This is a genomic window from Tenacibaculum jejuense, assembly GCF_900198195.1.
In the GTDB taxonomy this organism is placed as follows: Bacteria; Bacteroidota; Bacteroidia; order Flavobacteriales; family Flavobacteriaceae; genus Polaribacter; species Polaribacter jejuensis.
In genome coordinates this window covers 634,387-749,729 of the sequence record NZ_LT899436.1, presented here as the reverse complement: position 1 = coordinate 749,729, position 115,343 = coordinate 634,387, and the positions used below count along the sequence as shown (strand labels likewise).

The 115,343-nt window shown below is 30.4% G+C and carries 96 protein-coding genes, 2 tRNA genes and 1 pseudogene (2 of these 99 only partly in view); 51 read left to right on the top strand and 48 right to left on the bottom strand.

All coding sequences use genetic code 11. From position 1 onward, the window contains the following. From AQ1685_RS03505 to AQ1685_RS03495, 3 genes are all read right to left on the bottom strand, one after another. On the bottom strand, positions 1-456 hold the start of the coding sequence (locus AQ1685_RS03505) for a PepSY-associated TM helix domain-containing protein (RefSeq protein ID WP_095069497.1). It extends 1,608 nt beyond the left edge of the window; the window shows 456 of its 2,064 coding nt (coding positions 1-456); its start codon is at positions 454-456; its stop codon lies beyond the left edge, outside the window. Beyond that, positions 453-758 (bottom strand): hypothetical protein, encoded by a 306-nt coding sequence (locus AQ1685_RS03500; RefSeq protein WP_095069495.1) that lies wholly within the window; start codon positions 756-758, stop codon positions 453-455. The genes AQ1685_RS03505 and AQ1685_RS03500 overlap by 4 nt, the downstream gene beginning before the upstream one ends. A gap of 412 nt (positions 759-1,170) precedes the next feature. Continuing rightward, positions 1,171-3,561, bottom strand: coding sequence for a TonB-dependent receptor (locus AQ1685_RS03495; RefSeq protein WP_197697496.1), 2,391 nt, complete (start codon positions 3,559-3,561; stop codon positions 1,171-1,173). A 176-nt stretch (positions 3,562-3,737) separates the two neighbouring features. On the opposite strand from AQ1685_RS03495, the gene AQ1685_RS03490 reads away from it, so the two are divergent. Continuing rightward, positions 3,738-4,703: a helix-turn-helix transcriptional regulator gene (locus tag AQ1685_RS03490; RefSeq protein ID WP_095069493.1), complete on the top strand. Its 966-nt coding sequence runs from the start codon at positions 3,738-3,740 to the stop codon at positions 4,701-4,703. On the opposite strand, the gene AQ1685_RS03485 is transcribed toward AQ1685_RS03490, so the two are convergent. The 9 genes from AQ1685_RS03485 to AQ1685_RS03450 all read right to left on the bottom strand — a co-directional run bounded on the left by AQ1685_RS03485 (position 4,704) and on the right by AQ1685_RS03450 (position 16,219). Then, the gene (locus AQ1685_RS03485; protein WP_095069491.1) at positions 4,704-5,531 is read right to left on the bottom strand and encodes a crotonase/enoyl-CoA hydratase family protein; all 828 of its coding nucleotides are present in this window, start codon (positions 5,529-5,531) and stop codon (positions 4,704-4,706) included. An 11-nt stretch (positions 5,532-5,542) separates the two neighbouring features. Continuing rightward, positions 5,543-6,640, bottom strand: a complete 1,098-nt coding sequence (locus tag AQ1685_RS03480; protein WP_095069489.1) for a heparan-alpha-glucosaminide N-acetyltransferase domain-containing protein — start codon at positions 6,638-6,640, stop codon at positions 5,543-5,545. Between the two features lie 4 nt (positions 6,641-6,644). Then, positions 6,645-7,223 carry a nitroreductase family protein gene (locus tag AQ1685_RS03475; protein WP_095069488.1) on the bottom strand — a complete coding sequence of 193 codons (579 nt, stop codon included), beginning with the start codon at positions 7,221-7,223 and terminating at the stop codon, positions 6,645-6,647. Between the two features lies 1 nt (position 7,224). Continuing rightward, the gene (locus AQ1685_RS03470) at positions 7,225-9,042 is read right to left on the bottom strand and encodes an IucA/IucC family protein (RefSeq protein WP_197697495.1); all 1,818 of its coding nucleotides are present in this window, start codon (positions 9,040-9,042) and stop codon (positions 7,225-7,227) included. 1 nt (position 9,043) lies between these two features. Continuing rightward, entirely contained in the window at positions 9,044-9,619 is a 576-nt protein-coding gene (locus AQ1685_RS20445) for a GNAT family N-acetyltransferase (protein WP_197697494.1), read from the bottom strand. 2 nt (positions 9,620-9,621) lie between these two features. After that, positions 9,622-12,036 (bottom strand): GNAT family N-acetyltransferase, encoded by a 2,415-nt coding sequence (locus AQ1685_RS03465; RefSeq protein ID WP_095069486.1) that lies wholly within the window; start codon positions 12,034-12,036, stop codon positions 9,622-9,624. Between the two features lie 3 nt (positions 12,037-12,039). Then, positions 12,040-13,215: an MFS transporter gene (locus AQ1685_RS03460; RefSeq protein ID WP_231970246.1), complete on the bottom strand. Its 1,176-nt coding sequence runs from the start codon at positions 13,213-13,215 to the stop codon at positions 12,040-12,042. 164 nt (positions 13,216-13,379) lie between these two features. Further along, positions 13,380-14,705, bottom strand: coding sequence for a lysine N(6)-hydroxylase/L-ornithine N(5)-oxygenase family protein (locus AQ1685_RS03455; RefSeq protein WP_095069482.1), 1,326 nt, complete (start codon positions 14,703-14,705; stop codon positions 13,380-13,382). Next, a complete protein-coding gene (locus AQ1685_RS03450; protein ID WP_095069480.1) occupies positions 14,702-16,219 on the bottom strand; it encodes a pyridoxal phosphate-dependent decarboxylase family protein in 1,518 nt (505 codons plus the stop codon). The genes AQ1685_RS03455 and AQ1685_RS03450 overlap by 4 nt, the downstream gene beginning before the upstream one ends. A 394-nt stretch (positions 16,220-16,613) precedes the next feature. Between AQ1685_RS03450 and AQ1685_RS03445 the strand changes: the two genes are divergently transcribed. The 9 genes from AQ1685_RS03445 to AQ1685_RS03405 all read left to right on the top strand — a co-directional run bounded on the left by AQ1685_RS03445 (position 16,614) and on the right by AQ1685_RS03405 (position 21,571). After that, a complete protein-coding gene (locus AQ1685_RS03445; RefSeq protein WP_157730073.1) occupies positions 16,614-16,907 on the top strand; it encodes a hypothetical protein in 294 nt (97 codons plus the stop codon). 11 nt (positions 16,908-16,918) lie between these two features. Next, positions 16,919-17,491 carry a hypothetical protein gene (locus AQ1685_RS03440; RefSeq protein WP_095069476.1) on the top strand — a complete coding sequence of 191 codons (573 nt, stop codon included), beginning with the start codon at positions 16,919-16,921 and terminating at the stop codon, positions 17,489-17,491. Between the two features lie 138 nt (positions 17,492-17,629). Next, positions 17,630-18,034, top strand: a complete 405-nt coding sequence (locus tag AQ1685_RS03435; protein WP_095069474.1) for a hypothetical protein — start codon at positions 17,630-17,632, stop codon at positions 18,032-18,034. A 114-nt stretch (positions 18,035-18,148) separates the two neighbouring features. Further along, the gene (locus AQ1685_RS03430; protein WP_095069472.1) at positions 18,149-18,589 is read left to right on the top strand and encodes a hypothetical protein; all 441 of its coding nucleotides are present in this window, start codon (positions 18,149-18,151) and stop codon (positions 18,587-18,589) included. 114 nt (positions 18,590-18,703) lie between these two features. Next, a complete protein-coding gene (locus AQ1685_RS03425) occupies positions 18,704-19,051 on the top strand; it encodes a T9SS type A sorting domain-containing protein (RefSeq protein WP_157730072.1) in 348 nt (115 codons plus the stop codon). An 85-nt stretch (positions 19,052-19,136) separates the two neighbouring features. Beyond that, positions 19,137-19,727, top strand: coding sequence for a hypothetical protein (locus tag AQ1685_RS03420; RefSeq protein ID WP_157730071.1), 591 nt, complete (start codon positions 19,137-19,139; stop codon positions 19,725-19,727). Positions 19,728-19,779: 52 nt separating this feature from the next. Continuing rightward, positions 19,780-20,085 carry a hypothetical protein gene (locus AQ1685_RS03415; RefSeq protein WP_095069466.1) on the top strand — a complete coding sequence of 102 codons (306 nt, stop codon included), beginning with the start codon at positions 19,780-19,782 and terminating at the stop codon, positions 20,083-20,085. Positions 20,086-20,229: 144 nt separating this feature from the next. After that, on the top strand, positions 20,230-21,069 hold the full coding sequence (locus AQ1685_RS03410) for a helix-turn-helix domain-containing protein (protein WP_095069464.1): 840 nt from the start codon (positions 20,230-20,232) through the stop codon (positions 21,067-21,069). 103 nt (positions 21,070-21,172) lie between these two features. Beyond that, on the top strand, positions 21,173-21,571 hold the full coding sequence (locus AQ1685_RS03405) for a GlcG/HbpS family heme-binding protein (protein ID WP_095069460.1): 399 nt from the start codon (positions 21,173-21,175) through the stop codon (positions 21,569-21,571). Positions 21,572-22,180: 609 nt separating this feature from the next. Here the strand turns inward: AQ1685_RS03405 and AQ1685_RS03400 are convergent. Then, a complete protein-coding gene (locus AQ1685_RS03400) occupies positions 22,181-25,309 on the bottom strand; it encodes a lantibiotic dehydratase (RefSeq protein WP_095069458.1) in 3,129 nt (1,042 codons plus the stop codon). Between the two features lie 81 nt (positions 25,310-25,390). Between AQ1685_RS03400 and AQ1685_RS03395 the strand changes: the two genes are divergently transcribed. From AQ1685_RS03395 to AQ1685_RS03350, 10 genes are all read left to right on the top strand, one after another. Beyond that, positions 25,391-25,612: a hypothetical protein gene (locus AQ1685_RS03395; protein ID WP_095069456.1), complete on the top strand. Its 222-nt coding sequence runs from the start codon at positions 25,391-25,393 to the stop codon at positions 25,610-25,612. A gap of 69 nt (positions 25,613-25,681) precedes the next feature. Beyond that, positions 25,682-26,893: a lanthionine synthetase C family protein gene (locus AQ1685_RS03390; protein ID WP_095069454.1), complete on the top strand. Its 1,212-nt coding sequence runs from the start codon at positions 25,682-25,684 to the stop codon at positions 26,891-26,893. Between the two features lie 55 nt (positions 26,894-26,948). After that, positions 26,949-28,178: an erythromycin esterase family protein gene (locus AQ1685_RS03385; RefSeq protein WP_157730070.1), complete on the top strand. Its 1,230-nt coding sequence runs from the start codon at positions 26,949-26,951 to the stop codon at positions 28,176-28,178. Positions 28,179-28,241: 63 nt separating this feature from the next. After that, on the top strand, positions 28,242-29,069 hold the full coding sequence (locus AQ1685_RS03380) for a hypothetical protein (RefSeq protein ID WP_095069449.1): 828 nt from the start codon (positions 28,242-28,244) through the stop codon (positions 29,067-29,069). 1,067 nt (positions 29,070-30,136) lie between these two features. Beyond that, a complete protein-coding gene (locus AQ1685_RS03375) occupies positions 30,137-30,961 on the top strand; it encodes an RteC domain-containing protein (protein ID WP_095069448.1) in 825 nt (274 codons plus the stop codon). A 105-nt stretch (positions 30,962-31,066) separates the two neighbouring features. Next, positions 31,067-31,363 (top strand): helix-turn-helix domain-containing protein, encoded by a 297-nt coding sequence (locus AQ1685_RS03370; RefSeq protein ID WP_095069446.1) that lies wholly within the window; start codon positions 31,067-31,069, stop codon positions 31,361-31,363. A gap of 98 nt (positions 31,364-31,461) precedes the next feature. Continuing rightward, positions 31,462-32,862: a DUF3945 domain-containing protein gene (locus AQ1685_RS03365; protein ID WP_095069444.1), complete on the top strand. Its 1,401-nt coding sequence runs from the start codon at positions 31,462-31,464 to the stop codon at positions 32,860-32,862. 2 nt (positions 32,863-32,864) lie between these two features. Continuing rightward, positions 32,865-34,934, top strand: coding sequence for a type IA DNA topoisomerase (locus AQ1685_RS03360; protein ID WP_095069442.1), 2,070 nt, complete (start codon positions 32,865-32,867; stop codon positions 34,932-34,934). A 79-nt stretch (positions 34,935-35,013) separates the two neighbouring features. Further along, the gene (locus AQ1685_RS03355) at positions 35,014-35,457 is read left to right on the top strand and encodes a DUF1896 family protein (protein ID WP_095069440.1); all 444 of its coding nucleotides are present in this window, start codon (positions 35,014-35,016) and stop codon (positions 35,455-35,457) included. 482 nt (positions 35,458-35,939) lie between these two features. Continuing rightward, entirely contained in the window at positions 35,940-41,081 is a 5,142-nt protein-coding gene (locus tag AQ1685_RS03350) for an N-6 DNA methylase (RefSeq protein ID WP_095069436.1), read from the top strand. Positions 41,082-41,335: 254 nt separating this feature from the next. On the opposite strand, the gene AQ1685_RS03345 is transcribed toward AQ1685_RS03350, so the two are convergent. From AQ1685_RS03345 to AQ1685_RS03325, 5 genes are read right to left on the bottom strand one after another with little or no spacing between them, the layout of a single operon-like run. Beyond that, positions 41,336-41,830, bottom strand: coding sequence for a hypothetical protein (locus AQ1685_RS03345; protein WP_095069434.1), 495 nt, complete (start codon positions 41,828-41,830; stop codon positions 41,336-41,338). A 4-nt stretch (positions 41,831-41,834) separates the two neighbouring features. Then, positions 41,835-42,728 carry a hypothetical protein gene (locus AQ1685_RS03340; RefSeq protein WP_095069432.1) on the bottom strand — a complete coding sequence of 298 codons (894 nt, stop codon included), beginning with the start codon at positions 42,726-42,728 and terminating at the stop codon, positions 41,835-41,837. 41 nt (positions 42,729-42,769) lie between these two features. Beyond that, entirely contained in the window at positions 42,770-43,213 is a 444-nt protein-coding gene (locus tag AQ1685_RS03335; RefSeq protein ID WP_095069430.1) for a hypothetical protein, read from the bottom strand. Beyond that, positions 43,213-45,876: a hypothetical protein gene (locus AQ1685_RS03330; protein ID WP_095069428.1), complete on the bottom strand. Its 2,664-nt coding sequence runs from the start codon at positions 45,874-45,876 to the stop codon at positions 43,213-43,215. Before AQ1685_RS03330 ends, AQ1685_RS03335 begins: the two co-directional genes overlap by 1 nt. A 4-nt stretch (positions 45,877-45,880) precedes the next feature. Beyond that, positions 45,881-47,305 (bottom strand): T9SS type A sorting domain-containing protein, encoded by a 1,425-nt coding sequence (locus AQ1685_RS03325; protein WP_095069426.1) that lies wholly within the window; start codon positions 47,303-47,305, stop codon positions 45,881-45,883. A 514-nt stretch (positions 47,306-47,819) separates the two neighbouring features. On the opposite strand from AQ1685_RS03325, the gene AQ1685_RS03320 reads away from it, so the two are divergent. Further along, complete coding sequence (locus AQ1685_RS03320; RefSeq protein WP_197697493.1) at positions 47,820-48,209, top strand: helix-turn-helix domain-containing protein; 390 nt, start codon at positions 47,820-47,822, stop codon at positions 48,207-48,209. A gap of 14 nt (positions 48,210-48,223) precedes the next feature. Here AQ1685_RS03320 and AQ1685_RS03315 read toward each other — a convergent pair whose 3' ends face one another. The 15 genes from AQ1685_RS03315 to mobA form a co-directional block, all read right to left on the bottom strand. Next, on the bottom strand, positions 48,224-48,466 hold the full coding sequence (locus AQ1685_RS03315; RefSeq protein WP_095069424.1) for a hypothetical protein: 243 nt from the start codon (positions 48,464-48,466) through the stop codon (positions 48,224-48,226). Between the two features lie 18 nt (positions 48,467-48,484). Next, on the bottom strand, positions 48,485-48,814 hold the full coding sequence (locus tag AQ1685_RS03310; RefSeq protein WP_157730069.1) for a hypothetical protein: 330 nt from the start codon (positions 48,812-48,814) through the stop codon (positions 48,485-48,487). A 190-nt stretch (positions 48,815-49,004) separates the two neighbouring features. Continuing rightward, a complete protein-coding gene (locus AQ1685_RS03305) occupies positions 49,005-49,184 on the bottom strand; it encodes a hypothetical protein (RefSeq protein ID WP_157730068.1) in 180 nt (59 codons plus the stop codon). Between the two features lie 246 nt (positions 49,185-49,430). Continuing rightward, positions 49,431-49,940: a hypothetical protein gene (locus tag AQ1685_RS03300; protein WP_095069418.1), complete on the bottom strand. Its 510-nt coding sequence runs from the start codon at positions 49,938-49,940 to the stop codon at positions 49,431-49,433. 639 nt (positions 49,941-50,579) lie between these two features. Continuing rightward, entirely contained in the window at positions 50,580-51,014 is a 435-nt protein-coding gene (locus tag AQ1685_RS03290; RefSeq protein WP_157730066.1) for a hypothetical protein, read from the bottom strand. Positions 51,015-51,148: 134 nt separating this feature from the next. Continuing rightward, positions 51,149-51,916 carry a hypothetical protein gene (locus tag AQ1685_RS20440; protein WP_197697492.1) on the bottom strand — a complete coding sequence of 256 codons (768 nt, stop codon included), beginning with the start codon at positions 51,914-51,916 and terminating at the stop codon, positions 51,149-51,151. A 38-nt stretch (positions 51,917-51,954) separates the two neighbouring features. Then, positions 51,955-52,686 carry a hypothetical protein gene (locus AQ1685_RS03280; RefSeq protein WP_095069414.1) on the bottom strand — a complete coding sequence of 244 codons (732 nt, stop codon included), beginning with the start codon at positions 52,684-52,686 and terminating at the stop codon, positions 51,955-51,957. Positions 52,687-52,720: 34 nt separating this feature from the next. After that, positions 52,721-53,452, bottom strand: coding sequence for a hypothetical protein (locus tag AQ1685_RS03275; protein ID WP_095069412.1), 732 nt, complete (start codon positions 53,450-53,452; stop codon positions 52,721-52,723). 34 nt (positions 53,453-53,486) lie between these two features. After that, positions 53,487-54,206, bottom strand: a complete 720-nt coding sequence (locus tag AQ1685_RS03270) for a hypothetical protein (protein WP_095069410.1) — start codon at positions 54,204-54,206, stop codon at positions 53,487-53,489. A 54-nt stretch (positions 54,207-54,260) separates the two neighbouring features. Then, positions 54,261-54,968 (bottom strand): hypothetical protein, encoded by a 708-nt coding sequence (locus AQ1685_RS03265; RefSeq protein WP_095069408.1) that lies wholly within the window; start codon positions 54,966-54,968, stop codon positions 54,261-54,263. 1 nt (position 54,969) lies between these two features. After that, entirely contained in the window at positions 54,970-58,278 is a 3,309-nt protein-coding gene (locus tag AQ1685_RS03260) for a toxin VasX (protein WP_095069406.1), read from the bottom strand. Between the two features lie 14 nt (positions 58,279-58,292). Next, positions 58,293-59,027, bottom strand: a complete 735-nt coding sequence (locus AQ1685_RS03255) for a PAAR domain-containing protein (RefSeq protein ID WP_231970245.1) — start codon at positions 59,025-59,027, stop codon at positions 58,293-58,295. 88 nt (positions 59,028-59,115) lie between these two features. Further along, the gene (gene mobC, locus AQ1685_RS03250) at positions 59,116-61,104 is read right to left on the bottom strand and encodes a conjugal transfer protein MobC (protein ID WP_095069404.1); all 1,989 of its coding nucleotides are present in this window, start codon (positions 61,102-61,104) and stop codon (positions 59,116-59,118) included. Beyond that, entirely contained in the window at positions 61,088-62,341 is a 1,254-nt protein-coding gene (mobB, locus tag AQ1685_RS03245; RefSeq protein ID WP_095069402.1) for a conjugal transfer protein MobB, read from the bottom strand. Before mobB ends, mobC begins: the two co-directional genes overlap by 17 nt. Further along, positions 62,326-62,745, bottom strand: a complete 420-nt coding sequence (gene mobA / locus AQ1685_RS03240) for a conjugal transfer protein MobA (RefSeq protein ID WP_095069400.1) — start codon at positions 62,743-62,745, stop codon at positions 62,326-62,328. The genes mobB and mobA overlap by 16 nt, the downstream gene beginning before the upstream one ends. 629 nt (positions 62,746-63,374) lie before the next feature. Between mobA and AQ1685_RS03235 the strand changes: the two genes are divergently transcribed. From AQ1685_RS03235 to AQ1685_RS03220, 4 genes are read left to right on the top strand one after another with little or no spacing between them, the layout of a single operon-like run. Further along, positions 63,375-64,133: a ParA family protein gene (locus tag AQ1685_RS03235; RefSeq protein WP_095069398.1), complete on the top strand. Its 759-nt coding sequence runs from the start codon at positions 63,375-63,377 to the stop codon at positions 64,131-64,133. Positions 64,134-64,135: 2 nt separating this feature from the next. Then, on the top strand, positions 64,136-64,390 hold the full coding sequence (locus AQ1685_RS03230) for a hypothetical protein (protein WP_095069396.1): 255 nt from the start codon (positions 64,136-64,138) through the stop codon (positions 64,388-64,390). Next, a complete protein-coding gene (locus AQ1685_RS03225) occupies positions 64,387-64,803 on the top strand; it encodes a DUF3408 domain-containing protein (RefSeq protein WP_095069394.1) in 417 nt (138 codons plus the stop codon). Before AQ1685_RS03230 ends, AQ1685_RS03225 begins: the two co-directional genes overlap by 4 nt. A gap of 3 nt (positions 64,804-64,806) precedes the next feature. Further along, entirely contained in the window at positions 64,807-65,415 is a 609-nt protein-coding gene (locus AQ1685_RS03220; RefSeq protein ID WP_095069392.1) for a hypothetical protein, read from the top strand. 125 nt (positions 65,416-65,540) lie between these two features. On the opposite strand, the gene AQ1685_RS03215 is transcribed toward AQ1685_RS03220, so the two are convergent. After that, positions 65,541-71,615: an NACHT domain-containing protein gene (locus tag AQ1685_RS03215; protein ID WP_095069390.1), complete on the bottom strand. Its 6,075-nt coding sequence runs from the start codon at positions 71,613-71,615 to the stop codon at positions 65,541-65,543. 632 nt (positions 71,616-72,247) lie between these two features. Between AQ1685_RS03215 and AQ1685_RS03210 the strand changes: the two genes are divergently transcribed. The 10 genes from AQ1685_RS03210 (at position 72,248) to AQ1685_RS03165 (ending at position 81,086) form a co-directional block, all read left to right on the top strand. Beyond that, on the top strand, positions 72,248-72,553 hold the full coding sequence (locus AQ1685_RS03210; RefSeq protein ID WP_095069388.1) for a DUF4134 domain-containing protein: 306 nt from the start codon (positions 72,248-72,250) through the stop codon (positions 72,551-72,553). 3 nt (positions 72,554-72,556) lie between these two features. After that, complete coding sequence (locus AQ1685_RS03205; RefSeq protein WP_095069386.1) at positions 72,557-72,883, top strand: DUF4133 domain-containing protein; 327 nt, start codon at positions 72,557-72,559, stop codon at positions 72,881-72,883. Beyond that, positions 72,880-75,375: a TraG family conjugative transposon ATPase gene (locus tag AQ1685_RS03200; protein WP_095069384.1), complete on the top strand. Its 2,496-nt coding sequence runs from the start codon at positions 72,880-72,882 to the stop codon at positions 75,373-75,375. Before AQ1685_RS03205 ends, AQ1685_RS03200 begins: the two co-directional genes overlap by 4 nt. 61 nt (positions 75,376-75,436) lie before the next feature. Beyond that, complete coding sequence (locus tag AQ1685_RS03195) at positions 75,437-76,063, top strand: DUF4141 domain-containing protein (RefSeq protein WP_162288549.1); 627 nt, start codon at positions 75,437-75,439, stop codon at positions 76,061-76,063. Positions 76,064-76,075: 12 nt separating this feature from the next. Beyond that, positions 76,076-77,083: a conjugative transposon protein TraJ gene (gene traJ, locus AQ1685_RS03190; protein WP_095069380.1), complete on the top strand. Its 1,008-nt coding sequence runs from the start codon at positions 76,076-76,078 to the stop codon at positions 77,081-77,083. A 13-nt stretch (positions 77,084-77,096) separates the two neighbouring features. Next, a complete protein-coding gene (gene traK / locus AQ1685_RS03185) occupies positions 77,097-77,720 on the top strand; it encodes a conjugative transposon protein TraK (protein WP_095074988.1) in 624 nt (207 codons plus the stop codon). A gap of 182 nt (positions 77,721-77,902) precedes the next feature. Next, positions 77,903-79,111, top strand: a complete 1,209-nt coding sequence (gene traM, locus AQ1685_RS03180) for a conjugative transposon protein TraM (RefSeq protein WP_095069379.1) — start codon at positions 77,903-77,905, stop codon at positions 79,109-79,111. 49 nt (positions 79,112-79,160) lie between these two features. Then, complete coding sequence (traN, locus tag AQ1685_RS03175; protein WP_231970243.1) at positions 79,161-80,081, top strand: conjugative transposon protein TraN; 921 nt, start codon at positions 79,161-79,163, stop codon at positions 80,079-80,081. A 23-nt stretch (positions 80,082-80,104) separates the two neighbouring features. Beyond that, positions 80,105-80,641, top strand: coding sequence for a conjugal transfer protein TraO (locus AQ1685_RS03170; RefSeq protein ID WP_157730065.1), 537 nt, complete (start codon positions 80,105-80,107; stop codon positions 80,639-80,641). A 13-nt stretch (positions 80,642-80,654) separates the two neighbouring features. Next, positions 80,655-81,086: a TraQ conjugal transfer family protein gene (locus AQ1685_RS03165; RefSeq protein ID WP_095069375.1), complete on the top strand. Its 432-nt coding sequence runs from the start codon at positions 80,655-80,657 to the stop codon at positions 81,084-81,086. A gap of 383 nt (positions 81,087-81,469) precedes the next feature. Here AQ1685_RS03165 and AQ1685_RS03160 read toward each other — a convergent pair whose 3' ends face one another. The 5 genes from AQ1685_RS03160 to AQ1685_RS03140 form a co-directional block, all read right to left on the bottom strand. Then, positions 81,470-81,919: a JAB domain-containing protein gene (locus AQ1685_RS03160; RefSeq protein WP_095069373.1), complete on the bottom strand. Its 450-nt coding sequence runs from the start codon at positions 81,917-81,919 to the stop codon at positions 81,470-81,472. A 96-nt stretch (positions 81,920-82,015) separates the two neighbouring features. Then, positions 82,016-82,240, bottom strand: a complete 225-nt coding sequence (locus AQ1685_RS03155) for a hypothetical protein (protein ID WP_231970242.1) — start codon at positions 82,238-82,240, stop codon at positions 82,016-82,018. Between the two features lie 2 nt (positions 82,241-82,242). Next, positions 82,243-82,470, bottom strand: a complete 228-nt coding sequence (locus AQ1685_RS03150; RefSeq protein WP_010522871.1) for a DUF7688 family protein — start codon at positions 82,468-82,470, stop codon at positions 82,243-82,245. 11 nt (positions 82,471-82,481) lie between these two features. Beyond that, positions 82,482-82,886, bottom strand: coding sequence for a DUF6908 domain-containing protein (locus AQ1685_RS03145; protein WP_095069370.1), 405 nt, complete (start codon positions 82,884-82,886; stop codon positions 82,482-82,484). 31 nt (positions 82,887-82,917) lie between these two features. Next, positions 82,918-83,136: a hypothetical protein gene (locus AQ1685_RS03140; RefSeq protein WP_157730064.1), complete on the bottom strand. Its 219-nt coding sequence runs from the start codon at positions 83,134-83,136 to the stop codon at positions 82,918-82,920. 814 nt (positions 83,137-83,950) lie between these two features. Between AQ1685_RS03140 and AQ1685_RS03135 the strand changes: the two genes are divergently transcribed. The 5 genes from AQ1685_RS03135 to AQ1685_RS03115 are packed head-to-tail and all read left to right on the top strand — an operon-like array spanning position 83,951 to position 93,705. After that, positions 83,951-84,232, top strand: coding sequence for a helix-turn-helix domain-containing protein (locus AQ1685_RS03135; RefSeq protein WP_095069369.1), 282 nt, complete (start codon positions 83,951-83,953; stop codon positions 84,230-84,232). A gap of 34 nt (positions 84,233-84,266) precedes the next feature. After that, complete coding sequence (locus AQ1685_RS03130; RefSeq protein ID WP_095069367.1) at positions 84,267-87,578, top strand: helicase-related protein; 3,312 nt, start codon at positions 84,267-84,269, stop codon at positions 87,576-87,578. After that, positions 87,578-91,195, top strand: coding sequence for an Eco57I restriction-modification methylase domain-containing protein (locus AQ1685_RS03125; protein WP_095069365.1), 3,618 nt, complete (start codon positions 87,578-87,580; stop codon positions 91,193-91,195). The genes AQ1685_RS03130 and AQ1685_RS03125 overlap by 1 nt, the downstream gene beginning before the upstream one ends. After that, on the top strand, positions 91,195-93,120 hold the full coding sequence (locus tag AQ1685_RS03120) for an ATP-binding protein (protein ID WP_095069363.1): 1,926 nt from the start codon (positions 91,195-91,197) through the stop codon (positions 93,118-93,120). Before AQ1685_RS03125 ends, AQ1685_RS03120 begins: the two co-directional genes overlap by 1 nt. 3 nt (positions 93,121-93,123) lie before the next feature. Further along, positions 93,124-93,705: a hypothetical protein gene (locus tag AQ1685_RS03115; RefSeq protein ID WP_095069360.1), complete on the top strand. Its 582-nt coding sequence runs from the start codon at positions 93,124-93,126 to the stop codon at positions 93,703-93,705. Positions 93,706-94,086: 381 nt separating this feature from the next. Here the strand turns inward: AQ1685_RS03115 and AQ1685_RS03110 are convergent, their stop codons facing one another. After that, entirely contained in the window at positions 94,087-95,367 is a 1,281-nt protein-coding gene (locus AQ1685_RS03110) for a tyrosine-type recombinase/integrase (protein WP_095069354.1), read from the bottom strand. A 43-nt stretch (positions 95,368-95,410) separates the two neighbouring features. Further along, positions 95,411-95,483, bottom strand: a tRNA-Met gene (locus tag AQ1685_RS03105). A gap of 119 nt (positions 95,484-95,602) precedes the next feature. Here AQ1685_RS03105 and AQ1685_RS03100 point away from each other — a divergent pair. The 6 genes from AQ1685_RS03100 to AQ1685_RS03075 are packed head-to-tail and all read left to right on the top strand — an operon-like array spanning position 95,603 to position 101,365. After that, positions 95,603-96,241: an HAD family hydrolase gene (locus tag AQ1685_RS03100; RefSeq protein ID WP_095069353.1), complete on the top strand. Its 639-nt coding sequence runs from the start codon at positions 95,603-95,605 to the stop codon at positions 96,239-96,241. After that, on the top strand, positions 96,238-97,029 hold the full coding sequence (locus tag AQ1685_RS03095) for an STM4013/SEN3800 family hydrolase (protein ID WP_095069352.1): 792 nt from the start codon (positions 96,238-96,240) through the stop codon (positions 97,027-97,029). Before AQ1685_RS03100 ends, AQ1685_RS03095 begins: the two co-directional genes overlap by 4 nt. Next, the gene (locus AQ1685_RS03090; protein ID WP_095069350.1) at positions 97,023-98,327 is read left to right on the top strand and encodes an STM4012 family radical SAM protein; all 1,305 of its coding nucleotides are present in this window, start codon (positions 97,023-97,025) and stop codon (positions 98,325-98,327) included. Before AQ1685_RS03095 ends, AQ1685_RS03090 begins: the two co-directional genes overlap by 7 nt. Further along, a complete protein-coding gene (locus AQ1685_RS03085; RefSeq protein ID WP_095069349.1) occupies positions 98,318-99,166 on the top strand; it encodes an STM4011 family radical SAM protein in 849 nt (282 codons plus the stop codon). Before AQ1685_RS03090 ends, AQ1685_RS03085 begins: the two co-directional genes overlap by 10 nt. Positions 99,167-99,169: 3 nt before the next feature. After that, positions 99,170-100,282 (top strand): STM4015 family protein, encoded by a 1,113-nt coding sequence (locus AQ1685_RS03080; RefSeq protein WP_095069348.1) that lies wholly within the window; start codon positions 99,170-99,172, stop codon positions 100,280-100,282. Between the two features lie 12 nt (positions 100,283-100,294). Next, a complete protein-coding gene (locus AQ1685_RS03075) occupies positions 100,295-101,365 on the top strand; it encodes an STM4014 family protein (protein ID WP_095069346.1) in 1,071 nt (356 codons plus the stop codon). A 3-nt stretch (positions 101,366-101,368) separates the two neighbouring features. Here the strand turns inward: AQ1685_RS03075 and cysC are convergent, their stop codons facing one another. After that, the gene (cysC, locus tag AQ1685_RS03070; RefSeq protein ID WP_095069345.1) at positions 101,369-101,893 is read right to left on the bottom strand and encodes an adenylyl-sulfate kinase; all 525 of its coding nucleotides are present in this window, start codon (positions 101,891-101,893) and stop codon (positions 101,369-101,371) included. A gap of 112 nt (positions 101,894-102,005) precedes the next feature. Further along, a tRNA-Met gene (locus AQ1685_RS03065) sits at positions 102,006-102,078 on the bottom strand. A gap of 111 nt (positions 102,079-102,189) precedes the next feature. On the opposite strand from AQ1685_RS03065, the pseudogene era reads away from it, so the two are divergent. The 3 genes and pseudogenes from era to der form a co-directional block, all read left to right on the top strand. After that, positions 102,190-103,080, top strand: a pseudogene (gene era / locus AQ1685_RS03060) (GTPase Era); the annotation flags it as partial. Positions 103,081-103,172: 92 nt separating this feature from the next. Next, on the top strand, positions 103,173-104,729 hold the full coding sequence (locus AQ1685_RS03055; protein WP_095069342.1) for a choice-of-anchor I family protein: 1,557 nt from the start codon (positions 103,173-103,175) through the stop codon (positions 104,727-104,729). Between the two features lie 83 nt (positions 104,730-104,812). Beyond that, a complete protein-coding gene (gene der, locus AQ1685_RS03050) occupies positions 104,813-106,123 on the top strand; it encodes a ribosome biogenesis GTPase Der (protein WP_095069341.1) in 1,311 nt (436 codons plus the stop codon). 30 nt (positions 106,124-106,153) lie between these two features. Here der and AQ1685_RS03045 read toward each other — a convergent pair whose 3' ends face one another. The 3 genes from AQ1685_RS03045 to AQ1685_RS03035 form a co-directional block, all read right to left on the bottom strand. Then, positions 106,154-106,849, bottom strand: coding sequence for an energy transducer TonB (locus AQ1685_RS03045; RefSeq protein ID WP_095069340.1), 696 nt, complete (start codon positions 106,847-106,849; stop codon positions 106,154-106,156). Positions 106,850-106,933: 84 nt separating this feature from the next. Continuing rightward, entirely contained in the window at positions 106,934-107,770 is an 837-nt protein-coding gene (locus AQ1685_RS03040) for a type IV pili methyl-accepting chemotaxis transducer N-terminal domain-containing protein (protein ID WP_162288548.1), read from the bottom strand. Positions 107,771-107,794: 24 nt separating this feature from the next. After that, entirely contained in the window at positions 107,795-108,154 is a 360-nt protein-coding gene (locus AQ1685_RS03035) for a hypothetical protein (RefSeq protein WP_095069336.1), read from the bottom strand. A gap of 426 nt (positions 108,155-108,580) precedes the next feature. On the opposite strand from AQ1685_RS03035, the gene AQ1685_RS03030 reads away from it, so the two are divergent. Both AQ1685_RS03030 and AQ1685_RS03025 read left to right on the top strand, forming a co-directional pair. Beyond that, positions 108,581-111,385, top strand: coding sequence for an outer membrane beta-barrel protein (locus AQ1685_RS03030; protein ID WP_095069334.1), 2,805 nt, complete (start codon positions 108,581-108,583; stop codon positions 111,383-111,385). A 120-nt stretch (positions 111,386-111,505) separates the two neighbouring features. Then, entirely contained in the window at positions 111,506-113,890 is a 2,385-nt protein-coding gene (locus AQ1685_RS03025) for a GAF domain-containing protein (protein WP_095069332.1), read from the top strand. A gap of 67 nt (positions 113,891-113,957) precedes the next feature. On the opposite strand, the gene AQ1685_RS03020 is transcribed toward AQ1685_RS03025, so the two are convergent. Then, complete coding sequence (locus tag AQ1685_RS03020) at positions 113,958-114,446, bottom strand: hypothetical protein (RefSeq protein ID WP_095069330.1); 489 nt, start codon at positions 114,444-114,446, stop codon at positions 113,958-113,960. 103 nt (positions 114,447-114,549) lie between these two features. Then, positions 114,550-115,343: the 3' portion of a Pycsar system effector family protein gene (locus AQ1685_RS03015; RefSeq protein WP_095069328.1), read on the bottom strand. The gene runs 421 nt beyond the window's last position; the window shows 794 of its 1,215 coding nt (coding positions 422-1,215); the start codon falls outside the window, past its right edge; it ends in the stop codon at positions 114,550-114,552.

Below are 115,343 nucleotides of genomic sequence, written 5' to 3'. Positions count from 1 at the left end.
TACAAAACCTGCCAAATAAATTCCAATAACAGGAATTTGATGAAAGAAATGTAATCTGTACAGAAACTCTCCTATACCATAGTACTCGTGGTATTCTTTTCTCTCTTCAGTATGAATGTCTAGTGAAAAAAACTGTGCAGTTTTGCTCTTTTCTGTTGCTGTAGAATCTTGACTAGCTAAAAGATATACATAAATTTTATCTTCATGCTTTCCTAAATCTATTTGTACATCTCTACCTGATAAATCATAATCTTTATTTAATGTTGTTAATAATTTATCATAATCGATATCCTTTCTATTGGTATAGGTAGATTTTTTTCCTTCTTCCCAAATTCCAATTTCATCTTTGAATAAAGCAAAAGCTCCAGCAAAAAAAATAATATATAATACTACACTGATTACGATTCCACTTACAGTATGCGTATTGAAAAAAACATTGTAATTTCTATTACTCATGATACAAATGGATTTTCTTTTTGAACCAAAGTGAATACAACATATAGTAAAACTATAACCAATATGTATAGCAGTAGTGATTTGAATCCATTTTTAAATAAAAATGGAATTATCAATAATGCTCCCCAAATTATAAACATGGTAAAAATTGATGTGATTAAAATCTCTTTATGGAATGGTAAAACCAAAGCTGCAATCATATGTAATAAAGCTGTTATGATGTAGCCTCCAAGTATACCCGAAACAATTTTAGCTCCTTTATGCCAAGGTGATGTCGTTAAGTATTTTCTGTTAGCTGGCATAATTTATTATTAGTTCGATGACAATTGAAAAAATCATAACAAAAACGGTAATGTTTGTTTTAAATAATCGTAATGGATATATGCATATTGTAAGGCTCAATAAACTACTTAAAGTAAATAACCAGAATAAGAAACCTAGTGTAGGTCCGTAGGAAAACATAACATAAATTAATGCCAAGAATAATATAGCTAGACCTATTATTTTCTTGAACGAAAATGATCTATTTAAAATATTATCTAACGATGAATTGTTAAATAAAACTACTTTATTGGAAGTGCTATACATTATAAAAACACCTAAAAGTAAAGTTGAAATTTCTACTGTTATCATGTTGTAATTTTTAATCACAAAACTCTAAATCAAAAGATTTAGAGTTTTGCTTTCATGGCTTTAGTTCAAATTACTTAAGTCTTAAAATTTGTATGTTAAAGCACCAAAGTAAGCTCTTGGTTGTTGAGGGGTCAGTGTACTCCAACCTTTGTAATACACTTCATCTGTTAAATTATTTACATTGAAACTTACTCTAAATTTTGGATGATCATAATATAAACCTGCATTAATTACAGTATAAGCTGGTAATATAAATTCACCTACATTTGGATATCCTTCCATAGTATTGAAATCACTTGATCCATTAAATCCTGCAGTAATTCCTAAGTTTTTAATTTTTCCTTCTTGAAATCTATAATCAGCCCAGAAGTTGTAAGTAAATTCTGCTCCTGCTTCACCAAACCTTTGACCAACTAATAATGGATTAGATGTTGATTCTAATATTTCTGAATCGTTGTAAGCAAAACCTCCTCTAAGATTTAAACCATCAACAGGATACGCGTTGAAGTCTAATTCAATTCCTTGACTCTTTACTTTCCCATCTTGCTGTTGTGTAGGTCCAAATCCAATAATTTTATTATCGACAGTAATGTTATAATAACTTACGGTAGTTTCTAATTTATTCCCAAATAAATTTGCTTTCACTCCTCCTTCAAACTGATCTGCGTTTTCTAAATCGAAAGAACGTAAAACTAATGGTGAAGTAAAATCTCCTGGAACTGAATTTGCTAATACAGGATTCACGTAGTTAAATCCATTTTGATAATTTGCAAATACAGAAACTTTATTTAAAATTGGTTGATAAACTACACCTACTTTTGGAGCAAATGTTGATTTTGTGTATTCTGTTGCATTATCCAACTCTGTATTTTTATCACCTTGGTAATCGAAACGATCGTAACGCACACCTGCCATTACAGATAATTCTGGTAAAATATTAATCACATCAGAAACATAAGCACTTAATACATTTTGATTCACATTTGTATTCGCATTTACTACTCCAGTAAGTACAAAGTCTAAATTATTTCTATTTGTTGGTAAACCTTGAATTAACTGTCCTTGAGCAGTAATAATGTTTAATGATGCAAAATTTGAACTGTTATCGATATTTTGAGTTTCTAAATAATCTACTCCAATTAATACTCGATTACGAATTGTTCCTAATTTAAAATCTCCTGTAAAATTCTGTTGAATATCAAAAGAGTTTGTCTCTGCATCTGTTCTTTGACCTACTGTTGAGAAAAAAGGATTCGGTTGAGTAGGATCTAAAGGATTGGCAAAAATATTATTGATGAATGTATAGTAACCATCAGACTCTGCACTACTTCCTGAAACAATAGTTTGAGAAGACCAATTGTCTGTAATCTTGTACGCAATTTCTCCTCTAAAGTTTTGTGTTGGATTACTTATCTGTAGACTATTATCTGTAAAAGATAAATCAGGATTATAATTTAATGTTTCTAAATTATTAAAAGCTAAAGGTCCTAATCTGTTTAAGAATAAGAAAACAGGATTGGTTTGTTTATTTCCTGAAACTTCGTAATTAAAGTTTAATGTTAATCGATCGTTAACCTGATATGAAATAGCTGGTGCCATAAATACTGATTCTCTTAAACCAGCATCTTGAAAACTATCTTCTGATTGAAAACCTGCATTAAATCGAATAGAAAATTTCTCACTGCTATCCGTTGTATTTAAATCTAACGCAACTTTCTTAAATCCGAATGATCCACCACCAACAGATATCGTTCCGCCAGTTCCTTTGTATGGTTTTTTAGTTACAATATTGATTAATCCTCCATAAGAAGTAACTGTACTTCCAAATAATGTAGCAGATGGTCCTTTTATTACCTCAACACGTTCTACATTAAAAGGATTGATAAAACCATTTGTAATACCTGGCATTCCGTTCACTAATTGTGGTTGAGTAGCGAAACCACGAATAGAATAATATCCTGCTCCATCTCCAGGTCTACCTGTAGACTGCCATAATTTATCAACTCCAACTGCATTTTTTAAAGCATCTTCAAAATTATTTACATTTTGAGAAACTAATAATTCATCAGTAATTGTACTGTAAACCTGAGAGTTTTCAATGTTTTTTAAAGGTAACTTGGCTACATAAGCTGTCTTTTTTCTTGAAAATTTATTTTGTTGATTGGTTATTGTTACCTCTTTCAAAAGTTCATTTCCTTCATAAAGAACTATAGCTGAATTATTAGATAACTCAGAAACTCGAACTGTTTTTGTTTTGAAACCTAAGTAAGAAAGAATAATCACATCATTTTTACTTGCCTCAATTGAAAACTTTCCATCTATATCTGTTTCAAATTGTTTGGCTGTCTCCTTCACTATTATAGTAACCCCCGCTAAAGAGACATTGTTGTTGTCTACAACCTTCCCGCTTATTTGTGCATTATTTACAACACTATATAAACACAGCAGAAAAAAAAGTATAATTTTTTTCATTTATTTTTATTTAGACTGATTTAATATTAAATTTGCAGCAAATGTATAATGTTCCCCGTATACTGCAAAATTATTTAGAATAATTTTAAATAATAAATTGATTTATTATTCGGATGTAAAATTATTCAGATTGATGATGATAAAAATGACGTATTTGGGATAAAAAAAGACGAACCATGGAAACCATAAACATAGAAGTTGATAGTAGCAACGAACATGTTTTAGATGAAATCCTACAATTAACTAACAGCAACATTCACTGTGGCTTAACTACAAAGTTTTTTCGGGTTAAGGAAAATTTTGGCTCTGGTGAAGTCATTTGTTGGAGTTTTGATGGTTTGATGGTTAGGAAAAGAGAAATAAAATTTAATCATGAAACTAAAATTACTGGCTTTTATGAAAGAGATTCTCTTTTGCTTTCTTTACTCATAAAAGGAGAAAAGAAAATTTACGTTCCCAAACCTGAAATTGAATTAATTCAAGAAGAGATGGAAAGCTGTATTTCCTTTATCAACAAATCAGATGGTTATATTTCTTACCCTAAAGAAAAAGTGATTAGTGAAATTATTATTAAAATGTCTGATGAGTTTATTAAAAAACATCAATTAGCTGCTTCCTTTCCTATTTACAAAAATTTCTCCATCGAACATATCAAAGAAAATTTTTCAAATCAATTAGACTATAAAACTCAAAATATAATTAGTGAAATTCTTTCGGATGAAAAAACAGGATTATTAAAACGTCTTTTCTTAGAAGCTAAAGTTTTAGAATTAATATTACTTCAGTTTGAAAATAAAAAGAAGGGCATACATACTTCTACTACTCTGAAAAAGATACATCTTGCAAAAGATTTAATTATAAATAATTTAGATACACAATTTTCTGTTCACGAACTCTCTAAAAAGATTTATTTGAATGAATTTTTATTAAAAAAAGAATTCAAGAAAAATTTCGGTGTTACCATATTTGAATTTTCACTTCAACAGCGAATGAATGAAGCTAGAAAATTACTTTCTAACACAACAAAACCCATATACGAAATAGCAGAGTTGGTAGGATATAAAAATCCTACCCATTTCTCTGCAGCATTTAAAAAAATGCTATCGATAACTCCTAAGTCATATCGAAATAAAAAATTTTAATTAAGATACCTTGTGTTTAAGTTTTCTATGCTGCGCTTTTATAATTAATTCCATGCGTCTTAAGCTAGCTTTATCTAAATTTAAACATGCATCTACCCAAGTATTAGTGATATCTAACAATTCTTCTTTTTGTATGGGAAAGACTCTCTTAATACATTTAAAGTGATTGTAAATAAAATTATAGCTGATTGATTTTGTGTATGCGATAAGTCTGGAAGTGCCAATATTTTCATCAAATACTTCGTTCACTAAACCGAACTCATTCATCTCAGAGGCATTATGAGTTTTACCTTCGTATAATACTTTTGATGCTATATTAAAATTTAACTTTCTAAATAAAAAACTATACGCTCCCATTCCTGGAAATAGATTAAATTTCTTTTCTGGTAAACAGAACTTGGCTTTTTTATTTGCAATAATCACATCATGTGCGGCAGCACATTCAAAACCGCCTCCGTAAGCATTTCCTTCTACTAAAGCTACACTTATTGCCGGCAAATTAAAACTGTTATAAATATTATAGATAGCTGTAACACACGAATGCGCGTATTCTGTAAGTACAGCTCTATTTTTTGAAATAATATGCTCAAAGAAAAAAGGTAAATCTCCTCCCATATTATAAACTTCATCATGTAAAGATGCCGAAGCTATATACTTTAAGGGATATGATTTATCTGCAAAAACCATTTGTAAATCATCTGCAAAAGTTTCAAACTCTTTTAATCCTTCTAGAGAAAAATTAGGAATTCCTTTGCTATTAATTTTCCAAATTAACAATTCATGTTCAGGATAATAATCGACTTTAAAATGTTTATAGTTAGCAGTCATTCCTTTAAAATTTAAGATTTAGATACTGCTAAAACATTCTTACTTTTCCTTTTAGCTAAAAGTTTATCAACTATAACTTGAATAAAAAGTGTAAGTACAGTGAATAAAATCATTAAAGGAATTACCGTGCTATTTTTTTGGTTATGATAACCAAAAAATCCCATTCCCCAGCAAATTACAACCCATTGAATTATATATATCGATGTGATTTTTTTACTACAGTAATAAAAGAAGTCTAACACTTTGCTTCCATTAAATTGTTTTACTAAGAAATACGCTAAAGAAAAAGACATTAAGTTAAAACCTATTAAATAGATGTATCCGCCAATTCCTAAATGAAAGTAATCTCTCATATGAAAATCATAATTCAAATAACAAAGTATACCACCTGTAATAACTGCTGGAATTCCTGCAATTAACATTTTTTTGAAAATAAAGGATCTATTTTTATCGGCTTCTTTATACCAATATCCGAAGAACATTCCAACTAGAGTAAATCCAAACCAAGGAAAAACTGGGAAATATACATTCCATTGATCGCCCCAAAGTAAATCGAAAATATAATCTACTCCAGGTATACCTAACCTAAAACCTCTTATAAATTCTAATGAAACTAAAATTAATAATGTTGCGACAATTGTCACCCATTTTGAAAATTTCTCAACAAGTTTATGAATTATTCCCATGAATAATAAACACATACCTGCGAATTGTAAAATATCACCAGTTAATACCATATATACCATGTTATCAAAAGTTGGTGGTGGTGTCCATCCATAAGCTTCGATAAAACTATCTGGAATTAAACCTAAAAATAGCGGAACAATAAATTTTAAGAAATTCATAAAATAACCTGCTCCAAGTAACAATAAACCTCGCTTAATTGAACTTTTAACTGTATTCTTTTTTGATAGTGCATAAGAAAATCCCATGGCTATAATAAAAATCCCTGCCCATTTTCCGAAGAAATGAACTACTAACCCTAACCAATTATTCTCTTGAGTTTCGGTAGTTCCATAAATTAATAATGTATGCGCCATAGGAATAAAAAAAACTCCTATCCCTTTTGTTAAATCTAATTCTAATATTCTTTTAGTAGTTTGTTTCATAATTTTAGTTGTTTAGCCAAGTCAATTTTTTAGACAATGGTTTTCTTCTTCTATTGCTCAATGCAATATTCTCTTTCAATTTCCCCATGAATAAGATTCCTAAAAACTGTTCCCCTTCTTCTAAAGGAATTCTTTTTCCGTATTCCATAGTTGCTGAAGCTGTATCCCAATAACAACCAATATTTGCAGCAGTACAGCTTAACCACATATTTTGAATAGCACAGGAAATTGCAGCAATTTCTTCCCATTCTGGAAGTTGTGCTCTTTTGCTAGGCTGAAAAATTACACCTAATAGTGTGGCATTTTTCGCATATTGCTTTGTGGATTCAAATCGTTCTGTAGAAAATTCTTCTTCAGTATATAATTCTCGGTAATATTTTGCCATAAACTCACCTAATGCTAATTTGTGTTTTCCTTCTAAAACCACAAATCTCCATGGTTGCGTTAGTTTATGAGTTGGTGCCCATAATCCATTTGACACAATATTCTCAATAGTTTCTTTAGATAATTGTTCTTCAGAAAAATCGTATGCATATGTTGATCTTCTATCTTTAATCAACTTAGTAATTGCTTCAAAAGTCATACTATATCGTTTCTAAAGATGGTTTTGATTTCGTTTCTTTTCTGAATTTTGCTAATGGATTTTCAAGAGTTCCTACTAATTTTAAACTTTCGATAGGATCAGCTAAATTCAACATCTGTTTTGTATTTCCTAATTGGAGTCTATTTAAACAACAACGATCGAATTCATCAACAAATAAATCGTAACGGTCATATTTATCCATAAACTCTGGATGTTGTTCTTGATATTCATAAATACAATCTGCTACCAATTGCCAGAAGTTGTACTCAGAAAAGTTCACATGAAGTTCTAACTGTGCTCCTAAGAATCTGAAAAAACAATCGAAAACATCAGTAAAAATTGATAGTACTTTCATTTTATCTGAAGTCTCTGTGTACAATCTATCAACATGCTCTGGTAAATTCATTTCTTTATTGAAAACAATCACCTCTTCTGTGATGTCTTTCATCAAAACATAAACTGGAGTATCTTCTTCTAAAACTAATATTAAGTTTTCTCCATGAGGCATAAAAACAAATTCATATTTATAAAAACAATGTAATAATGGAGCTAAATATGCTTTTAAATAACGCTGAATCCAAGTTGTAGTTACGTACGGAGATTTATCAATTAATCCTGCTAAAAGAGAATTTTCTTGAGTATCTATGTGTAATAGCGCAGCCATTGTTAATACTCTTTGATTGGAACTAATTTTGGTAAACGGACTTTCTCTCCACAATGCAGATAGCATTTTATTATGCGGATTTGTTTTTCCTAAAATTTCGTAATAATGATTCTGATAACCAATAGTAGCTACTTCACCAAGCATTGTAAATCCATTGTCAGTTAAATATTCATCTTCAGCAAGTAAATCAGTTATCCAAGTTGTGATTGGTGGCGTACTTTGCATATAATAAGGCGATAAACCACGCATAAAGCCCATATTTAAAATCGACAAAGCTCCTTTGGTATACAACTTTTCTGGATTAGTTCTATTAAATAATGTTCTGATGGATTGCTGTGCTGAATAAAAATCATCACTTTCACCAACTAAGACAATGTTTTTCTTGGCGATATCTGCGGCAAAAACATGGGTGATTTTATTCGTCCACTGCCAAGGATGAACAGGCATTAAAAGATAGTCTTCAGTATTTACATTTGACTCTTTTAATATTTGGTTGAACTCGTATACTTTTTCCTTTCCAAGTTCATTATTTAATAAACTTTCATATTCAAAACCTTTTACAGCAGCGTAAGTTGCATAGTTTTTATGAACAGCTAACCATAAAATTTTAAATGGTGTATTTGCTTCCGGAGCATACAAATGATAATCGTTAGTATTAAAACCTATCCTTCCGTTATTTGCGACAAAACAAGGATGACCTTCAGTCATTGCATGTTCTATTTCTTGAAAACTCTGAGTTGCAAGTTCTGTAGCTGAATATTTCTCGTTTGATAGTTTGTAGGCTGCACCAAAAAGTGTACTTGTAATTTCTTCTAAATAGGTGGCTAAAAACTTATCTGGAATTCCTAAAGTAGATTTAAATTCTGTGATAAAATGAATTGCATCTAAATCTAAATTATTTCCTTTTACATCATTTTTTATGATACTATTTTTATAAATACTCCAATGATCTAAAAAGTTCTTTTTAGCTTCAAATTGATACTTGAATCTCTCGCAATCAGTTTTAATTTCATAAACTAAATACTCACCTTTTTCTTTTACAAAACTTGGTTTTATAATAAGCTCATGAGCAAATTCACTAATTGCTTTTTTTATTAAGTTACGATTTACAATCTTCCAAATATGAGGCTGTAAATGTGCTATATTTTGTGACATTTTATATCTTATTTATGGCTTCTTGAAATGATTCTCTTGTACAAAAAGCCAATGAAGCTATCTTATCTGATAACTGAATATCTTTATCATAAACAAAGCCCGCTTTTTTATTTAATACATGAATTTTTTCATTGTTTTTATCTGGTTCTACTACTACTCTTTCTACAAAAGACAAACTGAAAAAATATTCCATAACTGTAGAGAATACATACCAAGTAAATTGAGGAATTCTTTTTTCTGCTGGAGCTACCAAAATGTGCATTCCGTAATCACCTAATAAAGCATCGTAATGTGCTGCTATAACATCTTCTGAAGCTTTATAACGTTCGATAAGAAACACAGGAACATCATTTAGTAAACCTATAAAAGCATGATGATTTTCGTTATCTTCTATCTCTAGATACGATTGTTTTACTTGATCTAACGTATACTCTAACATTCCCCAATATTTTGCATATGGCATGGTAAGCCATTCATGAAGAAAGTTTATGTCCTCATCTAAATGAATCGGACGAATACTTATTTTTCCTACGTTAGGAATATCTTTTGAAAAAATTACTGTATTTGTTGAAATCATTTCTATACAGTTTGAGTTTTAAATTGTGCTATTGGGTTTTCTAATTTCCCAGCAAACTGAAGTAACGCTACAGGATCATCTAAATCGATCATTTGTTTATGATTATTTAATTGTAATCTGTTTAAGCATGATAATTTAAAATCATCGGCAAACATATCGTACTTTTTAAACTTCTCTTCTAATTCTGGAAAATGTGCTTGATATTCTGTTACATTTTCTGCAACTAACTCCCAGAAACGTTCTTCTGAATAGTGTGCATGTTCAAATAAAATCGGTGCTAAGAATCTAAAGAACCCGTCAAACATATCTGTGAAGATTGAAAGTAATTTTACATCTTCTGGTACAGGAGCATACATACGTTTTAAGTGCTCTGGTAATTCTACCTCTTCACTTAAAATACAAGCCTCTTCTGTGATGTCTTTTAGTAAAGCATACACTGGAATATTATGCTCTAAAACTAAAATGATATTTTCTCCATGAGGCATAAATACTAAATCATAATAGTAGAAACAATGCAACATTGGACTCAAGTAAGCTTTTAAATATTTTCTAATCCAATCGTCGATTGAAATTCCAGAATCTTTTATAATTTCTGGTAATAAAGCATTCCCATGATGATCAATGTGGAGTAAAGCCGCCATAGTTATTGGCTTTTGATTTTTTGTTACAACTGAGTACGGGCTTTCTCTCCACAATGATGCTAACATTTTGTTATAATCGTTATGTGGTCCAAACTCTTCAAAATAAGGATTTACATAACTTACGGATCCTATCTCACTTAACATTCTGAATCCGTTTTGTTTTATATAAGTATCGTTATATAGTAAATTTTCTAACCAAACTGCCATCTTAGGAGCTGTTCCTAGGTAATATAATGGCAAACCTCTCATAAAGCCCATGTTTAAGATTGACAGGGCAGATTTGGTATAGAATTTTTGGGGATTAGTTGTATTAAATAATGTACGAATTGATTGTTGTGCTAAATATTGATCTGGACCATATCCTAAACAAATTAAATCTCCTTTAGCTACTTCTGGAGCAAAAATATTTGCGAGCTTGTTAAACCATTGCCATGGATGAATCGGAATGAATAGATAATCTTCTGGTCGGTATCCTTTTTCTAAAATTGTATTATTAAATCGAACTATTGTTGATGGATCTAATTCTTGTTGAATTAACTTTTCGTAAGGCAAACTTTCTAACGCAGAATAAACGGCTTTACTTTTATGACCAGCTAACCATAATAATGAAAAAGAGTTTCCTGCTTCTGGCGCGTACGAACGATAATCTGTACTATCGAAACCTATTCTTCCATTGTTAGCAACGAAACCAGGATGACCTTCGGTCATAGACTGCTCTATAGTTTGAAAATCTGCTGTTGCCAATTCTTTAGCAGTAGGATTTCCTTTTGTGATTTTATAAGTACTTCCGTATAAAGTACTAATAATTTCCTCTAGATATACAGGCATTTTTTCATCTGCAATACCTAAAGCTTTTCTGAATTCTTTAATGAAAAATATAGCATCTAAAGCTACTTCTTTATCATTTTCGAACTTTTTAATTGAAAACTCATCAATTAAAAAATGATTCATAGCCATAGGTTTTCCATAGAATTCATATCGAATTTCTTTCTGATCGCTGTAAACTTTATAATGATGAAATCCTTTTTCTAAATTAGAAATGATTTCTGGCTTTATTAGTAACTCGTGTGAAAACTCACATAAGGCTTTTTTTATTAATAATCGATTGGCTTGTTGCCAAACTTTTGGTTGTATATGTTGTGTTGATTGTTGTGGAGAAACCACATTATCTATAGTATTCATACTACTTCTTTTTGAAGGTAAAAGTGTTTTTATTTTTTGCTGATAATTTTGCTTTGTTAAAAATGCTAATTGGGCTGTTTTATATGGTAACTCAATAATATCTCCAAGTTGGAAACCAATACGTTCACAGAGCGCAAACATTTTTTTATTTCGAATATCTGGTTCAACTAGTATTCGATATATAGAGCTATTAGAAAAGATAAAATCCATGATGGCTCTAAACATAAACCAAGTAAAATTTGGAATTTTAGTTTCAGTTGGTGGAGCTACGATAATATGTATTCCACAATCATTATGCTTAGCGTTATAAAACTCTCCCACAATATCTTGTTTAGGATCGTAACGTTCTAGTACAAAAGCAGGTTCGTTATTATATTCTCCAACAAAAACATCATAATGTTCTGGTTTTGTCAATTTTTTATATTCTCTTTTTACATCTTTTAAAGTAGCATCTTGCATTCCCCAAAAAAAAGCATACTCTTTTGTTACCCAAGAATGTAAAAACTCACTGTCATTTTTCACATCAAAAGATCGTATACTAATCTGACCTATTGAATCATACTTCTTTTCAAAAATTATTTTTTGCTTACTCATAACTTAAGTTTTAGCGAGTTCTTTATGAGTTACTCTCACAGATTTAAATACGAAGAAGTATAAAACCAGTGTAATCACAAATCCAACTAAAGCAATGGTGAACGGAATTTGTAAACTAAATTTATCTACAACAACACCTACACTTAGTGAAGCAATTAGTACTCCTAAATTTTGGAAAAAATGAATTTTACTATAATCTAATGCATAAGAATCTGGCGTACTCAATTCGAATAAAAGAATATCAAATTTTACAACGCCTTGGAAAATTGCCCATCCGTAAATTATTCTTCCAACAACTACAAAAGCATCAGAAGGAATTCCCTGAAGAAAAAGTCCGATTAAAGCGATAACTAATGCATTTACAATTCCTTTATAACCATTTTGAGTTTTTCTTTTGTTGTTAATCCAAAGTGTGATTAAAGCAACAAAGCCAGGAATTGCGTATACTGTTCCTGATATAAACTTGGTTTTATATGCTGAAAAACTCTCCCAATACAATGAGAAAAACGGTCTGATTAAGAAATCACTGAAATATAAAATCAGTGTTATTAAACCCAATTTCAAAATGAAACCTTTAGGAATTAATTTCTTTTCCGTCTTTACTTCTTCTGAAACAATTAATCCCGTTGCGTATTTATCACTCTTCAATAAATATCCGCTCATTCCCATTTGAACAAAATCACCAGCTGCCATGATTAAAAAGATATTTCTAGGATCAATTAAATCTACTGTTAACCCTCCAATTACTGCGCCTAAAATTCCACCTAAATGAACAACAACTGATAATAAACCAATGACTTTAGGATGCTCTTCTTTTGTAATTATTTTTAAAATATAAGGATACACTAAAAGGTAACTTCCTTTGAATAAAATCATAATTAATGAGACAATCCAAAATAGAAGATAAGAACTGGTATAAAAGCAATACAAGGCTAAAATACCAGCTACAAACTGAGTGTAAACCAATATATTTAACTCTGAAACTTTCTTAGATATATAAGCCCAAAAAGGAAAAGCAATCATTACCATAAAACAAATCGCAGCAAAGTAATAACCAACCAATTCTGGGTTTTTAACACCAAATCGTAACTCAAAAAATTGTGGATAAAAAGGATGTAATAAATAGTCGCTAACAACAGCAACAAAAGTCATTAAAATCAAAAAGTTTTTTAATTTCATTTGTTTCAAACTTTACTGTCACTTCGAGTGAAATTATTCATAACACAATGGAGAAAATTTTTATCGAGAAGTATTCATTTCACAAATTGTTCTCGATATACTTTTAAATTGATTTCAACTAAATCAATTTAAAAATCACTCGAACTGACATCTATAATTTATAGTTAGTGACTCATTATGCTCTTCATAATTTCTTCTTCTTGACTTACACCAAACTGTTGAAAAGCAATTTTACTTTCTACAGAATAATGTTCTACTCCTGTCATTTCTTTAATGATGTATGAGTTTCTATAAGCTGCCATTCCTAAATCTGGAGTTACAAAACCATGAGTATGCAATTCTGCATTTTGCACAAAAACTTCGTTACCATTTTTATCTACACTATAATTACGTGCTACATCAAAACGCTCTTTTTCATCCCATTGAATTCGATCTGAAATTCCATTTACAAATTCTGGTAATTGGTACGAATATCCTGTTGCTAAAACCAACCCTTCAGTTTCGTGTTGGAAGTATTTATTCTGCTCAACTTGATGTAATTCTAATTGAACTGTATTGTCTTGTAATTTAGTTTCAATAAGTTCAGTGTTTGTCCTTAAAGAAACTTTCAACTTATCTTCTGCAACTACTCGTTTCGTATATAAAGTATCGTGAATTGCAGCGATTAAATCACTGTTTATTCCTTTGTATAAATGTTTCTGATTTTTAATTAAATCGTCTCTTTTTTCACTAGGTAAATCATAAAAATAATCTACATATTCTGGAGATGTCATTTCTAATGTCAACTTAGAATATTCTAAAGGAAAGAATCTTGGAGATCGTGTAATCCAATTTAATTCATAACCAATTGTATCTGCTTCTAATAATAGATCGTAAAAAATTTCAGCAGCACTTTGCCCACTTCCTAAAACAGTAATTTTTTTCTGCTTTTGTAAACTTTCTTTATGATCTAAATATGCTGAAGAATGAACAGCTTTTCCTCTTAGTTTTTTACAACATTCTGGAATGTAAGGTGGAGTTCCTGTTCCTAAAACTAACTTTTTAGCTTTATAAATTTTTATTTCTTTTGTTTTTGTACATCTAGCTGTAGCTATATAAACTTTCTCTTTCTCATCATAATCAATATGAGTTACATCTGTATTAAAATGAATATTATTTAGTTTACTAATAGCCCACTGACAATACTGATTGTATTCATTTCTTAATAATAAAAAGTTTTCTCGAATGTAAAAAGAATACATTCTTCCTTTCTGTTTGATATAATTTAAAAAACTAAATTCATTTGTAGGATCTGCTAACGTTACCAAATCTGCCATAAAAGGAATTTGTAATGTGGTATCTTCTAACAACATTCCTGGATGCCAATCGAACTTTTCTTTTCTATCTAAAAAAACACCATTTAAATTTTCTATTGGCTCAGTTAAACAAGCCAAACCTAAATTAAAAGGTCCTACTCCAACGGCTATAAAATCTGCTACATGCTTACTCATAATAATTCGGTTTTGGGTTGATATTGTTTTCCTGCTTCTTCAATCATTTTCACAATATTTAGTAGATTTTCTATTGTGTTTTTAGGATTCAGAAGTGTAAATTTCAAATAGATATTTCCGTTTAACTTTGTACTTGCTACAGAAGCTTTTCCTGATGTATATAATTTGTTTTTAATGTATAAATTCACATCATCGTGAGTAGGTTCGTGTGCTGCTTCAGAGTTTTTATAACGGAAAACAACAGTACTTAATTCTGGAACATGGGCTAATTCAAAATTCGAATTCTCTTTTAAATTCGTGTACACTTGTTTTGCTAAATGGTGTACTTCCTCTAAGTATGAAGCAATAGTTTTTGTTCCTAAAGTTTTTAAGGTTAACCATACTTTTAAAGCATCGAATCTTCTAGTTGTTTGAATTGATTTTTCAATTAAATTCGGACGCTCTTTGTCTTTATTTTCTAGCGGATTTAAATAATCTGCGTAATATGACACATATTGAAAATGCTGCTTATTCTTTACTAAAAAAGCACTACAACTTACAGGTTGGAATAACGTTTTGTGAAAATCTACAGTTACAGAATCTACCATTTCCATTCCTTTAAAATGGTGTTCATGTGTTTCAGTTAAAATGTAACATCCACCATAAGCGCCGTCTACATGTAACCACATGTTTTGCTCTTTCGCAATTTTCCCTATAGTTTGTAATGGATCAAAACTTCCGTAATCTGTAGTTCCTAATGTAGCAACAACTGCAATAGGAATATTTCCTTCTTGCTTGGTTTTCTCAATAGCTACATATAAAGCTTCAGTATCCATTCGCATTTTTTCATCTACTTTAACAGGAATTACAGCATCGTAACCTAAACCTAATAAAGCTGCATTTTTTTGAATACTGAAATGTGATTTCTCTGAACAGAAAATCTTGAATTTATTTACTTCTTCAGACCATCCGTTTTGCTTAATATTGATTCCATAATTCTCGAAAGCGTAATGATCTCTTGCCATTAACAGCGCCATAAAATTCGATTGTGTTCCTCCACTTGTAAATACTCCGTCTGAGTTTGTATCGAAACGGAACTCATTACAAATCCAACGAATTACTTCTTGCTCTATAAACGTTGCCGAAGTACTTTGATCCCAAGTTTCTACCGCTGTATTTACTGTTGTTGCTATAAGCTCTGCAATTATTGACGGTAATGTTATTGGACAATTTAAATGCGCTACATAATTTGGATTATGAAAACGTATTGCATGATTTATATATAAATCATTAAGTTCCTGTAAAGCTTTATCAATTGATTTTGAGCTATGAACATCAACTAATCGAGCTTTTAATTTATTCTCATGAATTTCTTCGAGGTTGTCTCCTTTGTAGAATTTTCTCGTTCCTAAAAACTTCTGAATATATCCTAAAGTCTTTGAAACATAATCTTCATATAACTGTAAAGATTCATCATTAAATAGATAATTATTTAACGATAATTCTTTAAAAGGAGGAGCTTCATTTACAAACATTATTTTTATTTAGTCTTAATAATGAAGCAAAATTATTTATAGATGGAAGAAGTTTTATGACGAATTAAGGATAAAAAAAGACGTGATTCTTTATTACAGATTTGACATAATTTTAAGTCTATTCAAAAAAATAATTAACATCAGTTAAATACTTATCTGATATAGAAAACTCAAAATTAGAACCAATAACTACTCAAACAGTAAACTTTAGCCCATTATAATTATATTTGAAATTTATGGTTATTTCCATCACGCTATATCAAAAAATTCTATGCATGTTATCAAAAAATAAAACACTATGAAATCAAAAATTATTTTATTCGGACTCATTTCATTGCTTATAACTAGTTGTCAACATAAATTTAATAAAACACCTATTGTAAAAATAGAAGCTATGTATATGAGATATGCTTGTGGAGAATGGAATGACGACATGAAAGTTCTTGCTGTTAGTGATACAACTTTTAACCACTTACTCAATACAGAAGTTGATCCTCTTTTTATTACAGGAAAAGAGGAATTAAGTGATTTATTTTACTTGAACATAAGCGAAGAATTTGGTTTTAAATATAGATTGATTGGATATCTTGACGCTAATAAATCAAGTGGCTGTGAAGATAGAATTCCAAAATTCTGGATTGAAAAGATTGAGATGTTAAATGGAAACAAATTTAAAATGGCTGAATAAATAAAACGTTTATGAATAAAGCAATTGCATTCATTTTAATTCTTATCATTGCTCCTTTTCTAGGAAGTATATATGGTATTGTACATGATCAGATTACCTTCTCTATAGCTGAAGAATATTATACCAAGTTCAAATTCTTTCAATTCGGACTTTATAATTGGGGAATGGGACAAAATATGGGAACTTCTGAAACACCTGAAGTTATATTAAATAGTCCAAGATTTGGTGCTGGAATTATTGGAGTATTATCTACTTGGTGGGTTGGTTTAATTTCTGGTATTATACTTGGTTTTACAGGGCTTATTCATAAAGACGGTAATACTATGTTTAGAATAACATTAAAGGCCATTATCTACACAATTATTATTGCTTTTCTAACAGGTTTAATAGGATTTATATACAGCAAAATTAATGTAATTGAAAATATACCAAATTGGTATTTACCTAAAAATGTAATTCACAAAAAGGATTTTATTACCGTGGGTACAATACATAATTTTAGTTATTTGGGAGGTTTAATCGGACTAATTATAGGAGTAATTTATAGTATAGCTACAAATATAGCTTATAAGAAAAGAGATTAATAATGTAAGATAAAATCGTAAATTTTATCGAAATCTTACTGTTCTATTTTTCATTATCTACTCTTCTACTCAAAGGTATTTTAGTATTTTCTACGTATTATTGAAAATCACAAGTAAAAAAATATGCTAATACACTAAATGGATTGGATAAAAATTAATGTAAATATTTTAGAATTCATAAAAACTGGAAAATTTGGATTCCTAAAACTTGGTGAAGAGAAAGACGAAATTATAAATCAAAAATTCCCGCCTGAAGATTGGCTAAATAATGAAACGATAGAATCTTCAAAAATTTGGAGATACGGTAATATCGAACTTCACTTTAATGATGGTAATAAATTAAGTGGCATTTTTTCAGATTATGTTTCTCATATTAACTGTGGCGAACGTATTACTATCTCTAACTGGTGGATTATTCCAAATGATAAAAAGCCGCCTAATTTAATTGACACCATAATAGAGTTGAATATATTAAGAATAGATTTCACTAAAAAATATATAACTCCAGGTTACATTGAATTAAAATTATCAAACGGGGTTTAGTTTGGATTCGATAAACCTGAACATGGCAATAACAAAGGACATAATGAATGGACGATGCATGTTATTGGTAAAAGATAGATTTAGTTTAACTTGACAAATAAAATTCATGTTCGTATGAAAAAGGGAGAATCTGTTTATTGCATAAACGAAGCATTATATGCTGATCACATTACAAAAAGAAAACGTTACTTTATAAAAGATGTTAAAACAGATCAATTCAGAATACTTAATAACAATAATAAACTGGTTTGGATTCCTTCTTACTGTTTCACCAACTACAAAGCACCTGAGATAATCTCCATTAATATTGATGATGAAATCAATGATAAATATAATTCATGTATAGAAGTTACTATAAAATTTGATGACGGATCAAAAAGATGGGCTATTTTCATGACAATAAACCATTTAAATAATCTCTTTAATGAATATAGAGACTATGTCACAGGAAATCGTTTGATTCTTACTAAAGAAATAAATGAAAATATGATTAAAAAAGCTATACACGAATTAGATAAACAAAACGAATTATATGAAAACACAAATAAGTATTAATATTAAATTATACTACTTGTTTACAATGGTGTAAGTTAACTTAGAAAATTAGTAATTCAAACTTTTTAATTAAATTTACTACCAAGAATCATATATGATATGAAATTGCTAAAAATGAAAAAAAGTGTTGTTCTTTTATGTATTCTCTTTTTATGTAATCATTCTCATTATTCACAATCTGTAAAATCTGATAAATTTGAATCAGAAATTTCTGATTGTATTTATAAAAATTACAATGCTTTAGGTTTAGATTTAAAATCAGAATTACTGCTGTTTGAACAGTATTTAATTGATACAGAGCAATTAAATGACAGTCATTTTCAAGTTTACAATGTAACTGGACAAATTGTTTTAGAAAATAAGATTGAAAATAATAACACTCTTTTAGACATCAAAGATTTGTCATCAGGATTATATCTTTTAAAAATAGACAGTAACATAATAAAATTTGTAAAGGAATAATATTATTTATTTAGTCAAATTATATAAGATTAGTGTCTTTTTATCTATTACAACTTAAAAGAAAAGTCTTAAACTATAATAACAAATGACCTTTTTAAGAAAAATATTGTTTACAACTATTTTATTTACACTTATGTCTTGTGATAAATCGGATAATAAAACAGTCAATTATGGAGTATTTGAAATAACTGTACCTAAAAAATGGTCCAAATATAAGATCAAAGGAATTGATAGTTATGTTGGTGGTTTAATAACAAATAAAAACGACACCTTAATTTTTGATTTAGGGTGGTATTCACCTGATTTAACAAAAAATAATGAAGTTTTAGTCTTTGATAAATCTGAATATTCTGAATTCACAGACAAACAAAAGAAGCAATTAGAAAAAGTTAAACACTTAATTGTAGATGACTTTTTGAACTCAAAGTATAAACCTCAAGATTACCTGAAATATGAATACCATTTAGACAGTATAGCTTGTTTTCAAGCTAAATTTATTAAACCTAAAAATAAAGGATTTGGAGCTAGTGGTATTTATATAGATAGTCTAAAAGGGGGTGGACCAAACTCAAATAAAACACGATTAAGCTTTTACGGAAATAATTTGTCAGATTCAATTCAAAATGAATTCTTTAAAGCTCTTAAAAGCCTAAAATTCAAAAAGTATTGTAAATAAAAACATTGATAATATTAGTTGAAATTACACTTAAAACATAAACAAAATAGTAGTGGCTATATCAAAAAAAGGTTTCAGAAAAATAATTGTTGAGAATAGGTTATATTATTGGAAATTTTGCGGATATATTTTGGTTGCACCAGACAAAGCAAAAAGTGAAAATATATTAAAAATTGATTTCGGTTTTTATGATCCTTGGAATTACATCAATACTAATGAAAATATCCCCCCAGATTTCAACCCTAAAATAGTAACTCCTAAATTTGTAAGTGAATCTATAAAATTTGCTTTAGACAAGGGTTGGACTGAAGGTAAGTTCAATTTAAAATATTCAAATAATAAATACTTTATTGAGTAAAATACTATACGTAATAAAGCTATAAGTAATGATATATAATTGAAATTCATTTTCATTAACTAATTTAGCTGCGGTGGTAAAGACCAAAGGTTCAGTCAAAATTAATATGCTAAAACCAACATTTTACAAACTAAAAATTTTCAAATGCCAATAGAAAACATCCCTGAAATTTATTTTAACGAAAATCAAGAAGTTCCAGATTTGTTTGTTTATAATTTAAAAATGACTAATGATGTTGTTAAAAGCAAAGTCAATTTAAGCATGCATATGTTTAGCTTTCTACAAGTTGGGAAAAAACAAGTTCACTTTTCAGGAACATCTGTCGCTGTGAATAAAGATCAATCTCTATTGCTTAAAAAAGGAAATTGTTTATGGACAGAACTATTAGATACAGAAGCGATCTATTTCTGTACATGTTTCTTCTTTTCTGAAAAAAAATTAAAAGAATTTCTAAAAAAATATACCAAAAATGATAAAGCAAATACGGTAGAAATTCCTTACTTAATCATTAGAAATGACGCCTACATTTCTTCGTATCTTAATTCATTAAGTACAATGGGAAGAGAATCAAAGATTTTTGTTGAAAATTTACTATCTGTAAAATTCGAAGAATTAATGCTTTATCTCTTACAAAAATATGGAGAGCAATTCGAATCTTATTTGTACTCTTTGATTAATGAAGAACCGTCTTCGCTCAGAAAAATTGTAGAAAGTAATATCTCTTCAAACTTAAAACTAGAAGAAATCGCTTTTTTGTGTAACATGAGTTTATCAACGTTCAAGCGTCATTTTATAAAAGAGTACGATATGTCTCCAGGAAAGTGGCTTCAAGACAAAAGACTTCAAAATGCAAAAAAAATACTAGAACAAGGTAAATTAAAGCCATCGGAAATTTTTCTAGATTTTGGTTATAACAATCTTTCTAATTTTAGTATTGCTTTTAAAAATAAATTTGGTTTTAGTCCAAATCAAGCTTTTAAATAACACTTCACAAAGTTGACCTTTTTTCATAAGCTAATAAACTATTTTAGTAACTCTAAAAAAGTACATCAACTCTAAATTTGCTCAAAATTTTATAACAGAAAATATGAGTATTACATTAGAACAGGCAGAAAAAATAATCTCAATAGCAAAAAATAAATCTATTGAATTGAATACAAAAATGAACATTGCTATTGTTGATGCAGGAGCCAACTTAGTTGCATTTGCAAGAATGGATGGAGCTTGGTTAGGTTCTTTAGATATTTCTATTAAAAAAGCAAAAACAGCTCGTTTTTTTGATATGAACACAGGAGTAATTGGTGAATTATCTCAGCCTGGTGGTTCATTATACAATATTGAACATTCCAATGGTGGATTAATCACTTTCCCTGGAGGCGTTCCTGTAAAAGATGCTAATGGAAACATCATTGGTGCTATTGGAGTAAGTGGAAGCACAGTAGAAAATGATCACGCAGTTGCAGAAGCAGGAGCTTTAGCGAGCTAATTTACTTCTTTAAAGTATTTCAGATCCTGTTTTGGGCGCAACATCAAACAGAATAGTAATTGCATCTGTATTGTCTTGAAGCTCGAAACAGGAAAAAAACCAATGTTATATGAAGATATAACAATGCTTTTTACACGTACTTTTATTTTTCGTTGTATAAAGGATTTTCATATAGTTCTGAGATATGAACACTGAAAAATCTGCTTTTTAAAGCTCCCGTCTTCTATTTTGAAGTAAGGGATGACGACGTAATAGACAATAAAAACACCGCTATTCCTAAAATAACTTTTTTCATGTAAAAAAATATTTTTCATAAAAAACCGAGGAACAGTAGCCTACTGTTATTGAGGTATCGCCAAACACCTTTCCCACGAATAGATCATGCCTACGCAGAGAGTGAGCGTTGCTAATCTATTCTTGTGGGAATTCAAAATTTGGCGATTTTCAATAACAAGAATAAAAGCTAACGCTTTATCAAAATTTTAATACAGTGTATACTGCTTATACACAAAAATAATTATTATTAAATAGTTTTACTAAATAAATTAAAAAACTTTTAAATAGTTTTACTTTTTTAACTACTAATAGGTTTCTATTTAACCTAGAGCATCAAACAAAATCTTTATTGATATAACTTAAAGTTTTTAAAGATTTGGAATAAATAGAATAAATCATGAACTCGTAAAGTCGATTTTTATGGGCACCTAGTAATCTAATTATGTGCATATGAATTAGACTCATAAGAAACTGCCTTTCCTGAGTTTTATTCTTAATAGAAATTTTATTAATCTCTTCCTTTATATTTTTTTTAAATTCATCTAAACCAATATCTAAATCGAAGGTGTTATAATTTTGAAGTAAGAAAAGTGAATCTTTTTTAAAATTATTATATTGTCTACTAATGTATACTTGAGTATTTTTATTATAATTGAATTCATCTGAAAAATAATTTTCTACATATTTAGCAAATGCAATTTTCTCATCTAAAGAGAATTTAAATAAATTACAATAAACATCTATAATTATTAAACTATAAAACCATTTTTCCTTAAGAACATTTTTATAGTTTTTTAAGATGTTAATTACAAGCTTACTGTCTTCAAAAAATATATTCTCGAAATAAACAATATCACTTCCTCCATATCTCTCTAACTCTCTCTTATACGTATCTAGTTTTATATCACTAATATAATTAGTAAAATATTTTTTTAATACTTTACTTATTTGCGAAATAATTGGATTAAAATCATATTCATCGTTTATTAGTATTCTTAATCTTATATGATAATTGGGGTCTGTAAACTTGATAAAAAAGAAAGATTTAATTTTTTTCTTTTTCAAGAGGTCTAATAACTTTCTTTCTAGCTTAATCAATAAAGCATCTGTTACTTTAGAATCTATGTATATTTTAAAATAAATCCATTCACTACCTAAAGAGAATGATCTTTTAATAGTTTTTTTATTTGATTTATTTAATGAAATTCTATTAAGTTTAGCAGTTTTATTTTTAATAAAATAGAAGAATTCATTGTTAAACTGTTTTTCATCATCTCCTTCTTGAAAAATAGATTTGTAATGCTCTAGAAGAAATTCTTGTACTTGTAATTGTTTCTTTTTTTGGAGTTCTTTCAGAAATAATTTTGATAAAGAGGAATTATGAGTATCAATTAAGAACTCTCTATCTTCTTCTAAAATAACAAAGTAACGAGGTAACTTTAATTTTTGGCAATTATAATTAAAGTTTTGTATTGCAATATCTAAAGAATTGTTTTCTTTCTCAAAGAAATTAGAAGAAATAATATACCAACTTTCCTTAGATATTATAATATTTTTAAAAGTTATTCTAGGTATATGTAAAAAAAGATTATGGATTTTTTTTATATCTATCGACCATTTTTTTTTGCTTTCATATTGAGCACGTAAGTCTAACAAAAACTTAAAAATAGGAATATTATTAATAGACATTTCATCGTAAGAACTGGAGAAATAAGGTATAACTCTCTTGTTTAACTTTTTAGAAAATAAAATAAGTTCATCTCCTTGAAGTGATAATAATAAATCTGAAACGTCAATGTTTTTTTCATTGTAATTACTTCCACCTATATAGTTTATTTTAAAATCTCTAATTTTAGACCTCATTATCAAATTTCCTGATACTGTATCTGGTAAATGATCAATCTCAGCTACAATAGTATCTTCTCCAAAACTTTGGTTTTCAAAAAGTGCAATTTCTTCACATAGTTTTTTGACTCCTTTATTAGATAGAGAGAATCGTCCTAAAATCTTATTGGGAGATGTCTCAGCAATTGATTTTATATGAATAAAGTCATTATTGTCTTCACTTTTAAATAAACTAAATCTAACTGTTGAAGTAGGATTTGTTTTATTATATGATTTGTTTAGATTTTTTAGAAATAATAATTCTTTTTCTGTAATAACTATTGCATCGGAATTACGATTTTTTTCAATTTTCCTAATTAAAAAAGAATCTACAGAACTCAAAGTAAGTGTTTTCTTTAGAAATGTGTTATTTGAATTATAAGGAAACCCTTCTATCAACTTATTATTCTCTTTTCCTGATGAATTTAAAGTGTTTCCATAACCTATTCCTATTCCTAAATCTAAAGCTAAAGGCAGAGGTACTGTTTTAGTCTCATATTTTTTGTAAAAAGCATCTTTAAAATTATTTAAGTCAGTTAAATGATCTTCATTTTCTAATAAAAGAGTATTTAAAACATCTATGGCTTCTTGTATCAAATTGTATTGACTATCACTAAAACTGCCTTGAATATTGAAATATAAATCTTTGTGTAAATAATTATTGTTTTGATTTTCGCTATCATTTTTTAAAACTTCAATGATACTTGCAGTATCTTTAATAGATTCCTGTATTTCCTTAGAATCTATTTTTTCTAAAGTTGTTATTTTATCTTGTAAATAATTAGAAATATTCTTTATCTCATTATCAGATGTTTCATTTATTACTTTTTTAAATGTTGTATTTAATTGTTTCTCTATAGTAGAATCTACAGTTGAGATTTCTAGCTCAGAAACTATCACTTTATTTACAATCAAACTGTTTATATAATTCTCAGAATCTTCTTTAGAGAACCCTTTGCTTATTAAAAAATCAACTATTTTTACATATTTATTTCCTTCTTTAACTAATTTTAATATTTCCTTTAAATACTTATTTTTAGTTATTTCACTAAATTCAAATTTTAAAAATGAATTTTCAGTTAAAGTGTGCTCAATATATCTGTATTTATTTCCTACTTTATATAGGGTGGAATTAGGGAAATAGAGTAAATGTTTACTTATAAATTCGTTATTGATATAACTATTGAATATCTTGTAAGATAGTTGAGAGTCAAGTCTTGTCCTTTGGTAAGAATTAATAATTTTAAGACCATTTTCTTCTTCTGAAGAAATATTTTCTACTATCCCTAAACCTGAAAATAACCCAAAAGGAATACATCTTGTTGTCGACCGTATAAAATATTTTAGTAATGCAATCTTTATTTTTTCCTTCTTTTTAGAATCCGTAATTGTATTGACTTTTTTTAGTTCATAATAAAAATCAGGTGATGAAACTAATATCCCATGCATAAAATCATTATTACTAACTATTGTTTCAAAGAAAAGATTCTCATTTTCAATACTTAGAATCTTTTTTAAATCTGAAAAAGGAAATTTAGGGATTCGAATGATACTTTTTGAAAAGCTATTTTTTATCACTTTTATATTTTTTTTAGAATTTTTGATTTGCTAAACTAAGAATAATTTATACATTAGCTACTCATCAAAAATTTTATAATCATGAAAAACAAGAAAACTTTAAAAAAGTTGTCATTAGAGAAAGAAAATTTCTATGTATTAGGAGCTGAAGAGTCTCAAAAAATCCAAGGAGGACTGTTTAAGTCTCGTTTTATTTGTACTCAAACAAAATCTGATAGAGGATGTACTTCACATACTAGATGTACAAGAAAAGATAAAGATGGTAAAAACAAACAAGGTTTTACTATTCTTTGCATAGATTAATTTTACACTAATGAAATTGTGAGAAGGTATAAACCAAAACTGTTTATACCTTTTTTTTTTATATGAATTATGAATAAGAAAGAAATAGAACAAACTTTATCATTGTTATATAGTAATATAAAAGAATCATTATTTAGTGATAAGATTGACTACTTTTTAAGTGGCGGTTTTTTAGGGAAAAGTATTTTTTTATATGAGTATGGACGTTACTTAGATGACGACGATATTATAGAGTTAGCTGATGATTCTTTTGAAAAAGCCTATTTAATTTTAGAAGATAAAAAATATGAAGCTGGAATGGAGTTTATATCAGGGTATGCTGGTATAGCATGGTGCTTTCAATATTTAGTTAATCGTGATTTTTTAGAATATGATGATGATTTTTTCAATTTATTTGACCAAATTTTAATAGAACAATCTAGGAAGGCAAAAGAAGAGAAAAATCATGATCTATTTTACGGATTATTAGGTTATGGAAACTATTTTATCCAACGAGCTCATTTTAATAAGGATTATGTAAATGAACAATTAAATGAAGTTGTTGATATTATCTTACAAATGTCAGTGGAAGAAGCAGGAGGTTTAAAATGGCTAGATCATACTTCTTCATCTACAGAAAATGAAGTGGTCAATTTAGGAATGGCACATGGGGTTGCATCTATAATTAGTTTTTTATCTAAAGTTTATGATATTAACGGAAGCTTAATAGCTAAAGATGCAGCCGAAAAAGCAACTAAATGGTTACTATTACAAAAATCATCAGAAAAATCAAGTCAAAGTTATTTTCCGAATAAAATAGACAGTGAAATAAATGAATGTAATTCACGTATAGCTTGGTGTAATGGCGATTTAGGAATTGGATATTCTATTTATTATTGTGGAAATAAGATTAATAATGAAGTCCTAATGGATGAGGGGTTACAAATCTTAAAAAAAACTTCGGATAGAAAAAATAGAGAAAATACAGGAGTAGTGGATAGAGGATTATGCCACGGTACATCAGGAGCTTTTCACATGTATAACAAACTTGTTGAAGAATTTAATTTCATAGAGTTTACAGATATTCGAAATTATTGGTTAAACCGAACAACTGAAAAATCTAAAAATCAAATAGATATATCAGATTTTGGCTGTTGGTATGGTATTATAGATGGTAAAGATCAGTTCATATCGGACAGTGGTTTCCTTAATGGTTATTCTGGAATAGGACTTGCATTGTTGAATTATATTAATGGAGACAAAAAAATTAAACAAAATTGGGATGAAATACTTTTATTGTAAAATAAAAAAGAAAGAAATTAGACAAAAGTTAGTATTGATAATATGTTTGATTTTAATGATTAAACTTAATTCTCAAACATTTACTAAAATATCTAATAAAGAATTTGAAAATTCAAATTTTAAAGAACTTTCTTTCTTGCAAGAGGAATTAAAAAATGTTCAAATTATTGGTTTAGGAGAAGCTTTACATAATATGGGGGGAACCTATACAGCTAAAGTAAAAATGGTCAAATATCTTCACAAAAAATGTGGATTTGATGTTATAGCTTTTGAATCTCCTTTTTATAATTCATCTAAAGTAAATGAATTAATAAAAAAAGGCCAAGCAAATAAAGATTCAATTAATTATAATATTTCTGGTGTGTGGAGTACATCTGAAACTAAAGAATTATTTGAATACATAATCGAAACACAAAAAACAGATAGACCTCTAGAATTTATAGGTTTTGATGAATCTTTTTTTGCATCTACTGATACTCAAGATTTAACTAAAGATTATGCTAACTTTATTAATAACTTAGAAGAAGAGAATAAAATAAGTTTTAAATTAGATTCTACTTTTTACAATGCAATAAATACCGTTGCAGATAGAAGTTATTCTTTTTCTAAAAGAGCCCCTCAGGACACATTACTTCTGTATAATAAATTTCGAGAAATAAGAAAAGAGTTAAGTAAAATAGAAAAGAAAGATAATCTTTTTAATGACTTTTGGTCAGAAGTAACTAATAATTTACAGTCCGTATATCGGAAAAATTATAAAAGAAGTAATAGGGATAAAAGAATGGCTTCAAACGTAAAATTTCTAGCTAATAAAAAATACCCAAACAAGAAAATAATGCTCTGGGCTGCTACATCTCATCTATTATCTAATCCAAATTCTATTAAAAATTATAGAGTTTCTAAAAAATATAATAAGAAAAAGATGGGGGTCTATTTGAAAAAAGAATATGGAGAAAGATATTATGTTATGGCTTTTACTCCTTTTAAAGGAAAGTTTGGTTTTAAAGGAATGTTAGGTTTGGGAAAAACAAAAGTTAGGAGTAAAAAAGGTGGACTAGAATACTATATTAACAATAAATATGATTCTGATTTTGTTTATCTTTCGTTGAAAAATAAAGATAATATTAACGAAATAAAAAAGAATAAGATAGGCAGATCTAATATTGTATGGCTAGAAGGAATGAGATATAAAGGCGAGATTATGGATATTCCTAATGCAGTTGACGGTATTTTCTATCTAAAGGACGAGCGTTTAGTGAATTCAAAAAAGATTAGTAGTAATTAAGTGTACAAATTTTAGCTTATACTCATTAGGAAGAAGATTACTTTACATATTTTAGAGAGACAAATGAAAATATTTTTGTTTTCCATATTTTTATTAATAGCACAGTTTTCCTTTTCTCAAGAAAAGAATATAAGAGGTGTTATTCTGAATTCTTCGTATCAAGGAATTCAAAATTCACACATTCTAAACTTAAAAACTCAAAAAGGTAGTGTATCTAATTCAAGAGGAGAGTTTACAATTCTTGCTAAAATTGGAGATTCAATAAAAATTAGTAACATTCAGTTTAAGACAAAACTAATATTTGTAGATAAAGAAATTTACGATAACACTTTATTTAAAGTTTTTTTAGATTCGGAATTCATTGAATTGGACGAAGTGAAAATTCAAAAAAAAATGTCAGGTTTTTTAGAGTTAGATGTACGCAAAACACCTGAAGATTCAATTGGAAAAATTGTCAAAAATCTTGTAGATGATATAAGAAATATTCCGGCCTATGAAATAATGTCAATGAAATTGGGAAAAGATGAAATTCATTTAAGAAAACCAATAATAACATCTTCTCCTTTGAATTCTTTTGGTGTTGGCGCAAGTGTAGCGCTACCAAATTTGGCTTGGAAAAAAGAAAAGGAACTAATGAAGAAACTAAACTTTAAAGAAAATTTCCCTAGAAAATTAAAAGATGAGTTTGGTGAAGTTTTTTTTTATAAAACATTAAAAATTCCTAAAACAAGATTTTATCATTTTATAGACTACTGTAGTAATTTTGGGATAGAAGATTTATACAAGAAAGATAAAAAGCTTGAAATTATTAAAATATTACTTTCAGAAAGTAAACATTACTTAAATTTAATTAATACAAATACAGATTTCCAAAAGAAAGAAAAAATGTAAATATCGATTATAAAAGCATGATTCAATCTAGCTTAATTTTTTAAACTTACAAAGAGCTAATTTTAATCTAAAAAAGATTCTCACTGATAAATTTATTTTTTCAAATTCATTTGCCCACTTTTTCATCTTCAAAAGAAAAATAACAAAACATACACTTCTGAATTTTTGATAATGAAGATATATTAAAACAATTATTAGCTAGGAGTCGTTATTTATTATACAAACCAAAAACGGATTGAACTGAAAAACAACTACAAAGAGGTCAAATTTTATTTAAACTCTACCCTGATATTAAAAAAAGCATATGTAATTTGTAAAAAACTTAGAAATATGTTTAATAACAAAGATACAACCAAGGAAGTAGCTTACACTATACTTGTACATTGATTTAAAGAAGTGGAGGGTTCTGGATTTAAAGCTTTTAATATTGTTACCAACTCTATAAGACACAACATTTAGTAATGATCCTTAATCAGCTCTAAATGTTTTAGGAAAATAATTAAAAAAGGCTTTCAATTTCTCGAAAGCCATGTCAAATCTAGTAGCGGGAACAGGACTCGAACCTGTGACCTTCGGGTTATGAGCCCGACGAGCTATCCTAAGCCCCACTTCAAAAAACATAAACACTTGTAAATAAGCAAGTTTGTTTTTATTAAATTTACCAAAACTATTAATGCCGTATGCGCTTTGGTATACGCTAATATACTAACTTTTTTCTATACAAAAAGTACGAACGTCATTTTATTTATACATTTTAAAAGTTGCGAAAATCCTAAAAAATGCGTTCTCATTTCTTTAATATAACTCAAATTAATCAGTTATCTACGAATATTTATTGAAAAACACCTAATATTTATAACTATTTTACGTTTATCAAAATATCCTTTAGTTTTACTTAAGATGGTGAATTAGAGGATGAACAACGTTCATTATTATTTATTGTCTTAAAACCTCCCAATCAACATTTAGATTATTTTTTAGTTTTTCTAGGTTTATACACTAGTAGTTTGGTTATCTAGTGATATTCCCTGGACGTTTTGGTTGTTTAATCTAAAAATGTTGATCAAATGAATATGTTTTTTGATGAAATATTGAATGAAGTACGAGACAAATACGGATCTATTAAATTCGAATCAAATGAAATAGAAATTGCAAGAAAAATGATTTCATATCTCCATGAGAAATTAGAGCTTATGAAAAAGCACTTATTAGACTTTAATTTTAGCACTGAGGAAGAAGAAATTCATTTTTTTAAAGAAATAAAACCCGAAATACATGGACTTTTAATTTTCTACAAGCATGTGTATTGTATAGAGACTACATGCCCAATTGGAAATGCTCAAAAAAATATACAACACTACACAAATTACCTTGAGAAGGTTTCAAAATCTAATAAAAGGTACTACCATAGTAATTCATTTTACCAGTATATAAAATCAGGGAGAACTGATAAGGATTATCTTTATTTTTTAAGACAAAAAAATGATGATATTGTTTACTCAGGAGATCAAACTTTTACTTTTTTTGATCTTCAATTTTCTACTTTCTATGATTCAGTATTTTCATTAATAAAAGCTGAGGAGAAACTTCATATTTATGTGAATAGTAAAATTGATGAATCTCCTAGAAATTCTATAAATGTAGGTAATTTAGACTGGTCAAACTCTAAAAGTTCTATGATAGAGCTTATCTACGCCTTACATATATCTAAGTCAATCCCTAAATCAAATATCCGTAAAATTGCGAATGTTTTTGAACAGATTTTTGATATAAAATTAGGAGATATACACCACACTTATCATCGAATGAAATATCGCACAGATAGCAGAACACTATTCTTGGATCAGTTAAAACAAGCTTTAGAAACTCATTTAGGTGAAAGTGATAGATAAAAAAGCATTCTCACCAATAAAAAACCATTGCCAATTGGCATCTACTTGGGTATGAATACCCAATAACTACTCCACTTTTGTTCCATCATTTTAACTCACTAAAAGATGGAATTAGACAGAAGAGAATTTTTTGCTTGGATGGATCGCATTCAAGATCGTTTTGACTTATTAGACGAAAAAATAGCTCGTTTACAACGACAAAAAAACGTAATTGAAGGTGAACAATTACTAGACAATCAAGATGTACTAACGATCTTAAAAGTTAGTTCCAGAACTCTTCAACGATATCGTTCCTCTGGAAAATTGCCCTATTATGCTATAAGTGGTAAAACATACTATCGACTCTCGGATATAAACCATTTCATAAAAGCTTTATTTAAAAACCCCGTAACGCCAAAATAAGTTATAAGAGGTCATGAAGTGACAATTTAAATCACTCGTATTTCTACATCGTTCAGGATTATAATTTCGAACAAATACTAATCGTAAATCATAATAAAATGAATGATGTTAATCAAGATTTACCCGAGCAGTTCTCGGATATTTTGTTGGTGCTAGACCAAGAAACAAATGAAATTAAAGCGGTCAAAGGATTAGACAAAGATGGCAATTTAGAAACAACTGATCCTAAAGAAGCAAATCAAAACGATTTTCTCAAAGTAGATAAAAATGGAGATATGCTATCTAATTTCTTTTCTAATTATTTCCGCCAAGCAAAAGACCCTTCACGTTTTAAATTTTTTAAAGTGCCTCTTAAGCAAATAGAAAAAATCACCAAAATTTTCAAAGAGCAATTAAAAAACCCAACACAATCAATGAGTAAAATGATGGATAATCATGAATTAGAGATTGCAAAATTTAATCATAAAAAACAACCACAAATGGAAACACAAGCAAAAGATTTAGAAGTACAGCACCAAGAAATTAGTCCTAATGGAACTAGTAAAAAAACCGAGACTCATTCAACAGAAAATACAAATCAAGAAAGTGAATACCGCTATCAAGAAAAAGATATTGATTGGGAAACTCTCGGTAGTCTGGGTATCACCAAAGAAAAGTTAGAAAAAAGAAATTTACTAGATGGTTTGTTAAAAGGATACAAAACCAATGAACTAGTACCTGTTAGTTTTAATGTAGGCACTGCTTTCAGTCGATTAGATGCTCGCTTGTCTTTACAAACAAATAAAGAAGGAAAGGTAACTATGGCTATTCATGGTATTCGACGAGAACCTATGCTTAACTATCCATTTTTTGGTCATGAGTTTAGCGATGCGGATAAAAAAAACTTAAAAGAGACTGGCAACATGGGGCGTATAGTAGATCTGCATAACTTAAAAACAGGTGAAATGATCCCTTCTATTATTAGTATAGATAGATTAACCAATGAATTGGTTGCTTTAAAAGCTGAATACATTAAAATCCCTAATGAGATTAAAGGAATAACTCTGAATGATCAACAAAAACAAACTTTACAAGAAGGGAAACCATTACAACTTAATGGAATGATTTCTTCTAAAGGAAAAGAGTTTGACGCGAAGGTTCAATTTAATGCTGATAAACGTTATGTAGAATTTCTATTTGATAAACCTATTCTAAATCAACAGCAAAAAAAGAATGATGCTCCTTTGAATGAAATCCCTAAAATGATTAGAGGTAAAGAATTGACCGAGGATCAACGTACGCTCTTGAAGGATGGGAAAACGATTTATATAGACGGTTTTATTAGTAGAAATGGAGATGCTTACAAAGGGTATTTAAAATTAAATGACAAGGGAAGTAAAATTGATTTTTCTTTTAAAAATCCTAACAATAAAAAAGACAAAGTAAGTCAAGAAACTGGTAAAGGGGAAGTGCAAAAAGTGGATGAAAAAGCCACAAAACAAAAAGGTAAAAAGCTATAAAAATGATAGCTATTATTACAGAAAAGCCCAGTGTAGCTAGCGATCTAGCTGCACACTTGGGCATTACTCAACGCAAAAATGGATATTGGTTGGGTAAAGAATATGCCATTACATGGGCATTTGGACATTTAGTAGGATTAGCAATGCCAGAAATATATGGTATTAAAAGTTTTCAAAAAGACAATTTACCAATCATTCCTCAAGAATTTTTATTAGTCCCTCGTCAAATCAAAATAAAGAACGAATATAGAAATGACAAACGTGCTTTAGAACAGCTACAAATCATTAAAGAGATTTTTGATCGCTGCAATAAAATTATAGTAGCAACTGATGCAGGGCGTGAAGGGGAATTGATTTTTAGATATATCTACCATTTTTTGAATTGCAAAAAACCTTTTGAACGTCTTTGGATAAGTTCTTTAACTGATGAAGCGATTACTGAAGGGTTTCAAAATTTGCAAAAAGGCACAAATTACGATAGCTTATATGAATCTGCTAAAGCTCGTAATCAGGCAGACTGGTTGATCGGAATTAATGCAACTCAAGCGTTAAGCACACAAGCCAATAATGGTGTGTATTCTTTAGGAAGGGTGCAAACTCCAACACTAGCTATGGTATGTGAACGTTACCTAGAACACACAAAATTTCAATCAGAGTTATATTGGAAAGTTAAACTACAACATAGTAGTAATGGTATTGTATTCCATACGCTTTCTGAAGCTTCATTCTCCTCTAAAAAGGAAGCCGAAGCGAGCATAGAGGTTCTTAACACTTTAAAATCTGTAGTTATTATTGAATCTGAGCAGAAGGAAAAAAGAGAGCAACCTCCATTACTTTATAATATAACAGGATTGCAAAAAGAAGCCAATACAATGTATAATTTGTCTGCTTCTCAAACATTAAAAATCGCTCAATCCCTATATGAAAAAAAGCTTATCAGCTATCCAAGAACTGGTAGTAAATATATTTCTGAGGACATGTGGCATCAAATCCCAGAATTAATACTAAGCTTAGAAAAAAATGAATCTTTAAAGGAACACGCAAAGAAGTTACGAACACAAAAGTTACAAAAACGAATTATTAATAATGAGAAAGTAACCGATCATCATGCACTATTAATTACTGAAAATACAGCTTTAGATTTAACTAAAGAAGAAAGCATGATTTATCAATTAATTGCATCTCGGATATTAGAATCTGTATCAGCTCCTTGTGTAAAAGAGGTTACCAATATAAAATGTAAAGCTAAAGACCAACTATTTACAACTACTGGCATCGTTGTTATATCGGAAGGATGGCGAGGAATTAGAGGTTATTTTGGTCAAAGAAACACCCCTCAATTACCCGAGGTTAAAGAAGGCGAATCAATAAAAATTAGAAATACATCTTTACAAGAAAAACGAACTCAGCCTAAACCCTTATTGACTGAAACTACATTGCTATCTGCTATGGAAAATGCAGGAAAAAGAATTGAAAATGAAGAAGAAAGATTAGCAATAAAAGAAGTTGGTTTAGGGACTCCAGCAACACGAGCCAATATTATTGAAATTTTATTCAAACGCAATTACATACAAAGAAAAAAGAAATCTCTTGTACCCACTGAAAAGGGTTTACAAGTATATGAAATTGTAAAAAACAAAAGTATCTCGAATGTAACAATGACAGGAGAATGGGAGAAATCATTAGCCAACATCGAAAAGGGAGAAATGAGTGTAACTGATTTTCAAAATTCTATTAAGCAATACACAAAACAAATTACTACTGAAATTTTAAATACTGAAATAAAAACCAGTCCAAAACAATTATTGCAGTGCCCGAAATGCAACAAAGCTTCCGTTAAATTATTTCCAAAAGTTGCTAAGTGTACTAATGATGGTTGTGATTGGCTGCTATTTAGAAGTATTTGCGGAAAAATTATTTCAGAAAAAGCTGTAGAAACATTATTGACTAAAGGTAAAACTCCGCTATTGAAAGGACTAAAAAGTAAAGCTAAAAAAACTTTTGATGCCTATTTAGTTATTGGAACTGACGCAAAAACTTCTTTTGAGTTCCCTCAAAGAAAGAAAAAATAAAAAACTTAAAATATCGTTTAATTAAATACTGATAACCAATTATTTGGTTTTCAGTATTTTCTTTTCTAAATAAACCATTATGAGTGACAAAAACCAACAAGACCTGTCTTATTTTCAATTGAGATTAAAAGAACATTTAAACTATAGTTATCCTGAATTGGCAAAAAACAATGATTTTTTAGTAGCGCGTAGTGAATTAGCATCACAAGCCTATACCGAAGCTATTAGCACTAATCATAACCATGTAGAAGCTTCTCATATTGCAAACACGACATTGTTTTCTGATTTACCATTTTCAAAAATGGATATGCTTTTTGACATCATTTGCAATGAATTTAATCGTGAAATTAAAGATGGAGATTTGCGCGAATTCACAGAAAAAATATATCCAATTAGTTTACCCTTATTCAGTCAATATAACATAGACAAAGACTTTGAAAATAGCGAAATGTATATGGCATTATACACTGAGTTGACAGGTGTAATTCAAATTTGGATAGAAGAAAATTTAATAGCCATGTAAAGGATGAAGTATTCTAATAATTCTGTAGAAAATAGATTTGTCAAAAAGAAAATTTACAATGAATTTTTTGTAATGTTTGTTTTTGGGTTAGTGATCTGTACTTATCTACTGTATCAAAATTCCATTATAGGTAACGCTCAACTAAAAGCTTCGGACATTCCTAAAGGGCTTTTAATTTTTCAAGGTTTCTATATAGGAGCTGCTCTCGTAGCTGGTTGGAAAGCTTTAAATAGTATTACCCCAAGGATTTTTTTAGTCTTACCAGTTATTGGTTGGGTCATTTATTTTATTCTGAAATTATTTCTATCATCTATTATAGGGGTTTTCATCCTGCCTATTAGACTAATTCAACGCATAAGACAGTTGTACCTAATCAAAAGGCAAAGTAATACCACTGCTCAGTAAAGCAAAGCCATTATTCATATTCCATAAAATCGAGTGTAGTGGGTTGGTAATTTCAAAAATTATCAATCTAAAGTACTATGGGATTTTCTAAAAAAGAGCATCTTCAGGATAATATAGCAGCTATACAAACAGCTTTAACTCTGGGAAAATTAAAAAGGCAAGCTAATGAAGAAGAACTTAAACTATTAAAAAAATATGTTGGTTTTGGTGGTCTAAAATGTGTTTTACAACCTGCAAACTCACTAGATGACATCACTTACTGGTCCAATTCTGAGTTAGATCTATTCCCTTTAGTTGGAGAACTTCATCGAATTTTACAAGAGAACACTTCAAGTCAAAAATTATATAAAAGTTATGCGGATAGCATAAAAAGTAGCGTTCTAACCGCTTTTTACACTCCTAATGCATTGGTGGAGGAAATTGGTAGGACTTTTCAAAACAATGAAATACAAGTCAATAAATTTTTAGATCCATCAGCAGGTATGGGGATTTTCACTTCTGTCTTTGGTAAAAATAACCCAGTTGCATTTGAAAAGGATCTACTTACTTCAAAAATACTTCAATATACGCAACCTGAAACCAAAGTATTTGGAAAAGGTTTTGAGACCATAGACAAAGCATATCATAACCATTTTGATGTCGTAAGTAGCAATATTCCATTTGGTGATATTAGTGTTTTTGACCCTGATTTTTCAAAAAGTAATGATGAGATTCGTGTGCAAGCATCTAAAAGTATTCATAACTACTTTTTTTTGAAAGGTGTAGATACATTACGCGAAGGTGGTCTGTTAGCTTACATTACTTCACAAGGTGTTTTAAATAGTTCTAGAAATGAACCTATTCGTAGAAAACTGTTAGAAAATATGCAACTAGTATCTGCTATCCGATTACCCAATAACCTATTCATAGAAAATGCAGGTACAGAAGTTGGTAGCGATTTTATTCTACTACAAAAAAACAGTCAAAAACAACAACTCTCAGAGTTAGAACACAAATTTATAGAAAGCTACATAACAGAAGAAAAGACTCCTAGTAATCGTCTTTTTGAGGGACAAAAAAACGTGCTCTTTACCAAATACAGCATTGATACAGATCCTTATGGAAAAGCTGCAACCATTTATTGGCATGATGGAACACCAGAAGCTATTGCTAATGATTTTGGAATGCTCTTACAAAACAACATAGAACAAAACTTAGATAGAGAATTATATCAAAACAAACAACTAAAAACAATTGCATCTGTTGTTGATCAACCTCTTAAAAAGCAAGAAATAACACAACAAGAATCGGTAATAACATTATACGATTTATTCAATTTTTCGGAAGAAGAACGAGACCCTAATTACAAACCTAAAAAACGGAAAAAGAAGAAACTTAAGTCAGGTATTGCAAGTAAAAAAAGTAACCTAAAACCACCCAAAGCTGTAAATGGACCTCAACCATTTACTGATCCTGTATTAGATCATTATAAAGAAGGTTGTTTGGTATATTTTGACAATCAAATCGGCTATTTAAAATCATTTCCTAATACCCCAACTTTTCATCCTCTATTACTGAATTCACTACAGCGAAGAAAAATAGAAAAATATATTCCTTTAAGAGATACTTATTTTGAGTTATACACTAAGGAATATAATACTCAGGTTGAGCAACCAAAATTACGTGAACAACTTAACGAGTATTATGACGCTTTCGTAAAAACAAGTGGCTATTTAAATGCACCTAGTTCTTTAAAGTTTTTAAAAATGGACGCTGTTAGTAATGAAATACTTTATCTCGAACGTAATCAAGGAGATTCTTTTAGAAAAGCAGATATCTTCTTTCGTCCAGTAGCTTTTAACTCAGATAAAATCGAATCTATTAAAACTCCGAATGAAGCCCTAAGTGCTTCTTTGAATAAATTTTCAAGTGTGGATTTAGAGTATATGGAGCAAATCAGCAAGATACCCCAAGAAGAGTTAAAAACTGTACTAGGTGAGCGAATACATTATCATCCAATAGAGAACGAATATCAAGTTAGTGATAAATTTTTAGCTGGAAATGTAATCCAAAAAGCAAGTCAAATAGAAGCGCATATCCAATTGAATCCAGATGATTCTGAAGCTAAAGACTCTTTAAAAGCATTACAGGCTGTTTTTCCACGCCGAATTACTTTTGAAGAATTAGATTTTAATCTTGGGGAACGTTGGATACCATCAGGAATTTATAGTCGTTTTGCTTCTCATTTATTCGATACCGAGGTGAAAATTCATTATGCTCCGAATGGTGATGAATTCTCCGTGAATTGCAAACAAAAAAATGCAACGATATGGAGTAAATATAATGTAAAAAGTGAAAGCAGAAATTATGATGGAATTGCCCTATTAAAACATGCTTTAGTAAATACTACACCAAAAATCACAAAAAAGATAGTTCTTGGAGAAAAGGAAGTAAAGATTCCAGACAGTGAAGCTATTCAACTCGCTAACAGTAAAATTGATGAAATACGAAACGAATTTATTGATTGGCTACAAGTACAAAATGATGATTTCAAAAATAGGTTAACAAACTTATATAATAATACCTTCAATTGCTTTGTTCGTCCAGAATACGATGGTAGTCATCAAAGTTTTCCTCAATTAGATAGAAAAGGACTAGGTATAGAAGATTTATACAATAGCCAAAAGGATGTCATCTGGATGATAAAAAACAATGGTGGTGCAATCTGTGATCATGAAGTTGGAGCAGGAAAAACCTTAGTTATGTGCTGTGCTTCTTATGAACTAAAAAGGTTAGGTTTAGCCAATAAACCAATGATTATTGGTTTAAAAGCTAATGTCCACGAGATTGCCGAAACTTATAGAAAAGCTTATCCCAATGCTCGAATATTATATCCAGGAAAGCAAGACTTTACCCCTAGTAAACGTCAGCGCATTTTTGGAGATATTAAAAATAATAATTGGGATGCCGTTATCTTAACACATGATCAATTTGGGAAAATACCACAATCCGCAGAAGTACAGCAAGAAATTTTACAAGCAGAATTAGACAATGTAGAAGATAACTTGTGGACTTTGGAGCAACAAGGTGAAGAAATCTCAAGAGGTATGATTAAAGGGATGCAAAAAAGAAAAGAAAATTTAGAAGTAAAACTAAAGTCGTTAGCCCATGATATTGCAGAAAAAAAAGACGATATCATAGATTTTAAAATGATGGGAATAGATCACCTTTTCGTAGACGAAAGTCATAAGTTTAAAAACCTAATGTTCAATACACGTCATGATAGGGTCGCTGGATTAGGAAATTCACAAGGAAGCCAAAGAGCCATAAATTTATTGTTTGCTTTACGTACCATTCAACAGCGTACGGGTAAGGATTTAGGTGCTACATTTTTATCAGGAACTACCATTTCTAACTCACTAACAGAGTTGTATTTATTATTCAAATACTTACGCCCTAAAGCGCTCGAACAGCAAAATATTCATTGCTTTGATGCATGGGCTGCTATTTATGCTAAGAAAACAACAGATTATGAATTTTCTGTAACTAATACAATCGTACAAAAGGAACGTTTTAGATACTTTATTAAAGTCCCAGAATTAGCTCAATTCTATTCGGAAATTACTGATTATCGTACAGCCAAAGATATTGGTATAGATCGTCCAGAAAAAAATGAAATACTATACAATATCCCTCCGACTCCAGAACAGGAAGAGTTTATCTATAAATTAATGGAGTTTGCTAAAACAGGGAACGCTACACTTTTAGGGAGACCTCCACTTTCTCAAAAAGAAGAAAAAGCAAAAATGCTAATTGCTACCAATTATGCTCGTAAAATGTCCTTGGATATGCGGATGATTTCATCTGAATACAATGATCACATAGATAATAAAGCCTCGCATTGTGCAAAAAAAATCAGTGAATATTATCATAAATTTCAAGCGCAAAAAGGTACTCAATTTGTGTTCTCAGATTTAGGAACTTACAAACCTAATACTTGGAATCCATATTCAGAAATCAGACGTAAACTTATAGAAGATTATGGACTTCTTCCTTCTGAAGTGCGATTTATTCAAGAAGCAAAAAGCGAAAAAGCACGCAAAGATTTTATTACACAAATGAATCAAGGGAAAATTCGGGTGCTTTTTGGTTCTACCGAAATGTTAGGAACAGGAGTTAATGCACAGCAAAGAGCTGTAGCCATCCATCATTTGGATACTCCTTGGCGACCAAGTGATTTAGCGCAACGAGATGGTAGAGCCATTAGAAAGGGTAATGAAATTGCTAAACATTTCGGCAACAATAAAGTTGATGTAATTATTTATGCAGTAGAAAAATCTTTAGATAGTTACAAATTTAATCTACTGCATAACAAGCAACTTTTTATAGATCAGTTAAAAACAAATAATTTAGGAAAACGAACCATAGATGAAGGTGGCATGGATGAAAAGTCTGGAATGAATTTCTCTGAATATGTAGCAATACTATCAGGAAATACAGATTTATTAGAAAAAGCTAAATTGGAAAAGAAGATAACTGCTCTAGAAAGTGAACGAAAGGCATTTCACAATTCTAAATGGACTTCCAAAAACAAATTAAAAGACCTTTGCCAATTGGTAGAACTTGGCAAAGAAAGAATAGCTTCAATGACAGCTGACCAGAAGCAATTCTTAACTAATCTTAAGAAAGATGAAAACGGAACTGTCTTGAACCCTATTCAATTAAAAAATTTGGATAGTTCTAGTATCAATCAGATTGGGAAAAAGCTAAACGAACTATCCAAAGAAATGAATACTAGAGGCGAATACCGAAGTATTGGTAGCTTGTATGGATTTACGCTGCTTATTAAAACAGAAGCTTCTATGAAAGATGAGTTTGATTTTAATATCAATCGTTTTTTTGTACTTGGTAAAGGAGATATTAAGTACACCTACAATAATGGATTAATGGCTTCCGATCCTCAATTAGCTGCTTCTAATTTTTTAAATGCTTTGCTAAAAATTCCTTCTTTACTTGAAAGTGAGCAGGAGAAACTTAGCAAAAATGAAATACATATACCTACACTTAGCGAAGTAGTTCACGCTAAATGGCGTAAAGAAAATGAATTAAAAGCTATAAAATCTGAATTAGAAAACCTTGATCGAAAGATTAAAAATACTATTACTAAAACGGAGAATACTAAAGATGAAATTACAGAATCCACGGTTAATGAAAAACCTAAAAAGGCGATAAAAATATAGGTTAAAGGAACGTTATTTATCGTCAATATTTCGGAGCTACCACACCATAGATTTTGTAAAAAAGCCCATGTTTATGTTTAAACCATGGACTTTAAATTATGTAATATCATGAAAATAATCTGCACACATCTCTTGCATTTGCAAGAATTAATAATGTAAAAATTATAATGATAGTCAAAAATACAAACAGGAAAACCTGCTTACTTTTTGGGTTATTATAGATAGAGAGTTAATCCATATCTTCATACTCGATTCTATTTGTAAATTTTTATAAATTCTTTCTTTAAATCTTCATATAATGAAAAAGCTTGTTCTAAAATTTCTTTCAACTCTTCGTAAGTTCTAAATCGAGGTTTTTTTATATAACCTTCAGTAAGCGATGATTTGTTAATTTCAATTAATTTACAGACTTTAGATGCAGTACCCCCAATAAGTTCTTGCTTTTCTTTATCACTTTTAAGAACTCCGAATATCAATTCAGCAACTCCATATTTCAAACTAGTATGGAAATAAAAAATATGATTTTGTAATTCTTGGTTGATTTGGTAGAAAGACTCTGCTGCAACATACTTTGCCTCTGAATAACCTAACTCTTTTAAAATTTCCAAAACAACTTGCTTATCTGCTTTTTCTAACCTTTCTTCTTCTGTGTTATATTCATCACTTAACTTCTTATATCTATCATAATAGTTGATATTAGTATAAATTTTTGATAAATGATCGCTAAATTTTAAATCTTCTCGAATCATAATATTATTCACTTTTAAATAAATCTAAACCATTATCTTTTAGATATTCTATATAGGGTGTAGGTATCTCTAAAAGAAAAGGTTTTTTTAAATCTCCATGAGATAAATCCTTATATCTTCTTTTATGAATTTTTGATAACCCTTTAAAGTATGCTCCATAACTTATAGAATATGTTACTTCTAAGAAAATTACTTCTTTATCATTTATGAGTTTTTGTAGTTCAAAATTATGTTCTTTAGGATCTAATGGATCAAAAGAAAAATGATTAATACTTGTTGTGGCATAATCTATCTTAGAAAGATACTCTTTGATCGTTTTTATATTATTGTTAAAAATAATTTCACTAAAATATGTTTGCCATACAAAAAAAGTATTACTTTCTGCTATAGCTTTTAACTTGGGAGGTTGTATATCTGAATTAAGAGATTCATTTTTAGTATAAATAATTTCCTTGTCAAAGTAAATATCATAACCTTTTCCAATAGTTTTGTTTTTTAAATAAGAGTTTTTTACATAAATAGAAATACATTTATTATTTGTAAAGCTGTCACTCTTGTAATGAAAAAAACCTTCCCAAACTTTTCCTATTTCACTTTTGATCCTTTGAAGATCATAATAATGACTTTTTTTATCCGCATAAATGACTATATCATTTACAGCGTTAAATTTAGGTTCTCTTTCTTCTTCTAAAATAGATGAAGAAAGTTGATCCCAAAAGCGTATTCTTTTTTTATTGAAAAAAACTTCATTGTCTTTCGTAAAATAGATACTATGATGTTTCTTTTTAAAATCAAAAGTATCTATGCCTCCTTTAGGAAGTGATATAGAATCTATTTGACTGAAGGAAATATTAAAACTTAATAAACTTACAACTGTAAATATGATATGTTTTTTCATCATTTTTTTAATACCAGCTTATTAATAAGCTGGTATTTAATTTAAGAATTGAAAATTTTTTCTTTTATATCACTGTATATATTAAAAATTTGTGATACCATACTTGTTAATTCTTGTTTCGATGAATATCTAGGTAAGTTGTATTTTTCTCTATTAAATGGAAGATTTAATTCTTCTGGAATGAAATCAAATCTATCTATTCCTTTTTTTTGGACTCCATTTTCTTTAATAAAAAGAAAACTTTCTATTATCCCACCTTTCAAAACCAAATGTAAATTCAAGACAATATCCTCTTTTTTATCTGTAATAGAAAAAAAACTACCATTGGAGTTATATTTGTGTTTAATCTCCAGAAATTCAAAGACTTCTTCATATAAACTAATATTATTTCCAGACATTATTTTTTCGAATTCTACTGAACTCTCACAAATCTTTTCATATCTGTTTGTAAAATTAATTTCTTGAAATATTCTTCTTAATTCCATTATTCAGCTAAATATATTATTTTAATTAAAACGTTATTTCTAGAATTAAAATCGCTCAAAGCTTTTTTAAATTCAAAACTATTTTCAAAAAAAGTTTTATTAGACAAAGGTATTTCTAAAAAGTATTCTCCTTCCAAAACTTTACCTTTAAAAAAATCTCCAAATTTTGGGGCGTTTATTGGTGCACCTTTAGGGTATTTAGTTATTAACTCTCGTAAATAGTTTTTAAAAGTACTAATTTTAATATTACTTAAAGTTGTTGCCTTTCTAGATATGATAGCAATTCCTGGAATATACGTATCTAATCTTTTTCCTCGTTTCCCATTAATTCCTTGTAAAGTAACTTCATTATATCGATATTTAAATGATGCTCTTTTATTGAAATCAATACCTCTTTTGAATAACGCTTTTACCTCTTCCCAATTTAATTTTCTTCCCTTTTTTTCAGATATATCTTTTAAAACTTCTCCACCTTCCTCTACAATATCGTCTGCAAGTTCTCCTCTTCTCAAGGCTTCATCAATACGTTTAACAATAGCTTCACCACCATATCTATTATATAGTGTAACTGTTGCCTCAGACATTGCCCTTATGACCTTTGTATAATATCTATTACCCTCTTTTACTACAATTCTCCACTGTTTTGTTCCTACTTTAATAATTCCACCAACAGCTTTAAAAATTTTCCCTCCTGCTAAATCAAGAATAAGCATACCTCCAGCTTTCCACCTAGATACATTTTGACCGTTAAAGTCTTCTCCAGTGATAACTATTTTTATGTCCTCTATTGGAAGTACATAACTTCCAATAAATTTAGCACCTTCTACCGCTCCTAACTCAAAAAGTGTTTCTAGTTCTTCTTTAGTACTTGTTGGGTGTTTTATCAGATATCTTGACCACTTTTTTTCTCCTTGAAGTTTAATGTAATGATATTTATAGTTACTAGGTTCTGTGGTGTTAAATACATTAAAGTGCCCATTTTTATCTAATAACAAACGATTTGGACTTTCTAAAACCCTTGAACCATCGGTCATTTGATACATATTGTAAATACCGTTAGTAGCAAAATGAGTGTACTCCTGATCTGATCTATTATTTAATTTTCCAGATTGTTGTCTGAATTTAAAGTTTAAATCCCTTTGAATTCCTCCTAGTTCGGTTTGTCCTTTTATATAATCTTTTACTTCTGGTAAAATAGAATTATTGACTGTATTTTGATCGGCTAATATTCGTAATCTATTAGCTTCATCAGTATTATTATACAGGTATTCTTTTTCATAAGAGTCTGTTATATTTAACTCTTCAATCATTTTTTGAACTAGCCCACCATTTCTAATATCTGTTTTTATAAATCTAGAAGATGGTACAATAGGTATTTCTGAGTTAGGGTCTCCATAAGAAAAATTAAAATCTCCTCCTAGTGCATTTCCATATTCACCTGTTGCACTTTCGCTTAATTCTTCTTGAATTCGTTTCTTATACTCTATTGCCTTACTAGCATTTTCATTCAACCATTCGTATTCATATTCATCTTTTATTCCAAGTCGTCTTACTAAGTAATCGACACTGTTGTTTGCTCCTAAAGCTGTATTGTTAATAAATTTTTTAAGCTCAGTTTGTTTTAACTGTTCATGTTTACTTTTTGACTGTGCAACATGTAAGGGAGAACTGTTATAATCTCTTTTTAAAATAAGTTTCCAATAATCTGGATGAAAAACAGACATATTTTCTGAATACTTAGCTTGGGCTAATCTTCTAATAAAGCTTTCGGTAGCAATATCAGATCGACCTGCAAATAATCCAAAAGCTCTCGCCAAATCACCGCTAACTATTGCAGGGGTTACATAGCCTCTTCTTTTAATTTGTTCAGTATGTATTAAATACTGCATCAAGCTTAAACGATCCCAATAAGATTGTCCATCATAAAAGTTAACTTTTTCCTTAGTAGCTTTATCCTTAATTTCTCCAATAAAAGATCGTTTATTAGTAACTTGATGTGTATATCCATGATAATGACTTTGCCATAATACATCAATAAAACCATTTAAAATTTTATTTCTTTCTCTATTAATAGCTCCTATATCATTTAGGTTTCTCAGTGGTATTCCATTAACCTTTATATCTGCGTATAATGAATTAACTGTATTTCCATTTCTAAGCTCTGATTCTCTCTGGCGTAAAGCACTCAAGCCTTTTAAACCTATTCTTTTTTTATTATCTGGTCCATGCCTTAATCCATCAAGAACCTTTTGGACTTTGGGTAAGTTTAATTGAATATTTAGGTTCTCACTTTCTCTAAACAGGTATGCTCTAGCATCTTCAAAACTTAAAAAATTTTGTCCATAATAACTACTTAGAAATTGCCTCATTCTATTGGTCTGTCTGTTGTACCAATCTCTTAAATTTCTACCTTCTGCATCTTCTATAGCTGCATTATTAATTAGTGCTCTACCTAAAGAACTGTCAAAAGTAAAATCAATATCGTTAGGTTCTGCACAGTTATTTCCGCATGGATTAGGAGGTACAATAATATCAAAATCACCTCCACCTATTGGATCAATAAAATCATTAGTGACATTAGAAGGTTCTAAAAATTGCCCCTGTATTGTAGTTATTCCAAAAATGAATAAAAACAGAATTATTTGTATGTATATCTTTTTCATGGTTTTACTTTTTTACGATGATTCTTGTTTTTCTTTCTCCATCAACAATTACAGCAATAACATATGCTCCTTTTTTTAACTGAGAAGCATTGAAGAAATAACGATGCGCTCCCTTACTTTGTAATTTTTCAGATGCTATTGTAGATTGAGTGCTCCCTGCTAAATCTGTGATTTGCACCTCTACATTAGCCTGTTTTTCTAAACTGTAAGAGATCACTAAATCATTTACAAAAGGGTTAGGGTATAGTTTGATAAAACTTTCTTCTTGTTCTGATAATGCCTTTAATACATCATCTGTTAATTCTTCTGTACTATTCTCAAATCCAACAACTTTTTTAAGTACAAATCGAGTTGGTACACCTGTTTCATTCCATGCTTTTATGTAAGTATCTAGTGTAGCTGTTAAATATTTATTTCCTTCGAATGATTTTAAATTTAGATCAGCAGATAATAAGTCATAATTTAATTCACTAGGAATAGAAGCCTTATATGTTAAATGAGGTAAATTAAGCTTCGTATTCTCAAAGTATAGTGTATTGTCTAATAGAATTATATCATCTTGAATAATCTGATTATTACTTGTTAAAGATGAAATTAAAGTACCTGTGTTCTCATCTTTATTGATCGTTAGTTCAATATCTATTTTATTAATGATATCAGTTTTAGACCAGTCCATTTGAACTAGTTTACCTTTCCATTTTCCTAATAACTGATTTTCAGTAACTGATACATTATTAGTGTTTGATTTGTTTACGGTAATTTGTTCTACTACATTTTTATGTTGTTCTGATACTTCGCTAGTAATACTTTGATTAGTACTATTATCAAATTCAGTTCCTAGTAGTTCATTAGCTTTTGAAATGTCTTTTGTTACTCCATAACCTTTTAAATAACAAATCCCTAGCCAATATTTAGCCATAGGATATTCGCTTTTTTCAAAGTATGTAATTGCTTTACTATAATCTTGTTCTATAGTACCTAAACCTTTTAAATACATATACCCAAGACTATAAGTAGCTTTGTCATTCCCTAGTTCGGATGATTTTTCAAACCATTTTCTTGCCTTATTATAATTAAGTTTACAGCCTTTACCATATTTGAAAAGTATAGCAAGGTTAGCCATAGCCAAAGGATTTCCTTCTTTTGAAGCTTCTTTGTAAAGATTGAAAGCCTTTTTATGATCTTTAGCTTTATTAGAACCTTCATAAATTTTAGCTAGTAGTAATTTTGAATACAAATGACCACTCTCTGCACAGGGTTTTATTAAATTAATAGCAGGTGTTTGATCATTTTTAGAACTCTTATCTTCTTTTAAAAAGATTAGAGCTTCATTGTAGTTTGAATCACATTTTGATTCTTTTTCTTGTGCCCATAAAGGCAGAGCAATAGTGAGCGATAGCAACACCATTGCAATTGTGGTTACTTTCATTTTCTATGATTTAATGATTAAAGGTTATAACTCATAAAGGATTATTTATGAGTTATTTAATTTGTGTGTATGCGTTGCGAAATTGAAATTATTTTAAGGAGAGTAGGTACGGGCGAGCCACACTTTTAGTGTGGGTCACCCGTACTTTTTAACCTGCACATACTTTTAAATATTTTCTAGTTATAATTATCACACATTAAAAAACAACCCAAGCATTTTATTTTGCTCGGGTTGAAGTCATTCAGGGAATAAAAGAATAACTAAAAAAGGGATTATATGAGATTCCCCTCCAAAAACAGCTCACCCCCAGCCCAACTAAAACTAGACCTCCGCTGTTATTCTTAACCTATCGATTAAGTAGAATTACTTTGCTACTAAATGTGATATTTTAATATACTGATCGTTTAATTTTAAATATATTTGTTAAGAGCACAACACAAATATACACACTTTGTTTGTTTTAAACAAACAAAAATAACACAAAGTGTGTTTTTTATTAATTCTTCATGCGATAATGACTGGTCAAGAAATAAGGCGAATAAGGAGAGAACTCAATAAAACACAGGAAGAATTTGCTAAAATAATAGGGGTTTCTAAAAATTCTGTACAACTATGGGAAACTGAAAAACGTAACCCTAGTTTAACTACGGTTAAATTAATAAAGGAAACTTACAGCAAATACTCTCAAATCTCAAACTCGAATCAAGGTGGAATAAACTTGGTTAAAGATGGTGTTGTTGTTAATTTAAGAGAAGTGGCTTTGTTTGTAGCAGACAATATAGAAGAATTAAAAAAGGAAAAGGTTTTCTATAATGCTCTTATTATTGAAGCACTAGAGCTTTTAAAAGAAGCACAGGATAGTGACGGTAATATTAACCCTGTTAAGTTATTAGCGAAACGTTAGTAGTAAAAACTGTTTTAAGAACTCGCTTTTATCGATACTTCAATTTTTTTATTTATTTTCAGGTAAGTATTTAAATCACTTAAATTTAGACTAATAGAAGATTTAATTAAATCTTTCTTTAGATTATCAATTTTTTTATGCTGTTCTTTAACTTTAGAGTCAATTAAATTTTCAAATTCTTTATTGACTTCTTTGGGTAATAAATCACCAAAATATTCTTTGATCCTTTCTAAATCTTTTCTTTCTAATTCTTTCATTTTCAGGTAAGATAGTTGTTAGTTTATTTCATCATGTAGACCTGATAGTAATTCTTTTTCATACGCTTCAATATTCTCTGTTTTTATATGCTTTTTAGCGGTTATAAAACTAAATGTTGAAAATGCATTAACCGCTTTTTGAAGCCTAACTCGTGTACTTTCTCTTGTATGTATAAATGAATTAAAAGTAACCGTTGAGACAAAACTTAAAACAACGATAGATATATAATAGAGTGGCTTAGGTAAATCTTGCCTATCCCAAAAAATCCATATAAACTGAAAAAAAGAACTCCATAAAAACAGAATAGCAATAATTCTAACTTGTATTTTAGGAGAATTTTTCTCCATAAATTTTGTAATGTATAATAGGACATTTGCACATGTAAAAAGGGAAATAGGCAAACCTATTACAAACAGAAAAGTCCTTAGATTATTAAATCCAAAGACATTCACTGTATCTTTTTTCGACAAAAAAATATGTATGTAAGGAGCAATAACACTAGTAAATATTATGATCCTTATTAAAGATATCATTACTTTATTTCTTCTTTTTCTTCCCTCTGTCATCTGGACTTTGGACTTCATCTTTGTCAATATATTCAGCTTTAAATTCAATGTTACTTTTTTCAGCTTGTGACTGCACTAATTCTTCAGAAGAATCTGTACAACTAGTTAACACTAACAAACTCATTACCATTATTGTAATTGCTTTTTTCATTTTTACTCTATATTTAAAATTAAACGTGAGTAAAATAAACAAAACTAACATATACAAGCAGTTATATGGAATTACAAACACCCTGAATTTGATCTAAGGGTTTACCCTGAAAGCCTAAGGGTTTTCCCTTAGAAAAAAGTTAAGAGATAACTAATATAAGAGTTGAAAGAAATAGCAATTACTTATAAATAACATTATCAAAAATGTTTTTTGCACTGTATTTATTGTGCTTAATTTATAGAAGAATTACAACCTAATAATTTCCCACTGGTTATTTTGTAGGCTTATATGCTGTAGCATTACCAATCCTTTTTCAAAACCTACGAAGTAGGCTTTGTACTTGTTCAAAATGTAGCGTTGAACACTATCCAATAAAGCAGTATCAGAATAATCAATACGATCTTGAAAATACATTGTTTCAGTAAAAAGGTTAGGCTTTTCAATATCTTTATATAAGAAGACATATAAAGTTCTATTATCGTCAGGATCTGCAACAATATCCATACGATAATCAAACTGAGCTTCCTCTTTTAACTCAAAATTAAAAACCACACCATAGATATTATTGACAATAAGTTTATCCGTGTCCTTTTCTATAACCTGAATCAATGGGGCATGCTTTTTTTGTTTTACAATATCCTTCGCAATCCAAGCTAGATTGGCTAATAGTCTCTGATTTTTAGTAAGCTCAGTATCTATGTATTCTAAAACAATTTTAAAATCAATGTTCCATGAGACATAAGAAGTATTTTCCATAACATATTAATTTAACTTACCAGCCTCCAACAATTAAACGTTCCTTTTGCTGCTCGATAGTTGCTTTAGGTTAAAACTTTCTAATTAAAATAGCTATTTAAATTTTTCGGCTTTTTGTAATACACTAATTTTTGAACAGTAACATAATCGGAGTTCATATATTTTTCTAAGAAAACATCAAAACGTATGTTTGGACTTGTTTTATAAACCTTATACTTTTTGTCCGAAAACTTTTGTTGTATCCACAAGTGCCTGTATACGTATGTACGACCTTCATCAATGTAGTGTGTCACATTTGTCTTTAACTTAATATTAGAGTAATCAAACTTTTTATTTAAATATGGGATTGTTCTCCGAAAAGTTATAGTCTGTTTTTCTCTTTCAAAAATGATTGATTTATGAAAAATTTTCTTTTTTGAAAGGTTAATTATGCTGAAAAATATAATTAAGCCAATCGTAAGAATTATTTCTGATAAGTCTTGGCTTTTATAACTTAAAATATTTATAAACAGAAAAAAGCCAAAGGTGAAAAGAAAAATTAAATCATAATAATATAACCTTCTTTCTGTAAAATTTAAAATAATTTTCTTTGATGTTACCAATTCCGCATTCACAGATTTATACATATCAATCATTAGTTTACTTTTTATAATTTCTGTTATTTAGCTCTTCCATTAATAGTAATACTTGACTTTCAAATTTATTCTTAGGCAAATATTGATTCTTATAATCATCTCTATCGTAAGAAATAGTAAAGCAAAGTATTCCTAGAACAACACAGTAAAACCAGAAATAATTAGAATAAATTATTTTCTTTAAATCTGTTATTGGAGCAGAGTGCAGTCCAACTAAAATTATCAGTAAGGGAATTGAATATAACATCCAAGTGTTATCTGTATCAAATTGAAATTTATTGTCAATTATTTTTAAGTACTTTGATTCATAGTAGTAATCTATAGAAGCACTCTCTGGATCAAAAGAAGTTTTCAGGTCTTCTCCTTCAATCCGTATATTTTGAAAACCCAAGGTAGATTTTGGAAATTTTCTTTGGATATCGACTATTATTCTATCCATATCATATTTTTTGTGTTCTAATATTTTACTTGAAATATTAATAAAAGCAGATACAACAAACGCAAAAAAAAGTATTGTTAATATTCTGTACACGGGAATATTTTGTAAATAGTCTTTCATATTTTAGAAATATTTTACCATCCCCCAATAATTAAACGTTCCTTTTGCTGTTCTGGTGTAGCTTCAGGAGTTTCAAACCTGCTTGGGTAAAGTGGTTTAGGGAAGCCTTCCGCTTTTCTACGTTCAAAGTCTTTTTTACGATAGGGGTCAAAGGCAGTACCAGGGGGTAATGGTCTGTTTTTATCCATATACCAACTATAAAATGAACGAACTTCACACAACCTTTTTATATTTTCGTTTGCGGTTTTGATATCAGCAACTTGAACAGATAGTAATGGTAGTGTAGTATTTGTCTTATTATGTTTAAAGAATAAGTGTTGATATCTACTATATTCACGAGAACCACATTCATCAGTATAAGTGGCTCTTTTATCTAGTCCTTCAAAAGCCTTTAATTCCGAAAACAGAACTTTTGTTTGTTCTTTATAAAAGTAATCCTTGGGATAAGAAATTGTTCCAGTTAATCTGTCTAGAACAATATTTTTAGGAGGGTTAAAATAATACAATGACCAATCCCAAAAACCAATCAAAAATGGTATTAAAGGCCAAACGAGAACATAAACATTGTCTTTTACAAAAGATAAACATATTAAAAAGAGGATAATTGCTAATACGAACATCATTTTAGCAAATGAAATATTATTTTTATTGATAACCAATAGTTTATCATCTAATCTTTGTACTGCACCTCTTTTATTGAATTTTATATCTTCATTGCTTAAAAAAAATTCCGTTTTTGGTTTACAAACAATAGCATGCTTATAATAAGTAATGTTTCTCATCTAATTAGATTACTATGCGAATTTTCAATTTATTTGTATTACCAACCCCCAATTTTTTTTCGTTCTCGTTGTTGAGCAGTCGTAGCTTCTGGAGTTTCAAACCTGCTTGGGTAAAGTGGTTCAGGAAATCCTTCTGCCTTTCTGCGTTCAAAATCATTTTTGCGATAGGGGTCAAAAGCATCTCCGGGAGGTAAAGGTCTGTTTTTATCCATATACCATACCATAAAACTCCAGTATTCCTCGGGATATCTACTATCCAAATCCCAAGTGTAATCGTATTTCCTATCCCTAATGCGTATTTTTTTACCTGTAGCTGCAAAGTCTCCTGATGTAGTCATAGTTTCAAACACGTGTAAAGAATCAAATTGTATGGTACGATGTTCTTTATTACCAAATAAACGAGGATAGCTGATTTTACCATTCAAACGGTCTAAAACTATTTCTTTTACAGGAGCCATATAATGCATGATTAAAAAAATAAGACTTACTAATAAAAATGGAGAAAGCCCAATGAAGAAATTTATTAAAAATTTATTTTTTTCATAACTAAAAGAAACTAGAGTTATAAAAAAATTAATTCCTAAACCTCCAAAAAAAGCTATTTTCGCATTTAGCATAGCACTAGATGCATTTTTTACAAAGAATTGATCATTGGCTTCCTGTATCTGTAAACGCTCTCCTGGGCTTATGACCCCCTTAGATATAGAATGATATCGAATAGGGTGACGTATCACTTTTTCTAAAGGTTTATTTTTCCAAAAACTACTCATTACTTAAGGTTTTGAAGTGGATATGCTTTTAAAATTACCAACCTCCAATTTTTTTCCGTTCTTTTTGTTGAGCAGGGGTAGCTTCTGGAGTTTCAAACCTGCTTGGATAAAGTGGCTTAGGAAAGCCTTCTGCTTTTCTGCGTTCAAAATCGTTTTTGCGATAAGGGTCAAAAGCATCTCCAGGAGGTAAAGGTCTATTTTTGTCCATATACCATACCATAAAACTCCAGTATTCCTCGGGATATCTACTATCCAAATCCCAAGTGTAATCGTATTTCCTATCCCTAATGCGTATTTTTTTACCTGTAGCTGCAAAGTCTCCTGATGTTGTCATGGTTTCAAACACATGTAAGGAATCAAATTTTATGGTACGGTGTTCTTTATTACCAAATAAACGAGGATAGCTGATTTTACCATTCAAACGGTCTAAAACTATTTCTTTTACAGGAGCCATATAATGTATGATTAGGAAAATAAGACTAACTAATAGAAATGGAGAAAGCCATAAAAAAAAATTTATTAAGAATTTATTTTTTTCAGAACTAAAAGAAACTAAAGTTATAAAAAAATTAATTCCTAAACCTCCAAAAAAAGCTATTTTGGCATAAACCATAGCACTAGATACATTTTTTACAAAAAATTGATCATTGGCTTCCTGTATCTGCAAACGCTTTCCAGGTCTTAAAATCTCTTTAGAAATATAGAGATAGCCAATTTTATGCCGAATTACTTTTTCTAAGGGTTTATTTTTCCAAAAACTACTCATTACTTAGGATTCTGAAGTGGATATGCTTTTAAAATTACCATCCACCAATAATTAAACGTTCCTTTTGCTGTTCTTTTGTAGCTTCAGGAGTTGGAATATTACTTGGGTATAAAGGTTTTGGAAAACCTAATTTCTTTCTACGTTCAAAGTCTTTTTGACGGTAAGGGTCAAAGGCTGTACCAGGAGGTAATGGACGGTTTTTATCCATATACCAAACATATAAACTCCATTCCTCATTTGGATTACCGTAAGTGATTGTTTGTAGAAAATCAAATTTTCTAGGTTTGAATGTATTTACAAATTTTAGATATTCGCGTCCTACTGCACCATCGATCTCTCCGCTAACCGATATTACTGCTTTTAAATCTTTAAAATTACCTTTTAATGGTGGCAGATAAAAAAAATCAGGATAAGTAACTACACCATTCAAACGATCTAGTATTAATCGCTTCTTCTTTTTATCAGCTGTAAATGAATAGATGATTAAAAACAAACCAATAATAATTAACAAAATTTCAAACCAATCCCTCCTAAAAACGAAAGGTTCATTTGTACCAAAAAAATAGAATAAACAATATCCAATTGCAAGAAATCCAAAAAAAGAAGTTACTGATAGAATTGTTGAACGATCGTAAACATAAAATTGATCATCTGCTTTTAAAATAAGAGTTCCTTTATTAGGGTACACCCTTTCTTTATTAACCAAAGTTGGCTTTATAGAAATCTTGAAAGGCTGCTCATGTTTATTACTCATTGGCTGGATTGTAATAGTGTATTTATCTTAAAAAACTCAATATTAAATCAATACTTACCATCCACCAATAATTAAACGTTCCTTTTGCTGTTCTGGTGTAGCTTCAGGAGTTGGGATATTACTTGGATATAAAGGTCTAGGAAATCCTAATTTCTTTCTACGCTCGAAGTCTTTTTGTCGGTAGGGGTCAAAGGCTGTACCCGGAGGTAATGGGCGATTTTTATCCATGTACCAAACATATAAACTCCATTCTTTATAAGGGTCTTCGTAGCTTAAGGTTCTTTGAACATCAAACTTACGAGGTTTAAATGTATTGATGACTTTAAGGTATTCTGTAGGGGAGTAACCGTCAATGTCTCCACTAACACCAATCACTACAATCAATTTACTAAAAGGACCAACTAATGGTTTTCCCAAAAAGGAATCGGGATAGGATATAATACCATTTAATCGGTCTAAAATTAATTGAGCGTTTTTTTTCTTTTTGAAAATACCATTAATAATCAATAAAAAACCAATAATCATAAGGGTATATTCGAAAAGAGAAGGAACACTAAACACCTTAAAAGGGTAAGCAATCCATATTCCCCCAAAAAACATAATAATCCCTATTGCAAAATTAGCCCATTTTACTTGAGTTCTATCTTCAATAAAAAAAGCATTATCCGCTTTAAAGATTACTGAACCTTTTGTGGGTTTTATATGTTCCATTGGAATTTCTCTAGGTATTTCCAAAATGCGATGTTCACGTCCTTTTCCCATATCAACTGGTTAATTTATCAATTTTATCAGCATCAACAATGGTTACAGGATAGCCTTTTCTATTAATTTTTAGGGGACTGTAATTACTATGTTCGGTAACTTGATGTACTACACCTTGTAAAGGTGAATAAGAATGCTTGGAAATGGTATTATAGGTCAGCGCATTTAAGCATAAATAACGCCCAATACCTTTATGAGATAGAGGGATATACTCATCTTTACTTGAAATAAGTCTGCATAGTACTAATACTTCTCCTTTTTCATAATGTGTTCCTTGATAAGCACCTGGAATACCAAACTCAAACTCGCAACGACTAGGTTGTTTCTCTCCAATAAAGCGTCTTTTATGGTCATTAATTACCTGATAAATAAAAGTTGTAATTTCTTCTCGGTGTGGTTCATTAGATAATTTTGGATTCCCTATGCCATTGGGATAAAACCATACTTTAAAATCTAATTCTTCAAAAGTTTCAAAATATTGAAAAAATTGGACAGAACCTTTAAAGCGTGTAGCATATCCATGTTTAGTATTTTCATCTTTGGTTTTATAAGTAACTATGGGATTCAACTTTAAAAGCCCAGGTGTGATGATATCAAATAAAGCTATATAAGCTGTTTCAAAATCAGTGAATTTTTGGTATTGTGTATTTTTTGTAAATGCAATAGAAGCTTCTGTTACGGTTTTAGTACGCAATTCATACAATCGCTCTACAAATTTATAAGGTAGTTCCGTTGATTCAGGATTAATAGCTACATTACTCAAAGGGAAATTTTTAAAATAAGCTTCAATTTCAGAATCCGTAAGGTAAATTGCTATCCCACAAACCACGATTAACACCCCTCCAATAACAGCCATTGGCCAAAATCCTATGGAGAAAAAGGCTGCTCCTCCAAACTCTGCTATCAACCCCGAAAATTCTGCTATAGCTAAGGTAGTTCCAAGTCCTGTGGCTACCGTCCATGCCGCCGCCGCATTATAATCATGGGATATTGAACGTTGATACACATCCTTTGCATTAACCGCAACTGTAATTGAAGAACTTAATAGTTTTAAACTTTTTCCAAATACCTTAAAAAACTGAGCCGTTCCTTTACTCATCTTATTTTGAATCCTACTATTTTCTAAAAACTGGTATGTAGCTGCTCCTAGTTTAATACCTGCTCCATATAAATATCTTTTATCACCTTCCTTTTTATTCTTTTCATCCTCGTTATATTTTTCAATAGCAAACCCAAGACTAATTACTTCAAACAGTAAGACTAACCCAGCAAATTCAGGACTTTGTATTAACCTACGCACCTCATTATGGTGTTTTTTAGGGATATTTTGAAGTTCAATTTCTAAGACTTCATTCTGTACTAAAGCATCCATTTTTCTACGGGCAACGTCCCCCATATTGCGATGGATGGTATTTTTATACGCTAAGTATGCTCCTTTTGTTTCGTATGCATTATCAAATTCAATACGCTGAAACTCTACCTGATGTTGTTGCATATAAGCATCGAGGTTAATATCTCGATATCTAATAATGGCATTTCCCGTTTTAAAATCTCTAAACCAAGAAATTCGACTTTTAATAACTTCGTATTTAGACAAGATATCTCCATGCAAAAAATAAGCCTTACCTATTTTTCCGCTAGCACTAATCATTTTCTTTAAAAATCCATGATGTTGCTTAAAATGTTTTTCATGAATTTCACCAGTAGCATCCATCACTTGTGTAGCTTTGACAAAATCTGTGGAGTTTGTATTTAGCGTACTTGCAATTTTCTGCAACCAAGTATCATTTTGAGGCTTATATTCGCTGACCAAATCCCAATCACGATCATAATAATTGGGATAATGCCCTAATACAATAAGGTGTTCTGCAAAAATTTCTTTCGCAGCTCCCAAACTGATTACATCTACATCGGTGAATTGGTCAAAGAAATCTTGATAATAATCGGATGCTATCAAATTACCCAAATCATCACGATAGGTGTTAATAATAGCACGCTGTTCTCTTCTTTCTTCAACTGCTAGAATTTTATAAATCTTTTCTTTACTTATCCCTTTTTCAATAGTGTATTCACCTTCGGGGTCTTCATAGGCTTCTATATTAGTAGCTGCATAAGGATTATAACCAGAGCTTTTTATTCGATGCTTAATTTTATGTTTGCTATGTTTCTTCTTTAAGTCAGGGTTGTCGTATACAAATCGATAAGTCGTTGCAGCTAAGGCATGCATATATTTTAGTTGGTTTGCTTTTTCACTTTTGTCAAATTTTATTGCTTCACCTTTAACAATTTTTTCGAAAAGTTCTGTATCAGGTTTTGCTGTTTGACAGGATAGCATTATCGCCTTCAATCGATCAATTTCCCGATCTATACCTACACAAATATCGTCAGCACACCCTATGGGGTCGTCAAGGGTGATAAACATATCTTCGTATAAGGTGTTTTCTCCTTCTTCATCTTGCCTTTTTTCTTCACCTGCAATATTGTGGAGGATATTCCCGTATTTGTAAGCCATAGGATTGCTCCCCTCTACAACGATATGCGTGTTATTGTAGTGGGTTACGGCAATATCGTTGGAATCCTCATTAACAGAAATCCCTTTACACAAGACTTTAGTAGGGCAACGTTGGTTTCGCTTTTGGGTATCATTTAATAATTCTTCAACATAGGCAGCACTCCATTGTACTGGGGAATAGGCAAAACAATAGGTTTGGTCGTCTCTGTCAAGGATTTTATAGAACCTTCCTTCACCTTCATTAGTGCGCTTATCTAGGTATTCCCCATTTTCTTTGTTTTTAGCCCAATCAATTTCATAGATCATTCCATAGTCATCCACCCTAAATTCCTTAAAATCATTCAAAGGATTATTTTCATTAATCATATACACATAACCTGCTCTTAGCGGTGTTCTAGCGATATTATAATTGTTGGTATTTGGAATATCGGCATTGATAATGACTTCATCCAAATGGATGGAAGGTTCTATAATAGGCTGTTCACGATTGGGTTCATTTTCAGGTTCGTTTCTAACTTTAGCAACAACAGATTTTTCGTTAGCATCTACAAAAATGGAACGATAATATGCTGCACTATCAGGAGAGGTATAACTTTTAGTAGGTGCTGATAAATCGCATGTAGTATCAAATAAACCGTATCGCAAAAAGTGCAGGGTTATACCGTTTTTTTCAACATTTAATAGGGGTTTTTCGTTGTCGTAGACGATTCCGTTATGTTCTACATGAAACGTATATTGCGCAATAATTTGCTTAAACTCTTTCTGTTGATTTTCTTCTAAAGCTAAATTTTCTTTCACGATGATGATAGGCTTTAAGCAGTTTGTCTGTTATTGGATGGGTCATTTTCTTGTTCAGAGTCTTCTATTTCCCATTCTACGGTTACTTTCTTATTTTCAACTGTTCCTGTAAGCTCTATTATCTGAGCTTCTTCATCTTCATTTTTAGGAGGGGTTTTCACTTTTATAGATGCAGTTTGTCCATCAGGTATATTCTGCACATCAGCGATTAAAGTAACTACTTTTAGCTGTTTTCGATCACGAACAATAGTTTCTTCTTTTACCCATTTGTAATTAAACACTTTAGGTTCTCCCTCATTGTCTTGTGCAGCTTGTTTAATTAAGGCTTGATTTACAATTGCCTCATTGAGTTTACTACCATGACCCGCTAAGTAAGCTAAAACTTTATTTTTTGTGTCAATGTTAGGAAAATCTATATCCTCAACTGGCATAGTAACTATTTTTGTAGGTTTGTTACCTGTAATAAGTGCATTAGCTTGACCAGATGTTAGAAAACCGCCATGTGAAGTCATACAGCCTACATAAGCAATAGGTTTGCCACCTACCAACACATTAGCATCTCCTTGGATTATCGTGGCAATCATCCCTGTACCTGTACAAAGTACTTTATCACCCATCCGAGCTACTGGACTATCATTTAATAATACAGTTGTACAACCTGAGATTACTGTCCCTCCAACGTGTGGTACAGTTCCAGATACCATAGGACAACTATGTGTATCGCCTACTGTAACAATCATTTTTGCCATTACTTTTTCTTTTTTCGATCATAAATATAAATAAAACACAGATTTAAAGGGCTATACATAACTTTTTATTTAAAATTAGTTTTGTTAGTTATTCTAAGCTTGGATCATTCTCGATACGTTCCAATTCTAACAAAATAATATTTTCTACATCTGCTTTTACCTGTCGGTAGTTTGCATTAATTTGTTCCTCCATGGTATCATTTCCATCACTATCTAAAAACGAAATAATTTCGGGAATAGGTTTATATTGTTTTGTTTCTTGGGTAAACTTATCCACATCTACAACAATTTCAGAATGAAAAATCTTTTGTTCGATACGTTCATCAAAATTGTCTGAAACTGCACCAACAAACATACCTTGTGTAAGATTGGATATTTTACTTGGTGGAATCAAGCTATCCATTTGAGTAGAAATAGAAGTGGATTTATCTTGCCTGTTAATGGTCATCGATTGCCTTTTTTGCAGTACTTTACCAAAACGTTCCGATAAAGTTTTAGCAGTTTCACCAACGACCTGACCACTAAAAATATTCCCTACGGTATTTTGAATTACTTTGCTTTCCTTGTCACCATAATCCCTTGTCAACTGTGAATAATCTTGAAAACCCAAACAAACTGCTACCTTATTACTACGAGCTGTAGCAATTAAATTATCTAAACCTCTAAAATAAATGGTAGGTAATTCATCTATAATTACTGAAGATTTCAATTGTCCTTTCTTATTAATCAATTTTACAATTCTACTATTGTACAAACCTAAAGCAGCAGAGTAAATATTTTGACGATCAGGGTTATTCCCGACACACAAGATTTTAGGAGCTTCTGGGTTATTGATATCCAATGAAAAATCATCGCCTGTCATTACCCAATATAAGGCAGGACTTATCATTCTGGATAATGGAATCTTAGCACTGGCAATTTGCCCTTGTAATTGATCTTGTGCCCCTCCTTCCCATGCATCTATAAACGGAGAAAGATAATTTTCTAACTCTGTGTAACTTCTTAGAATTGTAAATATGTCTGTATACTTTTTGTTGAGCAGTTCTATGGCATGGGGGAATGTGCAATATTTCCCATTTTCATAGATTTTCAGATACCAAATAATCGAAGCCAATAAAATAATAGGACTTTCCACAAAAAAGTCTCCTTGCTTTTGTATCCATGTTTTATTCAAATTGAGCATTATCGTGTAGGCACTCTCATAGGCATCCGAAATGTCCGTCATAAACATAGGATTGATCGGGTTACAACGGTGGCTTTTACGAGGATTATCAAAGTTGATTACATAGAATTTTGGAGGTATTTTATACTTATCTGTATGCTTTAGTAAATGATTATAAGCGATAACCGATAGGTCATCAAACTTAAAATCATAGATATACATCGAAAATCCTTTTTCTATTTGTTGCTTGATGTAGTTATTTATAACAGCAAACGATTTACCAGAACCAGGAGTACCCAAAACAATAGTTGCTCTAAATGGGTTTACAATATTAATCCATCCCTCATTCCATTTCTTTTTGTAGTAAAATCGAGTAGGTAAATTGATAGAATATTCGTTTTCTAACAACCGAGTTTCTTGCATGAAACTTTCGTTTTCAAGATTAAAAACATCATCCATTAGATGGTGCTTAAATAATCTACTCATCCAAACACCTGCCATTAGCAAGCCAATATATCCAATACTTAACGTGGAAATATAAAATATAGCGATTTGCAATTTGGGTAATGAAACCTGTAATAACCAATAATTGAAAAAGAAAAATAGTAGTCCAATTACCAGTGCAACATTAATCTTTGTCCATGTTATTTTTTCTTCTTTAATTCCCTTAGTCCCTAAACAAGATAAGCTTAGAAATACCAGTGAAAATAATTTAGTCCATAGTAAGGACGAAAACAATCCTGTATCACGTTGAAAGTTCCATAAAATTCGATCTACAGTTGAAATAGTAAATCCCCATTGTTTGAATGTTTCATAACAAAACCAATAACAATGTATTACCACAAACAGAATACTGATTGCTCTCATAAATTCCATTGTTTTGGCTAATCCTCTAATATCATCTTCGTTTTGCATCTTTTCTATTTTTACGTTTTTTCTTTACTTTTTTCATATCGTTTTCTTCGGGAACATCCGTTGGTAATAAACCGCCTAAAGATTCCATAACACCAGCATTAAAAAGAGGCATTGCCTCTGCTGTAAGTTCATTTTCTACATACTCTACATGTTGCGTTATAGGTTTTTTTGCATTGGCTGTTGAAGTGATCTCCTTTTCTTCATTCCAAAGGCGATGAAATACATTAGCCGAAAGGTCTTTTCCTAATCGAGAACCATTTAATACTGTTTTAGAAGTATGATCTATAAAACTGATTCCATAAATTCTACCCTCATCATTCTTTCGAACGAACATTGATATTTTATTGTCCTGTAAATACTTTCTAAAGCGATCTTGATCTGGATACTTTTGTATGCCATCACGCACCAATTTTCGTAATTGTTTTTGAGGCTTTTTGGTATCAATAAAAGTTTTAGACTTTTTAAATTTTCGTTCTAAATCTGCTAAACCAACAGGTAGCGTGAAACGAGAAGATTTAAACGGATTACTTACTTTTTCTCCTACATCATTTGTAGCGAAATAGACTAATCCTCGTTTTTCTTTTCCGTGAATAATTCCACGAACTTCCTGTGCAGTTATATTGAAGAAAGACAATAACGCTTTGTATTCTCCTAATGTTTGAAACTTGTAGTTTTCATTTGCAAATCTGAGTACTGAAGTTATTTGTCGTTTTACATTATCTTGTTTATTATCTACTTTTTGTAATGGAACATCTTTTTGTTCAATCGAATCAATAGCAGAAGTAAGCTTGAACTTTTTCTCCAATTTTCGGCAAACATTCATAGAACGCACCTTCTCAAAACTATCTGAAATACGCTTTCCATATTCATCTACACAAACTGAAACTATGTGGATATGGGCACGCCCAGTATCGGTATGTTTAAATACCACGTAAGGCTGCTCACCATATCCCATTTCCTGCATATAATTGTCCGCTAATTCACTAAAACGTTCATCCGAAACTATATCATTAGGATTTGGGTTTAAAGAGATATGTAATATTGGTTTTTCAGTACGATTGTTAGCTATCAAATAAGGTTCAAAAGAACGTTCCAACAGAGGTATAGTAAAAGCTCCTGCCGAGGGATGTATCATTTTATGACTATGTACAATATTCCCTTGGTCTTTTTCAATCTTTTCATGGTTGTATATTAATACTCCCATTAAGTGATTTCCACGCCCTATTTTTGCAACCATTTTTCATCAAATTTTTGAATCAAACGGGTGATTTTTTCAATAATAGCGATCAACGCTACGGTCTGCTTTTTTAATTTTTCCAGTAAAAACTTTGCCCTCTTTTCAGAAAAATTGGTATGTAAGGCTTTTACAACTTGGTTGTAATTCACTCCAATAGCTCTAAATTGAGCATACAAGGCTGTTAGTTTTACATAGAAATCATGTGCTGATTTATCTATAGTTACAACTCTAATCTCTTTCTCAAATAGAATTGCACGGATAAATTCAGCTTTGGTTACTACTCCTGAAATATCAAATCGTTTTAAAAACGCTGCATTTTCTTCTGCATTTAACCGAAATACATAGCGATATACTAGAGGGTCTTCTTTGGGTTTACGCCCTTTTTTAATTTGTTTTTCCTTCATTTTTAATTCGTTTTAAGTAAAAATTCCATTCATCTATTTCCAAAATCCACGACTTCGGAGGGATTTTAAACTCCGTAGGACAAGTTTGTAATGAGAGGCACAAAAGCATTTTTGAGGCACTCATTACACAACTTGCTCTGTTCCGCTGAACAGTTTTCAATTAGATTTTGATATGGTGATATGACATCACCAATACTAGAACTTGCTATCACAAATTAAGAGCGAACAAACGGTTGTAACACTATGGTAACCAGCGACAAAAAGCGTCACCAAAAGCCATTAACAACCACAAAATGAAATCCTTAAAAAAATGAAGTAAAACCGTTGTTTTTTTGATGTAACGACGTAGAGCCGTATAGCCAGCTAAACAGAAATACCGTTGATCATTTAGTTAGGCGTGAGCATAAAAACATCACTAGCCAATTAATTATTTGAATAATAAGTCAATCATGCAACTAGAGGTAGCTACTACTAGCCGTACAAAAAATTAGCTAGCTGAGCGCATGAGTAATTAGCTAAAAGGAATACTGGTCAGTCAACTAGCTAATTGTATAACGAGCTATATGTATCACTAGCTAGCTAGATAATTATACAACCATATAAACTTATAAACCGTAAAATTTTAACCAATGAAAAAAGAACCATTAAAAATCAGTTTTTCATCTCAAAAAGGAGGTGTAGGGAAAAGTGCAATTACTGTACTGACTGCTGCAATGCTACATTACAAAATGGGATATCAAGTTGTAATTTTCGATTGTGATTTCCCGCAACTTAGTATTGCTAAACAACGAGAACGTGAGTTAAAAGCGATTATGGAAAATGATCATTTTAAACGAATGGCACACACACAATTTTCAAGTTTAAACAAAAAGGCATATCCCATCATTTCCTGTAATGCAGATACTGCTTTACAAGAAGCAAAACAGTTTTTAGATAATAGTGCCATACATTATGATTTTGCCTTTTTCGACTTTACAGGAACAGTGAATTCTACAGGAATATTACAAACCTTACTTGGAATGGATGCCATTTTTTCTCCGATGACTGCGGATCGATTAGTCATGGAAAGTACCCTTTCGTTTTCGCAAGTAATGGCACAAATATTTGCGAGTAAACCAGATAAAAAAGGCTTACATCTATTTTGGAATATGGTGGATGGTCGAGAAAAATCTACCCTCTATGATACTTATGAAAAGGTTATTAATGAGCTTGAGTTACACAAAATGCAACATTACTTTTCAGATAGCAAACGCTTTCGAAAAGAGCTTCCAGAAATTGGTAATGGATTGGTATTTCGTTCCACACTCTTTCCTCCTCACAACCGTTTAATTAAATCTTCTCGTTTAGACGCTTTTATCAATGAATTTTTACATCTATTAAACCAATAGCTATGGGAAATACAGATTGGGAACAAGCTAGGGAATATGTGTTAGAGTACTACCCTAAAGCGGTTTGCTTTAAATACAGAAAAAATGTCTTTGCGATTTTTTCAGATCGAAATCTCACAAATGCAAAGCAGTTATCGAGAAATATAAATGAACAGAAAACTGCCATTAATAAAGGAATGGCTTGGATAGAAGCTAAACAAGTTTTAGAACAAGTGAATGAACTTTCTTATGCCTCACCTAAAAATGACTTAAAATGAAAAAAGATAAAACACCGATAGATGAAAAGGAATTAATGGAAATGATGGCACATTCATTTTCAGAAGATAGAAAAGTTCCTAAAGCGGAAGAAACAAAAGAAGAACCTCAAAAACCTCAACCTAAACCCAAGTCCAAAACGAAACAAACAGTTAAGACGACTGTAACTTCTAAAAAAGAGACAAAACCCTATCAGGAAGTGTTTTTACAAAAAAGTCATTTAATTGCACGTAATGGAAAAGCAATATACATCCGTCCTGAATTTCACGAACGCTTGTTTAGAATTACCCGAGTAATTGGAGAAAATAACATGTCTATATCTAATTATTTAGACAATATTTTACAACATCACTTCTCAGAATTTGAAACTGAAATCAAGAAACTATTTAAAGACAATTTTAAACCCATTATATAAATTATGGAACAGTATACCCAAGTTGTAATCTTATTACTATTAATTGTTCTATTAGTGGATCGATTTTATAATAAATCAACCTCTGCTAAACCTCCTAAAGAAAAGTCAAAACTTAAACCGAGTAATAGTATCATGGGTGAGAGTAAAGAGGTTCTAAAGCAACAAGAAGTTAAAAAAACATTAGTGGACAGTCCCGATAAATCAATTGACAAAACGGAAACACAGAAAATAATTCCTACTGAAGATTTAGATACTATTTTTAATTCATCGCCTTCTAAAGATAATGATGTCTCTGATTGGGAAGAACTAAAGGAAGAAGAGGAAGAATTGAAACCTCATTTTTCTAATCAAACAGATCAAGATTTTAATACTGGATTGAGTTTTGAAGAATTACAAAAAATAGCCAAACTCTTAAATCAAAAAGAACTCACAAATGATACCTTGCCTGTAGCCATGAAAATTGAAAACACCGAATTATTGGAAATACTAAATGAGAAAATTCCTAAAGCACAACAACATGTTTCTGATTTATTAAATACGCATTTAGCTACTCATAGCAGTTCTAAAATAAATGATGACTGGCGTGATTTTGATATTGGGGATTTTGTGTAATTCTACTTTTGGAATTTGCTCGTTTAGTATTTCTTATTACTATCGTTAAAATAATTTTACTGATTGGCAAATTTTGAGTTAATTGTCAAAATTAAAAAAATGAATCCTTGTATTTGGATTCATTTTCAAATTCTTATCACATTAATTTCTTGACTATCCATTAATACTGAATCTTCATATTTAAACCTGGTTAATTTCTTTTGAAGGAATAAATTCTTCTCAACAGATCTAATCTGTTCTAGTCCATTTTCGGAAACTGTAACAAACCAGCCTTCTCCAACCTCTCCGTCCTTACGTGGTGTCATACTAGTATTTCCATTTGACCAATAAATCGATTCTGCCATTAATTCACCTTCAGAGTTTTTCCATGCAAATAGTTTAGTTGGTTCAGGCTCCCACCCCAGATATCTTGCCAAAACAGGGTTGATAGCAATCCATTTCGATTTTATATCAAATTGATCAAATCTATGATCCCTGATTACAACGATAAAATGTCCTCCACCTCTCATGTCATGATAGTTCCTACTCAATTGATGAAAAACAGAGCCAAAAATGTAATTGTCTTCTTCCTGCAACTCTTCATTAACAGCAATCTGATACATGTATTCTTCAGTAGGAGAACCCCAATCTAAATTTTTAACTTGATTGTATTCTGCTATGACTTTGAAATTGTCACCATAGGCTAATAGTGATTCTCTTAATCTTTCTGATTCACCTATTCGATCTAACCAATCATTGCCAACGCCTCCAAAATCTTTTTCTTTAATCGTCTGAATGAACTCAGGTTTGGCTATTTCCTCAAAAAACTGAACGGCATAATCATACGATATCAAAAGATTCTGAATTCTCTCTTTATTAATTGTTCCAGAATCTATTAATTCATTTGTGACGTGCATTATAGCTTTGCGAGCAGCGATTACCCTTGGCCTAGGGTAAGAGTATTTTAAGTATATTTCCTCCAAATGATTTCTTAGCTTCTTTTCATATTCAACCGTCCATTCCTCCTCTCTACCAATTTTTTTCATGATCGAATAGGCTCTACAAATAAGGTTAGGTTCATCAATGCCGGACTCATCTGATAAAATTTTGATTAAAAACTCAAACGGCCTTATCAGGTCTCGGGGATCATTAATATCAACTTCTGGGAAATAAGGGTCAATTTTTTTTTTAAAATCTGGCTTCCCATTTTCTGGAATATGTAAAGAGTATACTTTAGGTAATTCAATGTTTTTTAGAGTTGGAATTTCTTCCCCTATTGAGGTAAGTATGTCTATTGCATTTTTTCTTAATTGATAATCATTTGATAGAGCTAAACTACTGATCTTTGATTTAAGCGAATGAACTTTTGGAGAGTCGAGTTCAGATAATTTCATTATCACATCCACACATGAGTAATCATCTAAACAACCATTCTGTAACTGAGTCAGAGCATAATAATCATCTTGATTTATATATCTTGACAATAGCAGTAAAGATTTTTCCTTTACTAACGATACAGGGCTTTCTGCTAAATACACTAAGTAATCGACTAACGTTTCCATGATTGGTCGATTTAATGATGGGAGAATAGGTAAATCCGTAACCTGTTTACTATTCGACATCAATCTTTGCAGGTAACCATATATTTCAGGCCAAAGTTTTTCCTCATCATAGTTTTCTGTTAGAAGTGGAACAATGTCTTCAAGATGTTCGATATACGAACTTGTATAATTACAGCTTACAGTGTCATGGGCAAATACTTCAAATGCCTTATTAGATGAGATTACGGGATTGATTTGTTTCAGTGCATTAAATGCATTGATTCTTGTTCCTCCATCATAATATTTAACCCATCCTGATTCGCTTGAAAGCTCAATACTTTTATTGGCTAAACTAGTTGCCAGTTCAGTGTTTCTTATCCTTAAGGCGGCTTCACTTAGTTTGGCATAGAAGTCCGACTCTCTTCTTCCAATTCTTGCTAGTTTGGCAACTTCTTCAATTTGATTTGAAGTCAATAATGGAGTTATTTTTTCTATAACTTTTGACCAATTAAATAATGAATTCGCCTGATCTTCTTCTTGAATGATTTTTTTGAAATCATCAAAATTTGCAACTCGTTTTAGTACTTCACTTTCATCAATACTTTCATGATCTGTCTTTAAAGTCAATGTATTAGAAGAATTTGAAGAACTGCCTCTTTCGTTTTTTGCAGGTATATTAAATGATGAATAATAGTCTTCTACTTTTAGTCCTTTAGAGGTATAGAAGTCATCAATTTCAGAAAGTAAGTAATGTCTGGTTTCTTCGTAAGCTTTAATTTCTATTGCTGAAATTATGGTTTGTGTGTGCTCTATAAAAATATCTTCTTTTAAAATTTCATACCCTTTTTTTAAGATAGACCTGAGTAGAGAAGAATCGGCAGATTCAGCAAGAAGCAGATATAAATTACTATATAGTTGAACAATACTTTTGAACTCTTCCTGATTTTTTATTCTTATGACGAAATATTTGATAAAAAGGGTAATAGTATCTTTAAAATCAATTAGATCATTTTCTAATTGCCAGATTGTCTGTTCAAGACCGTCATTTAAATTATGCTCATAAGTTGCCTCTAATAGTTCTTCAGAAGCATTCCAATAAGCTCTTCCTTCTGTAGTTTCTTTAATATGGTTCAAATGGGACAAAAACCACTTTATCCTTTCGGAAGCTTTTGATGGGTCTTTGTGGTTTATTTTTCTTAACCATTTGATCCATGTACTAAATTGATAGTCTTTTCTATAACCTACTCCAATAGATTCTTGAATAGCTTGTTTGAGCCATTTTTCACCTTCCTCTAGCTTGCCTAAAATGAACCATACTTCTGAATGAGCCAAGCATTCTGTTATACGACCATCTATATCGTGATCTTCCAACATGAAATCTTCCAAGGATCTCAACTGTATTACTGCTTTTTCGGCATCGAAACCATTATTCAAGAGAGATTTGATGATTTTACGTTGGATACTTGAACTCCAATATTTTGGAGAATTTTGAAACTCGCCAAATAAATAATCTCCTAATAATTCTAGTTTTTCAGAGCCCAACTCAGATACTGCCGATATTAAAAAATCAAAATATTGCCCTTTTGCTTGTGTCAGCTTATACCAATAGTTATTTTTTTGTGATATTTCTTTGTAGTAAAACCGAACTATCGGAAATACTCTTTTAATAATATCACCAGACATTGAAGTTTGAAGAATTCCTTCCGCTAGAATTTGAGTAGTAATACATAACATTCGTTCAAACTCTACTATGACTTCTTCATCAGTACCTTTCTCAACAGATGGTATTGCAGACGTAATAGAAATACCATTCCCAGACAGGTTCAGTAATTTGTTAAGTTTGATTAATGGGAGGAAGGCGTCTAACGAATCATCATATCCCAACCGATCGTAACTACCCACATTAGAAGGTTGTTCAACTTCCTTAATCCAGCTATATGTTTCATTTAAGTCACGGGTGACTTTGTAAACTAAATCGGCAATGAATATTTTGCCAACAGGTTTTGTCTTCTCTTTAGTGAAATGAGAGATTAATAATGACAAATATTCATTCGCTCGACTATTATCTTTTAAGTCAAGGCATTGCTCAATAGCATATTTTATTAGTTGGAAAAGAGAATTCCTTCCTCTCGAAGACATATAATCTATTTTTTCTTTGACTTTATTGAAATCATCCCACTTATTTTGATCAACTAAACTATAACCAAGATTCGAGAGCAACCTTAGCTGTAAATCAGACTCTTTTTCTCCAAACCTGCTTTCTCTGATGCTATCTGAGAATTGAATTTTATTAATTATTGAGAAAATATTCTCAGTCGATTCAAAAAAAGGAGCTGTATAAATCCATTCTTCTAAAGAGTCCCTTATTTCTTTATATCTATGAGAATCATCAATGAGTATTCCTGTATCTGTAATGATTTCAGGATAGGCTAAATTGTATAAAATGGCTCCTTCAGATTTGTGTCCAAATTCTATAAACAAGCGACATGCTTTGAATGCATACGATTCGCTACAATGTAAGATGTTACCAGTTCTTAGATAATCTCTAGCTAAATCAAATTTATTTAAGAATAAGAGCTCTTCTGTAAATGATGCAGGATCAATATTGAATAACCTTCTTTCGATTTCGGCAAGTGAAAACAGATATCTTACCAGAGTATTGATGTCCTTTTTTTGTAGAGCTATTTCAACACCTAATTTGGCATCTTGCTTAATTTCTTCTGCTGGTCTGAAGTTAAGTAATTGTTCAGTAAAGCTATCTGGTGTAACAACTGAAACAAACCTATCAAATTGCTGTGCTTGAAATAGATGATTATTTTGTTTCCAATAGTTCTCAATCTCTGACTTTACATAATAATCAGCTAGCTGCTCATGATATTTGATATTACTGGTTGGGTCAAACTCTCCTGTTAAATAATTTAAAGAGGTATGATGAAGAAGGAATTGTTTAAACGAATTATGAAAGAAAGAAAGAGTCCTTTCAGTTTCATTAAACAGAAATCTGGCCTTTTCACGAAAGGACTTTAGTACACTTGGTTGGATCCCCCATTCCTGAATGAATTGAAGATTGATTGAATCATTAATTCTAGCAATTAATCCTAAGAATTGAATTTGGCTATCTTCTTTCTGAATAGGCTCCCATATTTTTCTATAGTAATTGTCAATACTACCATCAATAACTTCAAAAGACTCGATTGTATCATTAATTGAATCGGCCTTATTGATTTTTTCAACTAAGTAAGACAGGTATAATGGGTGTCCTTGTGATTTCTCAAATACTTGTAACTTTTGAGAACTGGTAAGTTGAAAGGGAGAATCGAGATTATCAATGTATTTATATACTTCCTCCTTTTTAAGTGAATCAATTTGAATAGTTCTATCTCCATTCTGAAATTCAGTTTTAATTTCCTGTTGAATGTCTTCAAATTCATAGGATTGGCTACCTAAAATGATGTAGACTCCATCAGGTAAAGTAGATGGTAAAGGAAGTTCTCGTAGGAAGCTATTTGCTGTTAATTTGTATTCCCTAGGAACATGATCTAGACCATCAATCAATATTATTGTCGGTTGGCCACTTGTCACAAAGTCCTCTCCAATTGCTCTTAATTGCTCACTGAATACCTCCTTTAGAAAAAGCAAGTCTTTATATGGAAGTATGTCTCTTTTATATATTCCAGCCTCCTTTAATTGAAAGACTAAATCAAAAAAAAGATGAGTGGCATTTCCCCTTTCATAAAAGTTTAGGTTTGAAGATGGATTAACAAAATCAAAGGCGTAGTACCTAACTATTCGTGTTTTTAGACCTTTCGACCATTGATTCAATAAAGTAGATTTACCAGAACCTGGCCCTCCCAGCAAAAATAAGTATCCATTTTTATGCTCTTGTAACTTTGAATTCAACAAGTCAATTGTCGATTGAATCGGTTGATATCTTTGTCTATCGACTATTAACTCGTGATTAAAAATTGTCTTGAATCTATTAGACCAACCTAATTCTTTAATAATTTCTTGTCGAGTAAATTCAACTACTCTTTCTGGGCTGGCAACTTTTTCAATTATAAATCGGCTGATCTGCTGAAGATCTTCGTCTTCTTTAGAATATTTAATATTTCCTACTCTAAACTGTTTTTGTTTATAGTTAGGTTGAAAATCAAAACAGTTGATAAATTCTTCAAATTCATTATGACTAAGTTTTGAATTCTTTTTGAATTCCTCAAAAACTGATTTCCACTTATCATCAATCGGTTGATTTGATTTTGTCTTTTTCCAAACTTCTGAAAAGAAGTCTTGAAATGAACCAATTTTAGTATCGCCTTCTTTCAAGCTGTCATGGGAGGAAAGGGCCTTGTTAGTGATTAAATGAGGAATTATTTTTTTGCCTGGGTTAACTGCTTTTAAACTCTTCCAACTAGAGGTTATAAGAGGTAACAAATCTGTAAAATTAACAAATGATATGTTTGCATCAGCAATAGTCCATTTTACTTGGTATGCATGAATTTCTGAATGAGTAGAATACTGTATATCATCTAGTTTTTCAGCCTTGGGGTCTGCTATTCGTATCCATTCAAGCTTTTTATTTATTAGATTCAAATAGACGAACCAAGCGAACTCATCAAATTGAGGCAAATAACCACCCATTGCTGCTCTTTCTCCACTTGCTGATATTATTTCTTTACTCATTTTTCATTTGAATATTATTGTAAGTCGAAAATTTATTAATAATATCTTCAACTATAGGGTTGTACTGAATTAATTCATTTTTTTCTTTCTTTATGATTTTCAGGATAATATAATAAATTAGTTCCCTTCGAATATGGAACTTTTTTATTAATAAAATCAAATAATTCATCAAGCTCACTTTCAATTCTCTTTATTTTTTTAATCCTATTTCTATAAGTTCTTTTCTTATCATTTTCTGCGAAATTCTAAAACATGAGTGTTAATGATCATTCAAAACTTTTAGCTTGTAAAGAAAAACTAATATAAATAATCTTATTTACTTCATATATACTATCTGTTAGTATATGAATAACACCCTTCAGAAACACTATTTTAAATATACAACCTTCTTCCAAACATGCATATTTAAAGCCAACTAAAGCCATATCTCTACTCTTTTAAAAAGGGCTGTATTCTCAAAATACATTCGTGTAAAACAAGCTAAAAACCAGCTTATCAAATACACACGAATGAAAGAAAAACGCTTTCTACAACAGCATTTTGAGTATGGATAATTTTTTACTGCCCATCACTTTTTCCTGAATCAAGTCAGGGATTTCTCAGTATTCAATTCATTAAAAAATTATCACATTATGAAAACTAAAATTTATAAAATAATCTTTAGTGTAGCCTCTTTTCTATTATTCGGAATAGGAGCACAAGCACAGAATGGTGTAGGCGGAATTAACCAAGCTACACAAATGGTCACTTCTTATTTTGATCCCGCTACAAAACTCATTTATGCTATTGGAGCAGTAGTTGGATTAATTGGTGGGGTTAAAGTGTATAACAAATTCTCATCAGGTGATCCTGATACCTCTAAAACAGCAGCTTCATGGTTTGGAGCATGTATTTTCTTAATTGTTTCTGCAACCATTTTACGCTCATTTTTCCTGTAGACTATGGCTAGCTTTCAAATTAATAAAGGCATAGGAAGAACCGTAGAGTTCAAAGGTCTAAAAGCCCAATATCTATTCATCTTCGCTGGTGGTTTATTGGGACTGTTTATTACCATAGTCATACTTTATATGATTGGTATAAACCAATATGTGTGCTTAATACTAGGGCTTATTAGTGCAGGAATTTTAATCTGGAAAACTTTTGAGCTAAATACGAAATATGGAGAACATGGATTAATGAAAATTTCGGCTCGTAAAAGGCATCCGAAATTTATTAGCCGTCATTACACGATACTGTCTCTTATCAACTTTCAAAATCAAAGCATATGAGACCAATAGCTAAACGTAGTCCATTTGCTGATAAATTTCCGATTTGGGCAGTAGAACATAATTGTATTTTAAGTAAGGATGCAGATATTACCATTGCTTTTAAAGTTACTTTACCTGAACTGTTTACCATTACAGCAAAAGAATATGAAGCGATCCATGCTGCATGGCATAAAGCCATTAAAGTATTACCAGATTTCAGCATTGTCCATAAACAGGATTGGTATCTAAAAGAAAACTATGAACCAGAGATTCAAAAAGATGATTTAAGTTTTTTGTCTCGAAGTTTTGAAAAGCATTTCAATGAGCGTCCTTTTTTAGCACATCATTGTTACGTCTATGTGACAAAAACTACCAAAGAGCGCATGCGTCGTCAAAGTAGTTTTTCTACACTCACTCGCAAGCATTTAATTTCAAAGGAGATTCAAGACAAAGAAGCTATGCTCAAATTTATAGAATCGGTAGATCAGTTTGAACGTATTATTAATGATTCTGGTTTTGTTAGCTTAGAGCGTTTAACGGATTCTGAAATTGTTGGATCAGCAACTAAAAAGGGGCTTTTAGAAGAATATTTATCGCTTACTTCTGAGCAAGATAATTTTACACTTCAAGATATTCATTTAGGAGTAGATGAGGTAAAAGTTGGGGATAAAATCCTATGCTTACATACACTATCAGATACTGAAAATTTACCCAATGAAGTAAGTACCGACAAACGTTTTGAACGATTATCTACAGACCGCAGTGATTGTCGATTATCTTTTGCTTCACCAGTGGGATTGCTATTGAACTGTAATCACATTTACAACCAATATATTTTTATTGATAACAGTGATGAGAACTTACGCAAGTTTGAAAAATCAGCACGTAATATGCACTCACTAGGCAAGTATAGCCGAAGTAATCAAATCAATAAAGAGTGGATTGAAAATTATTTGAATGAAGCACATTCCAAAGGACTAACCTCGGTACGATGCCATTGCAATGTATTGGCTTGGAGTGATGACCGAGCAGAATTAAGACAAATCAAAAATGATGTTGGTAGTCAGTTGGCTCTTATGGAGTGCCGTCCTCATCATAATACAATAGATACTGCAACATTATATTGGGCAGGTATGGCAGGCAATGCAGGTGACTTTCCTGCGGAAGAAAGCTTTTACACATTTATAGACCCTGCGTTATGTTTCTTTACACAAGAAACAAATTATCGCAATTCCTTATCTCCTTTCGGAATAAAAATGGTGGATAGATTAACAGGCAAGCCCATCCATTTAGATATTTCTGATTTACCAATGAAAAAAGGAATCATCACCAACCGAAACAAGTTCATTTTGGGTCCTTCGGGAAGTGGAAAATCTTTTTTCACAAATCATTTAATCCGCCAATATTACGAACAAGGAACACATGTGTTATTAGTAGATACAGGTAATAGTTATCAGGGATTATGTGAACTCGTTCGTCAAAAAACAGGAGGTAAAGATGGGGTCTATTTTACCTATACGGAAGAAAATCCTATTGCGTTTAATCCATTTTACACAGATGATAATGTGTTTGATATTGAAAAAAGGGAAAGTATCAAAACACTTATTATGACCTTGTGGAAGCGAGACGACGAACCCGCTTCACGTTCTGAGGAAGTAGCCTTATCAAATGCCGTAAACCTATTCATTAAAAAAATTCAAAAAGATAATACCACAGAAGTTTCTTTTAATGGGTTTTATGAATTTGCCAAAACAGACTACAAAACCATTTTAGAGGAGAAATCAGTACGAGAAAAAGACTTCGATTTAGCCAACTTCCTAAATGTATTAGAGCCTTATTACAAAGGTGGAGAATATGATTATTTACTTAATTCTACAGAAGAGCTAGACTTATTAACTAAGCGATTTATTGTATTTGAAATAGATGCCATTAAGGATCATAAAATCCTATTTCCCATAGTGACCATCATCATTATGGAGGTATTTATTAATAAGATGCGACGACTCACAGGAATTCGCAAACTAATATTAATTGAAGAAGCATGGAAAGCCATTGCCAAAGAAGGCATGGCGGAGTACATCAAGTATCTATTTAAAACTGTACGAAAGTTTTTTGGAGAAGCTATTGTAGTTACTCAGGAAGTAGATGATATTATTCAATCTCCTATTGTTAAAGAATCCATTATTAATAATTCAGATTGTAAGATACTTCTTGACCAGCGTAAGTACATGAACAAGTTCGATGGTATTCAAGAAATGTTGGGACTTACCGAAAAAGAGAAAGCACAGATTTTATCCATAAACCTAAACAACCATCCAAGCCGATTATACAAAGAAGTTTGGATTGGATTAGGCGGAACACAGTCGGCTGTTTATGCTACCGAAGTAAGTGCAGAGGAATACTTGACCTACACTACTGAAGAAACTGAAAAAATGAAGGTCTTAGAACTTGCTAAAACCAAAGGAGGAGATATCGAATCTGCAATTAAGCAATTGGCAGAACAACGAAGATAATCTTATCAAAACCTCATGTAAAAGAGGTAAAAAGTAACATTAATTTTTAAAAATATACATCATGAAAAAATACATATTCAGCATATTGTGTATGATCAGTTTTTATACTACTACACAAGCACAATGGGTGGTTACCGACCCTACTAATTTGGCGCAAGGGATTGCCAATACAGCACAGCAAATTGTACAAACTTCCACCACCGCTACCAACATGATAAACAATTTCAAAGAAACGGTAAAAATCTATGAGCAAGGGAAAAAGTATTATGACAAACTAAAGCGTGTAAACAATTTGGTTAAAGATGCTCGAAGGGTACAACAAGCAGTTCTTATGGTTGGAGAAATTTCAGATATCTACGTAAATAATTTTCAAAAAATGATTAATGATGAAAATTACGCCCCTCAAGAACTCTCTGCTATTGCATTTGGATACTCTAAGCTATTGGAAGAAAGTGGCAGCTTAGTAAAAGAGCTAAAAAAGATTATAAATCCTTCAACCCTATCCATGAATGATAAGGAGCGTATGGATATTATAGATCGTATCTACAAAGAAATTAAAGCCAATAGAGATTTAGTGAATTACTATACCCGAAAGAATATTGGAGTTAGTTATTTGAGAGCAAAGGAAAAAGGCAATACGAAACGTGTATTGGCTTTATATGGAACAGCTAACGAACGTAATTGGTAAAATCTAACAGTTATGTATTTAATTGCTGATTTCGACAATCTACATCAAGTATTACGAAGTTTATACGACGAGATGATGCCTTTGTGTAGTAATATGATAGGTGTTGCAAAAGCTATCGCTGGTTTGGGAGCATTGTTCTATGTTTCTGCAAGGGTATGGCAATCATTAGCAAGAGCAGAACCTATTGATGTATATCCTATGCTACGTCCTTTTGCTATAGGAATGTGTATCCTCTTTTTCCCATCTATAGTGCTTGGAACAATTAATAGTGTCCTCAGTCCTGTGGTCAAGGGAACAGCGACAATTTTAGAAACGCAGACTTTTGATATGCAATCTTATCAAGCGCAAAAAGATAGGCTTGAACGGGAAGCCTTACTTAGAAATCCTGAAACCGCTTATTTAATCAGTAACGAAGAGTTTGACAAAAAACTGGAATCGCTAGGTTGGTCGCCTTCAGACTTAGCTACTATGGCTGGAATGCATGTGGAAAAAGGGATGTATAAACTTGAAAAAAGCATGAGAGATGCATTTCGTTCCTTATTGGAACTTATTTTTCAAGCGGCTGCTTTAATTATTGATACCATCCGTACATTCTTCCTTATTGTACTCTCTATTCTTGGTCCAATAGCTTTTGCGCTTTCAATTTGGGATGGTTTTCAATCTACACTTACTGCATGGCTTAACCGCTACATCAGTGTGTACTTCTGGTTACCTGTAGCCAATTTGTTTGGAGCCATGCTTGGCAAAATTCAAGTACTAATGCTTACCAAAGATATTGAAGCACTATCTAACCCTAACTATATCCCTGATGGCTCAAATACAATTTATACGGTTTTCATGCTTATCGGAATCATTGGCTATTTCACGATTCCAACGGTAGCAAATTGGGTTATTCAAGCTGGTGGAATGGGGAACTACAATAGAAATATAAATCAATCTTCTAAGAAAGCAGGGAATTTAGCTGGAGCTACAGCAGGGGCTACTTCTGGAAATATTCGAGGACGATTAAAAATAAAATAAGATGAAACAACATATAGAATTTAAAACCTTAACTACTGTAGAAAGTAGTTTTAAGAAAATCCGTTTATTAAGTATTCTCTTTATTGTTTTGTGTACAGCAATCGTAGGTTACAGCATATTTAGTTCCTACCGATTTGCCGAAGCACAACGTGAAAAAATTTATGTATTAGACAAAGGAAAGTCTTTGATGTTAGCATTATCTCAAGATGCATCCTTAAATAGACCTGTGGAAGCTAGAGAGCATATGCGTAGGTTTCATGAACTATTTTTCACACTTGCTCCCGATAATAAAGCCATTGAATCCAATATCAAAAGAGCCTTATTCATGGCAGACAAAAGTGCTTTTGATTATTACAAAGACCTTTCTGAAAAAGGGTATTACAATCGTATCATCTCTGGAAATATTCATCAGCGTATTGTAGTGGATAGCATTCAAACCAATTTTAATACCTATCCCTATGAAATGGTATTGCATGCCAAGCAATGGATCATAAGAGCAAGTAACAAAACAGAACGAAGTTTAGTAACTACTTGCCAACTCGTCAATTCTGTTCGCTCAGACAACAACCCTCAAGGTTTTACTATCGAAGGCTTTAGAATATTAGTGAATACTGATATCCAAACTATCAAGCGATGAGTTTATTGTTCCTACAAAGAATAGCAAAATGGTTTCGAAACCAATGTGAAAGTTTAACAAATCGACAAGCCAAAGTGCTACTATGGATACTTTTTATAAGCTATATCCTACTCACTTTGGTAGTGGTTATAACCACATTCTCATAAAGTGGTCTATGACTCTAATTTTTAAATCAAAATAATATGAAACAAAATTCAAATAACAACAAAAAGCAACCTATACAACTGCAAGAAAAGCATAAAAAAATACTGGTTTACTCAGGGCTTTCCTTCTTATTTATGGGAGTAATGTATCTATTGTTCGCTACTGGTAGTAGCGATAAAAAAGCATTAATCAATGAAAATCATGGAATGAATATTTCTATTCCAGAAGCAGCGCATACAGGACTACTAGATGATAAGCAGTCAGCTTATGAGAAGCAGCAACTAGAAGAAGAACAAGCTCGTAAAAAACTAGAAATGGCGACACTTTCAGATCTATTTCAAAATACTTCAGATACTCTTGAAAATAAATCTAATGCCTTCAAATCATCTAATAGTGCTATTGGTTCTTCTGTTACTGCCTATAAAAGTATGCATCAAACCTTAGATAATTTTTATATGAAAGATGATACTGAAACCAAAGCTTTACAGGAAGAAATAGAGTCATTAAAAAAGCAACTAAATGCCAGAGACAATCCTATTAATAATGAAGATCGTCAGTTGGCTTTGATGGAAAAGTCTTATCAAATGGCAGCAAAATATTTACCTACAAATGCGCAAGGAATGACTGTATCTCCTTTGAGTGGAAGCACAAAAAAACGCCATGTAAAGTCAGTACAGCAATATAAAGAGCGTATCGTGTCAAGTTTACAAGAAAGTAATTGGGGTAACGGGCAATTATTTTCAACTCCTGTAGGAACTACACCGCAAATAAGGCGTAATACTATCAAGGCTTGTATACATCAAACTATGGAAATTACTAAAGGAATCGATGTACCTATTCGGCTCTTAGAACCTATACAAGTAGCCAATATAGTTGTCCCTACACAAACTATACTAATCGCTACACCGAAATTGGAAGGGAATCGTTTGCAACTTTCTATTGCTTCCATACAGTACAAAGGGGTGTTAGTTCCTGTAGCACTTAATGTATATGCTTTGGACGGAAAAGAAGGAATTTCTGTTCCTGGCACATTAGAGCAAAATGCTGTCAAAGAAGTATTAACAAGTTTAGGTAATGCATCAGGGAATAGTTTCACACTTAATAATTCGGCATCTGAGCAGCTCTTAACCGATTTAGGAAGAGGGGCTATCCAAGGCACTTCTAATTATCTAAAAAACAAAATTCAACAAACCAAAATTACCATTAAAGCAGGACATGATGTTCTATTGCTTTCTGAAGTACAATAATTTTTTATTAATCGATACTGCTTACACAGTATCACAAATTTCAAATCGTATGAAACATTTAATTTTAGCAAGTATCATCTTCACAATGATATATAGCAGTTTAACCGCACAAGAAAAAGCATCTAATGACCTGTTCAAAGGATTGAGCCAACCTTTTTCTTACCAAGAAATGATTGTTCCTTTTGGACTAGAAGTTAGTTTTCATAAAACCTCACATTTATTATTCAAATCTCCAATTCGCTATGTTGACTTAGGTAGTAATAATATTATTGCAGGAAAAGCAAAACAAGCAGAAAATGTACTGCGTATCAAAGCCAACAAAGAATATTTTGATACCGAAACAAGTCTTACAGTCATTTGTGCGGATGGGAGTTTCTATGCTTTTAATGTGAAATATGTTGATGAACCAGAGAAACTCAATATTGACATGAATGAAGTAGTATTAAAAGATGCCCAAGTACAACCCAATAAACAAACTGTATTTTTTGAGGAATTAGGCAATGAATCTCCTCGTTGGGTAGATTTAGTAATGCGCACTATTTATAATAATAATGACACCCATATCCGTCATATTGGGGCAAAAAAAGCACGAATTCAATTTCGATTAAAAGGTTTGTATGTAGAAAAAGGCTTGCTGTATTTCCACACAGAACTAAAAAATCGTTCTAAAACACCCTTTGAGATCGACTTCATCAGTTTTAAAATAATAGATAAAAAACTTTTGAAGCAAACAGCCATTCAAGAAGTACCCCTTTCTCCAGTCCGTGTTTTTCATTCAATGGATAAGGTGGATAAAAAAAGTAAGGAACGTACCATATTTTGTTTGGGCAAAATAACCTTACCTAATGATAAATTGCTAGAAGTAAGTGTGTTTGAAAAGAATGGTGGAAGGCATCAAACTTTCCTATTAGAAAGTAAAGATTGGGATAAAGCTCGTACTATTGAAAATTTACAGTTGAGATGGAAATAAGGTTCATAATTGTAATAGGACTTATGCTACTTATAAGTCCTATTCATGCACAACGTCTTTTAGGAGGTGAAACGGCTATACAACTATCGGGTGCAATTCCTACAAACTCAACGGATGCTATATCAGAAAATTTTAGTTTTCAGTTAGGGGTAATTACTAACACAAAAAAAGGGAATTACTGGAAGTTTGAATCGGCGTATCAGCGAAAAACTTTTGATTATAAAAACCAAAAATTACCCTACGAGTTTTACAATGGGAACATTGGATACTTTTTACAAACTTTTAGTAATTATCAAAAGAATTTTTTAGTGTATACAGGAATCTCAGGTATAGCTGGCTACGAAGTATTTAATAACGACACCTCATTATTACAAGATGGAGCAACGCTTAACAACCGTTCTGGATTTGTTTACGGAGGAAAAGCAACACTTTCAATTGAAACCTATCTATCAAACCGTTGGGTACTATTTGCTTTTTCTGAAGTAAACTATATCCCAAAAAGTGAATTAGCACAATGGCAATCACAGTTCGGGATAGGAACACGCATATTTATAAATTAAAATTCAAAATAAAATGAAAATCATATCAGTTTTAGGGCTCGTTATCTTCATTATTTCTTCCATATTGGCTACTGCTTGTAGCAAGGAAGAATTAGATATTCAAAAGGCTTATTCGTACCAATTAACCCATTTACCAATCCCTGAAGAGATTGTTAAAAATGAAACCGTAGAGATACGTTGTACTTTGGACAAACAAGGAGATTATAAAGATGCTATTTTTAAGATTCGTTTTTTTCAAAATGAAGGAAAGGGATGGTTATTTTTAGAAGATAAACCATTAGAAACTCCTAATGATTTATATCCTTTAAACAAAGACACATTTCGGTTATATTACACCGCTAATTCTACAGAAAACCATCAATTTGATGTATACATAGAAGACAATTTTGGGCAATCTGAAAAGGTGAGTTTTGAATTTAGAACACAGATACAAACGGACGATTAATTTTCAATTTTCTTGAATTGTTGTACGCTAGGTAATTTTTTTGGGGCAAAATAGGAAAGCCTTTTAAGAGTGAGGAAAATGATATTACTATTAGGAAGGCATATCCCTTTTTAGAAAAATCAATTTTTAAATCTTAATTGGAAGAAATTAAAAGAGCCTATCTGTACTAGATGTATTGAAAATAAAGAAAAAACAATTCGTCCAAGCGAAGTTCTTTTGCTTCTTTTCTTTCTTCGCAATTATTAAAGAAAAGAAGTTCAAAGGGGGTACATAAAAATACCTCCTTTTTTAATTCACTAATTAGTTATTTTTTAAAAATCATATACTCAATGAATTTCTCTTCATTTAGCATGTGATTACAAGCTATAATTTAGTTTTATAGTTTACAAAATTCCGTTATCTGCAAAACTGTAGTAATTACCATTAGGAGCAAGTATAAGATGGTCTAAAACCTTAATATCAAATAGCTCTGCGGCTTGTTTAATTCTTCTTGTTAGGTTTTGATCTGCCTCACTAGGGTTTAGTTTTCCACTTGGGTGGTTGTGTGCTAAAATTACAGCTACGGATAACGATTTTAGAATAACTGCAAACAAAATTCTAAGATCTATTAACGTAGAGGTAATTCCTCCCTGTGAAAGTTGATATATACCTTTAGCCTTATTACTATTGTTCAATAAAAGTACTTTGAAGCTTTCTTGAATCCCGATAGTGTCTTTATCCCAATGCTCAAAAAGTAATTGAGCAGCAGAATCTGAACTATTAATTTTTAACCATTTAGAAGATGGCAAACCTTGTTTATAACTAATCTTTATTTCGTTGACTTGTAATCTCATTATTTTTATTTTTTTGAATCGTAATTTGTAAACTTCCCTTCGATATTCATTTGGGCAATTCACTTGAAAAAAACCTACTCATTTAATTTTCTTTAGCTACCAAATAATTGATGCTAACAAAGCAATCTCACCTATAATACAAGCCCATTTAACCACTATGAATAATAATGAAAAAGCAAAACTGAACAACCAACGTACTATAGAAACCGTAGCTAAAAGAGCAATAACAACAATTGCTTCTCTTGTTATGATATTTGATAGTAAATATCCTAGTGCTAGAAGTAGCAGTATTTTTATAATTGTATTTGGTAAGACTTTCATAATCATGCTTGTTTTTTTATTATTCCTATTTCAATTAGCTTTTTATCTTTAAAAAACATTATTTTACCATAATCAAAACCGACATTGAAAGCTATATTTTTAAGGTATTCTTGATATACTACTCCTTTTATATTCTCACCTATTAGGTTATTAAAAATTACTTTTAAACTTCCTTCATTGCCTTGTAAAATGGTTTTTCCTTTTTGCTTGATTTCTTCACGAACATTCATACATTTTGATTTTAAATTAGTTGTTGATTTTGTATGTTTTTAAGCCATGTATTAGCAAAGGCAACATTCTTAGTTACCGCCTTATGCCTAATCCCTTTTATCTTTCCATTCTCAATAAATAAGTCTATTTGATCTATACCCATATAATCGTTACGAAAACTGTAAGGCATTACTATAGTGTCTTTGTCATTTTGGGCTAAAAGGAAACACATTTCAGGGTCTGCCATTAAATCTCCATTTTGTGTACCATAATGAGCAAGGGAGTATATTTCATAATCCTCTATCTGTTCAACTTTCTCGACAATTAAAGGCATAACACCTTTTTTATTATCTAGCTTTACATATCCGTTATTTTCTTTGGCTAATGCTACTAACCTTAAAAAGATATTAGTGGCTGTTTTATTTAGAATTTTCATTGTATGATTTTTTCAGGTTGTACTAGTAAGGTTAAATGCTATTTAAAATGAGAGTTTTGCACTCTAAAGCTGCTTTGTTAGGGTAATTCTCCAAATACTCAAAAGCATCTATTTTTTGAGTAGTTGATAGCTTTTTAGTAAGCCTTTCTGCTTGTTTTCGTTGTCCGTTTACAATAGACAATAGGATGTACTCGTAATAATCCGTTATCCTGTTGAAGTCGTATTCTTTTAATGTTTTCAATGATACCATAATTCACGTTTTAAGAATTTCAAACCCTTTCATTAAATTTTAAGGGGTGTTTGTTTCTTTCTTGCGTGCATAGCACAATAAATGAAGTAGGTTTTGTCAAGACTTTTCTAGAGAAATTAGGAGTGTTTGCGACGTAGTAAAATACTTGTATTTTCAAGGAAGTAGATACCTCATTTCTTTAGAAAACTTGTATAGTCTTGACAAGTTCTATTAGGATATTTAGCAGTTCTTTTGAAGGGTTTTGTGTTATCGTGTACGGTGAGTTAAGCGATATAAGCAAAAGATTTCAAATTAGAAATGCTTATATCCTGCCCGTTTTTCGCTGTCCCGAAAAACGATAAAGGCTTCATTTATTATTAACCCCTTAAAATGTATTAGTCCAATCTTGAATTTTTAAGAATTGGTGACAAAGGCTCAAGAAGAATTTGTTGCTAATTCAGTGAAGAAAATTTAAGGTTGGATGCTCTAATACAACAATTGTAAGAGATAACCCTAACAACTTTCTTTCGGACCATTTTTTTAAAAAATGTCTATATGGATTGTCTTGTTTGATTTTAAAGTCAATAAAATTGTACTATGGATAACAAAGACGAAATAGTTTCAAAATTTATAGATTTTATAAAAAATCATGATTTTCTAGAAAAAGAAAACATTAAACTTTGCCTGCTTGAAATTAAAGATTCCCTAAATTAAAGTAGCTTTAAATACTTCTTTTCTTTCTTGTGTCTGCCATAAATTTAATTATTGAAAACGGATTTAGTGTAATAACATTAATTATATTTGACAAGTTTAAGAACGTTTTAATTTCAGTACAATGACTTTAGGTGGTAAACTAAAAGAATTACGAGAAGCTAAAGGCTTAAAACAAAGAGAGGTTGGATATGTAATAGGTTTGGATGGTTCTTTTATAAGTCAAATAGAACTTGATAAGAAATCTTTAAACAGAGAGCATCTTTCTAAACTAGCATCTTTCTTTAAAATTAATGAGGTAGAATTACAAATATTATGGCTCGCAGATAAAGTTTTTAGAACAGTTCAAGATGAAGATATCGCTGAAAAGAGTATTAGGGTAGTTCTTGAAAGATTAAGTGAATAAGGTGGTTTATAAATATTCAAAGTGAATTAAATTAATGTCAACAAAGTTTTTTACCAATAAAGAGAATAACAGCTTATTAAAAAAGTTTGAGGGAGTTTTTAAGAACTTGCCTAACATATATAATTTCGATGCTTTAGTTGGCTATTTTAGAGCTACAGGTTATTTTAAGTTAAGAACATATTTAGAAAATATACCAGAAATACGCATTTTGGTAGGTATAAATGTAGATGTGATTTTAGAAAAATACCATTCACTAGGTCAGCAACATATAATAGACCCGCAGGAAACTAAAGATGAGTTTATAAAAAGGCTTAAACAAGATATACAAGATGCTGATTATTCTAAAGAAATTGAAGATGGGATAATTCAGTTTATACAGGACATTGTAAATAATAAAATTACAATTAAAGCGCATCCAGAAAAAAACTTACACGCTAAAATTTATATATTCAAACCCAAAGATTTTAACGAATATTCTACAGGAAGTGTAATAACAGGCTCATCTAATCTTACCGAATCTGGATTAGGTTCTCGTGCAAAATCTAATTATGAATTTAATGTAGAATTAAGAGATTACGATGATATTCGTTTTGCTTCAGAGGAATTTGAATTACTTTGGAATGAATCGGTGGATATATTACCTGTAGATATTTCTGGTCTAAAAAAAGAGACTCATTTAAATGATAAGTTTACACCTTTTGAACTATACATAAAACTACTTATTGAATATTTTGGAAAACGAATAGAATACGATCCAACGAATATTGATTTATTATTACCTGACAAATACAGGAAATTAACATATCAATCAGAAGCTGCTATAGAAGGTTATGAAAAACTAATGAAGTATAACGGTTTCTTTTTGGCAGATGTAGTTGGTTTAGGTAAGACTATAGTTGCATCTATTATTACAAAGAAATTTGTTTTTGAAAACGGCTACCATTCAAAAGTTTTAATTGTTTATCCTCCTGCATTAGAAGATAACTGGAAAAAAACAATACGAGATTTTCAAGTTGTAAAAAATGTTTGGTTTGTATCTACAGGTAGTTTACATAAGGTGTTAGAAGATAAATATTTAGACTATCCAAATCCTAATGAATTTGATTTAATCGTAATTGATGAAGCTCATAAATTTAGAAATGACACATCAAATATGTATGAGAAGTTGCAAATCATTACAAAAACAGATAGGAGAATACCAGGAGCGAATGGCGACACTCGTAAAAAAGTAATGTTACTTTCTGCAACGCCATTAAATAATCATCCTGCCGATATAGAAAACCAAATCTATTTATTTCAAGATAAGAGAAATGCAAATCTTCCAAGTGTTAAAGATTTACAATCATTCTTTACACCACTTAAAGATGAGTACGACGAGTTAAAAAAGGATAAGATTTTAGATATAGAAAAAGTAAAAGCTATCTTCGATAAAATTAGAGATAAAGTAATTGAACCTTTAGTAATCCGAAGAAGTCGAACAGATATTGAAAATAATGAGGACTTTAAAAAAGATATTACTGAACAAGGTATTATATTTCCTAAAATAAATCCACCGAATGAAGTTCGTTATGAATTTGATAATAATTTAAGTCAATTATTTGATACTACAATTACAATGCTTACTTCAATGGATGAGAACAGAAACCCTGCCGATGGTTTAGGTTTTTATAGATATAGAGCTATTGAGTATTTATTAAATGAGGAGGATAGAAAACGTTATGGAGATGTAACATCAATTTCAAATAGATTGTCTGCCATAATGAAAACCTTATTAGTTAAGCGTTTAGAGAGTAGCTTTTATGCTTTTAAAAAGTCGTTATCAAGACTTCATAGAAATACAAAGCATATGATAAATATGTTTGAAAATGATAAAATTTACGTTGCACCAGATGTTGATGTTAATAAATACTTAAATGAGGGGAATGATGAAGCTTTAGAAGAAAAAATAAATGACAAAGGTGGGAATAATCAAATTTACAGTGTCGAAGATTTTAAAGAAGATTTTATTGAATTATTAAAAACTGACGAAAAGAAAATTGAACAATTAGTAAATGATTGGGATAAAATAAATTATGACCCAAAATTAGACAAGTTTATTGTTGATTTAAAAACTCAGTTTCTACACAAAAAAAACAATCATTCTGGCAAATTAGTTGTCTTTTCAGAATCTAAAGAAACTATTGAATATGTAAGCCAAAGGCTAAACGAAATAGGCTTAAAAAAAATACTTACCATTAGTGCAGATAACCGTAAAGACAAGTTTCCTATAATAATAGAAAATTTTGATGCAAATCAAGATAAATCAGATTGGAAAAATGATTACAATATCATATTTACAACAGAAGTACTAGCAGAGGGTATCAACTTGCACCGTTCTAATGTTATTGTAAATTATGATGTGCCTTGGAACTCAACACGATTAATGCAACGCATAGGGCGTGTAAATCGTATTGGTACAGAAGCAGATGAAATACACGTTTTCAATTTTTATCCATCCGACAAGTCAGACAACCAAATTAAACTAACAAATACTGCCATTAAAAAACTTCAAGCTTTCCATAGTGCTTTTGGAGAGGATAGTCAAATTTATTCGCAATTAGAAGAAGTAGGCGAAGCTGGTTTATATGGTTCTAAACTAAAAGAAGAGATAAATGAAACGTTGTTATTTTTACAGGAATTAAGAGACTTTAAAAAGAATAATATCAATAAGTTCAACGAAATAAAAAACATTCCTAAAAAGTCACGCCTAGCTCGTAAAACAGATAATATAGATTCGTTTATTAATGTAGATAACGCATCCATTACTTATATAAAAAGTGAAGGGCATCCTGGAGTTTTTTATAAGACAGATGAAAATGATATAGTACACGAATTAACGTTTGTAAACGCTGCAAAAATATTTAAGACTAATACCAAAGAAAAAGCTGTTAAGCTTCCAGAAAACCACCATAAACAAGTATCTAAAGCCCTTAAGCATTTTAAAACAATAGCAAAGAATATTGAAACCAAAAATGTAACAAAGGCTCAATTATCAGCTACAGAAAAAAAGGTTATTACACAACTAGAATTTTTTATTGGAATAGCAGAAAATGATTTTATAAAAAATCAATTACAAAGAGCTTTAGATGAAGTGTATAAAGGTTCACATAGGCAGTTGCCAAACAAGTTAAATAAGTTTTTTAAGTCCAATACAGAAAATGACCCACAGAAAGTAATTGAAAACCTTTTTAACGATGTTTTAAAAACATTAAACTTTAGTGATACTGCTAGAATAAAACAACAAAGAGCATCACTTTTTAGTAAACCACAAATTGTAATATCAGAATCTTATATAGAAACTAAATAATGGAAAGTATTCTATCACAAATATTTACTTCAGATTATAATCGAACTTCGTTTGAAGATAACGTGCTAAAACCTATTTTTCTTAATTCGGTTAAAGATTTTGTGTTGTATGACGAAGATGGAGAGCAGGAAGTTGAATTAACTGATACCGAAAAACGAACTGCTAAAAAAGTAGTTAAATATGGCGAATTTAAAACACACGATAATCGTAAAATAGAACTCTATGAAGTTACCGTTGAAGATTTTAGACAAGTAAAGATTGCTCGTGTAGGATTAGGAGCTTTGGTTAAAAAGTTAATTATTGGTAACAATGCCGTATTTGCAACCTTTAAATATGAAGATGTTAGTAATAAACATTGGCGATTTTCATTCATTGCATACGATAGTTTTTTTGAAGAAGGACAAGTACAAACTAAAGAAACAAATCCTAAACGTTATACCTATGTTTTTGGTGATACTGATGAAACGTATAGAACTGCCATAGACCGATTTAAAGAACTAGACAGCAAGTTTCAAATAAAGGTAAAAGATATACAAGATGCCTTTGCAGTTGAGGCAATGTCTAAAGAATTTTTTGATGAGTACAGAGAAACACACTATGCTAAGTTTGTAAAGTTTTTAACTGGCGAAGAGTTTCAAAAGAAAGGGGGTAAATTTCAATTAGTAGAAGTCCAAAATCCATCGCCTTTTTTAGCTTCAGTTTTTAATGGTGATAAAAAAGATGCAAGAGATTTTTGTAAAAAGCTGCTAGGACAAATTGTATTCTTATATTTTATTCAAAAGAAAGGTTGGTTAGGAGCAACTAATACAAATTATAAAGAAGGAAACGGTGACAAGAATTTTATCCAAAATTTTTATAAACAAGCAGGAGAAAATGATAATTTTTATCCACTATGGCTTTCTAAATTATTTTATGATACCTTAAATAAAAAAAGAGACCACGACGATTTTAAAATGCCTGACGGATCTATCGTTAAAATTCCATATTTAAATGGAGGGTTATTTGAAAAAGAATCTAAAAAATTTGACCATTTAGTGTTTCCAAATGAATTATTTACAGATTTATTTGAATTTTTTAATCGCTTTAATTTTACGATTTACGAAAATAGCCCAGAAGAACACACTATTGCGGTTGACCCAGAAATGTTAGGGCATATTTTTGAAAACTTATTAGAAGACAACAAAGATAAAGGAGCATTTTATACGCCAAAGGAAATTGTGCAGTATATGACACAAGAATCCTTAATAGAATATTTGGTAACACATATAGGCGATGATGCTAAAAATGGTATTACACAGTTTGTAAAGCAAAAAAATAAGGAAGCCTTAACAGATACACAATTAAAAAAAATAGATAGGTGTTTAGATGATGTTAAAATTTGCGACCCTGCTATTGGCTCTGGTGCGTTTCCTATGGGGTTATTACACGAAATTTTTGCTTTAAAAGAACGTATTGCATTTGATTTAGGCTTTAAAGTTTGGAGCCCAGCAACGGTTAAAGAAAATATTATACAAAACTCTATCTATGGTGTTGATATTGAAAAAGGAGCGGTAGATATTGCTCAATTACGTTTTTGGTTAAGTCTTATTGTAGATGAGGATGAACCAAAACCATTACCTAATTTAGTCTATAAAATCGTAGTGGGTAATTCTTTAGTAGGTAAGTTTGAGGATGAAATTATTGAAATAGACTGGAGTACCGATGATACTAAAGCAGGTTTTTTTGCTCAAGAATTAATTAATGAAAAAACAGCGTTACTAAAAACGATTTCTGAAAAACAAAAACAGTTTTTTACTGCTGATGTAAATTTAAAAACAAGCTTAAAAAAGGAAATAAGAGATTTAAAATTAGATATCCTTTCAAAACAATTAACTTTAATGATTGAAACCAAAGGATATCAAAAACAAGCAGGCAAAAAACTGACTAAAAAGGAAACCGAAAAGTGGTTAGAAACTGAAGGTTGGAAACGTACCTTACAAAAAATAAATACTCTAAAATCGAATAATAAGCCATTTAATCATTTTGATTGGCGCTTAGATTTTCCTGAAATATTAAATCCAATTATTAATGGAAATGAAAATCTAAGAGGCTTTGATATTGTAATTGGTAATCCGCCATACATAAAGGAAGCAACTAAAAAATCAGCTTTTGATGGATTCAGAAATTCGAACTATTATCAAGGAAAAATGGACTTGTGGTATGGTTTTGCGTCTGTCGGATTGGATTTATTAAAAAGAAAGGGAATACAATGTTTTATAGCTCAAAATAATTGGGTTACAAGTGATGGTGCGTCAATATTCAGGAATAAGATTTTAAAGGAAACTAAAATAAAAGTATTCACTGACTTTTGGAATTATAAAGTGTTTAAATCAGCGGGAATACAGACAATGATTTATTTGTTGAAAAAAGAAACTTCCCAAAATCCATATTCTTTGAAATATTCATTATTGAAAGATAATGGGATCAAAGAAAATGAATTAGTAAATTTCTTAAATTTTGAAAATAACTTAGGGATTGATGAAAAATATATTATAAACTTCAATAACAGTAATTACTATAATTCACTAATTACTTTTAATAATCCAAAAGTTGAATCAGTCTTACAAAGTATACTAGACAATAATTTAAATTTCATTAATAGTCAAGAAGTCTCTTCGGGAATTGATGTTTTGCAAGATTATGTATCCAAAAAACATTTGTCCAAAATTAAGGATGCTAATGTAGGGGATGGTATTTTTTGTCTAACAAATCAAGAGCTAGATTTACTGGGACTAAATAATACTGAATTAGAATTGATAAGACCATTCTATACCACAAAAGAGTTGGGTATTTATTATGGTAATGAAGCTAACTCTAATTGGATAATCTATACTAGTTCTAAATTCAAAAATGAGAAGAAAATTGAAAGATTCCCAAATATCAAAAGGCACTTAGATAAATTCAAACCTGTTCTTACATCAGTAAACAAACCTTATGGCTTACATAGAGCTAGAAATGAAAAGATTTTTTTAGGAGAGAAAATTTTTTCGCTTCGTAAATCTCCGAATTCTCCAAAGTTTACATATTGTGATTTCGATGCTTTTGTCAATAGAACTTTTATGGTTATCAAAACTGAAAGATTTGATTTAAAATACCTAACAGCTCTATTCAACTCAAAGTTAATAGCCTTCTGGCTGAGATACAAAGGTAAAATGCAGGGAAGTAATTATCAGATAGATAAAGAACCTTTAGTTAATATTCCTATTATTCAGCCTAGAAGTATTAATACTTTTAAAGCATTAACGGATTATCTTATCTATCTCTACAATCCAGAGAATAAAAGTATTTTAAGTCATACTGAAAATGAAAGGATAGCTTCTCATATAGAAGATGTAATAGATATGATGATATACGAATTGTATTTTGAAAACCATATGAAAGAAAAAGGTTTAGACGTATTGCAATTCGTGAATCCTAAACCTATTGGAAATGTTAATGATTATAATGAAAAAGCAGAAATTATAAAGGATTTTTATTTGTGGTATCAAAAGCCAGAAAATGAGGTGCGTCAAAGAATATTATTAATAGAAACACGTAGTAAAGATACGTTAGCTGTTATTATAAAATCGGTTAACTAATGAGTAGAATAGATACTTTACAAATACATAATTTCAAATTTTTTAATGAGCAAGAGCCAATTAAAATAGATGGGAAGCATCTTTTACTTTATGGCGAGAATGGTAGTGGTAAAAGCTCTATATATTGGGCTTTATATACACTTTTTGAAGCATCATTAAAAAAAGATGTATCAGATATAGAAAAGTATTTTAAACATCATTCTCAACACGAGCAGTCTTTGGTTAATATACACGCATCAAGCATTCCTGCAACACCAACTATTCCAGAGCATTATAATTCATTCATCAAAGTTATAACTAAACACAACCCTCCTTTAGAGTATAATGTTTCTTTGTTAGATACTGCTATTAAAAATGATACCGTTGCAAGAGAAGTCAATCAGGCATCAGATTTTATAAGCTATAAAGTATTATACAAATTTCAGGACTTTTGGAATGGAGAAAAAATGGATTTGGCAGATATATTTATTGGTTATATCCTACCGTATATTAATTTTCCAAGTAAAGATTTGATTAGAAATGGAGTAACAAAATCTTTCACTAACGCATCTGAAATGTTCGAGGAAATTAAAAAAGGTCCAGGAACAACAGTAAATGCGAAAAACAAAACAATTCAAGTATATAAAAGTAGTCCTGAAAATAAAGCTTTCAATGCTTTTGCTACTCACTTCAATGAGCAAATGAAAGATTTGATTGACTTTATTAATGTTAATGCACCTTTAATGCTTAAAAAGTTGGATTACGACATTGATTTTCAACTGCACTATCACGAATTGGAATACCATAAAGCAGATGTGAATTTTCATTTTACACCATTTAAGCTTGAATTTATTATTACTTCTTATCTAGGTACACCAATCACTATAAACAGACCTCAATCATTTTTAAATGAAGCTAAAATTACAGCGATAGCTATTGCTATTCGTTTAACTATTTTAAGAAGACGTATAAATACACAAGCTGGAGATATTCTAAAATTTATTGTTTTTGATGACGTGATGATAAGTTTAGATATGAATAACAGAGATAGACTGATTGATTTTTTATTAGACCCAGTTAATAAATTCACAAATGATTATCAGTTACTTTTTCTAACGCACGATAGGAGTTTGTTTTTTTATTTGAAAGATAAAATTAGAAACGCAGGTTTAAAAGATAATTGGCTATATAAGGAAATGTATGTTGATTCTTCAGCAAGTATCGAAAGTCCTGTTATTTATACTCATCCAAATAAGCTTAAAAAAGCAGAATACTTTATAGATAAACACGATTATCCAGCAGCAGGTATATATTTACGAACGTATTGTGAAGAGGTTTTAGATAACTTATATCCAGACCAAAAGAAGTATACCATATTAAAAAATAATGACGGTGTTTACGAAACTAAATCTCAAAATTTGAATGATAAAATAGGTCATTTGGAATGGTTTTGTGCAAAGGAAGGTCTAAATTATACAGATTTTAAAGACTTAAAAACCTATAAAAATGTTATATTAAATTCATTAGCTCATAATGATATTGAATCGCCTATTTATAAGACTGAATTGGTTAAAGTTTTAGAAGTTCTAAAAAAACTTGAACTGATTAAACGAGATACCCAAATAGCAAAACCAAATACCACATTTAAAATATCATTTACAAAGAATGATGGTGCTATTTATATTTTAGGAATTAAAATTAAAGATAGATTAATGGTTTTGGAGAGTAATGGTGTTAAAAGACTATCTAATTTTTGTAGGGCAAATATCACTTATATAAATGATAATGGCAGAGAAACAAAGAATATTAATATTGAAAAAGAATCAATACATTTAATAGCCGAAGAAACTTGTGCTACTTTAGGTATTCCATCAATAAACATTGAAAATAATACTACTCATAATCGTAAAAATACTACAATACAATCATTGATTGATGCTTTATAAAAATTGAAATTAGTCATATTAAATAATAGTAGTGCAAACGACCTAAATGACTTTATAAATTCTTGGTCAAAGCTCTATTCGTATTCAAACGAAGCTATTTACAATAAATCAATAGCAAAGGTAACATTTACAAAGACCGATATTCAAAATTTATACAAATGGAAGAACGGTATGAAATTAAGTGTGCTAAAGCAAAAATCGTTAGACACTAAAATAACTTCTAAACTTACCATTATTAATGCCTTTAAAAAAAGTGAAAATTTAAATTTAGAAGATTTTCAAAAAGAGTTTAAAGAAGTTTCAGCAGTTTGGAAAATATTTTTATTACATACCATAAAACCAACAAAATTTCCTATTTACGACCAACATATACATAGAGCATTCTTGTATATAAATAATGAAGATTGGACTAATATTTCAAACTCATCAATAACTGATAAAGCAAAAGAAAAATTCTATTTTAACACATACCTACCATTTATAGAATCTCAAAATATTAACGATTTAAAGAAATTAGATGAAGCCTTTTTTGCATTCGGTCAGTTTTTAAATACACGAAATTACAGTCAATTACTAAAAAAGTAAATTTAAACCAATTTTCATACTAGCGTTCTACTCTACTTTACAGTTCTTATAAATCACGCCAATAAATGACACAAGGTGCAGATCATAGCCAAAAAGAAACCTTTTAATTGACAGGTTTTTTTTTCGATCTATTTTCATTGTAACAATAAGACAATAGTGAAAAATAGTGAGCCTTACTAATGATAAAATATTACATGCTCTATTGGATGGTTTATCAGTAAATGATCTAGAAATTATTCTTAAGCAGAAGAAGGATAAATTATCTCATTATCATAAACCCACTCCTATGAGTAAAAAACAAAGGTTAAAGAACCACTATAGAAGTCTTATTCTTTCAAGAGGCAATTTATATCTCAATAAAAAATAAAGTACAAATCCGTTTTAAATCACCAACAACCCGCTATAATCTTCTGGAAGTTCAGCATCAATATCTTTTAAATATTCTTTAAGTGCTTTTAATGTAGAATGCCCTGTAATTAACATTAGTTGATCACAAGTTTCAGTATAACTAAACTCTTTTCTCAATTTCCTAAATAACAACGTTATAAAAGTATGCCTAAAAGAATACACTGTATATTCACTACCTAATTGAATTGATTTACCTTCTTTTTTTAGGTGTTCATTATAGCGTTTTTTCACCTTTCGGAATCTTGTCGTAAAATAATCTCTTCTACTGGTTTCTTTAGCCTCCCATGCGCCAATACCAGTTGGTGTAAATAAAAAATATTCTTGTGTAGAAAAGTCAAAACTCTTGATTTCGTCTATAACAATATTGGGTATTATTTTCGTCTTTCTTCCTTTCTTTTTATTCTTGGTTTGGACCATCAAAAGTTTTTGTGATAGCACTATATCTTTAAGTTTTAAACGACAAACCTCAATTGGACGTAAAAAATTATAAGACACAAATTTCACAAACAATAGTAGTAGAGGATCATTTTCTTTCATATAGGTAAAAAGCCCTTCTAAAACTTCTAAAGGATAGGTATTATGACTGGCGGATTTAGTATCAAGAACCTTAATGCTTTCTACTACATTCTTTGGAATAACTTGGCTATCCACTAATTCTCCAAATAAAGCACTCAAAACAATACGTGTGTTATTTCTATTTCTAGCACTGCTTTTCTTTACGATACTTTCAAGATATGTATTAACTACTTGCCTAGTTACACTTAATATACTTTGATCAGCAAGATGATTTTGCTCTAAATACTTTTTGAATTGATTACACCTGCTTTTATAATCAGCTTTCGATGTATCAGAAAGCGTACTATTTTTTAAATCTAAAGCATAATCCAAAGCATCGTTTGCCGTGTATTGTAAAGATTCGCTAGTAAGCTGAAAATTATTTTTATAAGGAGAGTAACCATCTTTAAGCAACTCTAAAACTACTTCTCTAAGTACACCGAGATGATATAACCTTTCTTCTTTGGTTTTATAATCTCTATTGATACTCATGGTCAAAGGAGGTTGTCGAACCATTACTGGACTACCATCTTTATTTTTAAGTTGTGGATGCGCGTAAGAATAATACACATACCATCTTTTAGAAAGATCAAAAGTCTTTCCTCCATGATATATTTTTGGTGTGTTATATTTTTTCTTCAAACCGTCTTTGTATGCGCTAGCGTATGCGGTTTGTAAGATATCAAAAAAAAAGCTCATTGAAAAAGGTTTTAAAAACCTGCTTATCAATGAGCTATGCTAGTAGCGGGAACAGGACTCGAACCTGTGACCTTCGGGTTATGAGCCCGACGAGCTGCCTACTGCTCTATCCCGCGATATTGGACGGCAAAAATACAGCTTTTTCTTGGTGTTATCCAAATAAAAACTAACTTTATTTCAAAAATAACTAGATTAAATACGATTTTACTAGTGCACTTACACTACTCGCCTAACTATGATTTTAATTTTTGACTTAGATAACACATTAATTGACAGAAATAAAGCGTATTGGTTATGGTTACAGAACAACGTCTTGTATAAATGTAAAACCGTAGATAAATCTTTAATTTTATATTACGATAATTGGGGATATACATCTCGGCATCATTTTTACAACTGGTTAATTCAAAAATATGAGTTGTCAATTTCTTCTGATGAATTAATTGAAAAATGTGCAAACGAATTGCATCAATACATTTCTAAAAATCAAGAAACCTTAATTATTCTGAAACGTTTAAAAGAGCAGTGTAAAATAGTTATTGGAACCAACGGAGGAATTCAAAATCAAACTAATAAATTAAAAGCTACGGGAATCTTACCATATGTAGATCATGTGTATATTTCAGAACATATTGGTTGTAAAAAGCCAAACCCGAATTTTTACAAACACATACAAAATGACTTAAATTGCCTTTCAAGTGAAATCATGATGATTGGTGATCATTATAACCAAGATTTTTTGGTTCCTAAAAAATTGGGTTGGAAGAGCATATGGTTATCTCACAACAGCACTTTGATTCATGACAATAAAATTTGTGCATTAAAAGATTTAATACCGTATCTTCGAGAAAATAAATTGCTCTTCAGCTCATGAACCTTAATAATTTAATACCGGATTACGATATTATCTTCATTACGTTAGATTCATTGCGATACGATGTTAGTCAAGAATTGTTTCTAAAAAATAAACTTCCTAACTTTTCTAAGTGGTTACCTAATTCTGGTTGGGAAAAAAGATATACTCCTGCTAGTTTTACTTATCCTGCACATTTAGCTTTTTTTTCTGGTTTTTTACCAACAAAAATTGGTCAGCAAATTACTCCTAGACTTTTTACTAGTAGTTTTGAAGGAAGTGAATCTACAAATCAAAATACATTTGTTTTTAAAGAATCAAATTTCATTGAAGCTTTAGCGAATAAAGGATATGAAACTGTTTGTATCGGAGGTGTAGGTTTTTTCAATAAAAAAAATGCAATTGGAAATGTTTTACCAGGAATGTTTCAGCACAGTGAATGGACAAATCAACTTGGAGTTACTGAAAAAAACTCTACATATTTTCAATTTAAAACAGCTGAAAAATATTTACAAAACAGAGATCCTTTGTGTTTGTTCATAAATATATCTGCAACACATCAACCTACTCATTTTTATGTAGACGGTAAGGAAAAAGATGATATAGAAACTCACGCTGCTGCTTTACAATATGTAGATTCTCAATTACCAATATTACAGCAAGCTTTAATAGAAAGAAATACTAATAAATTGATTATAGTGTGTAGTGATCATGGAACAGCTTATGGCGAACATGATCATTGGGGACATAGAAACGCCCACGAAACTGTAATGACAGTTCCGTATTTACAATACCTTAGCAAATGTTAGTTTCGAATCGTTTAGACATATCACAACCATATCAAGGATATACATATTCGTATCCGCATAAGTCTACTTACCGAGAATTAACTCCGATTGACTTAAAAGATGTATGGCAAGAACAAAACGCTGCTTTTTTCTATGTTCATATTCCGTTTTGTGAAATGCGTTGTGGTTTTTGTAATCTTTTTACAATTTCAAATCCAAAAGAACGAGTTTCAAAATATATAGAAACTGTGCAATTACAATTGCAGCAGATTTCAGAAGTAATTCCTAATTTACAACTGAAAAATTTTGCTATTGGTGGTGGAACTCCAACGTTTTTAACTGTTGATGAACTTGAATCTTTATTTAAAAGTATTGTTGACTTTGGTGTACATCCACAACAGTTTTTTGGTTCTATTGAAGCTTCACCTAAAACAATAAACACAGAAAAAATAGAGCTCATTAAAGAATATAAAATAGCTCGTTTAAGTATGGGAATTCAATCTTGGATACAAGATGAAATGAAAGCATTAGGAAGACCTCAAACAATAGCTACAACATTATCAGCTGTTGAAAACATTGCTCAATCTAATGTCGAAGAGTTCAATTTAGATTTGATTTATGGAGCACATAATCAAACTCAATCCTCGTTTTTATATTCTTTAGAAAAAACAATTACATATCAACCCACAGAGATTTTCCTGTATCCTTTATACATCAGAAAATTAACTGGACTTGGAATCAAAAATCAGAAACAAAGTCAACATCAATTTCAACTCTATATTACTGGTCGAGATTTTTTACTGAACAATGGTTATGTTCAGACAAGTATGCGATGTTTCCGAAGAAAAGAAGCATTTGATTGTCGCCCTGAAGCTAATTATTCTTCAATTACAGATCATATGATCGGTGTTGGAGCTGGCGCACGTTCTTATACTAAAAACTTACATTACAGTACTGATTACGCTGTAAATCGTAAAGAAATAAAAACAATCATTAATGATTATATAGACACTAAAGATTTTAAAAGCATAAATTATGGTGTCGCTTTAAATACAGAAGAACAGAAAAGACGATTTTTAATAAAATCTTTAACTGATGGAGGAGATTTAAACACTAAACTTTACAAAGATATTTTTAATGTAAATCCATTCAACGAATTTGAACTTTTGAATGAACTGGTTGAAAGAAATTGGCTAACTGAAACGCATCCTGAAATTTACAGCTTAAATCAAGAAGGAATGTGTTATGAAGATGTTATTGGTCCGGCTTTATATTCAGAAAATAGTAAACAACTAATGCAAAATTTTGAATGGAAGTAAACTGGAACATACTTTACAGAGGAAGTTTAGATAGTTGTAATTACGATTGCCACTATTGTCCGTTTGCAAAAAAGAAAAATACTCGTGAAGAATTAGCATACGATAAAAAATGCCTCAATAAGTTTGTAGACTGGGCTGAAGAAAGAAAAGAAAATCTACGAATTTTATTAACCCCTTGGGGAGAAGGTTTAATTCGATCGTATTACCAAAAAGCAATGATTCGTTTGAGTCATATGGAACAGGTAAAATTAATCTCTATTCAAACCAACTTATCTTGCCAACTTGATTGGATAAAAGACGTAAACCCCGATACATTTAGACTTTGGGTAACATATCATCCTGATGAAGTAAGTTTTGAAAAATTCATTGAAAAATGTCAATATTTAATAGCTAATGATATACAATTTAGTGTTGGAGTTGTAGGAATGAAAGCTCATTATGAAGCTATAGAAAAATTGAAATCGACACTTACAGAAAGATATATTTGGATTAACGCTTACAAACGAGAAACAGATTATTATTCAGAAAGTGAAAAAGCTTGGCTAGGAATGATCGATCCATACTTTAACATCAATAATACATATCACGATTCATTACATAAATCATGTCAAGCTGGCTATTCTAGCTTTTCAATTACAGGAGAAGGAGATGTATATCCTTGTCATTTTGTAAAAAAGAAATTAGGCAATATTTACACAAACAATTTAAAAGATTTAACCCAAAAAACAACTTGCCCGAATAACACATGTGGTTGTTATATTGGTTATATGAATCTTGATACATTAAACTTAAAAGAAATCTACGGAAACGAATTATTAACCCGAATTATAAAATCATAATCTATGGAAAAATATTTAGAGTATAAAGACGGTAGTTCTCAAAAATTTTGGAAAATACTAGTTGAAGGTAACACCCATTCGGTAACTTATGGGAAAATTGGTACACAAGGTGTGCAAAAAGATAAAACTTTTAATTCTGAGGAAGAAGCTTTAAAAGATGCAAATAAGCTTATAGCTTCAAAAGAAAAAAAAGGATATAAAGCGATAAGTTCACCTTCTAGGAAAGTTGTAACCTACACACTAAATAGTGAAGTAGATCCAACTCTTGCTTATAAATTTATTTCTTATGAATATGATAATGATCCTGAGATTTTAGAGTTTTTAAACAACTTTAAAGCACAAGAAAACAGCGATAAAGTTGAAGAAATTGTTATAGGAATGTGGGAAGAAGGATATGATAAAAGTAGCAGTCACATTTTAAACTTTTTCGTAGAAAACAAAGATCATTTCTCTAATGTAAAACACTTCTATATTGGAGATATTGAATCTGAAGAAAATGAAATATCTTGGATACAACAATCTAGTTTTGAAAATTTCCTTAAAGCTTATAGTCATATTGAAAGCTTAAAAGTTCGTGGTGGAAATAACTTAACTTTCGGAACTTTTAACTTACCAAACTTAAAAACATTAACTATTGAATCAGGTGGATTAGATAATGAACTTATTGAAGATATCGCTAAATCTAAAAACTCACTAACGAGTTTAGAAGAATTAGAAATTTGGTTTGGAACATCAGATTATGGAGCAACAGTAACAAAAGAAACGGTGAAAAAACTACTTGCTGACAACCCTTTTCCAAACTTACAGCATTTAGGACTTATGAATGCTGAAATTCAAGACGAAATTGTTGCTGTTCTTGAAAACCATGAAATTTTAAGCAGAATTAAAACCTTAGATATTTCTATGGGAGTATTAAGAGAAGAAGGTGGTAAATCTTTATTAAGAAATGAAGCTTTAGATCAGTTAGAAAAAATCAATTGTGATTTTCACTATATGAGTGAAGAACAAACAAAAGCACTTCGTAAACGATTTGGTACTAAAGGAAGCTTTGAGTATTCAGATTACTACGAAGAAGCTGTTGAAGAAGATTGGTATTATGTTGAAGTCGGGGAATAATAATTCAAGTTTTTGAAAAAACACATCATTATAGCGCCTAAAAACTCAAGGCGAATACAGTTTTGGAAATCAGCTCTACAAAAAGAGCTGATTTGCATTTCTTATATAGATATTATACATAAGGATTTCTTACTTTCTAAAGATATTTCTTATCAGATACGCTTAGAATCAGCCGGAGAAGATACCGAAACCTATAAAGAAATTCTTCTTTTAGGCTGTAAGAATGAATCTGAAAAAGAAACAATTAAGAATACTATTTTCAACTTTGGTCAAGTTTCAAGCTTTGATTTATGGTATAAAGGCTGGAATATTTTACTTCAAAAAATAAAGAATTTAGAGAACGATTATTCGATTTCATTTATCAATGATCCATTAGAAATACTAGCCGTATTTAATAAATCAGAAACCATAAAACATCTTCACAATAAAGGAATATCAGTTCCAACATCATTGCACTGTAATTCATATTCCGATTTAAAAGAAAAGATGTTACAAAAACAGATTCATCAAGTATTTTTAAAACCTAAAGCTGGTTCTTCTGCTTCTGGTGTAATGGCTTTTAGATATAGAAATGAAAAAAAATTACATTTATACACTACAATTACTGTAAAAGATGGAGTATTATTCAATAGTTTAAAACTTAGACATTACAATACTGAAAGTAGTATTGATAGTATTTGGTCTAAAATTCCATTTGATTCTTTACAAGTAGAATTATGGTTACCAAAATATAAACACGAAAACTTAAATATTGATTTTAGAGTTGTGGTAATAAACGGTAAAGCTGAATTTATTGTTCCTCGCGGAAGTAAACACACCATAACAAACTTACATTTAGGCAACGAAAAATTACAATTAGAAAAACTAGATTTAGATTCTGAAACAATTGAAAAAATAAAATCAATTGCTGAAAAGGCCATGAGTTGTTATCCGAAACTATTTTATGCTGGAGTAGACGTACTTTTAACACCAAAGAAAAATGTTTATGTTTTAGAAATAAATGCTTTTGGAGATATGCTATTAAATATTACAAACGATCGAAATTTAACTACATACGAGCATTGTGCCTTACTTCTAGAATAATCTTCAACATTCTAAAAACGAAACTATTGAGTTTACACTTTGTACTACACTTTCTTCTTCTGTATTAACTGTAAAACAATGATTTTTTGAAGATTCAAAAACAGAGTCAATACCAGTAAAGTTTAGAATTTCTTTATTCAAAGCTTTTTTATACAATCCTTTTACATCTCTTTTAATACAGGTTTCAATAGAACAATCAACATAAATATCTATTACATTTTCTTTCCCTATTATTTCTTTAACTAAAGCTCTTAATTCTTCTTTGGGAGTTATAAATGAAGCTATGGTAACTATACCTGTTTTAGAAAATAACTTGGCAACCTCAGCTGCCCTTCTAATATTTTCTTTTCGATCTTCTTCTTCAAAACCTAAGTCTACATTCAATCCTTTACGCAACACATCTCCATCTAACTTTCTGGTTTGAAAACCTTTTTTTAAAAGCTGTTCATTAAGAGTATCTGCTAGCGTTGTTTTGCCAGAACCAGATAATCCAAAAAACCAAATAACAGTTTCTTTCTTTAATTTCATAGTTACCGAAGTTAATACATTTCTCTTTTTGCTATCGGAAAAATAAAGACAATCAATTATTAAAACTATCAAAAACAAAAAAGCTTCACAAAATGTGAAGCTTTCAATTTAGTAGCGGGAACAGGACTCGAACCTGTGACCTTCGGGTTATGAGCCCGACGAGCTGCCTACTGCTCTATCCCGCGATATTGGACGGCAAATATACAGACTTTTAAAGCACTTTACCAAATTTATTTTAACTTTTTTCAAAAAACTATAAGAGTATTTTATAATCAACACTGTAAAAAACACTTACCTTTGCGGCTATGACACATAAAGCAGGATTTGTAAACATTATTGGAAACCCTAATGTTGGAAAATCAACCTTAATGAATGCTTTAGTTGGTGAAAAGTTATCTATTATCACATCTAAAGCTCAAACTACAAGACACCGTATCTTAGGAATTGTAAATGGAGAAGATTATCAGATCGTTTTTTCTGATACTCCTGGAATTATAAAACCAGCATATGAATTGCAAGATTCCATGATGGATTTCGTTAAGGCCGCTTTTGATGATGCCGATGTATTAATTTATATGGTTGAAGTTGGTGAAAAGGAATTAAAAAACGAAGCCTTCTTCAATAAAATTATCAATAGTAAAATTCCAGTAATTTTATTATTGAATAAAATTGATACTTCTAGTCAGGAACAAGTTGAAGAAAAAATAGAATATTGGAAAAAGAAAGTTCCAAACTCATTTGTATACGTAATTTCTGCTTTAGAGAAATTTAATGTAGAAACTGTTTTTTATAAAATCATTGAGTTATTACCAGACTCTCCTCCTTTTTATCCAAAAGATCAATTAACAGATAAACCTGAACGTTTTTTCGTAAACGAAACTATTCGAGAAAAAATCTTACAACATTACAAGAAAGAAATTCCTTATGCCGTAGAAGTAGAGACTGAGAGTTTTGTCGAAGAACCTAATATCATAAAAATTAGAGCTGTTATTATGGTAGAAAGAGAAACTCAGAAAGGAATTATTATTGGTCATAGAGGAACAGCAATTAAACGTGTTGGCACAGAAGCTCGAAAAAGCTTACAACACTTCTTTGATAAAAAGATTTTCTTAGATCTTTATGTTAAGGTGAATAAAAACTGGCGTTCAAACGATAAACAATTAAGAAGGTTTGGTTATAAAGAATAATTTAACATTCTTAAGTTTAATCTAACAAACTCTTTTACTTTGCGTAACTTTTAAGTAAAGTTTTAAAATAAGTTTTGTCAAAATTATCAACCATGACAAATTTATTTAAAACTTTATTGTTGGTGCTTGCTTTAAATTTAGTAAGCTGTGACGATGATAAAACTACAGATCCAATTCCTACTCCAGTAGATACAACTGTGAATTTTCAATATTTAAGTTCCATTAGTGTAGGTGGTGAAGGAGCTGCTGAAATTTCAGCATACGATAAAAAAACAAAAAAGTTATTTGTTGTAAATGCTGAATCAAAAGAAATTTCTGTTTATAATATTGAAAATTTAGTTGCACCTCAACAAGTTTCTTCTATCCCTGTAATGAGTGGTGCTCCAAATAGTATTTCTGCTTATGACGGTAAAATTGCTATTGCTTTAGAAGATGAAGTAAAACAAAACAATGGGAAAATTGCTTTATATAATGCAGAAAATAATACTTTAATGAATACTTACACAGTTGGAGCATTACCAGACATGGTTACTTTTTCTAAAGATGGTAAATTATTAGTTTGCGCTAATGAAGGAGAACCAAATGCTTTATACACAAATGATCCTGAAGGTAGTGTAAGTATTATTGAGATTGAAAACAGCCAAGTAACAACATTAGACTTTAATGCATTTAATGGACAAGAAGCCTCTTTAGAAGCTAATGGGTTTAGAGTATTCGGCCCCAATGCTAATTTAGCTACAGATGTTGAACCTGAATACATAGCTATTTCAGACGATTCTAAAACGGCTTGGGTTTCTTTACAAGAAAACAATGGTATTGCTAAAGTAAATTTAGTTTCAAAATCGATTGAAGCAATTTACCCTTTAGGTTTTAAAGATTATAGCCAAGCAGGAAACGAAATCGATCCTAGTAATGAAGATGGTAAAACTGAATTAAGAAGTGTTCCGGTTTACGGAATGTATCAACCAGATGCGATTACTTATGTAAATATTAACGGAGTTGGATATATTATTTCTGCTAACGAAGGTGATGCTAGAGAATACATTGACGATAAAGGAACAGATACAGAAGACGATGACGAAGATGTTTTTGTAAACGAAAAAAGAATCAAAAAAATTGATTTAGATCCAACTGCTTTTCCTAATGCAGCTGATTTACAAAAAGAAGAAGATTTAGGTAGATTAAAAATTGCATTAGATTTAGGTGATACTGATGGCGATGGCGATTATGATAAATTATACTCTTACGGAGCTCGTTCGTTCAGTATTTGGTCTGAAAATGGAACTTTAGTTTACGATAGTGGTAATAGTATTGCTCGTAAAACTTTAGAATTAACTCCAGCAAGATTTAACGATGAAGATAAAAGAAGTGATGATAAAGGAGCAGAACCAGAAGCGGTAGAAGTATTAAACATTGGTAATGAAAGATATATTCTTTTTGTTGGTTTAGAAAGAACTGATCAGGTATTAGTTTATGATATTACAACGCCTACTGCACCGATATTTTTATCGATCTTATCTCATGAAGGAGACGAAGCACCAGAAGGTCTATTAGTTATTCCTGCAGCAGACAGTCCTAATGGAAAAGACTTAGTATTGGTTTCAAATGAAGATAGTGGAACTGTAAGTATCTATCAGAATGTAAAATAAGAACTCTTTTACGTATTCATAAAAAACAACTATTGATGCACTTCAATAGTTGTTTTATTTTATAGAAACGCTACCTTTGCAGCATGAATAGTATTGTAGCCATTGTAGGAAGACCTAATGTAGGGAAATCTACATTATTCAACAGATTAATTAAAAGAAGAGAAGCCATTGTAGATTCTGTAAGCGGTGTAACGAGAGACCGTCATTATGGAAAATCTGAATGGAATGGAAAAGAATTCTCTGTAATTGATACTGGTGGATACATCGTAGGATCAGATGATATTTTTGAAGGAGAGATTAGAAAACAAGTTCAGTTAGCTATCGATGAAGCTGATATTATTTTGTTTGTTGTAGATGTTGAACAAGGGATCACTCCTATGGATGATGCTGTTGCTAAAATTCTACGCCAAGTAGACAAACCTTTGTTTATCGCAGTTAATAAAGTAGATAACGCTATGCGTGCTGCTGATGCTGTGGAATTCTACAACTTAGGTTTAGGTGATTATCACACTATTTCCTCTGTTAACGGAAGTGGAACTGGTGATTTATTAGATGCTATTGCTGAAGAAATTCCAACGCCTTCAGAAGATGATGAAGTGATTGATGAATTACCTCGTTTTGCTGTAGTAGGTAGACCAAATGCGGGTAAATCTTCTTTTATTAATGCGTTAATTGGTGAAGACAGAAATATTGTTACTAATATCGCTGGAACTACAAGAGATTCTATTGATACTAAATACAATCGTTTTGGATTTGAATTTAATCTGGTTGATACTGCTGGAATTCGTAAAAAATCGAAAGTTAAAGAAGATTTAGAGTTTTACTCAGTAATGAGAGCTGTTAGAGCTATCGAATATTGTGACATTGCTATTGTTATGGTAGATGCAACTCGTGGTTTTGAAGGACAAGATGAAAAGATATTTTGGCTTGCTGAAAAAAACAGAAAAGGTGTTGTTATTTTAGTCAACAAATGGGATTTGGTTGATAAAGAAACCAATACTATGCGTGATTTCGAAAATAAAATACGTAAAACAATAGAGCCTTTTACAGATGTTCCTATCGTATTTATCTCAGCTTTAACAAAGCAAAGAATTTTTAAAGCTATAGAAACTGCTGTAGAAGTTCATGAGAACAGAAAACGTAAAATACAAACGAGTAAACTTAATGAAACCATGTTGGAGATCATGCAACAAACGCCACCTCCAGCAACAAAAGGTAAGTTTATAAAAATAAAATATTGTATGCAATTACCAACGCATACACCTCAGTTTGCTTTTTTTGCAAATCTTCCTCAATACATAAGAGATCCATACCGAAGGTTTGTAGAAAATCAATTGCGTGAACATTATAATTTTAATGGTGTTCCTATTAGTATTTATTTCCGTCAGAAGTAAATACTAAAAATCAATTTATACCAATTGATTTTAATCTTCTAGTTCAAAATCAATTGGTATAAAATATTCTACATTAACATAGTTTTCGTTTTGTTTCCCTGGAATAAACTTAGGTAAAAGATTAACCAAACGCTTAGCTTCTTTTTCTAATAATTCACCTTTTTCTGGTCCAGAAGTTGTGATGTTTTTCACGTATCCTTCTTGATCTACTATAAATCGAACCCAGACTCTACCTTCTATTCCCTCAGAAGCAGCGTCAAACGGGTATATTAAATTCTCTAGTATATTATTAGATATCGTTTCTTTTATACATTCTTCTTGATCAGATATAGAATTATCAGAACAAGTAATAAAAACTGGTTGGTCTGTAACTTGATCAAACCTAACATAACTTTTCAAAAGTTGCTCACTACTAGTATTATTTGCTAACAGTGTGTTTTGTCTCTTTTCATTACGTTCAACGATAGTTTTTTGCTTAGAAATTGCTTTAATATTCTTTTTAAGCTTTAGAATGTTATTTGATTTCCTTCTTCTAACGACTCTACTACGTGTAGATATGGCCACGTATTCTTTCTTTTTTGACTTTTTGAAGTGTTCAATAGCACATTTTCCGATACTATTTAAATCTTCAATTTCATGGTCTGAGCTAGTACATACATTATTTTGCGCAAAAGTTATCGTGAAAACTAATGCAAAACAAAATGTTAGATAGTTTTTTGGTCTCATAATATTGGGGGGTATGATTTTTAAACTAATGATTAATGAACCTAAAAAGATTCAACTGATTTTAGATTGATGATCTAAAATTTTTTATTCTATTCTTACCTTTTCATACAAATTGGTAATTTTATTAAACGTTTTGGTTAATTGGTTACTTAATTTATACATCTCAGAGTCTTCGTATCCTTGTTTAAACAAGCGATCCTTGTTAGAAGATACTGATTCCCATAAAGCTGATACTTCACCTAAAGATTCATCAATTCTATCGTTATTAAAACTTGAGATCAATAAGTCATTTAAAGCATTATCTAACTCTGTAAAAACACTCTTTAAATTTCGTTCGCTTTTAGGAGTTTTCAAATCTGATTTATTAGCATAATAATACAATGCTAAACGCTGTGACAACATACGTTGCCTACCTGCTTTATTTATAATCTGTTTTAATTCAGAATCTTCTTCTTCTACAAAAGAATCATTTGAATTAATTTTTCCTTTAGATTCTAAAATAATTGCATTAACTACGTTATTCGCATATTTTAAAATAGTAGAATTCGTATTTACAATTTTTACTGCATCATCTTTATTAGGCTCTGAGGCTAAAAACTTCTTGTACTTTTCCCAAGTTTCCTTTACTTCGCTAATACGTTCTTTAGTTAAATCTGAAGCACTATTTTTCTGTAAAATATTATTTTGCTTTTCAAAAATTATCTTAGTGATTTTTAAATCTTTCTTCGCTTTAAAATCATTAGGATTTGTTAAAAGATAAAGGTAAATCTTACCCATTCTTTGTGTTAACATTCTTTGTTTACCTGAAATGTTAATAGCTTTGTTATATGTAAGAGCTCCAAATTTATTTTGACCATAAATAAAATTCACAGTCATCAATAAAATAAAAGTAAGAGCTATATTACGTAGTCCTTTTCTCATAATGTTGTATTTATACATAAGTAATTAGTAGTCTTTAATATGGAATTTTGAAATTGAACCGTTAGGCGAGAGATATAAAACTATCAACATCGAACCATTTTCAAATTCAACAAGATAATTTTTCTCTTTATCATCTTCCATAATCAACTCATAAGTAGATATGTTACCTTTTTCATCATGTAAACTATCTATTGATTTGGCAAACGCTTTTGCTTCTAACTCTTTTTGTAGTTTCGAGTCAAACTTAGCGTGTAAGAGTGTGGATTTTTTTTCGTTAAATGCTTTTTTAACGAGGTCTAGTGTACTTTTATAATCTTCTTTAGATTGTGAAAAAACGGAAAAAGAAATAAATAACACCAGAATAGAACTGTATAGAACTTTCATGCTGGGGGGTATGTTACTTTATTTATATCAACAGAACAAATATATAAGCATTTATTATAAATTCAAAAAAATCTCAAAGAATTAGATGAAAAAACCCTAATTATTCATGAAAACACCTTTTTTTTAACATAAAATTTAAATTTTATTATTTTTTCAAAGCAATAATTCAAAAATTAACATTCATTAACCATTGTTAACTTATATTAACTTTATAACATTAGTTTTTTTTGTTCTTTTGTCGCGGGTTTGTTGATAAAACTATAATGTTATGAAAAAAGAGAGTTTATAAACTATTATGAATTAATAATTCTAATTACTTAATTATAAACAACTGACCACATAAAAAACACAATTCATTACATTTCTTTTTTTCTACTAAATCAAGTCTAATATTTTTGGCGACTGAAAAAAACTAACAGGGGACACATGAAAAAAATATTATTAATTTTTGTTCTGATTTTATCTACCACAATTCAGGCACAATCTTACAAGTTTAAAATTTCGGGTACGATTAAATCCGACAAAGAAAAAACACCAATTGAAGCAGCAACTATTCACTTAGAAAAAGAAAAAGATAGCACAGTTTTATCTTATACTATATCTGATGATAAAGGTTTTTTCTCGTTAGAAGGAAAGGTATATAGCAAAAAAGTAAAGTTGTTTATTTCATTTATTGGAATGGATGAATACAGTAAACCTATTATTCTTACTAAAGATGCTAATATCGATTTAGGCACCATAGCTTTAAAAGAAGAATCTAATCTCTTAAATGAAGTTGTGATTAAATCTAGAGCACCTATCACTATTAAAAAAGATACTTTAGAATTTAATGTAAAATCTTTTAAAACTAAAAAAGATGCTAATGTAGAAGATCTCTTGAAGAAATTACCTGGTGTAGAAGTTGATGAACAAGGTCAAATTACAGTAAATGGAAAAGCAGTAAACAAGATTTTAGTTAACGGAAAACCTTTCTTTGGAAATGATCCAACAATTGCAACTAAAAATCTTACCAAAGAAATTATAGAAAAAGTTCAAATTACTGATACAAAATCTAAATCAGAGGCATTTTCTGGTGAAAAAGGAGATGCTAACAATAAGACTATTAATCTTACCATTAAGGAAGAAAACAACAAAGGTTGGTTTGGTAGAGTTGCAGCTGGTGGAGGAACAGACGAACGTTATGAGGCTGCCACGATAGTAAATCGATTCGATAATAATACTCGTTTTAGTGTTTTAGCTGGAACTAATAATATTAACTCTCCTGGATTTAGTTTTGGGGAAATCACTAAAATGTTTGGTAATTCAAACAATGTAAGTTTCTTTGGAAATGGACAATTTTCTGTTGGAGGAAGAAATTTTGGTGGCGGACAAGGTATTATAACGTCTAGAACTGGAGGAGCTACCTACGCTGATGAATATGGAAATGGAGTTGATCTTAACGCGAATTATTTTTACTCTGGAAGTAATTCAGAAAATTTAAATAGAAGTAATAGAGAGTATACCGTACAGGTACAAGATCAAAATAATCCTGGTCAAACTAGAGAATTACGTTATTTTACAAATTCTAATTCTAATAGTACTACAGAAAATGATAATCATAGTTTTGATACTGATTTAGATATTGAAATTGACTCTACCTTCTTAATCAATGTTACACCTCGATTTACGTTTAACGATAGAAGCTCTAGCTTTACACAATCTGATGAAAGTTTAGATGAAAATAGGGTGCTTACCAACAGATTTACAAGTAGTGCTGTTTCTAATGCTGAAGCTAAAAACTTTCAAAACACAATTGATATCACTAAAAGATTTGGTAGCAAAGGAGGATTTATTAAAGCGTCTATTACCAATCAAATAGATCAAACAGAAGGAGAAGATTTTAACAATTCTACTATAGAAACTTTTGGAACAAATGCTAATACAGAAATTAGAGATCAAAAAACAGATATTACTAGTGATTTAAACGGATTTAGAACTCGTTTATCTTATCGCCAACCAATTATCGCTAAAAAACTATTCGTTAACTTAAATTATCGTTACAGAATAGACGAAAGAACTAGAGTAGAAAGTACTTTTGACTTTGATAATACAACTCAGGACTTCACAAATTTCAATACTGATTTAAGTACAAACTTTACATTCAATGATATTACTAAAACACCTTTAGTTGGAATTACATATGATACCAAATCATTTAACTTAGATTTCGATATTGGTCAAACCATGAGAACATTAGAAAATCAAGATATTTTAAGACCAAACTTAAGCTTAAATAAAGATTTTAATAATGTTACGATAGATGCTAATATGCGTTACCGTTTCCCTTCTAAAGCTAGAGTATACATTGGATATAATCTAGACAATAATGCTCCTGGAATTACTCAGTTACAACCTTTTACAGATGTTTCTAATCCTTCTAATATTGTATCGGGTAACCCAAACTTAAAACCAAGTCAAGATCATAGAATTTTTGCTAACTTCAATAAATACAACTGGCAAAAAAGAACTGGTTTTTTCTTTTGGGGTGGCGCAAACTTCATCAATAATCAGATTGTAAATAAAACAACAATTGGTGATGATTTAGTTAGAACAACTACTTATGTAAATGCTGATGGTATATATAGTTATTATGGAGGTGGTAGTTATAACAGAGGAATAAAATTAGATTCTGCATCTACATTTAATATAAGAACTGGATTAAGATTTAATGGTTCAAAAAGTATTAACATATTAAATGAAATTGAAAATGTTACAAAAACAAATTCTATTACACCTAGAATTGGTTTTGAATTTAATTGGAAGAAAAAAATAGTAATTACACCAAACTATGAAGTTGCCTTCACTAATACACGTTTCAATGTAAATAATATTGCTGACCAGAATTTTACAAGACATTCACTTCGTATTAGAACCAGAACTAATGTTCCTAAAAAGTTAGAATGGAGAAATGATATTCGTTACACATTTAATCCAAATGTCATTGGCTTTAATAGATCAGCTTGGTTTTGGAATTCAACATTAGCTTATTCGATATTAAAAGATAAAGGTACAATTACATTAAAAGCTTATGATGTACTAAATCAGAACACCAATGCACAGAGAAGTGTCGTTGGAAACTATATTGAAGATTCTGAAAGTACTGTACTTCAACAATATTTCATGCTCGGATTCAGTTGGAAATTCAACAGTCTTGGTAAAAAAGGAGAAGTCAGAAATTATGATTTCGATTAAAAAACATACAAAAGCCATCTTTTAAAGATGGCTTTTTTTATTCAAAATCTGCAAGTTGTCATAGATCAACACGACTAAAAAATACATTTCGTAATTTTGCAATTACAAAAAGAGGTGAAGATGACTATTAGAAGTTTCCATGATAATGTTGATTTAGAACTACCGTTACATATAAATATTAGTTTTAAAAAGGTGTATGATCTTTTTGAGAAATACACTGATGCTCAATACAAAACACATCCTTTTCATGCTGCTGCCGTGAATATGGTAGAAGAAATTGATAAAGTTCCTGAACTTATTAATGGATTTTCAGATTTTACTTTACTTCAAAAATATGAAGAGATTATAAACTTAGTTCTCGATCCGTTGTTTCCTGAAATTTTAACAACTAATGAAATTAAAGCAGCAACAATTCCATTCTCTTTTACTTGTTTTAAATTTACAGAACGCTTCGAAAATATTCTGAATAATGCTGGAGAAGATTATGAATTTAAAGTGAGAAATTTTGAACAAGATGCCATGTATATTTATGCATGTACACTCATTTTATCTTCAATTTACAATTATCATGTAGATTTAAAACGCCCTTTTTATTTTGATATTCCAGATAAAACAATAGATCTTATTAAACATTATCGCGTAGCTTTTAATGGTGATTTCATGGAAATTACTGCTACAGAAAATGCTCCAAAGATTACAGAAGAAGATATCAAATTATTACTTGATAATTTTGGTAATATTGATATTTGGAAAGAAAAATTCCCACCAAACTCCTATATTTTCAAAGGCTTTGGTATCATGAATCTTTTTGATGTTACAGCTGACGAAACTATAAATTCAATTCAAAATAATTTAATAGGTCCAGATGATAATACGATAACTGAAAAAATAAGAGATAACCTAAGAAATTTCTTTGGAATTGGAGATTTAAAAGTTGGGTATTCTTTTTTCGACATCAGTAAAATAAACGAAGGTTCAGTTAAAGTGAAAAGATCTGAAAGTGTTTTATTGACTCAAGAAACAAATATTACCTGCAAAAAATACTTTTGTGATTATGTTATTGATAAAATATTTATAAAAAACGAAAGTATTGTGATTTCTGATACTGACAAATACAAGAAATCATCCGGTGGTAATAAATTTTCAGAAAACTTAGAAAAAAAAGGGATAAAAAGTATCATTCTTATCCCTATTAAAACAGCTAACAATCAAGATTTATTATTACTTGAAATGGCTTCGCCTAGGACTTATGAATTAAACTCTGTGAACAAGCAAAAACTAAAAGATATTGTCCCAATGTTTAAGGCTGCTGCTGAGCGAAATTCAGAAGAATATTTAAATATTTTAGAAGCTACTATTCAAGAGTATTATACTTCTATTCATCCTTCAGTAAAATGGCGTTTTTATGAAGCTGCTGAAAACTATCAGAACGCTCTCTTAGATCAAGAAGAAGATGCTAAAATTGAAAAAATAACATTTCAAGAAGTATATCCTCTATACGGACAATCTGATATTAAAGGTTCTTCAATAGCTCGAAACTTAGCCATAAAACAAGATTTAACAAAACAGCTAAAATCTGCTATACATGTTTTAAATGAAGCTTGCTTCACTGAAACTTTACCTATATATGATGAACTAATGTATAGAGTAAAAGCCTACTTAATAGAAGTCGAAGATGGAATGAAGGCTGGTGATGAAGTTGCAATTTTAGACTTCTTGAAACGTGAAATTTATCCTGTTTTTAATCATATCAAAGAAATTAATGATGAGTTAACTCAACTTGTTGATGATTATATCAATCAATTAGATGAGAATCTACAGGTCGTTTATGAAAAAAGGAAAGATTACGAAAATAGCGTTACTAAATTAAACGATAAACTGGCTAAATTCATTGATAAAAAGCAAGATGAAGCCCAAAAAATATTTCCACATTATTTTGAACGTTACAAAACAGATGGTGTAGAATATAATATGTATATCGGACAATCCATTACTAAAGAAAAAAAATACGATTCTTTATACTTATACAATCTAAGATTGTGGCAACTACAAACCACTTACGAAATGGAAAATGTTGCCTATAATTTGAGAAAAGATTTAGATCATGATTTACGCGTTGCTTCTTTAATTTTAGTTCATAGCAATCCGCTTGCTATTGAATTTAGAATGGATGAAAAACAATTTGATGTAGATGGCGCTTACAATATTCGTTATGAAATTATAAAAAAGAGAATTGATAAAGCTCATATAAAAGGAACTACAGAACGTTTAACAACACCAGGAAAGATCGCTATCGTTTATTCTCAAGATAAAGATGCTGAGGAATATTTAAAATATATTAAATACTTACAATCTAAAAATCAATTAGGAAAAGTAGAAATTTTAGAATTAGAAGATTTACAAGGAGTTTCTGGATTGAAAGCAATTCGAGTAGAAGTTATGTATAATGAAGAAGAACCAGAAAAACCTTTACTAACTGTGGATGAACTAATTAAAAAGTTATAATTTTTATTTATAAGACAAAATAAGCTCTTCAAATTGAAGAGCTTATTTAAATTTAGAATTTTATGAACTAGTTTACTTCTTTTCCGTCTTTATCTAAAAACCTTAATTTATAGTTTCCATCGTTGTCTTTAAATACAACAGTTTTTTCAGTTTCAGGCTTATTAAAGTCCGTTACATTTTTTGCTGTTACAACTAATGTTTTACACGTTTTTTCTGGAGTACAATTGTTATTTGCAATTGCCACAGTTAAACAAACCGTATATTCTCCTTCTCCAATTCCCCAAACAAATGAATTCTCTCCTTGGCTAGTGTCTTTAGCTTCACTCAATTTTCCAGTTGCATCTTTTTGATTTACCTGAAAAGTATAGGTGTAGTCATCCTTTTTTTCAGCTTCAAATTTTAAATCTAGGCCTACATTTTCTGAAATAGTAAAATCTACAGCCTGGCAAGAAGCAGAACCATTATCTGGATTTAAAACGTTAGAATCGTCATCGTTACAAGAAACAAATAAAATTAATGCTAAATTAATTACGAATAGGTTTTTAATGAATTTCATGAAAATTATTTTAAATTATTACTCATGTAATACAATTCAATTGAAATCTACCCTACACTTTAAAGCGATATTTTTAAAAAACTTTTATGGTGAAAAGTTAGAATTATGCTACAGGAACAGTTCCTGTAGTTTGATTATAAAAAGCTAACGCAAATGTAATAACGCTTACAATAATTCCAATCATAAATACTGTATACGTAGTTCGTAGTAAATTATATTTTCTATTCAATACTAAACCTAAGAAATACAAATCTTTAGTTAAAGAACCATATAAATAATCACGATCTTTCATCATTTCACTCATTCCCCATTCAAACTCTTGTAAACTCATTTTATGAAAATTTCCAAAGAAAATCAAATTCACTTTTTTATTTGCAATATCTTCTTTACTAAATTTTCCTTGGGTAACATTTGGTCTTGTTGCTAAAATTGAAAGTATAATAGATATCACTGTAAAAACAACAAAAATAATTGTTGGTATAATTAAATATCCATTAGAAGGATTATCTAACTTCGGAATTAATGTAGATAACGCCATAGAAATAATAATCGCATTTACCGACAGTAAAATATTGGCTTTCGTATCAGCAATATCACTTAAAGTAATATGATTTCTTAAAGCAACACGAAACATGGTTTCAATTCCTCTTTCTGGTAATTCTACCTTATTTTTTTTAAACTGAAGTTCTGCTTTCTTCTGAGATAACTTCTTTTGTTCTCTCTTAATTTTCTTTTCAGTTTTTAAAAGTTGAGCTAAATTCTTGGACTTTTGCTTCTCCCATTTTTTTACTGCGATATCTGTATAAAAACGATGTCCGCTAGTCAAAAAATTAATATTCTTCTTTATCCAATCTGTCTCTTTAATCTTTGAATTAGTCAACAATTCCACTTCTTTGT

Excerpts from the sequence above, each read along its gene's own strand:
- AQ1685_RS03275 (WP_095069412.1), bottom strand. The coding sequence starts at position 53,452 with ATGAGTAGTTTTTGGAAAAATAAACCCTTAGAAAAAGTAATTCGGCAT.
- AQ1685_RS03165 (WP_095069375.1), top strand. The coding sequence starts at position 80,655 with ATGAAAATCATATCAGTTTTAGGGCTCGTTATCTTCATTATTTCTTCC.
- AQ1685_RS03215 (WP_095069390.1), bottom strand. The coding sequence starts at position 71,615 with ATGAGTAAAGAAATAATATCAGCAAGTGGAGAAAGAGCAGCAATGGGT.
- AQ1685_RS03140 (WP_157730064.1), bottom strand. The coding sequence starts at position 83,136 with ATGGTATCATTGAAAACATTAAAAGAATACGACTTCAACAGGATAACG.
- AQ1685_RS03310 (WP_157730069.1), bottom strand. The coding sequence starts at position 48,814 with ATGGAGAAAAATTCTCCTAAAATACAAGTTAGAATTATTGCTATTCTG.
- AQ1685_RS03235 (WP_095069398.1), top strand. The coding sequence starts at position 63,375 with ATGAAAAAAGAACCATTAAAAATCAGTTTTTCATCTCAAAAAGGAGGT.
- AQ1685_RS03230 (WP_095069396.1), top strand. The coding sequence starts at position 64,136 with ATGGGAAATACAGATTGGGAACAAGCTAGGGAATATGTGTTAGAGTAC.
- AQ1685_RS03100 (WP_095069353.1), top strand. The coding sequence starts at position 95,603 with ATGATTTTAATTTTTGACTTAGATAACACATTAATTGACAGAAATAAA.
- traJ (WP_095069380.1), top strand. The coding sequence starts at position 76,076 with ATGTATTTAATTGCTGATTTCGACAATCTACATCAAGTATTACGAAGT.
- AQ1685_RS03305 (WP_157730068.1), bottom strand. The coding sequence starts at position 49,184 with ATGAAAAAAGCAATTACAATAATGGTAATGAGTTTGTTAGTGTTAACT.
- AQ1685_RS03225 (WP_095069394.1), top strand. The coding sequence starts at position 64,387 with ATGAAAAAAGATAAAACACCGATAGATGAAAAGGAATTAATGGAAATG.
- AQ1685_RS03110 (WP_095069354.1), bottom strand. The coding sequence starts at position 95,367 with ATGAGCTTTTTTTTTGATATCTTACAAACCGCATACGCTAGCGCATAC.
- AQ1685_RS03095 (WP_095069352.1), top strand. The coding sequence starts at position 96,238 with ATGAACCTTAATAATTTAATACCGGATTACGATATTATCTTCATTACG.
- AQ1685_RS03465 (WP_095069486.1), bottom strand. The coding sequence starts at position 12,036 with ATGAGTAAGCAAAAAATAATTTTTGAAAAGAAGTATGATTCAATAGGT.
- AQ1685_RS20440 (WP_197697492.1), bottom strand. The coding sequence starts at position 51,916 with ATGAGAAACATTACTTATTATAAGCATGCTATTGTTTGTAAACCAAAA.
- AQ1685_RS03025 (WP_095069332.1), top strand. The coding sequence starts at position 111,506 with ATGACTATTAGAAGTTTCCATGATAATGTTGATTTAGAACTACCGTTA.
- AQ1685_RS03265 (WP_095069408.1), bottom strand. The coding sequence starts at position 54,968 with ATGGGAAAAGGACGTGAACATCGCATTTTGGAAATACCTAGAGAAATT.
- AQ1685_RS03195 (WP_162288549.1), top strand. The coding sequence starts at position 75,437 with ATGAAAAAATACATATTCAGCATATTGTGTATGATCAGTTTTTATACT.
- AQ1685_RS03405 (WP_095069460.1), top strand. The coding sequence starts at position 21,173 with ATGAGTATTACATTAGAACAGGCAGAAAAAATAATCTCAATAGCAAAA.
- AQ1685_RS03200 (WP_095069384.1), top strand. The coding sequence starts at position 72,880 with ATGAGACCAATAGCTAAACGTAGTCCATTTGCTGATAAATTTCCGATT.
- AQ1685_RS03370 (WP_095069446.1), top strand. The coding sequence starts at position 31,067 with ATGGAATTAGACAGAAGAGAATTTTTTGCTTGGATGGATCGCATTCAA.
- cysC (WP_095069345.1), bottom strand. The coding sequence starts at position 101,893 with ATGAAATTAAAGAAAGAAACTGTTATTTGGTTTTTTGGATTATCTGGT.
- AQ1685_RS03460 (WP_231970246.1), bottom strand. The coding sequence starts at position 13,215 with ATGAAATTAAAAAACTTTTTGATTTTAATGACTTTTGTTGCTGTTGTT.
- AQ1685_RS03125 (WP_095069365.1), top strand. The coding sequence starts at position 87,578 with ATGGAAAGTATTCTATCACAAATATTTACTTCAGATTATAATCGAACT.
- AQ1685_RS03280 (WP_095069414.1), bottom strand. The coding sequence starts at position 52,686 with ATGAGTAGTTTTTGGAAAAATAAACCTTTAGAAAAAGTGATACGTCAC.
- AQ1685_RS03410 (WP_095069464.1), top strand. The coding sequence starts at position 20,230 with ATGCCAATAGAAAACATCCCTGAAATTTATTTTAACGAAAATCAAGAA.
- AQ1685_RS03300 (WP_095069418.1), bottom strand. The coding sequence starts at position 49,940 with ATGGAAAATACTTCTTATGTCTCATGGAACATTGATTTTAAAATTGTT.
- AQ1685_RS03320 (WP_197697493.1), top strand. The coding sequence starts at position 47,820 with ATGACTGGTCAAGAAATAAGGCGAATAAGGAGAGAACTCAATAAAACA.
- AQ1685_RS03500 (WP_095069495.1), bottom strand. The coding sequence starts at position 758 with ATGCCAGCTAACAGAAAATACTTAACGACATCACCTTGGCATAAAGGA.
- AQ1685_RS03450 (WP_095069480.1), bottom strand. The coding sequence starts at position 16,219 with ATGTTTGTAAATGAAGCTCCTCCTTTTAAAGAATTATCGTTAAATAAT.
- AQ1685_RS03480 (WP_095069489.1), bottom strand. The coding sequence starts at position 6,640 with ATGAAACAAACTACTAAAAGAATATTAGAATTAGATTTAACAAAAGGG.
- AQ1685_RS03365 (WP_095069444.1), top strand. The coding sequence starts at position 31,462 with ATGAATGATGTTAATCAAGATTTACCCGAGCAGTTCTCGGATATTTTG.
- AQ1685_RS03315 (WP_095069424.1), bottom strand. The coding sequence starts at position 48,466 with ATGAAAGAATTAGAAAGAAAAGATTTAGAAAGGATCAAAGAATATTTT.
- AQ1685_RS03135 (WP_095069369.1), top strand. The coding sequence starts at position 83,951 with ATGACTTTAGGTGGTAAACTAAAAGAATTACGAGAAGCTAAAGGCTTA.
- AQ1685_RS03430 (WP_095069472.1), top strand. The coding sequence starts at position 18,149 with ATGAAAAAGGGAGAATCTGTTTATTGCATAAACGAAGCATTATATGCT.
- AQ1685_RS03485 (WP_095069491.1), bottom strand. The coding sequence starts at position 5,531 with ATGACTGCTAACTATAAACATTTTAAAGTCGATTATTATCCTGAACAT.
- AQ1685_RS03435 (WP_095069474.1), top strand. The coding sequence starts at position 17,630 with ATGGATTGGATAAAAATTAATGTAAATATTTTAGAATTCATAAAAACT.
- AQ1685_RS03220 (WP_095069392.1), top strand. The coding sequence starts at position 64,807 with ATGGAACAGTATACCCAAGTTGTAATCTTATTACTATTAATTGTTCTA.
- AQ1685_RS03440 (WP_095069476.1), top strand. The coding sequence starts at position 16,919 with ATGAATAAAGCAATTGCATTCATTTTAATTCTTATCATTGCTCCTTTT.
- AQ1685_RS03360 (WP_095069442.1), top strand. The coding sequence starts at position 32,865 with ATGATAGCTATTATTACAGAAAAGCCCAGTGTAGCTAGCGATCTAGCT.
- AQ1685_RS03425 (WP_157730072.1), top strand. The coding sequence starts at position 18,704 with ATGAAAAAAAGTGTTGTTCTTTTATGTATTCTCTTTTTATGTAATCAT.
- AQ1685_RS03455 (WP_095069482.1), bottom strand. The coding sequence starts at position 14,705 with ATGAGTAAGCATGTAGCAGATTTTATAGCCGTTGGAGTAGGACCTTTT.
- AQ1685_RS03020 (WP_095069330.1), bottom strand. The coding sequence starts at position 114,446 with ATGAAATTCATTAAAAACCTATTCGTAATTAATTTAGCATTAATTTTA.
- traN (WP_231970243.1), top strand. The coding sequence starts at position 79,161 with ATGAAACATTTAATTTTAGCAAGTATCATCTTCACAATGATATATAGC.
- AQ1685_RS03385 (WP_157730070.1), top strand. The coding sequence starts at position 26,949 with ATGATTAAACTTAATTCTCAAACATTTACTAAAATATCTAATAAAGAA.
- AQ1685_RS03205 (WP_095069386.1), top strand. The coding sequence starts at position 72,557 with ATGGCTAGCTTTCAAATTAATAAAGGCATAGGAAGAACCGTAGAGTTC.
- AQ1685_RS03210 (WP_095069388.1), top strand. The coding sequence starts at position 72,248 with ATGAAAACTAAAATTTATAAAATAATCTTTAGTGTAGCCTCTTTTCTA.
- AQ1685_RS03090 (WP_095069350.1), top strand. The coding sequence starts at position 97,023 with ATGTTAGTTTCGAATCGTTTAGACATATCACAACCATATCAAGGATAT.
- AQ1685_RS03470 (WP_197697495.1), bottom strand. The coding sequence starts at position 9,042 with ATGTCACAAAATATAGCACATTTACAGCCTCATATTTGGAAGATTGTA.
- AQ1685_RS03335 (WP_095069430.1), bottom strand. The coding sequence starts at position 43,213 with ATGGAATTAAGAAGAATATTTCAAGAAATTAATTTTACAAACAGATAT.
- AQ1685_RS03120 (WP_095069363.1), top strand. The coding sequence starts at position 91,195 with ATGAGTAGAATAGATACTTTACAAATACATAATTTCAAATTTTTTAAT.
- mobB (WP_095069402.1), bottom strand. The coding sequence starts at position 62,341 with ATGGTTGCAAAAATAGGGCGTGGAAATCACTTAATGGGAGTATTAATA.
- AQ1685_RS03255 (WP_231970245.1), bottom strand. The coding sequence starts at position 59,027 with ATGGCAAAAATGATTGTTACAGTAGGCGATACACATAGTTGTCCTATG.
- AQ1685_RS03130 (WP_095069367.1), top strand. The coding sequence starts at position 84,267 with ATGTCAACAAAGTTTTTTACCAATAAAGAGAATAACAGCTTATTAAAA.
- AQ1685_RS20445 (WP_197697494.1), bottom strand. The coding sequence starts at position 9,619 with ATGATTTCAACAAATACAGTAATTTTTTCAAAAGATATTCCTAACGTA.
- AQ1685_RS03160 (WP_095069373.1), bottom strand. The coding sequence starts at position 81,919 with ATGAGATTACAAGTCAACGAAATAAAGATTAGTTATAAACAAGGTTTG.
- mobA (WP_095069400.1), bottom strand. The coding sequence starts at position 62,745 with ATGAAGGAAAAACAAATTAAAAAAGGGCGTAAACCCAAAGAAGACCCT.
- der (WP_095069341.1), top strand. The coding sequence starts at position 104,813 with ATGAATAGTATTGTAGCCATTGTAGGAAGACCTAATGTAGGGAAATCT.
- AQ1685_RS03375 (WP_095069448.1), top strand. The coding sequence starts at position 30,137 with ATGAATATGTTTTTTGATGAAATATTGAATGAAGTACGAGACAAATAC.
- AQ1685_RS03345 (WP_095069434.1), bottom strand. The coding sequence starts at position 41,830 with ATGATTCGAGAAGATTTAAAATTTAGCGATCATTTATCAAAAATTTAT.
- AQ1685_RS03395 (WP_095069456.1), top strand. The coding sequence starts at position 25,391 with ATGAAAAACAAGAAAACTTTAAAAAAGTTGTCATTAGAGAAAGAAAAT.
- AQ1685_RS03080 (WP_095069348.1), top strand. The coding sequence starts at position 99,170 with ATGGAAAAATATTTAGAGTATAAAGACGGTAGTTCTCAAAAATTTTGG.
- AQ1685_RS03340 (WP_095069432.1), bottom strand. The coding sequence starts at position 42,728 with ATGAAAAAACATATCATATTTACAGTTGTAAGTTTATTAAGTTTTAAT.
- AQ1685_RS03035 (WP_095069336.1), bottom strand. The coding sequence starts at position 108,154 with ATGAAAGTTCTATACAGTTCTATTCTGGTGTTATTTATTTCTTTTTCC.
- AQ1685_RS03045 (WP_095069340.1), bottom strand. The coding sequence starts at position 106,849 with ATGAGACCAAAAAACTATCTAACATTTTGTTTTGCATTAGTTTTCACG.
- mobC (WP_095069404.1), bottom strand. The coding sequence starts at position 61,104 with ATGCAAAACGAAGATGATATTAGAGGATTAGCCAAAACAATGGAATTT.
- AQ1685_RS03390 (WP_095069454.1), top strand. The coding sequence starts at position 25,682 with ATGAATAAGAAAGAAATAGAACAAACTTTATCATTGTTATATAGTAAT.
- AQ1685_RS03325 (WP_095069426.1), bottom strand. The coding sequence starts at position 47,305 with ATGAAAGTAACCACAATTGCAATGGTGTTGCTATCGCTCACTATTGCT.
- AQ1685_RS03495 (WP_197697496.1), bottom strand. The coding sequence starts at position 3,561 with ATGAAAAAAATTATACTTTTTTTTCTGCTGTGTTTATATAGTGTTGTA.
- AQ1685_RS03155 (WP_231970242.1), bottom strand. The coding sequence starts at position 82,240 with ATGAAAGTCTTACCAAATACAATTATAAAAATACTGCTACTTCTAGCA.
- AQ1685_RS03420 (WP_157730071.1), top strand. The coding sequence starts at position 19,137 with ATGACCTTTTTAAGAAAAATATTGTTTACAACTATTTTATTTACACTT.
- AQ1685_RS03055 (WP_095069342.1), top strand. The coding sequence starts at position 103,173 with ATGACAAATTTATTTAAAACTTTATTGTTGGTGCTTGCTTTAAATTTA.
- AQ1685_RS03040 (WP_162288548.1), bottom strand. The coding sequence starts at position 107,770 with ATGAGAAAAGGACTACGTAATATAGCTCTTACTTTTATTTTATTGATG.
- AQ1685_RS03445 (WP_157730073.1), top strand. The coding sequence starts at position 16,614 with ATGTATATGAGATATGCTTGTGGAGAATGGAATGACGACATGAAAGTT.
- AQ1685_RS03330 (WP_095069428.1), bottom strand. The coding sequence starts at position 45,876 with ATGAAAAAGATATACATACAAATAATTCTGTTTTTATTCATTTTTGGA.
- AQ1685_RS03380 (WP_095069449.1), top strand. The coding sequence starts at position 28,242 with ATGAAAATATTTTTGTTTTCCATATTTTTATTAATAGCACAGTTTTCC.
- AQ1685_RS03490 (WP_095069493.1), top strand. The coding sequence starts at position 3,738 with ATGGAAACCATAAACATAGAAGTTGATAGTAGCAACGAACATGTTTTA.
- AQ1685_RS03475 (WP_095069488.1), bottom strand. The coding sequence starts at position 7,223 with ATGACTTTTGAAGCAATTACTAAGTTGATTAAAGATAGAAGATCAACA.
- AQ1685_RS03170 (WP_157730065.1), top strand. The coding sequence starts at position 80,105 with ATGCTACTTATAAGTCCTATTCATGCACAACGTCTTTTAGGAGGTGAA.
- AQ1685_RS03145 (WP_095069370.1), bottom strand. The coding sequence starts at position 82,886 with ATGAAAATTCTAAATAAAACAGCCACTAATATCTTTTTAAGGTTAGTA.
- AQ1685_RS03350 (WP_095069436.1), top strand. The coding sequence starts at position 35,940 with ATGGGATTTTCTAAAAAAGAGCATCTTCAGGATAATATAGCAGCTATA.
- traM (WP_095069379.1), top strand. The coding sequence starts at position 77,903 with ATGAAACAAAATTCAAATAACAACAAAAAGCAACCTATACAACTGCAA.
- AQ1685_RS03030 (WP_095069334.1), top strand. The coding sequence starts at position 108,581 with ATGAAAAAAATATTATTAATTTTTGTTCTGATTTTATCTACCACAATT.
- AQ1685_RS03355 (WP_095069440.1), top strand. The coding sequence starts at position 35,014 with ATGAGTGACAAAAACCAACAAGACCTGTCTTATTTTCAATTGAGATTA.
- AQ1685_RS03085 (WP_095069349.1), top strand. The coding sequence starts at position 98,318 with ATGGAAGTAAACTGGAACATACTTTACAGAGGAAGTTTAGATAGTTGT.
- AQ1685_RS03290 (WP_157730066.1), bottom strand. The coding sequence starts at position 51,014 with ATGGATAGAATAATAGTCGATATCCAAAGAAAATTTCCAAAATCTACC.
- AQ1685_RS03150 (WP_010522871.1), bottom strand. The coding sequence starts at position 82,470 with ATGAATGTTCGTGAAGAAATCAAGCAAAAAGGAAAAACCATTTTACAA.
- AQ1685_RS03270 (WP_095069410.1), bottom strand. The coding sequence starts at position 54,206 with ATGAGTAATAAACATGAGCAGCCTTTCAAGATTTCTATAAAGCCAACT.